This window comes from Acinetobacter sp. TSRC1-2 (assembly GCF_049895885.1).
Classification (GTDB): Bacteria; Pseudomonadota; Gammaproteobacteria; order Pseudomonadales; family Moraxellaceae; genus Acinetobacter.
The window spans coordinates 387,437-502,779 of record NZ_JAFCTF010000001.1 but is presented as its reverse complement, the minus strand read 5'-3'; the positions used below and the strand labels follow the sequence as shown (position 1 = coordinate 502,779).

General features: G+C 40.4%; 111 protein-coding genes and 4 pseudogenes (2 of these 115 running past the window's edge). 70 read left to right on the top strand and 45 right to left on the bottom strand.

Annotation, left to right across the window (positions count from 1 at the left end; genetic code table 11):
- The 17 genes from ACP69Y_RS02365 to ACP69Y_RS02285 all read left to right on the top strand — a co-directional run.
- Window positions 1–153, top strand: partial view of a hypothetical protein gene (locus ACP69Y_RS02365; RefSeq protein ID WP_425915814.1) — the final stretch only. It extends 258 nt beyond the left edge of the window; only the last 153 of its 411 coding nucleotides appear in the window; its start codon lies off the left edge, out of view; its stop codon occupies window positions 151–153.
- A 467-nt stretch (window positions 154–620) separates the two neighbouring features.
- Window positions 621–1,904 carry a glycosyltransferase family 4 protein gene (locus tag ACP69Y_RS02360; RefSeq protein WP_425915812.1) on the top strand — a complete coding sequence of 428 codons (1,284 nt, stop codon included), beginning with the start codon at window positions 621–623 and terminating at the stop codon, window positions 1,902–1,904.
- Between the two features lie 31 nt (window positions 1,905–1,935).
- A complete protein-coding gene (locus ACP69Y_RS02355) occupies window positions 1,936–2,487 on the top strand; it encodes a phosphatase PAP2 family protein (RefSeq protein WP_425915810.1) in 552 nt (183 codons plus the stop codon).
- An 84-nt stretch (window positions 2,488–2,571) separates the two neighbouring features.
- Window positions 2,572–2,772 (top strand): Fe-S cluster assembly protein IscX, encoded by a 201-nt coding sequence (iscX, locus tag ACP69Y_RS02350; protein ID WP_425915808.1) that lies wholly within the window; start codon window positions 2,572–2,574, stop codon window positions 2,770–2,772.
- 109 nt (window positions 2,773–2,881) lie between these two features.
- A complete protein-coding gene (gene ndk / locus ACP69Y_RS02345) occupies window positions 2,882–3,313 on the top strand; it encodes a nucleoside-diphosphate kinase (protein ID WP_131216566.1) in 432 nt (143 codons plus the stop codon).
- Window positions 3,314–3,436: 123 nt separating this feature from the next.
- Complete coding sequence (gene rlmN, locus ACP69Y_RS02340; protein ID WP_425915805.1) at window positions 3,437–4,672, top strand: 23S rRNA (adenine(2503)-C(2))-methyltransferase RlmN; 1,236 nt, start codon at window positions 3,437–3,439, stop codon at window positions 4,670–4,672.
- 61 nt (window positions 4,673–4,733) lie between these two features.
- Complete coding sequence (gene pilW / locus ACP69Y_RS02335; protein WP_425915803.1) at window positions 4,734–5,495, top strand: type IV pilus biogenesis/stability protein PilW; 762 nt, start codon at window positions 4,734–4,736, stop codon at window positions 5,493–5,495.
- A complete protein-coding gene (locus tag ACP69Y_RS02330) occupies window positions 5,486–6,274 on the top strand; it encodes a helix-turn-helix domain-containing protein (RefSeq protein WP_425915801.1) in 789 nt (262 codons plus the stop codon). The genes pilW and ACP69Y_RS02330 overlap by 10 nt, the downstream gene beginning before the upstream one ends.
- A gap of 24 nt (window positions 6,275–6,298) precedes the next feature.
- Window positions 6,299–7,414 (top strand): flavodoxin-dependent (E)-4-hydroxy-3-methylbut-2-enyl-diphosphate synthase, encoded by a 1,116-nt coding sequence (ispG, locus tag ACP69Y_RS02325; RefSeq protein ID WP_425915799.1) that lies wholly within the window; start codon window positions 6,299–6,301, stop codon window positions 7,412–7,414.
- A gap of 7 nt (window positions 7,415–7,421) precedes the next feature.
- A complete protein-coding gene (gene hisS, locus ACP69Y_RS02320) occupies window positions 7,422–8,717 on the top strand; it encodes a histidine--tRNA ligase (protein WP_425915797.1) in 1,296 nt (431 codons plus the stop codon).
- A 30-nt stretch (window positions 8,718–8,747) separates the two neighbouring features.
- Window positions 8,748–9,449 (top strand): YfgM family protein, encoded by a 702-nt coding sequence (locus ACP69Y_RS02315; RefSeq protein ID WP_425915795.1) that lies wholly within the window; start codon window positions 8,748–8,750, stop codon window positions 9,447–9,449.
- Window positions 9,449–10,597 carry an outer membrane protein assembly factor BamB gene (bamB, locus tag ACP69Y_RS02310; protein WP_425916068.1) on the top strand — a complete coding sequence of 383 codons (1,149 nt, stop codon included), beginning with the start codon at window positions 9,449–9,451 and terminating at the stop codon, window positions 10,595–10,597. Before ACP69Y_RS02315 ends, bamB begins: the two co-directional genes overlap by 1 nt.
- A 3-nt stretch (window positions 10,598–10,600) precedes the next feature.
- The gene (der, locus tag ACP69Y_RS02305; protein ID WP_425915793.1) at window positions 10,601–12,010 is read left to right on the top strand and encodes a ribosome biogenesis GTPase Der; all 1,410 of its coding nucleotides are present in this window, start codon (window positions 10,601–10,603) and stop codon (window positions 12,008–12,010) included.
- A gap of 92 nt (window positions 12,011–12,102) precedes the next feature.
- Window positions 12,103–12,750: a 4'-phosphopantetheinyl transferase family protein gene (locus ACP69Y_RS02300; protein WP_425915791.1), complete on the top strand. Its 648-nt coding sequence runs from the start codon at window positions 12,103–12,105 to the stop codon at window positions 12,748–12,750.
- Between the two features lie 524 nt (window positions 12,751–13,274).
- Window positions 13,275–14,780 carry a hypothetical protein gene (locus tag ACP69Y_RS02295; protein ID WP_425915789.1) on the top strand — a complete coding sequence of 502 codons (1,506 nt, stop codon included), beginning with the start codon at window positions 13,275–13,277 and terminating at the stop codon, window positions 14,778–14,780.
- Window positions 14,771–16,831: a hypothetical protein gene (locus ACP69Y_RS02290; protein WP_425915787.1), complete on the top strand. Its 2,061-nt coding sequence runs from the start codon at window positions 14,771–14,773 to the stop codon at window positions 16,829–16,831. Before ACP69Y_RS02295 ends, ACP69Y_RS02290 begins: the two co-directional genes overlap by 10 nt.
- Before the next feature lie 12 nt (window positions 16,832–16,843).
- Window positions 16,844–17,536, top strand: coding sequence for a hypothetical protein (locus ACP69Y_RS02285; RefSeq protein WP_425915785.1), 693 nt, complete (start codon window positions 16,844–16,846; stop codon window positions 17,534–17,536).
- 105 nt (window positions 17,537–17,641) lie between these two features.
- On the opposite strand, the gene ACP69Y_RS02280 is transcribed toward ACP69Y_RS02285, so the two are convergent.
- Entirely contained in the window at window positions 17,642–18,415 is a 774-nt protein-coding gene (locus ACP69Y_RS02280) for an SDR family oxidoreductase (protein WP_425915783.1), read from the bottom strand.
- 117 nt (window positions 18,416–18,532) lie between these two features.
- Between ACP69Y_RS02280 and mazG the strand changes: the two genes are divergently transcribed.
- From mazG to yjgA, 9 genes are all read left to right on the top strand, one after another.
- Complete coding sequence (gene mazG, locus ACP69Y_RS02275; RefSeq protein WP_425915781.1) at window positions 18,533–19,294, top strand: nucleoside triphosphate pyrophosphohydrolase; 762 nt, start codon at window positions 18,533–18,535, stop codon at window positions 19,292–19,294.
- 10 nt (window positions 19,295–19,304) lie between these two features.
- The gene (locus ACP69Y_RS02270; RefSeq protein ID WP_425915779.1) at window positions 19,305–19,712 is read left to right on the top strand and encodes a ComEA family DNA-binding protein; all 408 of its coding nucleotides are present in this window, start codon (window positions 19,305–19,307) and stop codon (window positions 19,710–19,712) included.
- A 136-nt stretch (window positions 19,713–19,848) separates the two neighbouring features.
- A complete protein-coding gene (pcnB, locus tag ACP69Y_RS02265; protein ID WP_425915777.1) occupies window positions 19,849–21,300 on the top strand; it encodes a polynucleotide adenylyltransferase PcnB in 1,452 nt (483 codons plus the stop codon).
- Window positions 21,297–21,785, top strand: coding sequence for a 2-amino-4-hydroxy-6-hydroxymethyldihydropteridine diphosphokinase (folK, locus tag ACP69Y_RS02260; RefSeq protein WP_425915775.1), 489 nt, complete (start codon window positions 21,297–21,299; stop codon window positions 21,783–21,785). The genes pcnB and folK overlap by 4 nt, the downstream gene beginning before the upstream one ends.
- Before the next feature lie 39 nt (window positions 21,786–21,824).
- A complete protein-coding gene (gene panB, locus ACP69Y_RS02255; RefSeq protein ID WP_425915773.1) occupies window positions 21,825–22,634 on the top strand; it encodes a 3-methyl-2-oxobutanoate hydroxymethyltransferase in 810 nt (269 codons plus the stop codon).
- Between the two features lie 2 nt (window positions 22,635–22,636).
- Entirely contained in the window at window positions 22,637–23,482 is an 846-nt protein-coding gene (panC, locus tag ACP69Y_RS02250) for a pantoate--beta-alanine ligase (RefSeq protein ID WP_425915771.1), read from the top strand.
- A gap of 24 nt (window positions 23,483–23,506) precedes the next feature.
- The gene (rapZ, locus tag ACP69Y_RS02245) at window positions 23,507–24,358 is read left to right on the top strand and encodes an RNase adapter RapZ (RefSeq protein ID WP_131216533.1); all 852 of its coding nucleotides are present in this window, start codon (window positions 23,507–23,509) and stop codon (window positions 24,356–24,358) included.
- A complete protein-coding gene (locus ACP69Y_RS02240) occupies window positions 24,355–24,624 on the top strand; it encodes an HPr family phosphocarrier protein (RefSeq protein WP_425915769.1) in 270 nt (89 codons plus the stop codon). The genes rapZ and ACP69Y_RS02240 overlap by 4 nt, the downstream gene beginning before the upstream one ends.
- Before the next feature lie 2 nt (window positions 24,625–24,626).
- Window positions 24,627–25,163 carry a ribosome biogenesis factor YjgA gene (gene yjgA / locus ACP69Y_RS02235; RefSeq protein ID WP_131216529.1) on the top strand — a complete coding sequence of 179 codons (537 nt, stop codon included), beginning with the start codon at window positions 24,627–24,629 and terminating at the stop codon, window positions 25,161–25,163.
- Between the two features lie 268 nt (window positions 25,164–25,431).
- Here yjgA and ACP69Y_RS02230 read toward each other — a convergent pair whose 3' ends face one another.
- Window positions 25,432–27,072: an acyl-CoA synthetase gene (locus tag ACP69Y_RS02230; RefSeq protein ID WP_425915766.1), complete on the bottom strand. Its 1,641-nt coding sequence runs from the start codon at window positions 27,070–27,072 to the stop codon at window positions 25,432–25,434.
- 336 nt (window positions 27,073–27,408) lie between these two features.
- Here ACP69Y_RS02230 and ACP69Y_RS02225 point away from each other — a divergent pair, with 336 nt between their 5' ends.
- The 4 genes and pseudogenes from ACP69Y_RS02225 to infC all read left to right on the top strand — a co-directional run bounded on the left by ACP69Y_RS02225 (window position 27,409) and on the right by infC (window position 31,140).
- The gene (locus ACP69Y_RS02225) at window positions 27,409–27,534 is read left to right on the top strand and encodes a hypothetical protein (protein WP_425915764.1); all 126 of its coding nucleotides are present in this window, start codon (window positions 27,409–27,411) and stop codon (window positions 27,532–27,534) included.
- Between the two features lie 139 nt (window positions 27,535–27,673).
- Window positions 27,674–28,428 (top strand): annotated as a pseudogene (locus ACP69Y_RS02220) (alanine racemase); the annotation flags it as partial.
- Between the two features lie 232 nt (window positions 28,429–28,660).
- Window positions 28,661–30,583, top strand: a complete 1,923-nt coding sequence (gene thrS / locus ACP69Y_RS02215; RefSeq protein ID WP_425915762.1) for a threonine--tRNA ligase — start codon at window positions 28,661–28,663, stop codon at window positions 30,581–30,583.
- Between the two features lie 5 nt (window positions 30,584–30,588).
- Window positions 30,589–31,140, top strand: a complete 552-nt coding sequence (gene infC / locus ACP69Y_RS02210) for a translation initiation factor IF-3 (protein WP_425916066.1) — start codon at window positions 30,589–30,591, stop codon at window positions 31,138–31,140.
- A gap of 67 nt (window positions 31,141–31,207) precedes the next feature.
- Here the strand turns inward: infC and ACP69Y_RS02205 are convergent, their stop codons facing one another.
- Window positions 31,208–31,582 carry a hypothetical protein gene (locus ACP69Y_RS02205; protein WP_425916064.1) on the bottom strand — a complete coding sequence of 125 codons (375 nt, stop codon included), beginning with the start codon at window positions 31,580–31,582 and terminating at the stop codon, window positions 31,208–31,210.
- A gap of 189 nt (window positions 31,583–31,771) precedes the next feature.
- Window positions 31,772–32,230 carry an Hsp20 family protein gene (locus ACP69Y_RS02200; RefSeq protein ID WP_425915760.1) on the bottom strand — a complete coding sequence of 153 codons (459 nt, stop codon included), beginning with the start codon at window positions 32,228–32,230 and terminating at the stop codon, window positions 31,772–31,774.
- Window positions 32,231–32,561: 331 nt separating this feature from the next.
- On the opposite strand from ACP69Y_RS02200, the gene ACP69Y_RS02195 reads away from it, so the two are divergent.
- The 3 genes from ACP69Y_RS02195 (at window position 32,562) to ACP69Y_RS02185 (ending at window position 34,020) form a co-directional block, all read left to right on the top strand.
- Window positions 32,562–33,185: a glutathione S-transferase N-terminal domain-containing protein gene (locus tag ACP69Y_RS02195; protein WP_425915758.1), complete on the top strand. Its 624-nt coding sequence runs from the start codon at window positions 32,562–32,564 to the stop codon at window positions 33,183–33,185.
- 109 nt (window positions 33,186–33,294) lie between these two features.
- A complete protein-coding gene (locus ACP69Y_RS02190) occupies window positions 33,295–33,579 on the top strand; it encodes a hypothetical protein (RefSeq protein WP_425915756.1) in 285 nt (94 codons plus the stop codon).
- 18 nt (window positions 33,580–33,597) lie between these two features.
- Window positions 33,598–34,020 carry a YqaA family protein gene (locus tag ACP69Y_RS02185; RefSeq protein WP_425916062.1) on the top strand — a complete coding sequence of 141 codons (423 nt, stop codon included), beginning with the start codon at window positions 33,598–33,600 and terminating at the stop codon, window positions 34,018–34,020.
- Window positions 34,021–34,069: 49 nt separating this feature from the next.
- Here ACP69Y_RS02185 and ACP69Y_RS02180 read toward each other — a convergent pair whose 3' ends face one another.
- Together ACP69Y_RS02180 and ACP69Y_RS02175 are read right to left on the bottom strand one after the other, a co-directional pair.
- Complete coding sequence (locus ACP69Y_RS02180) at window positions 34,070–34,813, bottom strand: energy transducer TonB family protein (protein WP_425915754.1); 744 nt, start codon at window positions 34,811–34,813, stop codon at window positions 34,070–34,072.
- 104 nt (window positions 34,814–34,917) lie between these two features.
- Entirely contained in the window at window positions 34,918–36,177 is a 1,260-nt protein-coding gene (locus ACP69Y_RS02175) for an MFS transporter (RefSeq protein ID WP_425915752.1), read from the bottom strand.
- A gap of 247 nt (window positions 36,178–36,424) precedes the next feature.
- Between ACP69Y_RS02175 and rpmI the strand changes: the two genes are divergently transcribed.
- Both rpmI and rplT read left to right on the top strand, forming a co-directional pair.
- Window positions 36,425–36,619 (top strand): 50S ribosomal protein L35, encoded by a 195-nt coding sequence (rpmI, locus tag ACP69Y_RS02170; RefSeq protein ID WP_067721945.1) that lies wholly within the window; start codon window positions 36,425–36,427, stop codon window positions 36,617–36,619.
- Window positions 36,620–36,631: 12 nt separating this feature from the next.
- Window positions 36,632–36,991, top strand: a complete 360-nt coding sequence (gene rplT / locus ACP69Y_RS02165) for a 50S ribosomal protein L20 (protein WP_425915749.1) — start codon at window positions 36,632–36,634, stop codon at window positions 36,989–36,991.
- 139 nt (window positions 36,992–37,130) lie between these two features.
- Here the strand turns inward: rplT and ACP69Y_RS02160 are convergent, their stop codons facing one another.
- The 3 genes from ACP69Y_RS02160 to lgt all read right to left on the bottom strand — a co-directional run bounded on the left by ACP69Y_RS02160 (window position 37,131) and on the right by lgt (window position 38,792).
- The gene (locus ACP69Y_RS02160) at window positions 37,131–37,511 is read right to left on the bottom strand and encodes a hypothetical protein (protein ID WP_425915747.1); all 381 of its coding nucleotides are present in this window, start codon (window positions 37,509–37,511) and stop codon (window positions 37,131–37,133) included.
- A gap of 2 nt (window positions 37,512–37,513) precedes the next feature.
- Window positions 37,514–37,897: an AzlD domain-containing protein gene (locus ACP69Y_RS02155; RefSeq protein WP_425915745.1), complete on the bottom strand. Its 384-nt coding sequence runs from the start codon at window positions 37,895–37,897 to the stop codon at window positions 37,514–37,516.
- A gap of 82 nt (window positions 37,898–37,979) precedes the next feature.
- Window positions 37,980–38,792, bottom strand: a complete 813-nt coding sequence (gene lgt / locus ACP69Y_RS02150) for a prolipoprotein diacylglyceryl transferase (RefSeq protein WP_425915743.1) — start codon at window positions 38,790–38,792, stop codon at window positions 37,980–37,982.
- Between the two features lie 93 nt (window positions 38,793–38,885).
- On the opposite strand from lgt, the gene ACP69Y_RS02145 reads away from it, so the two are divergent.
- Entirely contained in the window at window positions 38,886–39,668 is a 783-nt protein-coding gene (locus ACP69Y_RS02145) for an NRDE family protein (protein ID WP_425915741.1), read from the top strand.
- Between the two features lie 39 nt (window positions 39,669–39,707).
- Here the strand turns inward: ACP69Y_RS02145 and ACP69Y_RS02140 are convergent, their stop codons facing one another.
- The 4 genes from ACP69Y_RS02140 to tatA form a co-directional block, all read right to left on the bottom strand.
- On the bottom strand, window positions 39,708–41,975 hold the full coding sequence (locus ACP69Y_RS02140; RefSeq protein WP_425915739.1) for a PhoX family protein: 2,268 nt from the start codon (window positions 41,973–41,975) through the stop codon (window positions 39,708–39,710).
- A 174-nt stretch (window positions 41,976–42,149) separates the two neighbouring features.
- Complete coding sequence (gene tatC, locus ACP69Y_RS02135) at window positions 42,150–42,935, bottom strand: twin-arginine translocase subunit TatC (protein ID WP_425915737.1); 786 nt, start codon at window positions 42,933–42,935, stop codon at window positions 42,150–42,152.
- Window positions 42,932–43,399 (bottom strand): Sec-independent protein translocase protein TatB, encoded by a 468-nt coding sequence (gene tatB / locus ACP69Y_RS02130; protein ID WP_425915735.1) that lies wholly within the window; start codon window positions 43,397–43,399, stop codon window positions 42,932–42,934. Before tatB ends, tatC begins: the two co-directional genes overlap by 4 nt.
- 6 nt (window positions 43,400–43,405) lie before the next feature.
- The gene (tatA, locus tag ACP69Y_RS02125; RefSeq protein WP_425915733.1) at window positions 43,406–43,639 is read right to left on the bottom strand and encodes a twin-arginine translocase TatA/TatE family subunit; all 234 of its coding nucleotides are present in this window, start codon (window positions 43,637–43,639) and stop codon (window positions 43,406–43,408) included.
- A 154-nt stretch (window positions 43,640–43,793) separates the two neighbouring features.
- Here tatA and ACP69Y_RS02120 point away from each other — a divergent pair, with 154 nt between their 5' ends.
- Entirely contained in the window at window positions 43,794–44,669 is an 876-nt protein-coding gene (locus tag ACP69Y_RS02120) for an AEC family transporter (protein WP_425915731.1), read from the top strand.
- A 208-nt stretch (window positions 44,670–44,877) separates the two neighbouring features.
- Here the strand turns inward: ACP69Y_RS02120 and rdgB are convergent, their stop codons facing one another.
- The 10 genes from rdgB to ACP69Y_RS02070 form a co-directional block, all read right to left on the bottom strand.
- Window positions 44,878–45,504 (bottom strand): RdgB/HAM1 family non-canonical purine NTP pyrophosphatase, encoded by a 627-nt coding sequence (gene rdgB, locus ACP69Y_RS02115; protein WP_425915729.1) that lies wholly within the window; start codon window positions 45,502–45,504, stop codon window positions 44,878–44,880.
- Window positions 45,505–45,611: 107 nt separating this feature from the next.
- Window positions 45,612–46,199, bottom strand: coding sequence for a tetratricopeptide repeat protein (locus tag ACP69Y_RS02110; protein WP_425915727.1), 588 nt, complete (start codon window positions 46,197–46,199; stop codon window positions 45,612–45,614).
- A complete protein-coding gene (gene metW / locus ACP69Y_RS02105; RefSeq protein WP_131216490.1) occupies window positions 46,196–46,789 on the bottom strand; it encodes a methionine biosynthesis protein MetW in 594 nt (197 codons plus the stop codon). Before metW ends, ACP69Y_RS02110 begins: the two co-directional genes overlap by 4 nt.
- Entirely contained in the window at window positions 46,789–47,949 is a 1,161-nt protein-coding gene (gene metX, locus ACP69Y_RS02100) for a homoserine O-succinyltransferase MetX (RefSeq protein WP_425915725.1), read from the bottom strand. Before metX ends, metW begins: the two co-directional genes overlap by 1 nt.
- Window positions 47,950–48,050: 101 nt before the next feature.
- The gene (gene leuA / locus ACP69Y_RS02095) at window positions 48,051–49,748 is read right to left on the bottom strand and encodes a 2-isopropylmalate synthase (RefSeq protein WP_425915723.1); all 1,698 of its coding nucleotides are present in this window, start codon (window positions 49,746–49,748) and stop codon (window positions 48,051–48,053) included.
- Between the two features lie 268 nt (window positions 49,749–50,016).
- The gene (locus ACP69Y_RS02090) at window positions 50,017–51,120 is read right to left on the bottom strand and encodes an alpha-hydroxy acid oxidase (protein ID WP_425915721.1); all 1,104 of its coding nucleotides are present in this window, start codon (window positions 51,118–51,120) and stop codon (window positions 50,017–50,019) included.
- A complete protein-coding gene (locus tag ACP69Y_RS02085) occupies window positions 51,117–51,800 on the bottom strand; it encodes a Fe2+-dependent dioxygenase (protein WP_425915719.1) in 684 nt (227 codons plus the stop codon). The genes ACP69Y_RS02090 and ACP69Y_RS02085 overlap by 4 nt, the downstream gene beginning before the upstream one ends.
- A 105-nt stretch (window positions 51,801–51,905) precedes the next feature.
- Window positions 51,906–54,143 carry a catecholate siderophore receptor Fiu gene (locus ACP69Y_RS02080; protein ID WP_425915717.1) on the bottom strand — a complete coding sequence of 746 codons (2,238 nt, stop codon included), beginning with the start codon at window positions 54,141–54,143 and terminating at the stop codon, window positions 51,906–51,908.
- A 351-nt stretch (window positions 54,144–54,494) separates the two neighbouring features.
- Window positions 54,495–55,178: a Fe2+-dependent dioxygenase gene (locus tag ACP69Y_RS02075; RefSeq protein ID WP_425915715.1), complete on the bottom strand. Its 684-nt coding sequence runs from the start codon at window positions 55,176–55,178 to the stop codon at window positions 54,495–54,497.
- 106 nt (window positions 55,179–55,284) lie between these two features.
- Window positions 55,285–57,576 (bottom strand): TonB-dependent receptor, encoded by a 2,292-nt coding sequence (locus tag ACP69Y_RS02070; RefSeq protein WP_425915713.1) that lies wholly within the window; start codon window positions 57,574–57,576, stop codon window positions 55,285–55,287.
- A gap of 972 nt (window positions 57,577–58,548) precedes the next feature.
- On the opposite strand from ACP69Y_RS02070, the gene tig reads away from it, so the two are divergent.
- From tig to ACP69Y_RS02050, 4 genes are all read left to right on the top strand, one after another.
- Window positions 58,549–59,883, top strand: coding sequence for a trigger factor (tig, locus tag ACP69Y_RS02065; RefSeq protein ID WP_425915711.1), 1,335 nt, complete (start codon window positions 58,549–58,551; stop codon window positions 59,881–59,883).
- A 193-nt stretch (window positions 59,884–60,076) separates the two neighbouring features.
- Complete coding sequence (gene clpP / locus ACP69Y_RS02060) at window positions 60,077–60,682, top strand: ATP-dependent Clp endopeptidase proteolytic subunit ClpP (RefSeq protein ID WP_425915709.1); 606 nt, start codon at window positions 60,077–60,079, stop codon at window positions 60,680–60,682.
- Between the two features lie 27 nt (window positions 60,683–60,709).
- Window positions 60,710–62,020 (top strand): ATP-dependent protease ATP-binding subunit ClpX, encoded by a 1,311-nt coding sequence (gene clpX / locus ACP69Y_RS02055; protein WP_425915707.1) that lies wholly within the window; start codon window positions 60,710–60,712, stop codon window positions 62,018–62,020.
- A 204-nt stretch (window positions 62,021–62,224) separates the two neighbouring features.
- Window positions 62,225–62,938, top strand: coding sequence for a DUF2846 domain-containing protein (locus ACP69Y_RS02050; RefSeq protein ID WP_425915705.1), 714 nt, complete (start codon window positions 62,225–62,227; stop codon window positions 62,936–62,938).
- 112 nt (window positions 62,939–63,050) lie between these two features.
- On the opposite strand, the gene ACP69Y_RS02045 is transcribed toward ACP69Y_RS02050, so the two are convergent.
- Window positions 63,051–64,577 carry a fumarate hydratase gene (locus ACP69Y_RS02045; protein ID WP_425915703.1) on the bottom strand — a complete coding sequence of 509 codons (1,527 nt, stop codon included), beginning with the start codon at window positions 64,575–64,577 and terminating at the stop codon, window positions 63,051–63,053.
- A gap of 599 nt (window positions 64,578–65,176) precedes the next feature.
- Between ACP69Y_RS02045 and ACP69Y_RS02040 the strand changes: the two genes are divergently transcribed.
- Window positions 65,177–65,788: a class I SAM-dependent methyltransferase gene (locus ACP69Y_RS02040; RefSeq protein WP_425916060.1), complete on the top strand. Its 612-nt coding sequence runs from the start codon at window positions 65,177–65,179 to the stop codon at window positions 65,786–65,788.
- A gap of 52 nt (window positions 65,789–65,840) precedes the next feature.
- Here the strand turns inward: ACP69Y_RS02040 and ACP69Y_RS02035 are convergent, their stop codons facing one another.
- On the bottom strand, window positions 65,841–66,800 hold the full coding sequence (locus ACP69Y_RS02035) for a GlxA family transcriptional regulator (RefSeq protein ID WP_425915701.1): 960 nt from the start codon (window positions 66,798–66,800) through the stop codon (window positions 65,841–65,843).
- Window positions 66,801–66,933: 133 nt separating this feature from the next.
- On the opposite strand from ACP69Y_RS02035, the gene ACP69Y_RS02030 reads away from it, so the two are divergent.
- A complete protein-coding gene (locus ACP69Y_RS02030; protein WP_425915699.1) occupies window positions 66,934–67,818 on the top strand; it encodes an MBL fold metallo-hydrolase in 885 nt (294 codons plus the stop codon).
- Window positions 67,819–67,980: 162 nt separating this feature from the next.
- Here ACP69Y_RS02030 and pta read toward each other — a convergent pair whose 3' ends face one another.
- From pta to ACP69Y_RS02010, 4 genes are all read right to left on the bottom strand, one after another.
- Window positions 67,981–70,122, bottom strand: coding sequence for a phosphate acetyltransferase (pta, locus tag ACP69Y_RS02025; RefSeq protein WP_425915697.1), 2,142 nt, complete (start codon window positions 70,120–70,122; stop codon window positions 67,981–67,983).
- Window positions 70,123–70,177: 55 nt separating this feature from the next.
- The gene (locus tag ACP69Y_RS02020) at window positions 70,178–71,395 is read right to left on the bottom strand and encodes an acetate/propionate family kinase (protein WP_425915695.1); all 1,218 of its coding nucleotides are present in this window, start codon (window positions 71,393–71,395) and stop codon (window positions 70,178–70,180) included.
- A gap of 301 nt (window positions 71,396–71,696) precedes the next feature.
- Window positions 71,697–72,098: a hypothetical protein gene (locus tag ACP69Y_RS02015; RefSeq protein ID WP_425915693.1), complete on the bottom strand. Its 402-nt coding sequence runs from the start codon at window positions 72,096–72,098 to the stop codon at window positions 71,697–71,699.
- Window positions 72,099–72,220: 122 nt separating this feature from the next.
- A complete protein-coding gene (locus tag ACP69Y_RS02010; RefSeq protein ID WP_425915691.1) occupies window positions 72,221–73,486 on the bottom strand; it encodes a glutamate-5-semialdehyde dehydrogenase in 1,266 nt (421 codons plus the stop codon).
- Between the two features lie 297 nt (window positions 73,487–73,783).
- Here ACP69Y_RS02010 and ACP69Y_RS02005 point away from each other — a divergent pair, with 297 nt between their 5' ends.
- Complete coding sequence (locus ACP69Y_RS02005) at window positions 73,784–75,115, top strand: alpha/beta fold hydrolase (RefSeq protein WP_425915689.1); 1,332 nt, start codon at window positions 73,784–73,786, stop codon at window positions 75,113–75,115.
- Window positions 75,116–75,149: 34 nt separating this feature from the next.
- Here ACP69Y_RS02005 and ACP69Y_RS02000 read toward each other — a convergent pair whose 3' ends face one another.
- The gene (locus tag ACP69Y_RS02000; RefSeq protein ID WP_425915687.1) at window positions 75,150–76,007 is read right to left on the bottom strand and encodes a class I SAM-dependent methyltransferase; all 858 of its coding nucleotides are present in this window, start codon (window positions 76,005–76,007) and stop codon (window positions 75,150–75,152) included.
- 65 nt (window positions 76,008–76,072) lie between these two features.
- On the opposite strand from ACP69Y_RS02000, the gene ACP69Y_RS01995 reads away from it, so the two are divergent.
- On the top strand, window positions 76,073–76,201 hold the full coding sequence (locus ACP69Y_RS01995; RefSeq protein WP_425915685.1) for a hypothetical protein: 129 nt from the start codon (window positions 76,073–76,075) through the stop codon (window positions 76,199–76,201).
- On the opposite strand, the gene nagZ is transcribed toward ACP69Y_RS01995, so the two are convergent.
- Window positions 76,190–77,212, bottom strand: a complete 1,023-nt coding sequence (gene nagZ / locus ACP69Y_RS01990; protein ID WP_425915683.1) for a beta-N-acetylhexosaminidase — start codon at window positions 77,210–77,212, stop codon at window positions 76,190–76,192. The two genes, ACP69Y_RS01995 and nagZ, sit on opposite strands and share 12 nt — an antisense overlap.
- A gap of 200 nt (window positions 77,213–77,412) precedes the next feature.
- Here nagZ and ACP69Y_RS01985 point away from each other — a divergent pair, with 200 nt between their 5' ends.
- From ACP69Y_RS01985 to ACP69Y_RS01975, 3 genes and pseudogenes are all read left to right on the top strand, one after another.
- Window positions 77,413–79,611 carry a carboxy terminal-processing peptidase gene (locus ACP69Y_RS01985; protein WP_425915681.1) on the top strand — a complete coding sequence of 733 codons (2,199 nt, stop codon included), beginning with the start codon at window positions 77,413–77,415 and terminating at the stop codon, window positions 79,609–79,611.
- 475 nt (window positions 79,612–80,086) lie between these two features.
- Entirely contained in the window at window positions 80,087–82,156 is a 2,070-nt protein-coding gene (locus ACP69Y_RS01980) for a bifunctional diguanylate cyclase/phosphodiesterase (RefSeq protein ID WP_425915679.1), read from the top strand.
- Window positions 82,157–82,280: 124 nt separating this feature from the next.
- Window positions 82,281–82,352, top strand: a pseudogene (locus tag ACP69Y_RS01975) (hypothetical protein); the annotation flags it as partial.
- Window positions 82,353–82,390: 38 nt separating this feature from the next.
- Here ACP69Y_RS01975 and ACP69Y_RS01970 read toward each other — a convergent pair.
- Window positions 82,391–82,672 (bottom strand): annotated as a pseudogene (locus ACP69Y_RS01970) (IS5 family transposase); the annotation flags it as partial.
- Window positions 82,673–82,780: 108 nt separating this feature from the next.
- Here ACP69Y_RS01970 and ACP69Y_RS01965 point away from each other — a divergent pair.
- Window positions 82,781–83,001, top strand: a pseudogene (locus ACP69Y_RS01965) (hypothetical protein); the annotation flags it as partial.
- Between the two features lie 36 nt (window positions 83,002–83,037).
- On the opposite strand, the gene ACP69Y_RS01960 reads toward ACP69Y_RS01965, so the two are convergent.
- From ACP69Y_RS01960 to ACP69Y_RS01940, 5 genes are read right to left on the bottom strand one after another with little or no spacing between them, the layout of a single operon-like run.
- Window positions 83,038–83,976, bottom strand: a complete 939-nt coding sequence (locus ACP69Y_RS01960; protein WP_425915677.1) for an HpcH/HpaI aldolase/citrate lyase family protein — start codon at window positions 83,974–83,976, stop codon at window positions 83,038–83,040.
- A complete protein-coding gene (locus ACP69Y_RS01955) occupies window positions 83,973–85,133 on the bottom strand; it encodes a cysteine protease StiP domain-containing protein (RefSeq protein ID WP_425915675.1) in 1,161 nt (386 codons plus the stop codon). Before ACP69Y_RS01955 ends, ACP69Y_RS01960 begins: the two co-directional genes overlap by 4 nt.
- Window positions 85,126–85,905, bottom strand: a complete 780-nt coding sequence (locus ACP69Y_RS01950) for an HAD family hydrolase (protein WP_425915674.1) — start codon at window positions 85,903–85,905, stop codon at window positions 85,126–85,128. Before ACP69Y_RS01950 ends, ACP69Y_RS01955 begins: the two co-directional genes overlap by 8 nt.
- Window positions 85,895–87,016, bottom strand: a complete 1,122-nt coding sequence (locus ACP69Y_RS01945; RefSeq protein WP_425916058.1) for a phosphoribosyltransferase domain-containing protein — start codon at window positions 87,014–87,016, stop codon at window positions 85,895–85,897. Before ACP69Y_RS01945 ends, ACP69Y_RS01950 begins: the two co-directional genes overlap by 11 nt.
- On the bottom strand, window positions 87,016–88,032 hold the full coding sequence (locus ACP69Y_RS01940) for an ATP-grasp domain-containing protein (protein ID WP_425915672.1): 1,017 nt from the start codon (window positions 88,030–88,032) through the stop codon (window positions 87,016–87,018). Before ACP69Y_RS01940 ends, ACP69Y_RS01945 begins: the two co-directional genes overlap by 1 nt.
- 296 nt (window positions 88,033–88,328) lie before the next feature.
- On the opposite strand from ACP69Y_RS01940, the gene ACP69Y_RS01935 reads away from it, so the two are divergent.
- The 15 genes from ACP69Y_RS01935 to ACP69Y_RS01865 all read left to right on the top strand — a co-directional run bounded on the left by ACP69Y_RS01935 (window position 88,329) and on the right by ACP69Y_RS01865 (window position 102,532).
- A complete protein-coding gene (locus ACP69Y_RS01935) occupies window positions 88,329–89,519 on the top strand; it encodes a TerD family protein (RefSeq protein ID WP_425915670.1) in 1,191 nt (396 codons plus the stop codon).
- A gap of 41 nt (window positions 89,520–89,560) precedes the next feature.
- Window positions 89,561–90,136, top strand: a complete 576-nt coding sequence (locus tag ACP69Y_RS01930; protein ID WP_425915668.1) for a TerD family protein — start codon at window positions 89,561–89,563, stop codon at window positions 90,134–90,136.
- Between the two features lie 20 nt (window positions 90,137–90,156).
- Entirely contained in the window at window positions 90,157–91,227 is a 1,071-nt protein-coding gene (locus ACP69Y_RS01925) for a DUF475 domain-containing protein (protein WP_425915666.1), read from the top strand.
- A 26-nt stretch (window positions 91,228–91,253) separates the two neighbouring features.
- Entirely contained in the window at window positions 91,254–91,832 is a 579-nt protein-coding gene (locus ACP69Y_RS01920; RefSeq protein ID WP_067655917.1) for a TerD family protein, read from the top strand.
- A gap of 106 nt (window positions 91,833–91,938) precedes the next feature.
- Window positions 91,939–93,288, top strand: coding sequence for a VWA domain-containing protein (locus ACP69Y_RS01915; protein WP_425915664.1), 1,350 nt, complete (start codon window positions 91,939–91,941; stop codon window positions 93,286–93,288).
- A 9-nt stretch (window positions 93,289–93,297) separates the two neighbouring features.
- Window positions 93,298–94,020 carry a TIGR00266 family protein gene (locus ACP69Y_RS01910; RefSeq protein ID WP_425915662.1) on the top strand — a complete coding sequence of 241 codons (723 nt, stop codon included), beginning with the start codon at window positions 93,298–93,300 and terminating at the stop codon, window positions 94,018–94,020.
- Window positions 94,021–94,031: 11 nt separating this feature from the next.
- Window positions 94,032–94,616 carry a TerD family protein gene (locus ACP69Y_RS01905; protein WP_425915660.1) on the top strand — a complete coding sequence of 195 codons (585 nt, stop codon included), beginning with the start codon at window positions 94,032–94,034 and terminating at the stop codon, window positions 94,614–94,616.
- A 373-nt stretch (window positions 94,617–94,989) separates the two neighbouring features.
- Window positions 94,990–95,286, top strand: coding sequence for a helix-turn-helix domain-containing protein (locus ACP69Y_RS01900; protein WP_425915658.1), 297 nt, complete (start codon window positions 94,990–94,992; stop codon window positions 95,284–95,286).
- Complete coding sequence (locus tag ACP69Y_RS01895; RefSeq protein WP_425915656.1) at window positions 95,234–95,704, top strand: transposase family protein; 471 nt, start codon at window positions 95,234–95,236, stop codon at window positions 95,702–95,704. Before ACP69Y_RS01900 ends, ACP69Y_RS01895 begins: the two co-directional genes overlap by 53 nt.
- A 279-nt stretch (window positions 95,705–95,983) precedes the next feature.
- Complete coding sequence (locus ACP69Y_RS01890; RefSeq protein ID WP_425915654.1) at window positions 95,984–97,573, top strand: peptide chain release factor 3; 1,590 nt, start codon at window positions 95,984–95,986, stop codon at window positions 97,571–97,573.
- Between the two features lie 376 nt (window positions 97,574–97,949).
- Window positions 97,950–98,774, top strand: coding sequence for a hypothetical protein (locus ACP69Y_RS01885; protein ID WP_425915652.1), 825 nt, complete (start codon window positions 97,950–97,952; stop codon window positions 98,772–98,774).
- Between the two features lie 67 nt (window positions 98,775–98,841).
- Window positions 98,842–99,834, top strand: coding sequence for an RsiV family protein (locus ACP69Y_RS01880; RefSeq protein WP_425916056.1), 993 nt, complete (start codon window positions 98,842–98,844; stop codon window positions 99,832–99,834).
- Window positions 99,834–100,655 carry a TatD family hydrolase gene (locus ACP69Y_RS01875; protein ID WP_425915650.1) on the top strand — a complete coding sequence of 274 codons (822 nt, stop codon included), beginning with the start codon at window positions 99,834–99,836 and terminating at the stop codon, window positions 100,653–100,655. Before ACP69Y_RS01880 ends, ACP69Y_RS01875 begins: the two co-directional genes overlap by 1 nt.
- Before the next feature lie 175 nt (window positions 100,656–100,830).
- Entirely contained in the window at window positions 100,831–101,565 is a 735-nt protein-coding gene (locus ACP69Y_RS01870) for a Bax inhibitor-1/YccA family protein (protein WP_425915648.1), read from the top strand.
- Between the two features lie 160 nt (window positions 101,566–101,725).
- Complete coding sequence (locus ACP69Y_RS01865) at window positions 101,726–102,532, top strand: enoyl-ACP reductase FabI (protein WP_131216436.1); 807 nt, start codon at window positions 101,726–101,728, stop codon at window positions 102,530–102,532.
- 227 nt (window positions 102,533–102,759) lie between these two features.
- On the opposite strand, the gene secB is transcribed toward ACP69Y_RS01865, so the two are convergent.
- The 4 genes from secB to rsgA all read right to left on the bottom strand — a co-directional run bounded on the left by secB (window position 102,760) and on the right by rsgA (window position 105,086).
- Entirely contained in the window at window positions 102,760–103,212 is a 453-nt protein-coding gene (secB, locus tag ACP69Y_RS01860; protein ID WP_425915646.1) for a protein-export chaperone SecB, read from the bottom strand.
- Window positions 103,213–103,250: 38 nt separating this feature from the next.
- The gene (gene grxC, locus ACP69Y_RS01855) at window positions 103,251–103,505 is read right to left on the bottom strand and encodes a glutaredoxin 3 (protein WP_425915644.1); all 255 of its coding nucleotides are present in this window, start codon (window positions 103,503–103,505) and stop codon (window positions 103,251–103,253) included.
- Window positions 103,506–103,526: 21 nt separating this feature from the next.
- A complete protein-coding gene (locus ACP69Y_RS01850; protein ID WP_131216430.1) occupies window positions 103,527–103,934 on the bottom strand; it encodes a rhodanese-like domain-containing protein in 408 nt (135 codons plus the stop codon).
- A 93-nt stretch (window positions 103,935–104,027) separates the two neighbouring features.
- Entirely contained in the window at window positions 104,028–105,086 is a 1,059-nt protein-coding gene (gene rsgA / locus ACP69Y_RS01845) for a small ribosomal subunit biogenesis GTPase RsgA (protein ID WP_425915642.1), read from the bottom strand.
- Between the two features lie 126 nt (window positions 105,087–105,212).
- Between rsgA and orn the strand changes: the two genes are divergently transcribed.
- The 3 genes from orn to ACP69Y_RS01830 all read left to right on the top strand — a co-directional run bounded on the left by orn (window position 105,213) and on the right by ACP69Y_RS01830 (window position 107,650).
- Window positions 105,213–105,767, top strand: a complete 555-nt coding sequence (orn, locus tag ACP69Y_RS01840) for an oligoribonuclease (RefSeq protein ID WP_425915640.1) — start codon at window positions 105,213–105,215, stop codon at window positions 105,765–105,767.
- Between the two features lie 179 nt (window positions 105,768–105,946).
- Window positions 105,947–106,732, top strand: coding sequence for a tRNA threonylcarbamoyladenosine dehydratase (locus tag ACP69Y_RS01835; RefSeq protein WP_425915638.1), 786 nt, complete (start codon window positions 105,947–105,949; stop codon window positions 106,730–106,732).
- Between the two features lie 408 nt (window positions 106,733–107,140).
- Complete coding sequence (locus tag ACP69Y_RS01830; RefSeq protein ID WP_425915636.1) at window positions 107,141–107,650, top strand: pyridoxamine 5'-phosphate oxidase family protein; 510 nt, start codon at window positions 107,141–107,143, stop codon at window positions 107,648–107,650.
- Window positions 107,651–107,839: 189 nt separating this feature from the next.
- Here ACP69Y_RS01830 and ACP69Y_RS01825 read toward each other — a convergent pair whose 3' ends face one another.
- Window positions 107,840–108,883 (bottom strand): hypothetical protein, encoded by a 1,044-nt coding sequence (locus tag ACP69Y_RS01825; RefSeq protein WP_425915634.1) that lies wholly within the window; start codon window positions 108,881–108,883, stop codon window positions 107,840–107,842.
- A gap of 157 nt (window positions 108,884–109,040) precedes the next feature.
- On the opposite strand from ACP69Y_RS01825, the gene pheS reads away from it, so the two are divergent.
- The 3 genes from pheS (at window position 109,041) to ACP69Y_RS01810 (ending at window position 112,820) form a co-directional block, all read left to right on the top strand.
- Window positions 109,041–110,021, top strand: a complete 981-nt coding sequence (pheS, locus tag ACP69Y_RS01820; RefSeq protein ID WP_086175782.1) for a phenylalanine--tRNA ligase subunit alpha — start codon at window positions 109,041–109,043, stop codon at window positions 110,019–110,021.
- Between the two features lie 124 nt (window positions 110,022–110,145).
- The gene (pheT, locus tag ACP69Y_RS01815) at window positions 110,146–112,527 is read left to right on the top strand and encodes a phenylalanine--tRNA ligase subunit beta (RefSeq protein WP_425915631.1); all 2,382 of its coding nucleotides are present in this window, start codon (window positions 110,146–110,148) and stop codon (window positions 112,525–112,527) included.
- Entirely contained in the window at window positions 112,524–112,820 is a 297-nt protein-coding gene (locus ACP69Y_RS01810) for an integration host factor subunit alpha (RefSeq protein WP_004649746.1), read from the top strand. Before pheT ends, ACP69Y_RS01810 begins: the two co-directional genes overlap by 4 nt.
- A 179-nt stretch (window positions 112,821–112,999) precedes the next feature.
- Here ACP69Y_RS01810 and ACP69Y_RS01805 read toward each other — a convergent pair whose 3' ends face one another.
- The 3 genes from ACP69Y_RS01805 to trxA form a co-directional block, all read right to left on the bottom strand.
- Window positions 113,000–113,278 carry a hypothetical protein gene (locus tag ACP69Y_RS01805; protein ID WP_425915629.1) on the bottom strand — a complete coding sequence of 93 codons (279 nt, stop codon included), beginning with the start codon at window positions 113,276–113,278 and terminating at the stop codon, window positions 113,000–113,002.
- 418 nt (window positions 113,279–113,696) lie between these two features.
- Window positions 113,697–114,965: a transcription termination factor Rho gene (gene rho / locus ACP69Y_RS01800; RefSeq protein ID WP_425915627.1), complete on the bottom strand. Its 1,269-nt coding sequence runs from the start codon at window positions 114,963–114,965 to the stop codon at window positions 113,697–113,699.
- A gap of 330 nt (window positions 114,966–115,295) precedes the next feature.
- Window positions 115,296–115,343, bottom strand: the 3' portion of a protein-coding gene (gene trxA / locus ACP69Y_RS01795) for a thioredoxin (RefSeq protein ID WP_086175779.1). Its footprint extends 279 nt past the window's final position; 48 of the gene's 327 nt are visible here — the last part of the coding sequence; its start codon lies off the right edge, out of view; it ends in the stop codon at window positions 115,296–115,298.

Below are 115,343 nucleotides of genomic sequence, written 5' to 3'. Positions count from 1 at the left end.
GGCACGAATGAAAATTTATGGGGGGTGCAGCTTAATCAAGGTGCAGGACAAAGACAAAAATATATTATATCTGTAAGACTTGAAGATAATCCTTTAAATGGGGTTCCTGCAGGAACTTATCGAGATAGAATTTCAGTTGAAATTTCATTTTAATATGAATTTGTTTTTAAGCGGACTTCTTAAGTGTCTAATAGTATTTAATAATATATCCTTTAAAATTTAAGAGGTTCGGATGATTCGAGTTATATGACGAATGGTGTCTATCGGTTAAAAACTCGAATGAGTATTTCTGGGTTTGTTAGAAATCAGAGGAATGTTCTTCTTTCTCAATCAGGAAGTTTAAAAAATAGTAAATATGTTATTGCGGTAGGATTAGAAGAGCAGATTTCTATACATATTCCCGCTGATCTATATAGCGATGTATTGTTTTAAGTAAGACCTTACCTGTGATTAAAGATAGAACTAAAAACAACCATTGAAAATAGGATAGTTGAGAAACGTAAGGTTTGTTTTTCTTGGTTTTAGAGTTATACCATATTTCAATAAACGGTCATCTAAAAATCATCAAACTGAAAGAAACAGCATTTAAGCTAAGTTTAAAATAATGACATAGGTGTTGTATGACAAATTTGTATGCGACTAGTCTGCTAAAACAACAAGATTTTCCAGAAAGTTTTCAATTTTATTTTAAGCAAAAAAAATCACAGCTTATATGTAATGACATCCAGGTTTTAAATGATCTGGTTCGTCCACGTCTAAAAATAGCGGTTGTCACTGAAACTTGGCCTCCAGAAATTAACGGGGTGGCCCTATCTTTATTACAATTATGTAAAGGTTTGCAAAAACAAGGTCATAAAATTTTACTGATTCGACCAGAGCAACAGGAGACCTGTCACGACTTTATTCCCAGTAAAGAGTGTCTGGTCAAAGCACAATCTATTCCTAAGTATCCTCATCTTCAATTTGGTTGGCCACAATTTTTAAAAGTATCACATGCACTGGATGGATTTGTACCGGACGTTGTGCATATTGTTACCGAAGGGCCTTTGGGTCTGAGTGTTTTGCAGGCTGCAAAAACCAAAGGAATTCCTGTTTCAAGTGGCTTTCATTCACCTTTTCAAGAATTTAGTCGCTTCTTCGATTTGGCTTTTTTAGTTAAGCCTATCCAGCACTATTTACGTTGGTTTCATAACAATACACAACTGACATGTATTCCCAGTAAAGATACAGAATATATTTTAAGAAAGTTTGGTGTCCGTTGTCCTTTGGCGATTGTTGGACGTGGTGTGGATGTTGCATGTTTTTCTCCAGACCATAGCTCAGATGCTTTGCGTCAACAGTGGAAGGTTACTTCAGAAACCAAAGTGATGCTGTATGTAGGACGGCTATCTCCTGAGAAGGAGGTCAATGTAGTGGTGAATGCCTATATAGCGATGAAGCGAACGTCTCAACAGAATATAAAACTTGTGATTGTAGGGGATGGACCAGATCGAAGTCGTCTAGAAATGCTCTGTCAAGGTCATGACGTTATTTTTATGGGAAATTTAACGGGTTTAAATTTAGCGCAAGCCTATGCAAGTGCCAATGTTTTTGTATTCGCTAGCCAAGTTGAAACCTTTGGTAATGTGGTACTTGAGGCCATGGCGAGTGGTTTGCCAGTGATTGCTTATGATTATGCCAGTGCGCACTTGCATGTGAAAAATGGTGAAACTGGTTGGTTAAGTCCTTTATGGCAGATGGATAAACTGATTCAGTCAATTTATCAATTACCGAGTAATCACCAGCTGAAACTCATGGGAATGAAAGCTCGCGAAACAGTGTTAAACGTAGGATGGCAACATCCGGTACGGCAGTTTGAGCAGGCACTGTATGGCGTTGCCAAAGAGATACAAATGACATCCTGAATTTAAAGCAGAAGCTTAAAGGAGAATCATCATGAAATTAAAAAAAGCAATAATAACGATGTTGGATCTCGACTTAAAAGGATGTATGTATCTGAATCATTTTTCACATTCACATACGGTTGCCCATTTTTTTAAGATCATTAGTCGACTTGGCAATGGTTTTTTTTGGTGCCTGATGTTGGCCAGTCTTTGGGTATTGGAAGATACATTCTATATTGAGCAGTTGCTATATATCCTGATAAGTGGATGTATAGGAACTGCAATTTACAAAATCTTAAAACAAAAAACCACACGGCCCCGACCTTATCAAGTGCATCAAGTGGTTCTATTGCAAGAGCAACCGCTAGATCACTTTAGTTTCCCTTCTGGACATACCTTGCATGCTGTCATGGCGAGTATAGTGCTGGGTTATATTCAGCCGATGTTATTGGTTTTAATGTTGCCTTTTACGTTTCTGGTGGCAATATCCCGTATGGTTTTAGGACTGCATTATCCAAGTGATGTGATTGTGGGTGCGCTGATTGGGGTGTTGGTCGCAACTGGCATTATTTTTACCGCACCATTATTAAATATCGTGTTATAAAAATGTCTTTTAAGAATCGAAAAACTATTTCTCAATTTTAGGAATTTGCTAAAGTAGAACATCATTTAACGCTTAGGAATACCCATGGGTTTACGTTGGACTGACACCATTGATCTTGCCATTGAACTTTCTGAAGCACATCCCGAGGTCGATCCACAATGGATTCGCTTTACAGACTTGCATGCATGGGTTTGTGCCTTGCCAGACTTTAAGGATGACCCGGAAAAGTCGACTGAAGGTTTGTTGGAAGGGATTCAAATGGCGTGGATTGATGAAGTTCGTTAATCAGTAAATTGAAAAAAGCAACTTTTTACATATCAAAAGCTGATACTTGCTGATTATCTCGTTATAATGCGGCAAAATTTTCTCGTCAAATTGACATAAGGAGCCAATCATGGCTATTGAACGTACTTTATCTATCGTTAAACCAGATGCTGTTGGCAAAAACAACGTTGGTGATATCTTTGCTCGTTTCGAAAAAGCTGGTCTTAAAATCGTTGCGACTAAAATGAAACACCTTACTCAAGCTGAAGCTGAAGGCTTTTACGCTGAGCATAAAGAACGTGGTTTCTTCGGTGACCTAGTTGCGTTCATGACTTCTGGTCCGGTTGTAGTATCTGTTCTTGAAGGCGAAAACGCTGTTCTTGCTCACCGCGACATCTTGGGCGCAACTAACCCTAAAGAAGCTGCTCCTGGTACTATCCGTGCAGATTTCGCTGTAAGCATCGACGAAAATGCTGCTCACGGTTCTGACTCAGTTGCATCTGCTGATCGTGAAGTTAACTACTTCTTCGCTCAAACTGAGATCTGCCCACGTACTCGTTAATTCGAAGTATTCAAGCCAGATAAGTGTTATTATACTTATCTGGTTTTTTTATTCTCTGAATAACACTTTGCTCGATTATTGAGCTTCTCCTTTCATCTTTAGACATGGTTTAGGTAATTACACATGAGTACTGAAGTCGTCGCTGTCTCTGCAATTTCAGCTGAACAGCAACCATCTCTATCCACTCCGACACAGCAAAATGCTGTGGAAAAAGTGAACTTACTCGGCATGTCACGTCCGCAACTGGAAAAATTCTTCGAAGATATGGGTGAGAAGAAGTTCCGTGCTGGACAGGTGATGAAATGGATTCACCAATTTTTCGTGACTGATTTTGCCGAGATGACCAATATTTCTGGCAAACTGCGTGAAAAGTTGGAAAAGATTTGTGTGATTGAAGCACCTGAAGTGGTGCATAAAAATTATTCGAAAGACGGTACTCGTAAGTGGGTATTCCGTGTCGGTGAAGGCGAAGGTTCGCTAGTTGAAACTGTACTGATTCCTGCTGAACATCGCAGTGGTTTACGCCGTACTTTGTGTATTTCTTCACAAGTGGGCTGTGCGCTGGATTGTTCATTCTGCTCAACCGGTAAACAAGGCTTCCAACGCGATTTAACCCCAGCTGAAATTATTGGTCAGTTGTGGATGGCGAACTATTCTTATATGGAAGATGTGCCTGTATTAGAACGTGAGCGTTCAGTGACCAATGTGGTGATGATGGGTATGGGCGAACCCTTGTTGAACTACGATGCTGTTCTTAGTTCAATGCGCATCATGCTGGATGATTTTGCTTATGGTATGTCTAAACGCCGTGTGACTTTATCGACCTCAGGTGTGGTACCTAAGATTGACCAATTGACGAAAGATATTGATGTCGCACTCGCCATTTCTTTACATGCGCCAAATGATGAACTACGCAACGAATTGGTTCCAATTAATAAAAAATATCCGTTGCAGCAATTGATTGCCGCATGTCAGCGTTATATTGGCAAAGATGGCAATGAAAGTTCGCGTAAACATGTCACCATTGAATATGTAATGCTGGATGGAGTGAATGATCATCCTGAACATGCACAACAAATGATTAAGTTACTCAAAAATTTACCAAGTAAAATTAATTTAATTCCGTTTAACCCGTTCCCGCATGCACCATACGGTCGCTCAAGCCGTAACCGCATTATTTCTTTCCAAAAAACTTTGTCTGATGCCGGTTTTGTGTGTACGATTCGTCAGACGCGTGGTGATGATATCGATGCAGCGTGTGGACAGTTAGTGGGTCAAGTGGCCGACCGTACACGTCGTGCGGAACAGTGGAAAAAGAAAATTGCGCAGTCGAATGAGATTATGCGCTCTCAAGGATAATAAAAGGGGACGCCAATTGAGAAAGCCCACATATAAATTAGCTTTTATTACAACAATTTGTATGTCTGCTATTTTTATCACTGCTTGTCAATCACCGACGACAATGGTGAAGAAAGATCCAGAAAAAGCAGTTAAAGTTCGTACTCAATTGGCTGCCGAATATATTAAATCGGGTGATCTGGATTCTGCAAAGCGTACTTTAGACCAGGCGCTTGAAATGAATTCACGAGATTCCGCTGCGAATATGATGATGGGGATTTTACTGCAACAAGAAGGCAGTAAAGTCAGTATGGATAAAGCAGATGCATATTTTAAACGTGCCATTTCTGCTGATTTCAAAAATGCCCAAGCGCGTAACAACTACGGTACTTATTTGTATCAAATTGAGCGTTATAATGACGCGATTGAGCAGCTCAATGTAGCTGGGACGACGTTGGGGTATGATCAACGCTATAAAGCACTGGAAAATGTAGGGCGAATTTATTTAAAACTAGGTGATATGTCGAATGCTGAAAAATCATTCAAACAAGCCCTACAAGTAAATCGTGATTCCTATATTTCAATGTTAGAGTTGTCCGAAATTTTTTATTTGAAACAGCAGACCGCTGCTGCGACACAGTTGTATGAACAGTTTGTGCGTGGTGTAGGTCAAAAGAATCAAGGTGCGCGTGCGCTCTGGATTGGTATCCGGAATGCACGGGCAAATAGTGACACAATGGGAATGCAGGTGCTTGTTAATCAATTGCGTGCGCTTTTCCCGGAGAGTCCAGAATACCAACGTTATCTGCAATTACAGTACAGTACTGAGGCCGTATGGAAGTAAATCCTAATTCACAGCAATCAAATGGTTCAAGTGTAGTACCCAATGCATTAGGAAATGTTCAGCGTCCAGGTGAGTACTTACGTCAAATTCGAATTGCACAAAAGCGTGAATTAAATGACGCTGCCAAAGATTTGAACATGCAATTCAAAACTTTGACAGCTTTAGAACAAGATGATTATAAAGCTTTGCCGGAAGCGACCTTTATTAAAGGTTACTACCGTATTTATGCGAAATATTTAAAGGTCGATGCAACGGCAATCATCCAGCGTTTTGATGAAATCTATCAAAATGATACAGGATTGTTACCAAATCATGCCTTAAGCAATTCACCGATTAAAATCATGGGCAAACTGCCAGGTTCGAATCGTGATCGTAATAAGAAGTGGTTAAAACGTATCATCATTGCTTTAGTGGTACTGTTTGCTATCGCTGTTGCTGTGATGGCTGTGCAAAACTTGTCGTCAAATAAAGATGATAGCCAAGAAATTGCCCCAGCAAAATCTGATGTGGAAGTGTTAAATTTAGATAATTCAACGGCTGTATCAGGTGATCAGTTAGAGCTTGAATTTAGCCGTCCAACCTCTGTTCATATTGTAGACTCAACCGGTAAAGTTCTGGCAACAGGTCGTCAGACATCAACAGTGAAATTAAATGGTGAAACACCGTTCCAAATTCGCCTTGATGATGCATCAGCTGTAACCTTAACCTTGAATAATGAAAAGATTGCGTTGTCACCTTATACAGTGAATGGCAAGGCAGACTTCCGTTTGTCACGTTAATGGGTAAAGAGAAGAGCGATATTAATGATTGAAAATCCGATTAAGCGCCGTCCCACTCGCAAAATTCGTGTTGGTTCCGTCTATGTAGGTGGTGATGCACCGATTAGTATCCAGAGTATGACCAATACCGAAACCTGTGATGTGGCGGCAACTGTTGCACAAATTCAGCGCTGTGCTGATGTCGGTGCGGACATTATGCGTGTTTCTGTACCCTCAATGGAAGCAGCAGTAGCATTCGGTGAAATCCGTAAGCAAGTCAAAGTACCCTTGGTTGCCGATATTCATTTTGACTATAAAATTGCTTTGGCTGTAGCCGATGCCGGCGCAGATTGCTTGCGGATCAATCCAGGTAATATTGGTTCTGAAGCAAAAATTCGTGAAGTGGTTGCTGCAGCACGTCACAATGATATTTCTATGCGGATTGGCGTGAATGCAGGTTCGCTGGAAAAAGATATTCAGAAGAAATATGGCGAGCCGACCGGTCAGGCGTTACTTGAATCTGCGATGCGTCATATCGATATTTTAGACCGTTTGGATTTCCAGGAATTCAAAATTTCGGTGAAAGCATCAAATGTGTTTTTGACCATGGATGCCTACCGTTTATTGTCAGCGCAAATTGATAATCCACTGCATTTAGGTGTGACTGAAGCCGGTATTTACCGTACTGGTTCGGTAAAATCAGCGATTGCCTTAGGTGGTCTGTTAATGGAAGGTATTGGCGATACCATGCGTATTTCCTTGGCGGCTGAACCTGAAGAAGAAGTGAAAATTGGTTTTGACATCTTAAAATCATTGGGGCTTCGTTCTAACGGGATTAACTTCATTGCCTGCCCAAGCTGTTCGCGCCAAGAATTCAACGTGATTAAAGTGATGCAATCACTCGAAGAGCGTTTGGAAGATATTCGTACCCCCATGGATGTATCCGTGATTGGGTGTAAAGTGAACGGTCCGGGCGAAGCCAAAGAAGCCGATATTGGCGTTGTAGGTGCAAGTCCGCGTTCACTGGTGTATCGTAATGGCGAGAAAAGCCATTTAATCGATACCAATCAACTGGTTGATGAAATCGAAACGATGGTTCGTCAACGTGTTCAAGAGCTTGAAGAAGCTAAATCTAAAGAAATTATTCGCACAAGTTTTTGAGTAGGTCATGAGTTCAATTGTTGCAATCAAAGGTTTTAATGACATTCTTCCAACGCAAACTGCTGCGTGGAGACGTCTTGAGCAACATTTAGCATCGTTAATGGATGCTTATGGTTACCAGCAAATCCGTTTGCCGATTGTTGAACAGACCAATCTGTTTAAACGTTCAATTGGTGATGCGACGGATATTGTTGAAAAAGAAATGTACACATTCTTGGACAAAGGTAATCCACCTGAGTCTTTGACTTTACGTCCTGAAGGGACTGCGGGCTGTGTACGTGCCATGCTTGAGCATAATCTGCTTCGCGGTGCGACCCCTCGTGTCTGGTATGTCGGACCGATGTTCCGTTATGAAAAACCACAAAAAGGCCGTTATCGTCAGTTTCATCAGTTTGGCGTAGAAACATTTGGTGTGGCTACACCAGATATGGAAGCAGAATTGATTTTAATGACTGCACGTTTGTGGAAACGCATGGGTGTGGCCGACAAGGTTCAGCTTGAACTGAATACTCTAGGTGAGTCTGATGAGCGTGCTGCATATCGTGCTGCATTAGTAGATTTCTTGGAATCACACAAAAGCGATTTAGATGAAGATTCTCAGCGTCGTTTAGAAACCAACCCACTACGTATCCTCGATTCTAAAGATGCGCGCACGCAACAAATTCTTGAGAATGCACCAAAACTTCACGACTTTATGGGTGAAGAAACTTTGGCTCACTTTGCTCAATTGCAACAGTATTTAACTGATGCAGGAGTGGAATTTGTAATTAACCAGAAACTGGTTCGTGGTCTCGATTACTACAACAAAACTGTCTTTGAATGGACAACGATACATTTGGGTTCTCAAGGAACTGTATGTGCCGGTGGTCGTTATGATGGTCTTGTAGGTCAATTGAAAGGTAAGGCTGATCAGTCAGTACCTGCTGTTGGTTTTGCAATGGGTATGGAGCGTCTATTACTTTTACTTGAACAAGTTGAAGACAATACACCTGTACGCGATTGTGAAGTATTCTTGTTGTCGGATCCTGCCTCACAAGGTAAAGCCTTGGTGCTGGCAGAACAAATCCGTGACCAGCTGGAAGCGGCAAATAGCAATATTCGCCTGAAAGTGGGTTCACAAGGTTCGATGAAATCTCAGATGAAAAAAGCTGATCAATCAGGCGCTATTTTTGCCGTGATTGCCGGTGAACGTGAGTGGGAAGCGCAGCAATTAACTGTGAAAGAATTGGCGACTGCTGAGCAAACTGATGTTGCTGTGGCGAATATTGTGCCATTCTTCATTGAAAAATTTTCTTCAAAATAAGCTTAAAAAACATAAGGAAAAGGTAATCACATGAACGCATTGAGTGATGAAGAACAACTTGATAGCTTGAAATCTTTCACTAAGAAATATGGTTCTGCCATGATTAGTGGGATTTTAATTGCGTTGATTGCCTTTTTCGGATGGGAATATTGGCAGAAGAAAAACCTGGCTGAATCTCAGATGGAAACAGCCAAGGTTCAACAGTTGATGGATGATGCTAAAAATGCGCAAGGCAATGACAATGCATTTAATGCGTTATCTGCAACTGCAGACAAAATTGTAAAAGAAGCTCCCGATTCTGCTCAAGCTATTCAAACGCAATTGCTGATGGCTAAACTGGCTTATGACAAAGCAGATTATGCGCATGCAGAAAGAGCATTAAAAAAAGTTGAAAATTCCAAGCTGGATGATGCGGGCTTGGTTCAGCTGGTTAAACTCCGCTTGGCTTATGCTCAGCTTGCGCAAAAAAAATATGATGATGCATTAAAAACATTAGCTGCAGTGACCGATCCAGCTTTTAAAGCGACCGCTGATGAAGCGCTTGGTGATGTGTATGTTGCTAAAAATGATATAGAAAATGCTAAAAAATCGTACAAGAGTGCATGGGATGCACTGGTTGAACGTCAGCAAGAACGTCAAATTTTACAAATTAAACTCGAAAGTGTCGGCGTTTTAGTTGATGATCCTGATGTGGAACGACCAATTTTAGAAACACAAGTGGATGAGTCATGATGGATAGAAAATACAAGATACCGTTTGCGCTGACAATTTTAACATTTGCACTTGTTGGCTGTTCAACGAATAAAATTAAAGTAGAAGAGGTTAAGCCGAATCCATTACCTAAATTGGCCCAAGCCAAAAGTCTTGTTCCGGTATTTTCTCAAAGTGTTTCATCAACCTCGAAAGCGGATCCATTACGTCTGCGTTTAGATGTGGATAACGGTGTAATCTTTGCCTTAGATCCAAAAGGTGAAGTGGCAGCTTATCAAGGTAAGCAGCGCATCTGGGAGAAAAAAGTTTCTAAACAGGGCTTAAGCTCGGGTGTAGAAGCCGCTGAAGGTACTGTTATTGTGGGTAATAATAAAGGTCAACTGTTCGCTTTAGATCAAGCGACAGGCGAGCAAAAGTGGACTGTCCAGTTGTCGGGTGCCATTTTATCTGCTTCATTGATTCAATCCGGTCGTGTGATTACTGTCAGTAATGACGGCACTGTTTATGCGCATGATCTTGCCACCGGTCAGCAAGTTTGGACATATAACCTTCCTAATGTACAATTTAGCTTGCGTGGAATGGCATCACCGGTCGCACTCGATCCGCGTACGGTATTGATTGCTTCATCAAATGCTTATGTTTATGCCCTGGATATCATCAGTGGTGTACCGCGTATGCAGCGCCGTGTTGCAGTAAGCGAGGGCCGTTCAGATATTCAACGCCTCAATGATATTGATGGCGATCCAGTTGTTGCAGGTCAGTTTCTTGTAACAACCAGTTTCCAAGGACAAGTCACTGTTACAGATTTAGCTTCACAACAAGTGGTGTGGAGTGAAGATGCAAGCAGTATTCAACGTCCAGAAGTAATGAATAATACCGTTTTTGTTGCACAAGCAGATGGCAAAATTACTGCTTATGCACTCACAACAGGTGAGCAATTATGGCAAAACGATAGTTTGCTCAATCGTCAGCTCAGTAATCCTGTTGTCCTCGGACAAGACCTTGTGGTTGGTGATCTCGAGGGTGTATTACACCTAATCGATCCAACTTCTGGGCAACTCATTGGTCGATCAAAAACAAGTGGTGAAGTACGTTCACTACGCGAAATTGATGGACAACTATATGTCTCCACCAGAAAGGGCGCGTTAAGCGTTTGGCAGAACCGTTAATTTATGAAACCCGTAATTGCGCTAATTGGACGTCCGAACGTCGGTAAATCAACGTTATTTAACCAGATTACCAAGAGTCGTGATGCACTCGTTGCTGACTTTGCTGGTCTTACTCGTGACCGCAAATATGGCGATGCAGTATTCCAAAATAAATCCTTCATTGTAGTCGATACAGGCGGTATCGGTGAAAGTGAGGTAGGTATTGATTCATATATGGCTGAGCAATCAAAAACAGCCATCAATGAAGCCGATATTATTGTTTTTGTTGTTGATGCGCGTGCGGGATTACTAGCGTCAGATGAACAGATTGCACGTGAACTTCGTACCCTAGGGAAAAAAGTTTACTTGGTTGCAAACAAAGTTGACGGCGTACATGCCGAAGCTGCAGTAGTTGAGTTTTATCAACTGGGCTTTGGCGAACCCATGCATGTTGCAGCAAGCCACGGTCGTGGTGTGGCTCAAATGCTGGAAGATGTGCTTGCAGATGTTCCTGAGGATGAAGATCCTGAATTGCATGACCAGAACACCGGTCTACGCTTAGCTGTGATTGGTCGTCCTAACGTCGGTAAATCGACTTTGGTCAACCGTTTACTCGGTGAAGAGCGTGTTGTGGTTTATGACATGCCGGGTACTACGCGTGATTCTATTTATATCCCATATGAGCGGAATGAGCAGAAATACACCCTGATTGATACTGCGGGTGTACGTCGTAAAGGTAAAGTAGATGAAATGGTTGAGAAATTCTCAATCGTGAAAACTTTACAAGCCATTAAAGACGCTCATGTTGTAGTTGTGGTATTGGATGCGCGTGAAGGCGTGGTTGAACAAGATCTACATTTGATTGGCTATGCTTTAGAAGCAGGCCGGGCAATGGTGATTGCGATTAACAAATGGGATAACATGACGGAGTACGACCGCAAGCAATGTAAGCTTGATGTCGATCGTCGTTTTGACTTTATTCCATGGGCCAAAGTGCATTTGATTTCTGCATTGCATGGGACTGGTGTTGGTGAGCTATATCCGTCCATTCACCGTGCCTTTGATTCTTCACATTTGAAAGTTTCGCCTGCGAAATTAACCCAGATTCTGAATGATGCAACCGAAGCGCATCAACCGCCAATGATTAGCGGTAAACGTATTAAAATGCGTTATGCCCACATGGGTGGTCAGAATCCACCAACGATTATTGTGCATGGTAACAAGGTCGATAAAACACCTGCGGATTATCGTCGTTATTTGGAAAATGTATTCCGTCGCGTCTATAAACTTGAAGGCACACCGGTTCGTATTGACTTTAAAACGTCTGAAAATCCGTTTGAAGGCCGCAAGACACAAATGGACGAACGCGTGGCTGCACGTAAACGTCGTTATGTACAGAAGTTTAAAAAGGCTGAAAAGAAATTTAAGCGTTAATTAATTTTTGTCGATGCTGATAAAAAGCCCGAAGTTTACTTTGGGCTTTTTTCTTTTAAGATGTCATTATATTTTGGGATAAGGTGGTACACGTGACCAGAGCAATACGAATAGCGGTCGATAAAATTGAGCGTATTGTCCCTCTATCTGGAGAACTAGATCGCAAGACCAAAATTCAGCAGCAAAAACAGGCCATCTATCATTATCGAAATCAATTGCTTTCGCAACAATTACACGCCACCATTCAGCAAGAAGATTTTGCTACCAATGAGCATGGCAAACCGTATTTAATTAAATTCCCTCAGTTTTATTTTAATCATAGTCATAGCCAAAAAAATTATGCTTTAGCCACCAGCACCCATATGCCAGATTTAGGTGTGGATATTGAGGATTTAGATCGAAAAGTACGCTTTGAAGCTTTGGCAGTACACGCTTTTCACCCCAATGAATTGCAATACTGGAACGAACTGGAACAAGATCGTGATTATTGGTTTAAAGTCTGGACGACTAAGGAAGCGGTATTAAAAGCATCTGGCTTGGGTATACATCTAAATTTAAAGGAATTAGAGACTCGGGTGCATCCTGTTTATGATGGAGGATTATGCAGTCATCCTTTAATCGGAACATTTGCGTATCAAAATTTTAATTTAGGTCATGCCATGTTAACGGTTGCGTGGCGTTCAGAATCCTCCTGTAAAGGTTTTGCTTTTCCCGAAATTAAAATAATTTTTCCATCTTAAAGAATTTTTTAAATAAAATTGATGGAGCATTGAGTGTTTAAAAGAGCCTGTTAAGCAGGTTTTTTTTTATTTTGATTCCGCTTGCTTTCTTTTCGCTAACAGCATATGGCTCATCTGGTCAATAAATTGTTGGTTGAGTTTGGAAGGCGCCTTTTAATAGCCATCTTGGTTTGAAAAAACATCTCAATTCATTATTTAGCTTCACTTCCATTCTTGTTTTGATTATGACCTGTTGGGTTCGGATCTGCTTTATCAATCTTACCCGACCACATTCGAAAAATATTTGAAAAATCACTAAAAACTCTGCCTGAACATAAGCTTTTGTTATTTAAAAAATCTAAACAATAAGTTAAATATTTATAATTTGTTGAAAATCAATAAAAAATAAAATTATGTGATGGAGTTAATATTAAAATTTGTTTATTATTTGTTAGCTTTTTGTAGATTTATAAATCACTTAAAAAATAAACAAAATGTAAGAGTTGCTGCATCCTAAAAAAACTTTAGTGAAGAAGGTAGGAAAGATGAAAAAAACCGTATTGACACTTATGTGTATGTTTGCAGGACACGTTGCCAATGCAGAAATCATTAAAGTAAATGGTGAGGGTAAAGCACCTATTATCAAAAAAGATCCGAATGGCACACGTAACCAGGCCTTCAATAATGCGAAAACAGATGCCGTCATTGCAATGATCAAAAAAATAAATGGTCCACAGGCCATGGGTGAGGCACAACAGTATTTAGATGAAATTGTGAAGCAAGTTGATCCGACTTATGTCATCAATCGTGGAAGTTCAACTCAAGGCAATAAGGAATTAGTGACTCAAATTAGCTTGGAAATGGATGATCAAGAATTTCGTTCTATTCTGAATGATTTTGGTCTTTCTAAAAAGAACAGTCGTTCAAGCCCAATCATGATTGTTATGGACGAATATTTTGGTGTACCCAAAGATAATTCTAAACCTGTAAAAGAATTTACTTCTTATTTTTCCGATCGTAGCTATAGCTATGATGAAGATGCGAGCTACAAAGCTAGTGAAAGTGCCAAAGCAAGCGACAGCAGTTCTTATTCTTCTAAAGGGAAATCTGCAGCGGCATCAGGCTATGCCTATGGCAATTATTATGGGGCTGGTGCAGGCGTTTCTGCACGTTCAGCAAGTCACAACAACTCAGGTAAATCCGCATTTTCAAGCAGTTATAACGCCAGTGAATCGGCAAATTATAGTCAATCTGAACGCCAGAATGATATTCAGAGCTTTGTGAAATATGTGGAATATCAGACACCAAGTACTAAAGCTGAACATGACAATCAAACCTTAAATGCGATTGCAGCTGCAGCTTCCCGTTACGATTTACGCTTGCTGGACTCCGGTATTTTTCGTAGTACTTACCTCAAAGGTCGCAGCCTGACCATTCAACAGCTTTTAAGTGATACAGAGCTTGCAAAACTGGCAGTTGCGGCACGCAAGGAAAAAGCCGATTGGTTTATGGCGGGAAGTTCGTACATTTATGACCGTGGTCGTTCACAAGCAACAGGACAGTTTGTTTGCGATGGCGCAGTTAGTTTTAAAATTTATTCTGTAGATGACGGCACTTTAATGGGCGGTGAAACGCGCACTGAGTCATCGACCGGTGCGACTACAGATTCATGTCGAACCAATGTGGCAAAAAAACTGGGTGATTTAGCCATTAGCCAGGTGGGGCCACAAATTCTTGCCTACTCTAAAAATCGTTCAATGTATGGTAAAGAAATCACCATTTTTGTGAAAAGTGTTTCCGGCAATGTCTCTACACGTTTAGGTGATGATTTGTATGTGGCACTTGAAGAAATTGAAGGTGCAGAAAACATTGATGTGCGTACACAGGATGGCAGACTGGTCGAACTGACCATGACTTATAAGAGCAGTAAACCGATTACTGGGGAGTTGGCGAAAGCCCTACGTAAAGTCAATCCAACACTTTCAAGTGCAGAACGCTTACAGGCCGGTAATACGATTACTCTTTGTATTGGTGGTACACAATGCAAGTAAAAATCAAAGCCTTATGCTTGGCTATGCCTATGCTTTTTTCGGCATGGGCAAATGCAGATATTCAAATCTATCCATCTCAAGGTATTTTTGGGTTGGAGCAAGGTTGCCGTACAGATCTCAGCAAGTATGAAGCCAATGGTTCTTCAATTGACTGTGATTTTAGTCGTGCAATTGATAATCCTGCAACACGTAAACAAGCAGAGCAAATTTTTTTACAAAGTTTAAAGCAAAATTTTGGGACTCAAATTGTTGATACCATTTCGCAAAAAACTAAAAATCGTACCTATATTGCATCGCTAGAGGTTTTACGTGCGAGTCAATACATTGTAAAAAAGGATTCGACCGCAGAAATTTTCCTGCCTGTCACCTTAAGTTTAAAGCTGACCAATGTATTGTCGGGTGAAGTCATTTATAGCGACAGTGCAACCTTATCTCAACCGATTCAAGTGCTCACTACTGAAATTGAATCTGCTGCAACAAAAGCAGCAATTAAGCAAAAATTTCAAAGTACTTTACTGAGCCTGACGCAACAGGTTACTCAGGAATTAAAGTCGAAACTTAAAATCTCTGAAACCGAAACTCAAGTGATCGATCAATGGAAATCTTATCTGGTTCTAGATAAAGGTTTTAATCAAGGGATTGCTGCGCAGGATGAGCTGAGTTCGGCAGACGGTGATTTGATTCGTGTAGTTCATGCGGACAGTGATTATGCTGTGGCTTTGCCAGTGTTAATGTCAGGTAATAGTAAACGTTTTAGCAAAGTATCTACCAATACGCGTCAGGCCATGAATAAGCCAAAGGCTTTGGTGGTTGATGTACTGACTTATCAAGGTGAGTCGAAGGATCTAATCGAGCAAATCTTTTCTGATGCGGTGGGTGAACAAGCCTCGTTTACTTTGACTCCCGTCAACCGACGCTATAGTGCCATGGCACAAAGTGTCAGTGAACAGACTGCCTTGGCACAAAGTGAAGATATCAATCAGCGTGAATTACCTGAATTCTTTATTCGTATTAATGTTGTTCCGGTGATTGCCTATCAACAGCAGATTGGCAAAATGACCCAGCAGCAGGTTTTTCATAGCGAAGTCTTTGCTGAAATGATTGATCAATCCGGCCGTGTTATTTATTCCGCCCATGCAACAGATGATATTAAAGACGTTATTTCTGAAGGAATGGGCTTTTCTTTAGAGGCGCGTAAGGAAGTGGTACTGAAAAATGCGCTTTTGAAATTAGGTCAAAAATTTCAAAAGGGGATTCAATTTACCCGTTCTGATTTAAAAGTCTCGGGTTCAAGTAGTCAGAGTATTACCATTGATGATGCGGGTGAGCGCTTAACTACTGGCATGAAAGTTCATGTCTATCATCAAGATAAAGCAGCAGGGCGTAATATCCTGATTCCGACATGGGAAGCCACAGTACTGGAGCGTCAAGGTGCGAAAGTCAAAGCGCAATTAGATTTTCCAGTCAGCAGCAACGATCGTTTGCCAGTGCGTTCTGGCGACAGTATTTTGCTTGATAGTTCTGCTCCAGTCGGCGATTCAAAACAAGCCCGTGTTTTATGTCCAGGCTTGCATACCGAACAAGTCGGTGAAATTCCTTTCTATGGTTTTGGTCCTTTGATTTATCACGCTTTTACCAGTCAGTCGAAACGACCATTTTATGCTACAGGTTCAGGCTTTAAAGGTCAGACTTCGCTGAAAGATTCAGTGATGAGCATGACTAAAAATTCCGGATTTAAAAAGGATATGAAAGTCAATTTCCATATTCCGCAAAATGAATGTTTGCAGCCGGTGTTTAAGATCGAAGTGAAACAAGACAGCATTAAATGTAATGCGGATAAAAGCAACTGCGATGCCACCTTGGTCATGGCGAGTGGTGCACGCAGGTTTAATGATAAAGCTGAAAAAATTGGTGCCTATGGGTTACAGCAAGAAATTGGATTGAAGGGTATCGATCATCAACATCGTCATGAAATGTACAACATTCAGATGTTTGAAGCTTTACCAAAAATTTTAAATCAAATCGTGCAAAAAGCCGATTCCACACAATAAGGGTAATGACGTATGAAAAAAATTGCGATTGTTTTAGCAATAACAGCATCAATGGGGGTTTCAAGCGTCTATGCAGGCTTTGGTTCACTCAGCAGTCTTGCTTCGACACTTACTGAATCTGCTACAGGTGTGTCTTCTGCAAATATGGATCTAGCTGGCTTTTTTACTCAAGCAAAAGCCACCAATGCGATGTTTATTCAGAGTCGTAGTGCTTTAGCTTCATTGCTTGCAAGTAAAAAAGATTCAGATGAATTAAAGACAAAACAAAAAAGTTTGAAAGCGACTTCTGATCTAAAAGAAAAAGAAGCGATTCAAAAAGAAATTGTAGCGATGTCGAATGCTGTTTTAGATGCATCAACAAAAGATGAAGAAGCAACAGTAGCAAAACTTTCATCACTTAATGTAGAGCAAAAGAAATATTTGCTGGATTCTGCAGCGAACTTTATGATTGCAAGTTTAACAGCACGTGATTTAGCTTTAGGCGCTAAACAAGTCAGTATGAGTTTAATGGCAAATCCAGCCAGTTTAACCAATACTGGTCTGTCTTTAGTGGATGCTAAAAATGTTGTTGGTGATATTACCGGTATTGCAAAAAATTCAAGTATGGCTTTAGTGGAATATCCTAAACTATTTAAAAAAGCGGGTATTGACTTTAAAATGCCTGCAAGTTCAGCAGAAAAACCAAAAATTCTTAATGATATTTAAACTTTAATTCAGATTCTAATTTTAAAATAAATTAGAAATTTTGAATGATGATTTAATCATTTTCATAAAAAAAGAGCCTGATCATCAGGCTCTTTTTTTATTGAATTATTTTCTTGTGGCTAAAAACATGGTACTGATCCGGTTTATAAACTGCGGACTGACTTTGGATAAATTGAACATAATTTTGGTCTTGAGGCCCACAGGTTCATGGGTTTTGGTAAATAGGGAATCTTTCGCTTGCACACGTGTGTAAATTGTCTGTGCGACATCTTCAGCAGTTAAATGCACACCCATATTTTGAATGCTGCCTGCATCCATATCTTTAACCATTGCGGTTTGAACAAATAGGGGCATGACATCTAAAACCCGAATACCATATTTCTGCCATTCAATATCTAGTCCTTCGGTAATACCGCGAACCGCAAACTTACTGGCTGAATACGAGACTAAATCAGGTTGTCCATAAATGGCGGAAGCAGAGGATAGATTAATCACACGTGCAAAAGATGCCTGTCTTAGAAAAGGCAAAGCGGCATGGCAACCATTTAAAACCCCGTTAACATTGATATCGAAAGTTCGTTGATGCGCTATAATATCGGTCTGCTCAAAAGCCCCTGAATAGAGAATACCGGCATTGTTAACTAATATATTAATTTCACCTGCCCAAGCCTGAAATTCATTTAAAGCCTGTTGCCATTGTTCATAATGGCTAACATCCAGTAGGCCAGCTTTAGCATTTGTCCCTAAGTGCTGGGCAAGTTTTTGCGCTTGAACGACATTGATATCATAGATGCCGACTTTATAGCCGTGTTGATAAAACAGTGTTGCAATTGCGGCCCCAATGCCTTGTGCTGCACCACTAATAAAGATACTGTGCATATATTTTTCCCTTTCAGTTTTGTTTTTATAGCGCTTGTTTTTAAAGATTTTAGTTGAGCATAACAAATATTGACTGCGAAAAACGGATTTTTTCAAAATGATTGGAGTGATGAAAACATGGATAAATTATTGGCAGTGATGCGTGAATTACGTGAAAAATGTCCATGGGATCAGCAGCAAACACCACAAAGCCTCACCCAATATGCCATCGAAGAAGCGTATGAGGTGGAAGCAGCAGTCAGGGATGGAGATACAGACGAGATACGGGATGAACTCGGTGACTTGCTGCTGCAAGTCGTTTTTCAGTCGCAAATGTATAGTGAAGTCGGAGCTTTTGATTTTAATGATGTGGTAAATGCGATTACTGAAAAGTTAATTCGTCGTCATCCACATGTATTTCAGGCAGAGCAATTTTCACAGCTCAGTTCCGATGATGTGGCGGTGCTTTGGAAACAAATTAAACAAAAAGAAAAGCAGGGCAAAGCCCAATCCCGTTTAGATGACATCAAACATGGACCTGCAATTCAGCAAGCGCATGAAATTCAAAAAAATGCAGCACAAATTGGCTTTGACTTTTTTGATGTAGCAGGTGCTTATGGCAAGCTGAATGAAGAGTTAGCTGAATTACATCAGGCTATCCACAATCAAAATTCCGACGAAATACTCGATGAATTTGGTGATTGTTTATTTTCACTTATCAATGTTGGACGTAAACTGGGACTTTCCAGTGAAATGGCGCTTTTAAGCACCATTGATAAATTTAGAACACGTTTTGCTTTCATTGAAGATCACGCTCAGCAACAACATAAAAAAATTGAGACGCTGTCTTTAGAAGAAATGGATCGACTCTGGGAGCAGGCAAAACAACAATTAAAATAAAAGGTTTATAATGAAAAAAATAATACACATCCTGAATGCCATTTTTTACCTGGGCACATTGATGTCAGTGCTAAGTGGAACGACTGGTTATGCTCAGCAATTTGACCAGCAATACTTAAAATGGAAGGCTGAGCAGGAAGCCGAAGATGCACGCTTAAAAATACCGCATGTATCTCCGCCAAAAAATTACTATTTGGCGAAACCTGCCTTACAGGCATCCACTGGGTCTAAAATAAGTTTGAACCAAGCTAATCTGGAACAGCTACAAGAGTTGTCCGGGGTCGGTTTAAAAAAAGCGGAAGCAATTATTGCCTATCGTCAAAAAAATGGAAAATTTAAAAACATTGAGGAATTACAGCAGGTCAAGGGGATTGGACCGGCTTTATTTGCCAAGAATAAAGATCGATTAGCCTTATAATTCGTGGCTCAAGCAGTCAAGAAGGGCCAAACAATATATTTAGCATCGAGATAATCAAATTGCCCTTTGATTGTGTTAGATATATGATTAGCGTCATCTTAGATATTTTACGTTCAGACGTAGGAGACAGCGTCTTTTGCAAACTTTGCGCGCGTCAAAATGTGGTTTATCAACCGCTCAATTACCTTCTTCCATATTAGATGTTATCGATGCCTTAAATAAGGCAGGCTTTGAAGCTTATATCGTCGGTGGTGGTGTCCGTGACTTAATGTTGGGTCTTAATCCTAAAGATTTTGATGCAGTCACCGATGCAACACCGGCTCAAGTGAAAGAAGTTTTCGGACGGCGTTGTCGTATTATTGGACGACGTTTTGAGCTTGCTCATGTCTATTCAGGCCGAGAGCTGATCGAAGTTGCGACATTCCGTGCACCGCCTAAAAAAGCAGTAATTTCTGCTTCAGGCATGATTTTACGTGACAATAATTGGGGCACGATTGAGCAAGATTTTGTCCGTCGTGATTTTTCCATTAATGCGATGTATTACCAACCGCGTAAAGGGATCGTGCTCGATTTCTGTAATGCAATTGATGATATCGAAAATAAAACTTTACGCTTATTGGGCGATCCGACTTTACGTTTTGAAGAAGATCCAGTGCGTATGCTGCGTACTTTGCGTTTCGCGGCAAAATTAAATTTCAGTATTGCACCTGAAATTTTAGAGATTTTCACCCCGGAAATGACTCAGTTGCTGCGTGATATTTCTCCGCATCGTTTATATGACGAATCGCAGAAATTGTTCACCATGGGGCATTTAAATCGCGTGCTGCCGATGCTGATTGATTTTGATATCTGGCGTCAGTTGTTTGCAGATATCCGTCCAGATATTTCTACATTTATTGAACGCGCCGCCATTAATACTGATCAGCGTATTCAAATCGGTAAAACCATTAACCCTGCATTTTTCTATGCAGTGTTGCTGTGGAAGCCCTTTTTAGAGCGTTGCGAATTTTATCTCAGTAAAGGTGTGGTTGCTGCAGAAGCACGTGCACAAGCGGGCCTCGATGTATTAAAACGTCAAGCTACCCGTACCATCATCCCACGTTTTGCGGAAACCTTTATTCGCGAAGTTTGGGAAATGCAAACCCGTTTGCTCAATCCAAAACCGCAACAAATCCAAGCTTTATCGTCCCATGCGCGTTTCCGTGCCGGCTTCGATTTCCTGCTACTTCGCGAGAAGTCAGGGGATAACACTACCCAAGGTATGGGCATGTGGTGGGATTCTTATCAGCTAATGAGTACCGATGAAAAAGAACGTGCCATTAGTCAATATAATCGTCAACGTGCAAAAAGTCGTCGTAAAGCTGCAACAGAAGATGTGATTGAACCTAAATCCGTCTCTGTAGAAATTGAACCGTTGGTGAACGAGCCTGAACCACGTCGCCGTGAACGCAAAAGCAGAACCAGACCTGACAGACCTGTTCAAACAGTTTCTGCAGGTGGCTCAGAGATTGCATATGACCATCCAATTCTAAAACGCAAACGGGTAAAACGTGATTTAAGCCAAGTTGTTTTTGGACCGACACAATGAGCACAGTCACTTATATTGGCTTAGGGAGCAATTTGGGTGATTCACGCCAGATTTTGCTTGAAGCTGTGCAAAAACTGGCAACGCTTGGAACCGTGAAAACATCCAGGTTATATCAAAGTCCACCAATGGGCCCCCAAGATCAGCCGAATTATTTAAATGCGGTGGCGCAGCTAGAAACTGATTTAGCGCCTTTGGTCTTATTGGATGAGTTGCAACGTTTTGAACAAGAGTCGGGTCGGATACGTTTACGCCGTTGGGGCGAGCGTACCTTGGATCTGGATTTATTGATCTACGGTCAAGAACCCATTCAAAATGATCGTTTAACTGTTCCACACGTGGGACTGTTCGAACGTGATTTTGTGGTCATACCCTTGTTAGATTTAGATGCAAATATACAAATTAAAGCACAACGATTAAAAGATTTACCCGTGGTTCAACATCCGACATTGTCTGTTCTGGATGATGAAACTTGGTCAAATATTTAATTTAGACATGTGGAAAGCATGTGTTAGAGGAATATCTTGATGATTAGTCTCAGCGACTTAAGAAAATTTAAAACTGATGGACGCAAATTTTCTTGTTTGACTTGTTATGATGCAAGCATGGCAAAAGCGATGGAAATTGCCGAAGTCGACAGTATTTTAATTGGTGATTCTTTAGGGATGTCGATTCAAGGGCGTGATTCCACTCTGCCGGTTACTGTAGAAGATATGGCTTACCATACTGCAGCGGTACGTCGTGGTAATCAGCATGCCTTTATTATGACTGATTTGCCGTTTATGAGTTATGCGACCCTAAATGATGCATTGCAGAGCTCAAAAACTGTTATGCAAGCTGGTGCACAAATGGTCAAAATGGAAGGCGGTGCGTGGTTAAGCGAAACCGTCACTGTTTTGACCCGTAATGGTATTCCAGTGTGCGTACATTTAGGGTTAACACCACAATCCGTGCATGTCTTTGGCGGTTATAAGTTACAAGCCCGTACACGTGAAGCAGCGGATCAACTAATTGCAGATTGTAAAGCCGTGGTTGAAGCGGGTGCTGCATTATTATTATTAGAATGTGTACCTGCACAATTGGGTAAAGAAATTGCTGAACTGTTCCCGCATATTCCTGTAATTGGGATTGGGGCGGGCGCAGATACTGATGGTCAAGTACTTGTGGTTCAAGATATGCTTGGGCTGACCTTTGGTCGTGTGGCTAAATTTGTACGTAATTTTATGAAAGAACAAGCGGGGGAAACTGCAATTTTGGATGCTTTTAAAGCCTACCATGCTGCAGTACAAGAGGGTTCTTTCCCTGCCAAAGAACACACTTTTCAAGTCGAGCTGTAAACATGAAAACAGAAACCACCATTCAAGGATTAACGGCTTCACTTAGTCCAGCTCGATCGGCACGAAAAATTATTGGTTTTGTTCCAACCATGGGTAATTTACACGAAGGTCATTTAAACCTTGTACGTGAAGCGCGTAAATTATGTGATGTAGTGGTGGTCAGTGTTTTTGTCAATCCAATTCAGTTTGGTCCAAATGAAGATTTTGAAAATTATCCGCGTACTTTGGAACAGGATAGCCGTTTGTTGGCAGACGTAGGCTGTGACATTGTTTTTGCGCCAAGCGTTGAGCAAATGTATGGTAATAAACCCCGTTTAACCAATATTAGTGTCTCTGAAATCACCAATGATTTGTGTGGCTTACAGCGTCCAGGTCATTTTGATGGCGTAGCGGTTGTTGTGACTAAACTGTTTAATATGGTGCAACCGAATTTTGCATTCTTTGGACAAAAAGATTATCAGCAATTGGCGGTGATTCGTCAGTTTGTACGTGATTTAAATATTCCGTTGGAAGTGATTGGCGTACCGATTACCCGTGCTGAAGATGGTCTGGCACTTAGTTCGCGTAATGGTTATTTAAGTGCAGAACATCGTCAGATTGCACCGACCATTTACCAAAGTTTAAAAGCTGCTGAACAAGAACTTCAAAGCGGTATTGCGCTAGCGGAAGTGTTGGAAAATATTGAGCAAAAGTTGACACAAGCCGGTTTTATTGTGGATTATGTGGAAGCACGTACTCTGGAATTACAGCAAATAGAAGCATTTAATCAGGATGTCGTTTTGTTTATCGCAGCAAAATTAGGTACAACCCGACTGATTGATAACTTGCAAGTTAAGTATACTGCGTAAAATTTAGTTAAGGACAGCCTTGCCATGAAGCGTATTTTAATCGTTACAGGACAATCCGGATCAGGAAAATCATCTGCATTACAGGTGCTTGAAGATTTGGGATATTACTGTATTGATAATTTGCCATTGGCATTGCTGCCTGAAATTGTTGCTAAACTGGACAGTGAAAATAATTTAGAACAATTGGCTCTAGGCGTAGATGTACGCAGCACTCGTGCAGACTTACAAGAGTTTGATCATGTGTTTGAACAACTGCAAACCCATGGTTCAGTCGATATCATTTATCTGACCACCCAAGATCAACAATTGATTTCCCGTTTTAGTGCTTCGCGTCGTCCTCATCCTTTGTCCAGTCGTTTTAAAAGTTTGAATCAGTGTATTCAGGAAGAAAAAACCTTATTGCTTCCGATACAATTACGTTCAACGGTACATATTGATACTACGGATAAAAGTGTGCATGATCTGAAGCACACTTTGTTGTCTAAACTTGGACAATCCGATAACCTCATTTTAATTTTGCAGTCTTTTGGTTATAAGCACGGTATTCCACTAGATGCCGATTATGTGTTTGACGTACGTCATTTGCCTAATCCGCATTGGGAGTTGGAATTGCGGAAATACTCAGGTTTGGATTTACCTGTGCAACAGTTTTTACTGCAAAGTGAACAAACCAACGAAATGTTCGAAGATATTTATCATTTTTTAGATAAATGGTTGCCTGTCTTCGCAGAGGGGCATCGTCACTATATGACAGTGTCGATTGGGTGTACCGGAGGGCAGCACCGTTCAGTATATATAGTGGATAGACTCAAAAAAGCTCTTGAGGCAAAATGGTCTATTCAGGTCTTACACAGGGAAATGAAGCACTGGTCATGATTGACACAACTGTTGACGTAATTAATAAACTAGGTTTACATGCGCGTGCATCTGGAAAGCTAATTGAAGTTACCACCAAATTTCGTTCATCGATTCAAATGGGTAAAGGTGACAAATTAGTCGATGCAAAAAATATTATGTCCTTGCTCATGCTCGGTGCAGGCAAAGGCACAACTTTACGTTTAGTGCTTGAAGGTGCAGATGAAGAACAAGCTTTATCTGAAATTCAGGCACTATTTGCAGCAAAATTTTACGAGGCAGATTAATCGTGGCACGTCGACCGCAACAGCGTTTTACTGAAGATGACTTTGAAACTTTAGAAGGACGTGCAAGCAAAACCGAACAAAAAAAAGCAGTTCAGCGTATGGCTGCTTTAGGTGAACAACTCTCTGAATTGAGCCTTAAACAAATTCAGAAACTCCCTGTGGAAGAGCGTTTAATTGATGCTTTGCTTGATGTGCGTAGTATTACTTCACACGAGGCACGTCGTCGTCAGTTTCTACGGATTGGTAAATTATTGCGTAATGAAGATGAGGCAGTAATTTTGTCTTATTTAACGCCGCAACAAGGTGCGAAAAAAACCGCGCAATTACAGCGTTGGGTTGACCGAATGATTGCACAGGGTGATCCAGCAATCAAAGAATTCATGAAAGCGCATAATGCGGCTGAGCATCATCCGATTCGTCAGCATATCTTGCGTATTCAACGTGATATCACCAAACAATTGCCTGAAGAACAAGTCGCTGCATCTAAGCTGAAGTTATTTAACTATATTCAGCAAGTGGCATTGATTTCAGATAACTGATTTTTTTGTTCAGTGCAAAATGTAAAAAAGCGACTCAATAGAGTCGCTTTTTTATACCTTAAGATTTCTCTCTCCCTTTGGGGGATTAAAGAGAGGGTTGACCTCTATCCCAAAAAATATCTTTCAAACAACTCATTTTTCAAATAGCTACGTAAAATCACGTATTTCTTCGATGTATATGGTCTCTTCCTTGCGGAGCACTGCTCCTCATCTTCTGAAAAGAGAGAAATCCTATTAGAAGGAGGGCCAATGTTGTACTAGAAAGAAATTAATTAAACTCACCTGCAGCACGTTCTTTTGCCCAGTCACGCAAGATGAATTTTTGCAGTTTCCCGGTTGAAGTTTTAGGAATCTCGGTAATCACGACATCTTTAGGCACTTTGAAACGGGCTAAATGTTGTTTGCAGAATTCCATCAGTTCTTCAGGTGTTGCTGTTTTACCTTGTTTGAGTTCCACAAAGGCACATGGAACTTCTTGCCAACGTGGATCAGGTTTTGCCACCACTGCTGCAGTGAGTACAGCAGGATGTTGATATAACACTTCTTCCACTTCAAGCGATGAAATATTTTCACCACCAGAAATAATCACGTCTTTGGAACGGTCGGTAATTTTGGCATAGCCATCCGATTGGAAAACTGCCAAATCGCCAGTATGGAACCAGCCACCGGCAAAGGCTTCAGCCGTTGCCTCAGGGTTCTTTAAATAACCTTTCATGACAATATTGCCACGGAACATGATTTCTCCCATGGTCTGACCATCATGCGGAACCTCTTGCATAGTTTCAGGATCAAGCACTTTCATGCCATCTTGCAGTGGATATGGAACGCCCTGACGTGAGTGCAATTGCGCTTGTTCTTGAATCGACAAGTCACTCCAACCGGCTTGTGATGCACAAAGTGCAGAAGGGCCATAGGTTTCTGTCAGGCCGTATACATGAGTCACGTTAATACCGATATTGCGCATTCCTTCAATGATTGCTGCTGGAGGTGCAGCACCCGCGACCATCACTTCGACACGGTGATCAAGCTTGGTCTTTTTCTCTTCAGGCATGTTGATCAGCATCGACAATACAATTGGCGCGCCACAGAAGTAATCCACTTTATGTTCAGCAATCAGTTTAAAAATCAGTTCAGCATCGACTTTACGCAAGCAGACATTGGTTCCACCGTTGGCTGCCATGGTCCAGGCAAAGCACCAGCCATTACAGTGGAACAGTGGCAGAGTCCATAAATAGGTAGCACGAGGCATCATGCCGCAAGCAATGATATTACTGGCCGCGTTAATGTAGGCACCACGGTGATGGTAAACCACACCTTTGGGATTACCTGTGGTTCCAGAGGTGTAACTTAAGCTGATTGCATCCCATTCATCTTGGGGTAAATGCCATTCGAAATTTGCATCGCCTTGGGCAATCCAGTCTTCATATTCGATTTGACCAATATGGGTATTTTCACCTTCAAATTCTGCATCGGCCACATCAATCACATAGATGTCTTGTTTAATGAGTGCGAGTGCTTCTGTAGCAAGCGCAGTAAATTCAGGATCAACCAATAATACTTTGGTTTCAGCATGTTCTAGCATGAATGCGAGTGTCTTGGCATCCAGGCGCGTATTTAAGGTGTTGAGTACAGCACCTGCCATTGGTACAGCAAAGTGTGCTTCAATCATGGCAGGGACGTTTGGCAGCAGTACTGAAACGGTATCATTTTTACCGATGCCTAATTTTTGGAGTTGGTTGGCAAACTGACGGCAACGATTGTATTTCTCACGCCAGGTAATACGGCGCTTACCGTGAATAATCGCATTTTGATTTGGATAGATATACGCTGCACGATCAAGATAGCGTAAAGGTGACAACGCTACAAAATTTGCGGGGGTACGCGGTAATTCATCGTATGCGTTAACCATTTTCAAACTCCGTTCTATATTTATTTTCATATCCTGTTGAAAAGATATGCACTTCTTGGGAATCTTGCATTTAGGCTTTAGTCGAGTGCGTTTTTATGATTTTTAAGCTATTGAATATTAATTAAATTATTTAATGCCACTGAAATATTTTGAACGCATGGGTTCCCATGTTTGATTTTTTAGGTATTTTACTCTATTCGGGCAATTAAAATAATATTAGCCAGATAATAATAATGAAAATACAACAGGCGGATAAGGGATGGCAGAACTGGTCTGGAATTCAGCAGGTAGATCCAAAAATTTTTAACCTCAGCATTAAATGAATTACAAAAAATAGTGAAATCCTCTGTCCATATTCGTGTCGTGGGTGCAGGACATTCATTTAGTGCTGTGGCTAAGACGAATGATGTGCTGCTTAATCTTGATCAGTTAAAAGGCGTGGTGGCATTGGATGAAGATTAAATCCAATGCACCGTTCTGGCGGGCACGCGCTTATATTATTTAGGTGAATATCTTGCCCCGATCAATCAGGCATTACTCAATCAAGGCGATATTGATCAGCAAAGTTTGGCGGGAGCTATTTCTACCGCAATGCATGGCACGGCTAGAGCAATATTTGCAGCTCGCACAACGCCTGAATATCTGCCTGAAGGTAAATATTGAAATTGATGTCGGCTTACATCGTGGCAGGGTAAGCAGTCAGGGACAGTTTATAGACTTGCTCAAGCTGATTCAGCATTCAAGGTATTTAAAACTATCCGGTTTGATGGGCTACGATGCCCATATTGCTAAGTTGCCGAAAATAATAGAAAGCCTCGAAAAAGTTATCAGCAATACGAAGCCATTATTCGGCAGCAATTTCCAGATTTATGGCATGCAGACTTATGCTTTAACGCGAGTAGAAGCCCAGCTTTTATGCAGCATTCCCAACAGAGCGAATGTAATGATCTGGCATTTGGCTCGATGTTGATTAAGCCGAGTGCTTGTGATCTGGACAATTTATCTGTTTTTAAGTGTGCACTCTGGATTGCCACACCGGTATTGAAAGTTTTGCCGTATTGTCAATTAGCCGGTTTAGAATTACTGAATTATCTTGCCCATAATAATCAAGCTTTGTTTGTATAGGGTGGTTATTGGCGAGCAGATTATATTTATCCTGCAAAATGTCAGCCGCACATTTTATATGGACGTAGCAGCAATGAGGAAATGGTGCAGGTTCTCAAACAGTACGATGTCGTTGTGGATAATTATGTGTTTTTAAGGCCGCAACAGAGCGAAGCACTTATTCCGCAATTTGCCAAGCTTTATGCCTATGCTCAAGCAGAATTTGCAGAGCGGGATACCTTTAGAGAATAAAATGAGCAGTAAGATTCCCAGATTCTGATAAGGGTGGAGCATTGACAAATAAATTCAAAATGAGCCAAATCGCGAATTTTCTAGGTAAAAAGGTTTAATCCTGTGGATAAGACGTGTAAAATTCGAATCGATTTTATTTATCCACCGTTTTTATCTTTTGAGGCCTTGCCTCGATCATAATCTCGCGGTGATATGCCCCATGGTACGGGGCATCACTCCTTAAGGATTTCTTATGCCAATTATCACTTTGCCAAATGGCGATCAAAAACAGTTTGATCAAGCCGTATCTGTGATGGACGTTGCGCTCAGCATTGGTCCTGGTCTTGCAAAAAATACCGTTGCTGGTCGTGTGAATGATCGTTTAGTGGATGCGTCTGATCTCATCACTGAAGATGCAACGCTACAAATCATTACGCCTAAAGACGAAGCGGGTGTCGAAATTATTCGTCACTCATGCGCACATTTGGTTGGCCATGCTGTTAAGCAATTGTTCCCAGAAGCAAAAATGGTGATTGGTCCGGTCATTGAAGAAGGTTTCTACTATGACATCTGGATGCCACGTCCATTTACATTAGACGATATGGCAGCGATTGAGGAGCGTATGAAAAAGCTCATCGATCAAGACTATGATGTTGTGAAAAAAATGACTCCGCGTGACGAAGTGATTGCAGAATTCACAGCACGTGGCGAAGAATATAAATTACGCTTGATTGCCGACATGCCTAACGAGACACAAATGGGCTTGTACTACCATCAAGATTATTTGGATATGTGCCGTGGTCCACACGTTCCAAATACCAAATTCTTAAAATCATTCAAACTGACTAAAATCTCGGGCGCTTACTGGCGCGGTGATGCGAAGAATGAACAGTTACAACGTATTTACGGTACAGCGTGGGCAGACAAGAAACAGCTTGCGGCTTATGTAAAACGAATTGAAGAAGCAGAAAAACGCGATCACCGTAAAATTGGTAAAGCGCTTGATTTGTTCCATATGCAAGAAGAAGCGCCAGGTATGGTGTTCTGGCATCCAAATGGCTGGACCATTTACCAAGTGCTTGAACAGTACATGCGTAAAGTGCAGCAAGACAACGGCTACGAAGAAATCCGTACCCCCCAGGTAGTCGATTTCACGTTGTGGGAAAAATCAGGACATGCTGCAAACTATGCAGACAACATGTTCACCACGCATTCTGAAAACCGCAACTATGCGGTTAAACCAATGAACTGTCCTTGTCATGTACAAGTGTTCAATCAGGGTTTAAAATCGTACCGTGATCTTCCTGTACGTTTGGCAGAATTCGGTTCATGTCACCGTAATGAACCATCGGGTTCATTACATGGCATTATGCGTGTTCGTGGCTTTACTCAAGATGACGCGCATATTTTCTGTACCAAAGAACAGATTGGTCAGGAAGTTGCAGACTTTATCAAATTGACACTGGATGTATACAAAGATTTTGGCTTCGAAGAAGTACAAATGAAATTGTCGACTCGTCCTGAAAAACGTGTTGGTGAAGATGCACTTTGGGACATGGCAGAAAAATCTTTGGCTGATGCTTTAGATGCTGCAGGTCTAGATTGGGATTTACAACCAGGTGAAGGTGCATTCTACGGTCCTAAGATTGAATTCTCATTGAAAGACTGCTTAGGTCGTATCTGGCAATGTGGTACTATTCAATGTGACTTTAACTTGCCTGAGCGTTTAGATGCTTCTTATGTCACAGAAGATAACGACCGTGATCAGCCAGTAATGTTACATCGTGCAATTCTTGGAAGTTTTGAACGATTTATTGGTATACTTATTGAGCACTATGCGGGCTTTATGCCACCTTGGTTAGCACCAACACAAGCATGTGTAATGAATATTACAGATTCACAGGCCGAGGCGTGTGAGTCAGTCGTCGCTAAACTTAAAGAAAGTGGAATTCGTACCATTTCTGACTTGAGAAATGAGAAAATCGGCTTTAAGATTCGTGAACGTACTTTAGAGCGTATTCCTTACTTACTGGTTCTTGGAGACCGTGAAGTAGAGGAAGGTACTGTGAATGTCCGTACCCGCTCAGGAAAAAATTTAGGTACTATGTCAATTGATGCCTTCGTTGACCTAGTGAAAGCAGCCGTAGCCGAACGTGGCCGGTACATTGTGGAGTAATAAAGATTAAACAGCCTGACCGTAACCAACAACAAGGTGCTAAAAGCAATCGTCCTGCATTGAATGACGAGATCCGTGCGAAAGAAGTACGTCTCGTTGCTGCAGATGGTGAACAAAAAGGCATCGTTTCACTTGCTGAAGCGTTGCGTTCTGCAGAAGAAGTTGAGCTTGATCTTGTTGAGATCGTTGCTAATGCAGAGCCACCTGTTTGTAAAATCATGGACTTTAACAAACATTTATTCGATCTGAAGCAAAAGCAAAAAGATGCGAAGAAAAAACAGCATCAAGTTCAGGTTAAAGAGATTAAGTTGCGTCCTGGTACAGACATTGGTGATTACAACATCAAGTTGCGTGCAATTCTTCGTTTCCTAGAGGAAGGGAACAAGGTAAAAATTACCTTGCGCTTCCGTGGTCGTGAAATGGCTCACCAACAATTAGGTCTTGCTCAATTACAAAAAGTTGAAGCAGACGTAATTGAATACGGTACAGTCGAACAAGCACCAAAAATGGAAGGTCGTCAAATGGGCATGCTCATTGGACCGAAACGTAAAAAATAAGCACTTGTTGATCCATTGATAAAAAAGCACTGCAAATGCAGTGCTTTTTTATGCCTGCCTTTTTTACTTATTGCAAAGGGGAACTATTTTTACCTGCTTCCACAATTGGAATATTGGCTTCGGTCGGTACATAAATAATTTGCTGAATACGGCCATCCCGTAATGCCTCACCAAAGGCGCCAATAAATTCCTGTTTACGGTATTCAGGATAATCTTTCGCGGCTTGACCGACTAATTTTATGGCTTCAGCACGCAATTTGGCACTTTCCAATTCTGCTTTAGCGACCTGAACCTGAATCATTTTGGATTGCTCTGCTTCTGCCAAGGCCGCTTGACCATCCATACCTTGTTTCCATACTTTATAATGTGGCCAGCCAAAAAGAAATAAACCGATTAGAATCGTAAAGCAGATAAAAGCGATAAAGATCGTGGCCGGACCCATATTGGCAGGTCTTGAATAATGCATATTTTGCCTATTTTTCTTTGCAAATGTTTATAATTTTTTATGTACTGCTTGAACAGTATATTTCATATAAGCTTTTAAATATCATTTTATTTTTTTGAGTTAATATTGAATCAAAAGTAGAAGAAATAGAAAAAGACCTGCATATAGGCAGGTCTTTTATATGGTTTATGCGTCGACAGTCGTGGACTCTAAGCGTTCAACTTTCTTACCAATCGGAATTTGTCTTGGCAATTTTTCTTCTGGAATAATGCGCTGTAATTCTATTTTTAATAAACCATTTTCATAGTCGGCATGCTGTACTTCAATATGTTCATCTAGGCGTAGCGAGAGTTTAAATGAACGACGGGCAATTCCTTTATGTAAAAATTCAATGGTGTTATCGGTACTTTCTTCCGCAGGTTTACCTAAAATGGTGAGTACTTGATTTTCAAGATTAATCCTCAGTTCTTCTTCGGCAAAGCCTGCGGTAGCAACCACAATGCGGTAGTGATTGTCACCCGTCTTTTCAATATTATAAGGTGGATAATTAGGGGTATCACTTTGCATCGCATAATCAAATAGATCATTAAGACGGTCAAAACCGATACTGCGACGAAATAGTGGAGTAAGACTTACATTACTCATTGATAGAACCTCCTGAGTTCAGCAAAGTTTTATAAATAAGATTTCAAGGCTGTCATGCTGAGCATCAACAGTCTGTAAAGCTATAGCTTCAAGCGATCACTGCTTTACTTTGAATAAATATAGGTCTGAAATTTAGCTTTTCAAGTATTTTAATTAAAAAAAATTGAGAAAAATCTTAATCGGATAATAGGGGGAGAATATTAGGTCAAGCAGCTTAATTGTGTTTATTAAGTTTCACTAAAGATTAAGGCTTAGTGCAGTAAAACATGCTATAAATATCCATATTGTTCAATAATGTCATATAGAACCAGAAAGACAAAAGGTAGAAAAAATGATTGATCTCTATTATTGGGGAACGCCCAATGGTCATAAAATTACAATAGCTTTAGAAGAAATGGGCTTGGATTATCAAATTTTCCCCATCAATATTATGGAAAATGATCAGTTTCAACCTGACTTTTTACGTATTTCTCCAAACAATAAAATTCCGGCCATTGTCGATCAGGATGGTCCGGGTGGCGAAGCTATTTCCGTATTTGAATCTGGTGCAATTTTGCAATATTTGGGACGTAAAACCGGCTTGTACTATCCAACTGATGAACAGCAACGTATTGAAGTTGAACAGTGGTTGATGTGGCAAATGGGTGGCTTAGGACCTATGCTTGGACAGAATCATCATTTTGGTAAATTTGCACCTGAAAAAATTCCTTATGCGATTGATCGTTATATCAATGAAAGTAAGCGTTTATATGGTGTGTTGAACAAACAGCTGATGGGTCAAAAATATGTCGCGGGTGAATATTCAATTGCCGATATGGCAATTCTGCCGTGGATCTTGCGTTATGAATGGCAGCAAATTCAACTCGAAGATTATCCATACGTAAAAGAATATATTGAGCGCTTAACTGCACACCCGGCAGTGCAACGTGCATTGGCAATTCAAGTGAATCCTTGAGGATGAAAATTGCGAAAGGTTTTTGTGCTAAGATTACGCAATAATACCGCTTAAATCTCGCAAAAAATAAACCACCCGTTGCGGTGGTTTTTTATTGGACCTCATGGCTATGAAAGACTTTTTCTTAAATCTGACCCGTATTATTGAAACAAATAAGAAAATTTATTGGGCAATTATCTTTGGTATTGCATGTTGCTTATTGTTATTTATTGCTGAAGTCGTACATATGCAGTCAGTTGCAGAAATGCTAAAAGCCAATGATCCATCAGTATCTAAAGAAATTTTTCGCGTCATTGCACAGCGTTACGATTTGGCGCGATGGGTGGTGATGATTTTATTCATTATCTGGTCAATTTATGAATATCAATCCACCAAGAAAAAGCTGGGTCTTTAAACTGTTGTTTGCATAATGCTGTCCTACGTTTTACTGTTTATTTCTGCTTTTGGCGCAGCGACTTTATTGCCCTTACAGTCTGAAGCTGTTTTATTGGCATTGTTGGCCGAGGGCAGTCATTCAGTTATTGGACTGCTGTTTGTTGCAAGCGTGGGAAATATTTTGGGATCCTGTGTGAATTGGTGGCTAGGCTTTCAAATCGAACACTATAAAGATAAAAAATGGTTTCCTGTCTCTGAGCAGCAAATGTTAAAGGCACAAGCAATCTATCAAAAATATGGCTACTGGTCGTTGCTATTGAGCTGGGTACCGATTATTGGTGATCCGATTACTTTAATTGCCGGCTTGTTAAGACAAAACTTCTGGCGGTTTTTATGGATTGTGAGTATTGCCAAAGTAGGACGGTATTTATTTATCTATGCTGCTTTTTCAATGTTTTAAAAAGAGATGCAGGGCGCATCTCTTTTTATTGCCTAGACTCGTATTTAAATTACCGGCATTGATTTAAATCGAACTTGATTTCATCTCTAAAGCTAGATTTTTTATACATCCATAAGCTATTGGCAGTACGTTTCACTGAAACCTGGCTGTTGGATACAGCTTGAACGATCTGTTGGTCTAAAGCATAAATACCTGAACCTTTTTTCACTTTGACTTTTTTTACATCTCCGTGTTTATTTACTTTAAAAGTAAATTTTACCGCACGATTATGTCCATTGAGCTGTTCAGAATCGAGATCTAGACTCGGTTGAGCACGATATGAAAAAGGTACTTTTTTATCGTGCTGCTGAGCCTGCCAGTTTTTAGAGTTAAAGTTGTATTGGCAAACTTTAGTGTCATTGTCTTGGCTTAATTTTAGGTTAAACGTTTGATAGCCAATTTGTGGAAGAGCAGTATCATTTTCGACATGCGGTTTTACACTCACCTCACGTACAGCTTTAATTAACAGATCATCTAAATACGTTAAGCCGGTGCTTTCCTGAACGCTGGCTTTGCTAATCGTACCGGTTTCATCGGCATAAATGCGAATAATCGCACTACGGTTTTGATCTTTTAAATCTTCATTTTTATAATGGGGGTGTGGAAATTTGATCCACTGAATGCGCGTGGTTAAATGCGCCGGAAGGGCTGCGCTTTTTTGAACCGCGAGTTGTTTGGATGGATTAGCTGTAGCACTATATGTAGCGCTTAACGGTAAGCTCATTAGTAGAGAAAAACACAGTATTTGCTTCATAAATATTAGTTTCTTTAATCAAACCAGAGGTTGCGGCGGTAGCGGAGCATTGTGAGTGCGAAGTATTTCCTGAATTAGAAATACTCGCAAGTCTAAAAAGTGAATTAACGTCTTTGATCATCACCTTGAGTGATATCTACACCAAATAAGTCTTTGGTTTTGATCCAGCTTATAGTCACGACAGCCATGGTTATACAGCCGCCAAAGACCGTTGCCATAATAGCACCCATGTATTTTGCCGCTAAGCCAGATTCAAACGCACCCAATTCATTGCTTGATGAGACAAACATGCCGTTTACTGCGGCAACGCGTCCACGCATATTCTCAGGCGGGTAAATCTGCAGGATGGTTTGACGAACCACGACTGAAATACTGTCACAGGCACCGGTCATGGCTAAAGCAAACAGGGATAGCCACATGTTATTTGAGAAGGCAAACAGCAGCGTGAACACTCCAAAACCGGCCACGGCAAGCAACATATTGCGCCAAGCATTTTGGGTCGGTGGAAACTTGGTTAGGGCAATCATGGTAAAAAGTGCGCCAATGGAAGGAGCAGCGCGTAAATAACCCAAGCCTTCAGGACCGACTTTTAAAATATCTTCAGCGAAAATTGGCAGCAGGGCAATTACACCCCCAAATAAGACTGAAACCAGATCTAGAGAAATTGCCCACAGCACAATTTTGGTTTTCCAGATAAAACGGAAACCATCGCCCAGACTTTCAACCAGATTATCCGTTTCGATTTTTGGGAAGCTACGTTTTTGCAGCAGGTTGATTAAAATAAAACAGATACTCAACAATACCGCGACCGATAGCAAGCTGGTTTCGCGACCTAAAAATGCCAGCATGAAACCACCGAGCATGGGTCCGATAATTACGCCACTTTGCCAGCCAATCGTGGTCCAGGTTGCACCATTGGCATAGAGATCACGAGGAATCAGAAACGGCTTGAGTGAAGTAGCCGAGGGATTGTAAAAACCGCGGATCGTACCCAAGCCAAAAATAACTGCATAAATTCCCCAAGAAAGGATATTTATCCCAATTTCACCTAGACCATAACGATGAAATAGCCACCATAAAACCAAAGGTAAAGGCACGGCAAAGAACAAACAGATTTTCATAATGGTCTGTTTATTAAAGCGGTCAGCAAAATAGCCACCCCATAAAGACAAGGTGATAAACGGAATCGCTTCGGCTAAACCAATCAAACCTAGGGTCAGAGGATCTTTGGTAATTTGATAAAGTGAATACGCGACAATAATTTCTTGAATTAAAATGGCGAGAGTGAGACAGAACTGATTCACCGTGACAATTGAGAAATCACGATAGCGCAGTGCCGCAAAAGCATCCTGTGCGGGAGTCATGTTAATCCAGTATTCTTATGTTGTGATAATTATAAGACCGAATAAATGATTTATTAATAAAAAAATCCTACATTTAATATTTCTTAGATTCTCAAATAAGACTAACAGAAGCAGACGATTGGTTGCGTATTTTGAGGATATTTGCTTTTGTTTTAAGCAAAGATGCTTTAGAATACTCGCTCCCTTACCTGCAGGTCGTTTTTGCAATGGTGCAGACGTTCCGAACAGGTGTTCAAAAGAGGTTGTTATGCCTAAGATGAAAACTCGCCGTGGTGCAGCTAAACGCTTTAAAGCGACTGCTAACGGTATCAAGCGTAAACAAGCGTTCAAACGCCACATTTTGACCAAAAAATCTGCTAAGCGTATTCGTCAATTGCGCGGCTGTGTAATGGTTCACGTAAGTGACGTTGCTTCAGTTCGCCGTATGTGCCCATACCTTTAAGGAGATTTATAAATGGCTCGTGTAAAACGTGGTGTCCAGGCTCATCGCCGTCATAAAAGAATTCTTGCTCGTGCTAAAGGTTACTACGGCGCTCGTTCACGCGTATATCGCGTAGCGTTCCAAGCAGTAATTAAAGCAGGTCAATATGCTTACCGCGACCGTCGTCAGAAGAAACGTCAATTCCGCGCTTTGTGGATTGCACGTATCAATGCTGGTGCGCGTCTTAATGGTTTATCGTACAGCCGTATGATCGCTGGCTTGAAAAAAGCTCAAGTGATTATCGACCGTCGTGTACTTGCAGACATCGCTATGCATGATGCAGTTGCATTTGCTGCTATCGCCGAAAAAGCGAAAAACGCATTAGCTGCTTAATCGTCTTCGGATGATTGAAAAAAGACCGCTTTTTAGCGGTCTTTTTTATTTTTCAGTAGTATGAAATTGATCAATTATAAAATTCACCAAGATTGAATAAAGATGAATGAACTGCATGCTGAATCACAAAGATGCTTGATCAGCTCTCTTCATTTTTATCAAACCTATGATTTGGAAACATTGATAAGATAAATAAACCAATTGCAACAAATCCAATTGCTTGCATGGCAAGAACGATTTTATGCTGTGTAGGTAAGGCTGAAATTAAAATAATTAAAGCGATCAGCGGTATGATAAAAATCAGCATAGCAAAGCCTTTTTTATAGGGATTGTCTTCCGCTATCTTTAGGCTTAAAGCCCTTAACCCATGTATGCCCATGCCAATAGCAATGCTGATTCCGGTAAACAGTGAGGAAAGTTGTTGTACTGTGGAACACAGATAAATCATCACACAGGTAGCAATACAGACCATCAGCTTTATTTGACGGCTACATTTATCTGAATACCAAAATTCCAGCATGATTATTTCTCGTCTGCAACATCATTTTTATTCAGTAAAGACAAAGGTGAAAATAGACAGATGGCTAAAGCCATAAAGCCAATACCTTGTGCCCCCGGAATTAAAATTTCACCATCTTTCATCTGCATAAAAATAAGTGCCAGTAATAGGGCAATCGGAATCCAGGTCAACAGACGATATAACAATCTAGTGGGATTTTTTGAAGCAAAATGAATTTTACAATAACGGCAAATCAGAAAAATAATACCGGTGCCTAAGAACATCAGGATTGCATCGGGTTTTAGCGGTTCCATCCAGTAAAGTACGCCGGTAACAATAGCAATAACCGCAAAGATCATGAGTTTGCGGAGGATGGACACTTTAGGATTAAACCAAAATTCGAGCATATTCTTCTGATAGATAAACGAGGACTGACTGCACTTTAGCAAAAACAAAGATAAAAAAGCGAGGCTTTTGCCTCGCTAAAAATTAAGTATTTTTTTGTGGACCCCAATCATAAATTTTCTTTTGGTAGGCGTACCACATCATCCAGAGACCGATCAAAATCATGGGTACAGTCAGGAATTGTCCTTTACTCATCCAGCCAATAAACAGCTGTCCATTGTCCGGTTCGCGGAAGAATTCCACCACAAAGCGTGCAATGCCGTAACCAATCAGGAACAAGGCTGAAACGGCCATCCGTGGACGTGGTTTTGAACTGAACCACCACAATACAATAAACAGAATCAACCCTTCAGCCAATGCTTGATAAAGCTGTGAGGGGTGACGCACCAATTGCAGCGGATCGGTCGGGAAAATCATGCCCAAGGCAAAGTTTGGATCAGTGACTTGACGACCATACAATTCACCACCAATAAAGTTGCCGATTCGGCCAAACATCAAACCCGTTGGTACGCATGGTGCAATAAAGTCGAGCGTTTGGAACCAGGTTTTCTGGTATTTTTTACACCAGAACAGCATGGCAATCATTACGCCCAAAAATCCGCCATGGAAGCTCATGCCGCCAGTCCAGACCTGGAATAACCAGAGTGGATTGGCCAGGAATTGCTCAAAACCATAAAACAATACGTAGCCAAGACGCCCCCCGACCACCACACCTAAGGCCCCATAGAAAATCAGGTCAGACACCATATCGGGTGTCCAGCCATCCCTGTGCTTGGTTCGATAAGTGGCCAGTCCCCAGGCAAATAAAAATGCCAGTAAATACATCAATCCATACCAGTGGACTTGTAACGGTCCCAGCGATACAGCAACTGGGTCAATATTGGGATAGGTCAGCATTCCTGTTCCTTGTGATTCTGTTTTGCACAGATTTTAGCTGAATGTGATGAAAAATGTTGTACATTCAATGTGTAAAGATAAAGAGCATAGATTATGTGTATTGTAGCTTTAGCTTGGCAAGTCTTGGAAGATACGCCTTTGTGTCTGATTTCCAATCGGGATGAGTTCTATGCCCGTCCGACGGCTGGTTTAAAAATTTGGGGAAATAGTCCGATTATTGCTGGACAAGATCTGCAGTCGGGTGGAACATGGATGGGGGTGACTGCATCGGGTAGATGGGCAGTCGTGACCAACTTTCGAGATGCAACTGATAAAAAAATATATCCGACTTCACGCGGTCATCTGATTCAAGCTTTTTTAGAGTCAGGTTTAACGCCGATCCGCTTTGCTCAAGCATTAGAAAAACGGCAAGGTGATTATGCCGGTTTTAATTTATTGCTCGGGGATCGAAATCAGGCAGTCTATATGAGTAATCGAGGTGAAGCGCCACAAGTCTTGGCTCAAGGGGTATATGTGGTTTCTAATGGACTAATGTCGGAACACTGGGAAAAGACCAAACATTTGCGTAAACGCTTTACTCAAGAATTCTTGCCGATGTTGCAGCAGAACGCGACGACTGAAGCGGATCTTGAATTTGCAGTCTGGGATATTTTAGAAGATGAACGCAAAATCATTCCTGAACTGCTTCCACAAACTGGCATAAATACAGAGATGGAAGAATTACTCTCATCGACTTTTATTCAAAGTCCAGTGTATGGCACGCGCTGTTCGAATTTCTTAAGAATGAAAAATGATGCCTGGTTATGGCAGGAAAAATCCCAGCAAGGGGCAACACAAGGAAATATCATTCAAATCGATTTGCCCTTAAGCCGATAAAAAATGCCGACATCGAGTCGGCATTTTTTATTCGAAAAATTATACAGTCGTAGTTTTTGTTTGGATTAAACCTTCACCTGCAATTTCACCACCATCCTTACGCGTGATGACTACTGTTGCTGAGCGTGGGCGAGTTCCTTTGCCTCCACTGACAGTATTGCTATGGTTGGATGGCCATACGCCTCCTGGGTGCTGAACATTGACGAAAATCGATTTGTAGTCAGGTGTCATGGTTACACCGGTAATTTCACAGCCACTTGGGCCTGTGAGGAAGCGACGTAATTTCTTGTCATCTAAGTTGAGACCCATCGGGGTCTTTTTGCCTACAGTAGAGGTTTCGGTTTTACCATCCCCAATAGAACCTGGAAGTGCAGCAAGCATCATACAGTTAGTCTTATCTGTATATGCGCCATCGTCAGTTTGGATCCATAGCACGCCACGTGGGTCAAACCACATACCATCAGGACTAGAGAAATCATTGTTTTCGTTTAGTTTTGATAAGTTTTCTGGGTTTGCTTGACCTGCATCGTTTAAAGCTTGAGCACCAAATAAGAAGATATCCCAAACAAATTTGGTGGCTGTTACTTGGTCAGTGTCTTCTCGGAAGCGGATAATATGTCCGTTAACGTTCCCTTTTTGATCTTTACCTGCTTTTTGGTCGATATAGCTACGTGGATTTGCTGCATCCGTTGTTTCAGCGCTACGTGATGCGTTATTGGTTAAAGTCACATAGACTTCGCCATTATGAGGGTTTACAGCAACCCACTCTGGACGGTCCATTTTGGTTGCACCGACAGCATCTGCTGCTAAGCGAGCATTCACGAGTACATCTGCCTGATCTGCAAATATATATTTGCTATAGCCTGAAATGATTGGGTTTGAGATATTTAACTCAATCCACTCACCTGTTGCTTTCTGCGTTGCTTCATCAAAATGGAACTTAGCAACATAAAGTTTGCCGTGATCCATATATTTGTCGCCTGCAGTGTAGCCTTTGTTTATATCAGCAGGATCCCAGTTGGTATCTGATACAAATTTGTAGATGTATTCCCCTTGTGAATCATCACCCATATAGAATGCTAGTGGTTGACCCGCAATGGCACGGCTTGCACGACAGTCTTCGTGTGCAAAACGACCGAGGGCGGTACGTTTTACAGGGCGTTCAGTGCCATTGAATGGGTCAATTTCTACAATCCAGCCAAAAGTGTTGTCCGAGTGGCGGAAGTCTTGCTGAGCTGTTCCATTCGTTGCTTTTACTAGCCAGCGTTCATAAAGATCTTGAACATTTTCAAGGGTGATTTTCCCATGAGCGTTAATATCAGTTGAAATCGATGCTTCGCTAGCTATCGCGGTATGCCATTTATAGCTGCTAATCGATGCAATTTTATAACGGTTAAGAGCGACCTTTTTATTGCTATCTTGTAGTGCATCATCACGGGAGAAATATTGGTTAAAGTTTTCTTCGGTTGTTAGGTATGTACCCCATGGAGTATAGCCGTTACCACAGTTGTTAATGGTGCCTAAGCTGAATGAGCCATCAGGACTGATTTTATTTTGAACCAGAACATTGCCCTTCACTGGGCCACGTAGATCAATTGGCGTTGCAGCTGTGATTCGACGGTTGAGATTCGATATTTTATCCAAAGTAACTGCTTGCGTAGTTGGATTTTTGTTGACTGTGATGATCGACACGCCGTGGCAGTTAATTTCGCGTAGTGCTTCATCCTCAACGCGTGAAATTAAGCCAGTTGTAAGCTGAATATCGTCTTTGCCCAGACCGTGGGTATGACCTACTGGGTGAAGGATATCCGCTTTATCTACATATTCATGGTTCATGACCAATAGACCAGTATTTGATTCATGGGCATCATATTTACTGCTTTTCATGCCAAAAAAGGTCATTCCATCATGACATTCGCCAGAACGAAGTGTGAAAGATGCACCTAATGGGATGTTGCTGTCATCCCATTCGCTTAACCCTTCTGTTAGCGGATCTCCCAGTGCGTAAAGTACACGTGCTTCATAGCCATCAGGAACAGTGAATTGGTTTACTGTATTTTTGTCAACAGCGTTAAATTTAAGTGTAGATTCGGTACCTGGTCCTACAGGTGTTGGGGTTTCCGTTACAGTGTCATCATCGCTGCCACAAGCAGATAATGACGCAGCTAGTGTTAGTGCAGCAGCACCACCAGCTGTTTTGGTTATAAGATCACGACGTGTAATTTTTTTATTAAACAGTTCTGAAAATTCAGTATTCCCCGAATTGTTACTATCATAATCGTCGTTAAAAGGCATTTGCTCAGTCATAAGTTTTCCTAGCGTAAGTGCTTGGTTGTTTTTGGAAAGTTATGAACAAACTAAAGGTGCTATATGACAGGGGGGTGAAGTTAATATTTCATTAAAATTAAATTACGTGTTTTGCGCTAAAGCATGAAAAAAGCAGGCGGTCAGCCTGCTTAAATTGAAGATACTCATGTTCAACTAGGCTGCTGCAGCTCTTCTTTTTTCAATTAGTTTGCCAAAGAACAGCCCCATTTCAAATAACAGCCACATGGGAATGGCCAGCATGATCATGGAAATTGCATCGGGTGGGGTTACGAACATCGCGACAAAGAAACAGCCCACCACAATAAAACGCCGTTTTTCGACTAATTGTTGCGTAGAAACCAGCCCGATTAAAATCAGCACTAAGGTAATGATCGGAATTTCAAAGGTAAAGCCAAATACCAAGAACAGTTTTAAGCAAAAAGCCAAGTAACTGTTAATGTCGGTCATTGGGGCGACCGTTTCTGGTGAAACGCTAATGAAAAAATGCAGAATAGAAGGCAGGGCAACGAAATAGGCGAAAGCAATCCCTGCATAAAATAAGCTGATGCTACCTAGCAGCAGAGGCATGGCTAAGGTCTTTTCTTTTTCATAGAGTGCAGGTTTTACAAAGCGCCAAAGTTGATAAATGATGAAAGGCATGGCCAACATCAAGGCGACGAAGAAGTTTAACTTAAACGGTGCCATGAATGTCGCCGTGACATCGGTGGCAATCATTGATGAGCTAACAGGGAGCTGTGCACGTAAAGGTTCAGACAAAAGCTGATAGGTGTGATTGGCAAAAGGCAATAAGCAAAAAAATAGTGCCAGTAGTAAACCGACAATTTTAAACAGATGCTGACGCAAGACCATCAGATGTCGGGTAATCGGCATTTCTTCAAGATCTGATGGTTGTGGATCTGCAAAGGGGATTGGCAACTGGTTTTCTATAGGAGTATTCATACTGCCACCTTTAATTCATTTAATTGTGAAATTGGAGGCATGATGTTTAAAGACTTTTCTGTTGACGGCATAATGCTACAAGCATTTTGTATGCTCAAATAAACGCACAAAGGCTGAGGTCGTTTAATAAAACTATAAATAGTGGGAGCATTTTTATTATGGGGCACTGCATTTTGTAATACTGGTGATTTTGCAGGTTGTGATTGTTGTTTTAGTTCATGCATTTGAGCTTGCATCTTTTGTTCGAGCTCTTGAATCCGCTGCATTTCATTTTGCATCTGTTCACGTAATTCAGACAAACGCAGTTCGCGGTCAATATCATTCTGTACATTGCTGATCGTGCGTTTGATTTTAGCGTACCATTTCCCCGCGAAACGTGCAGCTTCGGGAAGCTTATCTGGCCCAAGCACCAATAAACTAATAATGCCAAAAGCCAGCAGTTCAGTCATACCAATATTGAGCATAAGGTTTTAGCCTGAGTGGGTTTTTGCTGGAGAGTTGACATCAGAATGGCTGGTTTGATGTTCAATCGTTTTAGGTTCATTTAATGACGAAGTAGCTACGTCATCTTCCTTGATCGACTTTTTAAAATCTTTGACTGCACCACCGACATCTTTGCCTAGATTTTTTAGTTTTGATGTTCCAAACAATAAAATCACCACAATTGCAAAAATCACAACGTGCCAAATCGATAATCCTGCCATGTTCTTTACTCATTTTTTATTTAGAACCATCTGAACATGTTGCGATGACAGCAATGTGACTGAAAAATTTCAGTTTAAAGACAAAAGGCATTTAATCTGCTGTTGTGCTTGATTCAGTGCTAGCATATTTGTATTGATCACTCAGGGTAATGTTGTGGCTTTGCTGTTACCATTTTTTGGCTTTTTATGTGGCTGGGGACTTGCTTCAAGCCAATTTTCAACACGTTTAAAATCACTGTTTGCGAGTCTATTGGCACGACTTTTTATTCCCGTCGTGATTATTTACAACATGGTGTTTTATCAAGCAGGCAGCTTGAGTTTGATGCTCTTTAGCTTTGTGGTTGCGGTATTACTCTTCTATTTTTTCCTTGCACTGTTTAAAGACCAATTGCAAGCTTTATGTTTTAGCTATGTAAATATGGCATGGCTGGGCTTTCCTTTTGCGATTGCTTTATTTGGCCCTGAAATTAGTGCGCCGATGGTGGCTTTATATGTGGGCGGTTCTATTTTTGGTAATATTTGGGCCGTCACTTCTGTTAGTTCAGACAAACAAGCTCTCTCTGATATTGCAAAAAAAGTCATGCAATCTCCCCCCATAATGGCATTAAGTTTGGCACTGATCTGTCGAATATTGGGTGTGCAGCATTTGGAATTGCATCAATCGATTGATCTTATCTATGGCCTAGCTAAACTTGGAATGAGCTTTACTGGAATGTGCGTATTAGGGATGTGGTTACAGCAGACCAAAGTGTATAAAAAAGATTTACTGCAGAGTAGTCGTGTTGCCGTATTAAAACTTGGTTGTGGTGTAGTGCTGTGTGCACTGACATATTGGCTGATTCCGATACCGAATATTGAACAATATATTGGGGTAATGTTCTTATTGTTCTGTTTACCGCCAGCGGCCAATATTGTGGCACTAGAAACTCACTATCAAGGCACGGGGACTTCAGCGAAAGATATTGCATCGGGTACGATAGTGAGTTGTGTCGTGGTCATGCTATACGGGGTAATATTGCATTTAGTCTAGATACTCTCCCAGAGCAGTGCTTTTCATCTTTTGAAAGCAGAGGGGAAAGTATTTATATTTTCTGGATCAAATTTACCTTCATCCCCTTGAGCATTCAACATATATGTTGAGGATGCTTATCCCAAAGGGAGAAGGAATTTTTCCTCACCTTAGCCCGTGTGTAAGAACTGCTTTAAACCTGGGTGCAAGTAAAAATGAGGCGACAGAATTACTTCTCCAAACTCGCCTTAAATAACTGCATCGCTTGCCCACGGTGACTGATTTTGTTTTTATCTTCTTTCGACATTTCTGCACTTGAGATTCCCAGTTCAGGTAACCAGAACAAAGGATCATAACCAAACCCATTTTCGCCACGTGCAGCGTCTAATACTTCACCTGTCCAAATGCCCTGAAAAATTTGTGGAAGTGGATCATCTGCATGTTGTACCAGTGCAAGTACACATACGAACATCCCCTCAATCGCTTTACCGTCTTTACGTAGCGGCTTTAGGTCGGCTAACAGTTTTTCATTGTTCGCAGCATCATTGCCATGCTCACCTGCATAACGCGCAGAATAAATGCCAGGCGCGCCACCTAAAACAGGAACACAAATACCAGAGTCATCTGCAATGGCCGGTTTTCCTGAAATCTTAGAGGCATGACGGGCTTTAATAATCGCATTTTCAACAAAGCTTAAACCGTCTTCGATTGCATCTTCAATATTCAATTTGCCCTGAGCAACAACTTCGACAGGCAAGTTCAATTCTGCAAATAGTTTTTCAAATTCTGCAATTTTACCTTTGTTATTACTCGCAAGTACCAGTGTGCCTTGAGATAACCAATCTTTAGAAGCCATTATGTAAATCTTGAGTTGAAAATAATGGTGAGTATTTTAGCAAACTTATTTGAATAATTTAGGCAATAAAAAAGCACCCGAAGGTGCTTGTTTAGAATCAGGCAAAATTATTGTGCTTGAATCCATTTATCGGCACGGTCACGCGCCATACGAATTTGGTCTTGGGTCAAGTTGGCAGCCAAAGCCGTTTTTTTACCTTCAGAAAGAGAAATAACTTTATTGTCGAGCATGCCATCACGGGTTGACAGTTCATACCACTGGTATGCACCTACGTAATTTTTCTTTTGCTCTTCCATCATCGCAAGATTAAAGCTGGCACGGTTGTCGCCATGGCTTGCTGCTTTTTCAAAGTATTTACGGGCCAAGGCTTCGTCTTTTTTGGTGCCGACACCATCCGCCAGCATACGACCGACATTCAATTGGGCAGCAGAAAGACCTTGATCCGCAGCTGCTTTGTACCAGGTAAATGCCTGCTGTATATCTTTCTGGATGTCTTTGCCGTGTTGGTATTTGGTCGCTAAATAAAACTGTGCACCAGCTTGACCAGATTTAGCCGCCTTAGTCAGGCTATTGATATCCATTACAGAATATTGCGCAGCTTGACTGGAAACAGAGGGGGTAGAGGCAACATAATCCGCATGAGCTTGAATGCTAAAAAAACCAACCAATAGTGTGCTTAATAATATTATTTTCATAGTGCGCTCACTCGATAAATAGCGACTTCACCAAACAGATTCGGGACATGTTTACTGAGTAAACTACCTTGTTGGTCCCCATTCACGGCGAGTCGATTAATAATCCGGATGTCATTTTCAGCACAAAGGGCTTCAAAATCACGGAAAGTACATAAGTGGATATTAGGTGTGTTATACCACATATACGGTAAAGCTTCTGAAACAGGCATCATTCCTTTTAAGGCCAAGAAAGAACGCGTCTTCCAGTGAGCAAAGTTAGGGAAGGTAATAATCGCCTGTTTCCCCACACGCACCATATCACGCAATAATACGTCTGGTGCATCTACTGCTTGCAAAGCCTGTGCCATTACAACATAGTCAAATGACTGGTCTGCAAAGCGGCTTAAACCGAGGTTCAAGTCTTGTTGGATAATATTTAACCCTCGACTGACCGCAATTGCAATCTTTTCCTGATCAATTTCTAATCCATATGCACGAATGTTGTGCTTTTTGCCCATATGAGCCAGCAGTTCACCATCTCCACAGCCTAAATCGAGTACGCTAGAATCAGGTTTAATCCATGTCTCTGCAAGTTGATGATCGATACGCATTACACAGTCTCCTGAGGTATTGCTTGAAGATGTTCTGCGCCACCTAAAAATGCACGTAATGATTTAACGTAAAGCGGAATAGGGAACAGGAACGAGTCATGACCTTGTTCTGCATCAATATCGACATAGCTGACAGGTTTATGATTGGTGATGAGGGCATCCACAATTTCTTGTGAACGCTGCGGGGTAAAACGCCAATCCGTGGTGAATGAAACCACTAGGAAGCGGCATTTGGTATTTGCCATCGCCTTGGTTAAAGACAATTCATATTCACGTGCAGGATCAAAATAATCCAGTGCCTTGGTCATAATCAGGTAAGTATTGGCATCAAAGTTACGGCTGAATTGCTCACCTTGATAACGCAAATAGCTTTCCACCTGAAATTCGACATCAAAACCATACATAAATTTGCCGGACTTTAAGTCACGGCCAAATTTCTGTTTCATGGCTTCTTCAGATAAATAGGTAATATGACCGACCATACGCGCCAAAATTAAGCCACGTTTTGGATAGCTGTCATTTTCCAAATAACGACCATTATGGAAATCTGGATCGGACAAAATCGACTGACGCGCAACTTCGTTAAAGGCAATATTCTGTGCAGACAGTTTTGGTGCACTGGCAATAATCACACAGTTTTTTAAACGGTCCGGGTAATCCACCGACCATTGCAAGGCCTGCATGCCACCAAGTGAACCCCCAATCACCGAGTACCAGACCTCAATCCCTAGACGGTCAGACAGCATGGCTTGAGTTTTCACCCAGTCACGAACAGTAACCAAAGGGAAATCTGGACCATAAGGGCGATTGTCATTTTCAGGATTGGGCGAGATTGGACCGGTAGATCCGCTGCAACCACCAATATTATTTAAGGCAACTACGAAAAATTTAGAGGTATCAATCGCTTTACCGGGGCCAATACAGGCATCCCACCAACCTGGTTTTTTATCATCTTCATGATGATAGCCTGCAGCATGATGATGTCCGGACAACGCATGGCAAATCAGAATCGCATTGGATTTATCTGCATTAAGCGTACCGTAGGTTTCAACCATGATTTCGAAACGAGGGAGAATGCGACCACATTCAAGCTCTAACGGCTCTTCGAATGAGAACTTTTGTGGGGTAATTAGACCCACTGAGTCAGTTGGAAAAGACACAGGAATAATTCGCCTTAAATCTTTAGGATGTATAAACAAAAGGATACCACTTGAGGGTATCCTTCTAAAGTCATTTTAGTGCTAAATATTATTGCTAATACTTATACGGCAGCCACAACAACCTGTTCTGTGCTGAGTACACCTTGCTCAATCAAACGATTGGTGCAGGCAATAATCGCTTCGATTGAAGCAGTCACAATATTGTCGTGAATACCCGCACCGAATGCAGATTTACCTGTCCCTTTCACTTGAAGCTCAATTAAAGCCAAGGCTTTGGCGTGAGCACCCGAGCCAATGCTACGTTCTTCATAGGTCAACACGTCAATTGGCAATTGTAAGGCATTCAAGATGGCAGAAATCGGACCGTTACCTTCACCACGTAATTGCTGGGTTTCCCCATTAATGTCGATATCTAGCTCAACCACTTGATTGCCGTTTTCATCAGACAATTTGTAGTTTTTGGTAGAATAATGCCCATCTTTAGTTGCAACATAATTCTGTTTGAACAAAGCCCAGATATCTTGTGCTGAAATTTCTTTCGCCTGTTCATCTGTCACTTGCTGAACCGCTTGTGAGAATTCAATTTGTAATCGACGTGGTAATACCACGTTGTAATTTGATTCTAACAAGTAAGAAATACCGCCTTTACCTGACTGTGAATTGACGCGAATCACCGCATCATAGTCACGACCCAAGTCTTTAGGGTCGATTGGCAAGTAAGGCATATCCCACATTTCTTGGTTCTTCTGGAACTCAAAACCTTTCTTGATCGCATCCTGATGCGAACCAGAGAATGCGGTGAACACCAAGTCGCCGGCATACGGATGGCGCGGATGAACGGGCAAGCCAGTGCATTCTTCAATGGTGGCAATAATTTCGTTAATGTTGGAGAAGTCCAAGTTTGGTGCAACACCTTGGGTATACATGTTCAAGGCAATTGCTGCAACGTCCACGTTACCTGTACGTTCGCCATTACCAAATACACAGCCTTCAACTCGGTCAGCACCGGCCATGATTGCCAATTCTGATGCAGCGATACCACAACCACGGTCATTGTGACAGTGCACAGAAATGATCACACCATCACGACGCTGAATATTACGGTGCATCCATTCAATCTGGTCGGCATAAACGTGAGGACCGGAAACTTCAACTGTTGCAGGCAAGTTCAAGATTACTTTATTGTCGGGTGACGCTTCCCAGATTTCAGTCACCGCATCGCAAACGTCTTTCGCCACTTCCAATTCAGTTGCCGAGAAACATTCAGGGCTGTATTGGAACACCCATTCAGTTTCAGGATATTGCGCTGCATATTCTTTGACTTTGTTCGCGGCATTAATGGCCAGTTGTTTGGCACCATTCACATCAACATTCAAGACTTTTTCACGGAAAGTCGGTGAGTTTGAATTGTAGATATGCACAATGGCACGTTTTGCACCCACCAACGACTCAAAAGTACGTTGAATCAAATGATCACGCGCCTGAACCAAAACTTCAATATACACATCATCTGGAATATGATTTTCTTCAATCAATTTACGCGTGAAATCAAAGTCAATTTGCGACGCAGAAGGGAAACCAATTTCAATATGTTTAAAGCCAATTTTTACCAACATCTGGAACATTTTAAATTTTTGTTCCAAATCCATCGGTTCGAAAATCGCTTGGTTACCGTCACGAAGGTCGGTGCTCATCCAAATTGGCGCTTGATTGATTTCTTTATTTGGCCATTGACGGTCTGGCAAGTCTACACGTTGATACATGCGACGATATTTTTTACTTGGATCAGCCAACATCATGAGGTAACTCCTTGTGTAGCATGTATTGCTTTTAATCGTGGATAACGGCAACGTACTACGAATATAGATTGTGTCTATTCTAACAATTTACAAGCACTGCTTCGGGTGTTTTAGTCAAAAAGTCGTAAAATATTGATAAATTATTACGACTTAGCTTTATCGCAGCATTTGAAAATCTATAACTAAATATTAATCCACTTATTCCGAAAATAATTTTCTATTTTTGCGTTTATAACAACTTTATGGGAAATATTTTCCTTTAATTTGGTTATTTGTGAAAAATATAATCGGAAGTAATCTCGTTTAATGTTGCAGTTCCCGCTAAAGCCATCGTAATCTCAAATTCTTCCTTCAAGATTTTAATCACATGGGCCACCCCTAAGGCACCGGCAACTGCTAAACCATGAATATAAGGTCGACCAATACAGACCGCTGTTGCGCCTAAAGCCAGCGCCTTAAAAACATCGGTTCCACGACGAATTCCACCATCGACAATTAAAGGGAAATCCTGAGGCACCACTGCTTTAATACGTTGCAGGGCAGTGAGTGGCGAAATACAGCTATCTAAAACCCGCCCACCATGATTGGAAATTATCAGTCCTTGAATACCGCATTGAATCGCAATTTCTGCATCTTTGGGATGAACCACCCCTTTTAAAATGACCGGCAAAGAAGTATTTGCAATAATCCATTCAATGTCCTGCCACCTCGGCGCAATCTGCATGAGGCCGTTAAATACCGGATGTTGATCTTCACCAATTTCAGGCAATGGAATATGCGCAGGGGTATGCGGGTGTTGCATCCCTGCAGGTAACTGGAAAAACACTCGACGTTCACGATCACGGATACCACTATGCGGTGAATCTATCGTAATCACCAGAGCTTTGAAATTTTGCTGTTCAGCGAGTTTAACCAATGCCAATGATTTTTCACGATCGCCTTGCCAGTAAAGTTGAAACCATTTATAAGGATTTTCCACTTTGAGGCTACGCATATCGGTATTGCTAAAGGTACTTAAAATTAGATTACTTTGTAATACTTCAGCCGCTAAAGCCGTCGCCAGTTCAGCATCGGCATGGAACAGTTGTTGATGGCCAATCGGTGCCAAAAAGATAGGATGCGGATAAGTTTGACCTAAAATTTTACAGGCAGTATTGCCTTGAGTCAGGTCATTTAAATGTCTTGGAATCAGCTGGATTTTTTTGAATTGATCCAAGTTTTCTTGAATGCTAACTTCATCCATCGCACCGCCTTGTAAGTAGTGCCATGTACTTTCAGGAAGGTGTTTTTCAGCCTGTTGTTCGTAATCGGCAAGGGTTTGTAAATGTGCTGGAATTTGGTTGAAGGGGTTAAGCGGTATAACTGGTTTCATAGATCGCCCCATTGGCGCAATAAATTATGATAATGACTGGTTAAGCTGATAATTTCTTCCGAATCGCCCACTTGTAGTCGTAGTTTCATAATAGTCATATCTAGATTGAATAACATACTGCGTTGCCAGTCATCTTTCACCATGCTTTGCAACCAGGTAAATGCAGCAATCCGTTTACCGCGAGTCACCGGTTCAACCCGATGTAAACTGGTGGCAGGGTAGAGAATGGCATCTCCTGCATCAAGTTTTACTTCATGGCTGCCATAATTATCTTCAATAATCAGTTCACCGCCTCCATATTCATCCGGTTCAGATAAAAACAGGGTGATCGAAACATCGGTACGAATTGCATGCCCTGTCGCATCTGAATATTGCACCGCACTGTCGACATGATTGCCATAATTGCCCTCATCTTGATAGCAGTTAAACAAAGGCGAGAGTATGTGCTTTGGGAGTGCCGCTGACTTTACCTGCGCATTTCGTTGTAAGGCTTGCAAGATCTTAGGCGATAGGGACTGATAGATAATGCTGTTTACATCAATTTGCAGATTATTTTTTATTTTTTGAGCCTGAGAGCCTGCGCTCTGCTGACCCTGAATCCAGGCATGGCTGACATCCAGCTGCTGGCGTAATTCGATAACCTGCTGTTTGGTTAAAATTTCAGGAATATGTAACATCATCAGCTTTATGCATCCCTTGAATGGCTTGAATCTAAAAAAATAATGTAGTGCATTGGCTCCAACACACTACATTTATACTCAATCTGATCAGACTTAGCGAATTGCTTAAAATTTATAATTAAAGGTCAACGCTGCTGAACGTGGTTGACCCAATACCACACGACCACCGCCATTATTTAAGGTGCTGATATATTCTTTATCTGCCAAGTTATAAACATTCAAATTTACTGAGGCATTTTTATTGAGGGTATAACCGGCCATGGCGTCAAATACCACATAGCTCGGAATACTTGGCATAGGTGTAGCCGCAGTACTGTCCGTAATCACACGTTTTTGTTCGTCTACATAGCGTGCACCTAGACCCAATTTAAAGCCTGCAACGTCATAAGTAGACCATAAACTTGCAGTCCACTCGGGTGACCAGCGTACGTTATTGGTATTGGTAATTGCTCCAGTGGTTGCATTAACACTTAACTGGTCTTCTTGCTTGGTTTTCATATGGGCAACACCCGCAGAGACATTCCATGCCTCCGTGATTTTACCTACAGCACTGAGTTCTATACCTTTGACGGTTGTTTTACCTTCCTGAATGGATTCTCTGGTAATCGCATCCTGAGTAAACTGGTTTTCATTTTCAGTGTAATAAGCAGCAGCATTGATCGCCAATTGATCATTGAGCAGATCCCACTTTGTTCCAACTTCATAGTGGTTGGTTTCCTGTGGTTTCGCAGCTGCACTGTTAATCCCTTCTGCTGAAAGGCTAAAGTTTGTACTTCCCGGAGGAGTCAGTGATTTGGCATAAGAAGCATAGACACTGCTATAAGATGTCGGTTTATATAGCCCTCCCAGTTTCCAGCTAACCAAAGTATCGTGTGCAGCAAAATTGGCAGGTACTAAGCTACTGCTACCTGATGGCAGGGTCAAAGCATCATATTCAGTGTCATAATAATCGAGACGCACACCCCCATTCAGCTGGAAACGTTCACCAAATTTTAGCGTATCAAATAAATAAGCTGCGGCAGTATCTGTTTCACCATGGGTGTAGCCACCTGTATAAACCAAGTCCGGTAAAGCCTGATTGCGATCAGGATGATATAAATTTGCGGGTGTAGTGGTAATCGTAGTTTGCCCCGGCATTTGCGTGGCCATGGTGTTGTTATGTTGCTGTTCTTTCAGGAATTCCAGTCCTACAACCACATCATGTTCGATAGCACCAGTTTTTAAATTTAAATTTAAAGTCGTCTGGTTAGCGAGAATTTTATTTTCCTGATCCACCCCTTGACGAGAGCGGCTCACTGTCCAGTCGTTAGGATTAGTTGAACCGTTGGTGCTGAGGCTATTAATCCCGGTTAATATCCGTTGCATGCTGGTTTTGCCTGCACGGGTAATATTGGTCAGTTTCAGGTTTTCTGCCAAATCACTTTCAATTTTTGCAGTGAACATGTCTGCATCGACATCTTCATAATCATTCACATGACCATAATAATTTTCACGGTTGACTTTAGGTGCTGAAGCTAAAGTTGAATCTGTATTGTAAAAACCTTCCATGCCGACAGTCGGAATGCCACCATCTGGAATATTACGTTGACGAATATGCTGTGAATAGAGATATAGACGCGTGTCGCTATCTAGACCGAAAGCAATTGAAGGGGCAATGGCCCAGCTATTGTTTTCAATAAAATCACGACCTTCAACACCGCCGTCTTGTCCCATCGCATTTAAACGAAAAGCAGTACTACTATTGATGACTTGATTCATATCAGCAGCAAGACGCGCATGCTCAGCGGTATTATAAGTTGCAGAGACTTCTCGGCTATTTTCTGTCTGAGGAAGTTTTGTGGCGAGGTTAATATAACCTGATGCCGATCCACGTCCTGCTTCTGCACCAGAAGGGCCTTTGACTACTTCAATCTGTTCCAGATTAAATACATCCCGAGTAACAGCACCCAGATCACGAATACCATCGACATAAGTGGATGTTTGAGTGGAAAAACCCCGCATTTGAAAAGCATCCCCTGCACTGGTATTACCATTTTCACCGAGTTGCAGGGTAATACCCGGGGTATTTCTTAAGGCCTCAACTAGGGAGGTTGCACCTTGTTCTTTTAATAATTCTTTTTTAATGACTGAAACGGTTTGCGGGGTATCTACCAGGGGTTGAGTATATTTAGGCGAGCTCACTCTATCTGCTTTATATTTATTTTCGGCATCTGACTTTACTGTAATGGTTGGAAGCTGAGTAACATCTTGTGTATTTGCTGCATGAGCCATGAGGGGAAGAGATGCCGCTAAAGCAACCAGTTGAGCATTTCGATTGTGTTTGCGACTTTTAATCTGTGCCATTGTAGCTAATCCCTAATATTGTATATGACAAAATTCCATTACTGCTTTCCCACCTTTAAAATTGGCAAAAATAGCAGTAAAAGTGGAGATATTGTTATGGCCTGTAACAATTAATGCGAATTCTAATGATAATTATTATCATTAACAATAGTGATAAATATCGAATTGTAATTTAAATTGATGGAAATATGACTTAATTCAAGGTTGTTAATTAAATAAAGCAATCATGCTTAAAGGGAAAAACGATACGAGTGAACTTGAATTTGCCTAAAAGGTAAAATATTTATAATTAATTGATTAGGCTGACTGATATAAAATTTCAGCAGCCTATTATCGTTTGCGCTATAGAAATTAAAGTTCAGCCCACTTACGCATTAAATTATGATAAAGATTAGTTAATTTAATCACTTCATCATGTTGGTCGCCCAATTGCATGCGCAAGTTCTGAATGCTTTGATCAAGATTAAACAGCATATGACGTTCAGCCTCATCACGAATCATGCTTTGCACCCAAAAGAATGATGCAATACGACAACCCGAGGTCACAGGCGTGACTTCATGTAAGCTGGTCGAAGGGTAGAGAATCATGTCGCCGGCCGGCAGCTTGACTTCATGATAGCCATAAGTGTCTTCTATGACTAAATCCCCACCTTCATATTCTTCTGGCTCGCTTAAAAAAACCGTGCAGGACAGGTCCGTACGTAAACGCTCATTCGTTCCTCTGATTCGACGAATCGAATTGTCGACATGGAATCCAAAGGCTTCATTATTTTCATAACGATTAAACAGCGGAGGAATAATGTCTAAAGGAATGGCCGCAGACAAAAATAAAGGATGCTGACCTAAAGATTCTAAAATAATGGTACTTAAATGATCGGTCAGCGGCAGATCTTCAGGCAGCTGTTGGTTTTGTTTAACTGTGGCTGAAAGTGTACCCGCAGTGACTTTACCATTCACCCATTCAATTTTATTCATTTCTTCACGAAAATATTGAACTTGTTCTTTAGTCAGGACGTTAGGAATATGATGGATCACGGCAATACACCTTTGGAAGAATGAATTTTGTATAGCTATAAAAATAGCCTCATTATGAGGCTATTTTGAATCAAATCCCATAAGTTATTTATGGTTTTAATTGAACTTAGTATTTGAAGTTTAGCGATAATACTGCGCTACGACCTTCTGCTTCAGTTGCATAGTGATTAGAAAATGCTTTGGTGAAGTAACGTTCGTCAGACAAGTTGTTTAGGTTAAGTTGTAAGTCCACATTTTTGTTGACGTTGTAACGTGCCATGGCGTCGTAACGAACATAACCCGGTACATATTTGGTATTGGCAGCATCACCATAGACTTTATCCATGGCTGTTGCACCAGCACCCAGCGTTAACTCTGGTAAAACTTGGTAAGTCGTCCATAGTGTCGCGCTGTTTTTCGCCACGCTTTGAACTTGTTTCCCCTCATTGGTACCCACACCATCATCAACCAATTCGCTGTCTAGGTAAGTATAACCTGCAGATAGTGCCCATTTGTCGGTGATGTTACCACTCGCACCCAATTCAATCCCATCAACCCGTGTTTCACCAATATTACGCGTGAAACCATCAAAATCTACGGCGCGGGTATTGGTTTTTTCTGTACGGAAAATGGCTGCAGTCAGGTTGAGTCTGTCATTCAGGACATCCCATTTCGTGCCTAACTCCATGGTACGCACTTCTTCAGGTTTTAGATTATTGATCTGATTCGCTTGGTCTAGGCTCACAGTACCACTTTGATTGCTAAATGCTTCAGAACCATCACCACCATCGACACCGACCGGATTGGCTGAAGTCGCATAGCTTGCATAAATGGAGCCATTTTCTACAGGCTTAAATGTGATGCCTGCCTGATAGTTGAAGAAATCTTTGTCATTTTCTGCTTTGCGGACGCTGCCTGGTGCAATACTCGTATTTGTGCGACCCGCAATCATGGTTTGCTCGGTATCAAATTTGTCCCAACGAACACCGAGGTCCAAAATCCATTGTGGATTAAACTTAATGCTATCCAGGAAATAAACAGAAGTAGATTTAGTTTGAATGTTGTATTGGTCAGCACCCTCTGTGCTTAAAGTGCCTGTCCATGCTCCACGGTTAGGGTTTTGTACCGAAGTACACCAACCCGAAGGTGCTGTGCTTGGACATGCTTGATATGCATTACCAGTAGCATTTGCACCATTAATAATGTATTGAGTGCGGTCTGTTTCTTGGTCGCTATATTCAGCACCCAAGTTAAAGCTGTGTTGTAGCATGCCGGTATTGAACTTGCCGGTTAAAGCCAATTGGTCAGTAAAAGTATCGGTATCGGCAACACGAGAGTTGGCACGAGCCCAGACATTACCCGTTAAAGCACCGCCAGGTTGATAAAAATTGCCTCGGGAATTATCTGGATTGGTCCACAGGTAATCGTTTTTAGACTTGTTATAAACAGCGGTATTGCTGATGGTCAGGTTATCGGTCAGGTCGTATTCCAGTTTGATGGTACCGCTGTGGTTTTCCTGTTTTTGGAAATCGCGATCTTCCCAGCCGTAGTATTGCCCCTGTTTAACATCAATAGGTTTACCGTTGCCATTTTCAGAAACTCGAGCTGGTTGATTGGTTGCTGAGAAAGGATTGTTATAAGGAATACCCGAATCAGGCGTATCATCGGTTTTGAGGTAGTAATAACTTAAAGTTGCACGGGTCGGGCTGTCCAGACCAAAAGTAATACTGGGTGCAATCCCGGCACGTTTATATTCAGCACCATCCGCCTGGCCAGCTTTTTCATTATGGTGCCCCATAACAGCCACACGAGCAGCAATACCGTTACCGAAATCTTTGTTACCGTCTAAAGTTATACGTTGGTAATTGTCTGTACCTGCACCAATAGAACCTTCTAATGAGTCACCTTTTTTAGCAACTTTAGAAATCATGTTGATGCTACCGCCAGTAGTACCCGCACCACCCATTGCAGAGGCAGAACCTTTAGTCACTTCAACTTGTTCAATCGCAAACATTTCACGGTTTTGCGAAGTTGCGCTACGCACGCCATCTACATACATCGAACTTTCAGAGTTATAACCACGAATAAATGGACGGTCGCCATTTGGGTTACCACCTTCACCTGCACCTAAGGTAATCCCAGGTACAGTACGCAAAGCATCGCTTAAAGTTGTTACTTGAGTATCGGCAATCAGCTGTTTAGAAATAATAGAAACTGATTTAGGCGTATCAAGTAGCGGAGCCACAAACTTAGAATTCGCAGATTTATCTACTTTTAGTGTTTGTTCTGCTTCTGCTTGCGTACGAATAGTATCAAGTTGAGCAACTTGATCTTGTGCAATTGCATTCCCTGCCATGACTGAAAGTGATGACACAATCGCAGAAGATACGATTTTTTTGCGTGTTTTAATGAAGGCCATTTCTAACTCAAAATGTGTACTGTGAAAATGTATGAGAATAATAATGATTCTTATTTTTTATAACTATTAAATTGAATTGGAGTTTACGATCATTATTATATTAACGATTTCTATATTGAATAGTTCGATGAGTTAAATTTCATTCAATCATATGATTTTAAATATGTATTTAAAAAACCTATTGATTTTTTATTTGTAATTGTGAATTTTAATAATGCTAATATTTAGCATTTTTTTAAGCAATTCATGATGCCGAACAGTTATTTTAATGTTACATCGTGTTTATTACATCTCATAAGTTCATTCCTTGGGAAGAGTTTGATTTAAATATCAGGGCATAGACCTATCACAAGTTTTTTGACTTCTAGATTAATGCCAAAAGTAGGAAGCAATTTTAGGTTCAAATGTATGGCCTCATTTCTAGAAGATCGGTACGAGTCTAATAGCTAAACCAAAGTATCAGCCATTATCAACACTCTATTTCACTCGAGTTGAGACGCTACTAAACCTTGTTCTAGATGTCTTGTAATGAAATTACACAGAGTTCATCCGTTTTTGTTTTGGATGATAAATAGGATGAAAGGATTCTAGAAAAACGGCGTTAGTGAGTTATAAATTTTGCAACGCCATTCAAAAAGGGACTTTCAATAATTAAGATTGTTACAAGTTGATGCACATTTTTTCATTATTCCTAAAAGGGCGTGATGCAACTCTAATATAGGCTGTTAAATTAAATCAGCAAAGGAGTCAAAATTAAGGAAACTTTAAAAAAATTACGATTACAGCTAAAGCACATACAAAATGAACGTGTTTGGCCAATGAAATGTTAGAAAATTGAAATAAAAGCGGATTTTTATCAGAAGAAAGCTTAAAATTTAATGGTTAAATCATCCTGTTTTGTATATCTTCCAATGTTGTCATATAATATGGCACTTTCAAAATTGCAATTACTATTTCTATATCGAGGAAGCCATGCAAGTAACTTCTGAAGCGGTTTCGGGCGTTGCCCGTCGTTTAAATGTATCTGTACCGACGAGCCGTGTGAACGAGCAATTTGAAGCTCGTTTAAAACGCACTGCTAAAACTGTGAAGATCAACGGCTTCCGTCCAGGTAAAGTGCCTTTAAATGTTGTACGTCGTGAATATGGCGCAGGCATTTATCAAGAAGTTGTGAACGATGTAATTCGTGACACAGTATTCGAAGCAATTCAGCAAGAAAAAATCAATGCTGTTGGCATGCCAAACATTGATAAAGTTGAAAACAAAGAAGATGCTCTTGTTTACCAAGCAACTGTAGAAGTTTATCCAGAAGTTGAAGTGAAAGCTTTTGACGCTTTGGAAGTTGAACGTAAAACAACTGAAGTTAACGATAAAGACGTTGACCAAATGATTGAAAACCTTCAAAAACAACGTCAAACTTGGGCTGAAACCAAAGGCATGGCTAAAAAAGACATGCAAGTAACTTTCGATTTCGAAGGTACTGTTGACGGTGAGAAGTTTGAAGGCGGTACTGCTGAAGACTTTAAACTTGTTTTAGGTTCTGGTCGTATGATTCCTGGCTTCGAAGACGGTATCGTTGGTATGAAGAAAGGCGAAGAGAAAGTTATTGATGTAACTTTCCCTGAAGACTACCAAGCTGAAAACCTTGCTGGTAAAGCTGCGCAGTTCAAAATCACTGTTAAGCAAGTTGAAAAATCAAAACTTCCAGAAATTGATGCTGAATTCTTGAAAATCTTTGGTTTAACTGAAGAAGAAGGCGTTGAAAAATTAAAAGCTGACGTTCGCAAAAACATGAATCGTGAAGTGAAGAACGGTCTTCGTAACCAAGTTAAAGCGGCGACTTTTGACGCGCTTGTAGCTGCAAACGAAGTTGAAGTTCCTGAGTCTATGTTGGCTCAAGAGATTGACCGTCAACGTCAACAAATGATTCAACAATTCACTCAACAGTTTGGTGCTCAAGGTGCGCAAGCATTTGACAGCAGCATGCTTCCAGATGACTTGTTTAAAGAACAAGCTGAAAAAGCAGTTAAATTGGGTGTATTGGTCAGCAAAGTTTTAGCGGATGCTAAAATTGAAGTTGATGCTGCTCGCGTTGAAGCTTACATCGACGACATGGCTTCTTCTTATGAAGATCCGACTGAAGTGATTGAATACTTCAAAAATGACAAACAGCAACGTGCTCAAATTGAAGCGGTTGTGTTAGAAGATCAAATCGTTGATCACATTTTAGCGTCTGCTAAAGTGACTGATACAGCTGTAAGCTACGAAGAATTGTTGAAAGAGCAACAAGCTCGTCAACAAGGCTAAGTTTAGCTGATCGAAAAAAGGCGCATCATGCGCCTTTTTTTATATATGCAGCTTATCTTGAAAATATCCTGAATTCACAATGTGTATGCAAAAAATATCTGTTATTTAATTGGGAATATTTTGCAATTTCGACAATTATCCCTCATATTGTGAATATGGGTTGAGTAACAAAAAATTTAGGAATAAATAACGTATGTATGTTCCAACAATTGATAGCGCTTTAGTACCAATGGTCGTAGAACAATCTTCTCGTGGTGAGCGTTCTTTTGATATTTTTTCACGTCTTTTACGTGAGCGTGTCATCTTTATGAGCGGTGAAGTTGAAGACAACATGGCGAACTTAATTGTTGCGCAGATGTTGTTTTTAGAAGCAGAGAACCCAGATAAAGATATACACCTTTATATTAATTCACCAGGTGGGTCTGTGACTGCCGGTATGGCCATTTACGATACCATGCAATTCATCAAGCCTGATGTTGTGACTTACTGTATGGGTCAAGCAGCCTCTATGGGCGCGTTCTTATTGAATGCCGGTGCAAAAGGTAAGCGTTATTGCTTAGAAAATGCTCGTGTCATGATTCACCAACCACTCGGTGGTTTCCGTGGTCAAGCATCGGATATTGAAATTCACGCACGTGAAATTCTATTCATTAAAGAACGTTTAAACCGTTTAATGGCAGAGCATAGTGGTCAAGACTATGAAACTGTTGCAAGAGATACTGACCGTGACAACTTTATGACAGCACAAGCTGCTAAAGAATACGGTCTCGTGGATGAAGTGTTAAGTAAACGTCCATAATTTTCAGATTTTAATATTGGAGTAAATATGTCCGAACATCCTCAAGGACAAAAGCATTGTTCATTTTGCGGTAAAACGCAGTCTGAAGTCGGGAAACTGATTGCAGGTGAAGACGCTTACATCTGTAATGAGTGTGTGGACGTATGCTTAGATTTAGTCCAGACCAGTCAACAAGTTGAATCGGGTGATTGGGCAACTAAGCCTTTGCCAAAACCACATGAAATTCGTGCTGCATTAGATCAATATGTCATTGGTCAAGATGTTGCCAAAAAAACGCTTTCAGTTGCGGTATATAACCACTACAAACGTTTAAAAGTCACCAATTCAGGTCATAAATCTGATGATGCTGTAGAACTTGCGAAAAGTAATATTTTGCTGGTGGGACCAACAGGTTCAGGTAAAACTTTACTTGCACAAACTTTAGCACGTCTTCTCGATGTTCCATTTGCCATGGCAGATGCAACGACTTTAACCGAAGCAGGTTATGTGGGTGAAGACGTTGAAAACATCGTACAAAAACTTCTTCAAAAAGCGGATTACGATGTAGAAAAAGCGCAAAAAGGTATTATCTATATCGATGAAATCGACAAGATTACCCGTAAGTCTGAAAACCCATCGATTACCCGTGATGTATCGGGTGAAGGTGTTCAGCAAGCATTATTAAAAATGATTGAAGGTACGGTTGCTTCAATTCCACCACAAGGTGGTCGTAAGCATCCGCAACAAGAGTTCATTCAGATTGATACCTCGAATATCTTGTTTATTTGTGGCGGTGCATTTTCAGGTTTAGAGAAAATTGTACAACAACGTCAAGAAAAAGGCGGGATTGGTTTCACAGCAGATGTGAAGAAAAAAGACGAAAGTAAAAAATTGTCTGATTTATTCCGTCAAGTGGAAGCAAATGACTTGGTGAAATTTGGTTTAATTCCAGAATTCATTGGTCGTCTACCGGTTATTGCAACTTTGGAAGAGTTGGATGAAGAAGCACTTATGCAGATTCTGACTGAGCCAAAAAATGCCTTAACACGCCAATACCAATATTTATTCGGTATGGAAAATGTTGATCTTGTGTTTGAAGATTCTGCATTGCGCGCTATTGCGAAAAAAGCCTTAGAACGTAATACAGGGGCACGTGGTCTGCGTTCAATCCTGGAAAATTCTTTACTTGAAACCATGTATGATTTACCAAGCCGTACCGATGTTGGTACTGTGATCATAAATGATGCGGTGATTAGTGGTGAAGGAAAGCCAGAGTTAAAGGCAGAGCGTCAACCTAAAGCAGAAACTGAAGCTGTGCCTAAAGTAGATTTGAAAGTTGTAAATTCTAAATCTGCTTAATTCGCTATTCGTCTGAAACGTGCGGAAAACTGGTGTTTTCGCACGTTTTTTATTTCCAAAAATAAACTGTAATGTTAATCTCAAATCCTAAATGTGGATGTATAAATAAGATCAACTAACTCAAATTAATGTCGCGATCGATCTAGCGAAAAATTAAGTGTTTAATTGAGTACAAAAATAAAAAATACGCAGTGAGGGAAAATCATGCGTGGAGTCTGTATTGCAGTCTGTGCAAGTATTATTTTAATGGGTTGTCATGGCAAATCCGCTATTGAACATGCTCAAGCAACATCAACCTTAAAACCTGTAAATACTGAACATGAACCGAGTCTATTGGAACAATACCGTTTTGGTATGTTTACTATTGGTGGTTGGGTCAATCAAAAAGTAGGACAACGTTTTCGACCGGTACAAGCACAAAGTGAGCAAGCGGCCATTGTGTATATGTATCGTCCTGACAGTAAATGGAATCGTCAAGAAATTGTGGCATCCAGTCTTTTTATTAACAGTGAGCGTATTCCGAGTTTATTAAATAATCATTATTATTGGATTGAATTGCCCGCAGGAACCTATCGCTTGTCGACCAGCCGTCCTGTAGGTGTACAGCATTTTCAAAAGCCTAAATATTTAGATTTTACTGTGGAAGCAAGGCAGTCTTATTTTATTAAATATGATGAAGAAAATTTAAATACTCGTCGTGAAATTTCTGGACCTTTGGTTATTGTGCCTGAAAAAACAGGTTTAAACGAAATTGCATTTACCCAGTTAAAGTCAGAAAGTTTTAACTTTGTGGCCCAAGATTCAAATACAGGTAAGGTACGTAAAAAGGCTCAGAAGCTTAAACCTGTGAAATATGATCCTGCGGAAGATGTACAACTGACTACACCTTTTAAGTTATGGGATCCACGGACATGGTAAATACACATTTCTTAGTGTGAAACTGAAGGCCAGCAGTCTTATGTTAAGTAAGAAATATTTGTCTATAGACATAAAAAAAGCACCCATTCGGGTGCTTTTTTAGCTTGGAAAATTAAACCGCAGCAGCATCAACTACTGGAATTTTACCAATTTTTGCTTGCCAGATTTTTGGTGCAGTGGCATGGATAGAAGTACCATTCACGTCTACCGCTACAGATACCGGCATATCTTCAACAACAAATTTGTAGATTGCTTCCATACCCAGGTCAGCAAAAGCTACAACTTCAGCTTCACGAACAGCTTTAGAGACCAGGTAAGCAGCACCGCCTACAGCCATCAAATATGTCGCTTTATTGTCTTTAATTGCTTCAATAGCGGTTGGACCACGGTCTGCTTTACCAATCATGCCATATAAGCCAGTTGCTTCTAAAACTTGGCGAGTAAATTTGTCCATACGTGTCGCAGTGGTTGGACCAGCAGGACCCACAACTTCATCCCTAATCGGATCGACTGGACCAACGTAGTAAATAAACTTACCTTTAAGGTCTACCGGTAATTCTTCACCGTTATCTAACATTTCACACATGCGTTTGTGCGCAGCGTCACGACCGGTGTAGATTGTACCGTTAAGCAATAATGTATCGCCCGGTTGCCAAGAATTCATTTCTTCTTGTGTAATGGTGTCTAAGTTTACACGCTTAGATGTCGATGAATCCCAAGTTACAGCAGGATAGTCATCTAGTTTCGGTGCTTGAATATGCGCAATGCCTGAACCGTCTAACTGGAAATGTGCGTGACGCGTTGCAGCACAGTTCGGAATCATACCGACTGGTTTACCCGCAGCGTGGCAAGGGTAGTCTTTGATTTTGATATCAAGAACAGTGGTTAAACCACCCAAACCTTGTGCGCCAATACCTAAAGCATTTACCTTTTCGAAGATCTCGATACGGAGTTCTTCCATTTTGCTTTGTGGACCACGACGAAGCAATTCGTCCATGTTGATTTCTTCCATCAATGCTTCTTTGGCAAGCATCATGGCTTTTTCAGCAGTACCACCGATACCAATACCGAGCATACCAGGAGGACACCAGCCTGCACCCATCGTCGGAACAGTTTTAAGTACCCAATCCACGATTGAGTCAGATGGGTTCAACATGGCAAGCTTAGATTTGTTTTCTGAGCCACCACCCTTAGCAGCAACAGTAATGTCTACTTTGTTGCCTGGTACGAGTTTGTAGTGGATCACAGCAGGGGTATTGTCTTTGGTGTTTTTACGGCCAAAAGCAGGATCCGCTAAAACAGATGCACGAAGAATGTTTGAGTTTTCAAGATAACCCTGACGTACACCTTCGTTAATCGCGTCATCTAGGCTCATGGTTAAATCAAATTTAACGTCTAAGCCCACTTCAAGAAATACGTTAACAATTCCTGTATCTTGACAGATAGGACGATGGCCTTCTGCACACATACGAGAGTTAATTAAGATTTGTGCAATCGCGTCTTTTGCGGCTTTGTTCTCTTCACGATCATAGGCACGGCTCATCGCTTGGATAAAGTCTTGTGGATGATAGTAAGAAATGAACTGAAGCGCATCTTTTACCGATGTGATCAAGTCATCTTGCTTGATAATAGTTGTCATATCAAATATCTCTTGAGCGGGCTGTTAGCTAGCGGGCTAAATTATAAGATAAAAAGCAAGTTCTGTGGGCGTTTTGAGTGCTTTTTGGCCGAAAGTTTAATAGCGAATTGCAACTCAAGTTAACTGTCATTTTTGTAGGGATTTCTATCATAAATATGACAAAAGACTGTCATATTTCAGAGTAAATATTACATTTAAAACATAAATTAAAATATTTTGAACTTATTTTTCACTTAAATTATTGAAAAATAATAATTAATACAGTTATTTTGAGTTGTATTAAATATGATGGAACTGTCATAAAGTTGTCATAAAACTTTTACATAATGAGCGCATCAAATCTAAAGTGTAATAAGTATATGATTACTACAGTAGTTTCAATCGTTGGCTTTTCTTTATATATCGCAGCAACATGGATTTACGGTCAGAAAGAAGATCAAGCTTAAGCTCTATCTTCTTTTTTTTTGTTCTATTTTTTTCTCATTCTAATAACATTTTATAAAGTCAAATCTTTAAATCTTTAAATCTTTAAATCTTCAAATCTTCAAATCTCGATCTAAATCTGCGTATACTATTTTAAAAATATGAAAACTTCGATGATGAAAGATCAGTCTGAATTTGCACAAAATATAATTGAAATCTATAAAAAACATGCCCGTGCATGGACAGAATTGCGTGGTCAATTTCTTTATGAGAAAGCATGGCTCGATCATTTTCTTTCACTCCTTCCAGAGCATTCAACAATCCTTGATTTAGGTTGTGGTTCAGCGAAACCTATTGCTGCCTATTTAATTGCAAAAGGTCATTCGGTGGTGGGGATTGATAGTTCTGAGGTCATGATTGAAATGGCAGAACAAAACTTTCCTGAACAGCACTGGATTCAGGCAGACATGCGTCAGCTAGATTTAGGACAAAAGTTTCAGGGTATTTTAGCGTGGGACAGTTTTTTTCATCTGACTCCTGATGATCAACGGGCGATGTTCCAGAACTTTCAAAAACATGCCAAGCTTGGAGCGGCATTGATGTTTAGCAGTGGGCCAAGTCATGGAGAAGCGATTGGAGATATGTTTGGCGATGCTTTATATCATGCCAGTTTGTCGCAGGATGAATATCGGCAATTATTGAAAGATCATGGTTTTGAAGTGGTAAAAATGATGGCTGAAGATCAGGACTGTGCAGGGCATACCGTGTGGTTGGCGCAAAAGTTTTGATCAACTCATGCTAAATAAAAATAATTAAATAATCCGCCTAGAATGTGAAAAATCATTTTAAAAGCCCAATGCCAAAGTTTTTTCTCCATGCATGCGGGCTGGTGCCATATTTTTCACGGAAATTCTTCCTAAAAACCACTGTATTATTAAATCCTGCAAGCTCGGTGATTTTTTCAATCGACAACTGTGTGGTTTCCAAAAGTTCACAGCTATATCGAATTCTTTCCGTATTCAGCCATTCTACTAAGGTCATGCCAGTAGCTTTCTTAAAATGTCGTGTAAATGTCCGACGTGTCATGTGTGTTTGCTCAGCCAAGTCTTCAAGACGATGCTGATCTGCTAAATTCTTTCTTAAAAAATCAAGTAAGAGATTGATTTGTGCATCTTGACTCGACTTTGCCACGGGCTGTTCAATGAACTGAGCCTGTCCGCCCTCACGATGCGGTGGAATGACCATGACCCTCGATACTTTATTGGCAATTTGCGCATTATAAATTTCACGTACCAAGTACAGGCAGCAGTCCAGAGCCGCACCTGTTCCTGCAGAAGTAATGATTCTTTGATCTTCTACGTATAGCGCATCGCGATCGAGCTGAATCTGTGGAAAGCGTTCACTAAAATCGTGTTCAGCCATCCAGTGTGTCGCTGCCTTTTTATGATCGAGTAAACCTGCATAAGCCAGTGCATAGGTGCCATAGCATAGACCCACAATTTTAGTTCTAGTCTGATAAGCTTGATTTAGTCCATCTATAAGCACCTGTTCGGGCTTGTGATTCAAATCATCCCATCCCGGAATAATAATGACATCAGCATTCTGCATGAGTTCGATTCCGCCATCAGGAATAATCATCATGGATTGTTCTGTTGTTACCGGTTGACCGTCCAGCGAGAATATTTTCATCTCAAATAGAGGTTGATCTTCAAGTTTAATATTAAAAATAATGTGCGGAATAGAGAAATGGAAGGGATTGATATTTGGATAAACGTACAGTCCAATCATGGGTAGCGCCATTCAATCTGCCTCCTCTAAAATAATCAATATAGCATTTTGTCCCAATAGTTTCGATGATTGTCTTTAAGGACAATTTTTATCTATTTTGATTTCCATCATCATGCAAGCCTCAGTAAATGATTGGATATGTAATATGAATAAAATTTTAAGCAGCTCTTTTATTGCGCTCTCGCTAGCAACGGCTTCATTCAATTTATATGCGAATGACAAACTTGCTCAGCGCGATGCCTCTAAAGTTACGCATATACAAGGAATTCGTAATGCAACCATTAAGGTGACTTATGCCGACACGACATTTTTAATTGACCCAATGTTTGCCAAAAAGGGTTTCTATGAAGGCTTCCCGAATACTCATCGCAGTTTCCTTCGTAATCCATTGGTGGATTTACCGATTAAACCTGAAACGATTCTACAAGGTGTGGATGCAGTGATCGTGACCCATACGCATCTGGATCATTGGGATGAAGCAGCACAAGCCGCCATTCCTAAGAATATGCCTTTATTTGTGCAAAACAAAGAAGACCAGAAAGCCATTCAATCCCAAGGTTTTAAAGATGTTCATGTGTTAACACAGACAACTTTTGACGGGGTTAAATTGACTAAAACCGGTGGTCAACACGGTACTGATGCAATGTATCGAAATCCTGAGCTAAAAGCTGGTCTGGGTGAAGCAATGGGTGTGGTGTTTGAAGCAGCAGGGCATGAAACCGTTTATGTGGCAGGGGACACAATCTGGCGTGCAGAAGTTGATCAAGCGATCCAAACATTCAAGCCTGATGTGATTGTATTGAATACAGGTAATGCCTTGGTTAATGGCTTTAAAGAATCCATTATTATGGGTAAAGAAGATACTTATCGTGCAACGCAAAAAGCACCAAATGCCAAAGTGGTGGCTGTGCACATGGATGCCATTAACCATATGTCTGTGACACGTGCTCAACTTGCTGAGTATACCAAAGCCAAAGATATTCAAGATAAGGTATTAATTCCAATCGATGGTGAAACCCTGTCTTTCTAAGATCTTTTAAAAAAGTGGATGTCATATCCACTTTTTAACATCAGAAGATAATAAAAATCCCATAGTAGTCATGTATTCAACTAATACCCGTTAGATGAAATCTCTATAAAAAAAACCACCCAATTTTTCAATCAGATGGCTTGGAAAACTTGCTTTGAAAGATTATTGAGTAGCTTGTTGCTCGGCCTGAATTGCGGTTAGAGCAATGGTAAAGACAATGTCATCCACCAGTGCACCGCGTGACAAGTCATTTACCGGTTTGTTTAAACCTTGAAGCATTGGACCTACACTCACTACATTTGCAGCACGTTGTACCGCTTTATAAGTAGTGTTCCCTGTATTTAAGTCAGGAAAAATAAACACATTGGCACGACCTGCAACAGGTGAACCTGGTGCTTTAGATTGACCTACGCTTTCAACGGATGCAGCGTCATATTGAAGTGGACCATCAATCAGTAAATCAGGGCGACGCTCTTTAGCAATCCGTGTTGCTTCAGCCACTTTCTCTACATCTGCACCTGTACCAGAAGTACCGGTTGAATAAGAAATCATGGCAATACGCGGGTCAATACCAAAGGCTTTTGCTGAATCTGCCGATTGAATGGCAATTTCAGCCAGCTGTTCAGCATCCGGGTCAGGATTAATTGCGCAGTCACCATACACGTAGACTTCATCCGGTAACAACATGAAGAATACCGAAGATACCAGTGAATAATCCGGTGCAGTCTTAATCAGCTGGAATGCAGGACGCACTGTATTGGCTGTGGTGTGTACTGCACCCGATACCAGTCCATCGACTTGATCGAGGGCAAGCATCATGGTGCCGAGTACAACGGTATCTTGCAGTTGTTCACGCGCTTGTAATTCGTTAATTTTACCTTTACGCAATTCCACCATTTTCGGCACATAGTTTTCACGAATTAAGTCAGGATCGATAATTTCAAGATCATGCGGCAATTCGATATTTCGTGCTTTAGCCACTTCTATTACCGCTTCCGGTTTCGCCAATAAAACGCAGTTGGCAATTCCGCGCGATTGGCAAATTGCAGCTGCCTGAATGGTCCGAGGTTCATCACCTTCCGGTAAAACAATCCGTTTTTTTGCTGTAATGGATTTTTGAACCAACTCATGACGAAAAGCAGACGGCGATAAACGAGGCTTGTAAGAACCATTTAGCAGTAGGGCAATCCAGTCTGCATTCAGGTGACTGGATACGAAACGACTGACTTGCTCTGCCCGTTCAGTATCATCGACTGGAATTTCATTGCTTAAATTGGAAAGGCTCTGTGCTGTCTCAAAGGTGCTGAGCGGTGTGTGCAGAATCGGTAAACCATTTTTAATAGCAGTCTGGCAGAAAGCTAAAACCGAAGCATTTGGCTCATGGTGTTCAGTTAACACCAAGCCAGCTAGAGGAATACCGTTGCTGCTAGCGAGGCTACTTGCCAATAAAACATCAATACGGTCAGAGGCACTAATAATCAGTTCACCAGCCACAAATTTATTCAGTTCATGCTCAATATTCGAAGCAATCAGACTGCTATGTAATACCCGGCGCTGCGTGGCTTCACCCCGGTTAATCCATTCTGCTGAGATATGCGCAGCCAGATCGGAAATTCGCGGTACACTTAAAGTATCACTGAAGGGCACTAAGCCAATCACTGGAAGCTTTTCAGAACCAAGATGGGCATGCGTTTTTTGAAGTGCTGTAACAAATTTTTCGGTTTCACCAATCAGGCGTAAACTGGGATCAAATGTGACCGGAACCTGAGCAGAATCTTCATGCAAGCCCTTGGTACGCATAAACAAGATGCCGGCCATACGGGTAGAAGAGGCACCGCCAAAATAGCGTAACTGATTTTCGACTTTTTCCGCGCTCAATTCCGGCGTATTAATATCGGCATTGCTGACAATAATGACTTTGGCATCGAGTGCCTGCGCCAAGGTGGCATTCATTTCAGAGGCAAAAGCATCACGACTGTTCGGTAATAAGCCTTCAACAATAATCAGGTCATGGTTCTTGGCAATCTGACGATGCAGACGTACTGCTTCTTCAAGTAGCTCATCACTTTCATCTTGATTAATTTGCTGAATCAACTTGGTATAAGGAATCGGTTCAACTGTTTCACTATTTGATAAATGACGATACAGTGCTGTTGTACGATCTATGGGTTGATTTTTTTCTTGTGAAAAAGGTTTAAGAAAACCGGCTTTCACACCTTGGCATTCCAAAGCATAGACTAAACCTAGGCTGGCTGAAGTTAATCCTACGCCTTCCCCAGTTGGAACTAATAAAATTGTTTTCATGGCTTGATTCTAAATAAAAGGATTCAATGATGAGCATTATAAAATGTGCGATGGCTTAAGCCGTCGTAACATCTGCTTCAAACTTTTTTGCAGCTGCTTGACTAACCTCATTCACAACATTCTCGGTTTCTTGCGCAATGCGACCTTCTTCATCAGTAGGGACTACCCAAATTTGAGGGCCGGTACCTGCGTCAATACGACCTTCTGTTCCGCGTTTCAAGTTATCGTTTTGTTCTTTGCTTAAGTTAAAACCGAAGTGAGGGAGATATGCCAATGTTTTTTCACGGATATAGGCAGAATTTTCCCCGATACCACCTGTGAAGAACAGACCATCAATACGCGGCAAGCCACAGCTTAAGGCTGCAAGTGATTTAGCTAAACGGTAGCAAAATACTTCAATCGCAATGCTTGCATCTTCATTGCCCTGTTCAGAGGCTTCAATCAGGGTACGCATATCATTCGAAAGATTCGAAAGACCCAGTAAACCACTTTGATTATTCAGCATTTTATCGATTTTATAAATATCCCAGCCCAAGTTGCTTGCCAGGAAGCTATGAATACTTGGGTCAACATCACCACTACGGGTACCCATAACCACACCTTCTAATGGTGTCAGCCCCATAGAAGTATCCACACTTTGGCCATTCCAAATGGCACAAGTCGAGCTACCATTGCCGAGGTGAGCCGTTAACCAGCCACCTTGTTTAAAGCTGCCTGCCAGTTCTGAACCGCGTTCAGATACATAGGCATGACTGGTGCCATGGAAACCGTAACGGCGGACATTGTGCTCGGTATATAAGAATTTTGGCAATGCATAACGAAAAGCATGTTCCGGCATGGTTTGATGAAATGCTGTATCAAATACCGCGACTTGTGGCAACTGTGGAAACAAACGCATGGTTGCGTCAATACCGACTAAATGTGCAGGATTATGTAAGGGTGCAAGTGGTGTTGCCTCACGAATACGTTGTACGATTTCTTTAGTGAGTAATTCTGCTTTGGTCAACGTACCGCCATGTACTACACGGTGGCCAATGGCTTGAGGATTATATTGTGATAGGCGCTCTAAAATGGTTTCCAGTGCTTTTTCATGATCAGCATAGGGAATAGAAAGTTCGAGTTGCTCACCGCCAACAGTGATGCCTTTAATGCGTGCATCAGCAGAACCTAGATTTTCTGCCAAACCAAAGATACGATCTTCACGGTGCTCAGAAACTAAAGCATATTTGATAGAAGAAGATCCGCAGTTAATCACTAATACTGATGTAGTCACGTTTATATACCCGAATTCTAATTGAAATAATTATCCCTTATTGATCACGATGCAATGTTGTTATGATGCAATCTTGATCAGTATGAATGTTTTATCATGGGTTTTTTATTGCTCCTAGATAGACTTTAGGAGATTAGACTTAAGCATTATCGACCGGTTGCATAATAATAATTAAAATTTATCATTTCATAGATTTCATTTATTAATAAAATAGTACTCAATCCTAAAGTGTGTCGTCTGTATGAATTATAACCATAACATGAGCGATCAATTTTGAGCAGCAAATCATGTTGTTTTAATATTACTTTTGATACTTTATTTCTGACCAGCGTACGATCACATAAGCAATCAGTGCAACCATAAAAAAGACCAGCATCATCCAGGCCAAGCCCTGTAGAGTTTCTATAATCGTCCGATAAATCTCGAGCACCCATCTTTCCTGGGTAAGTTCAATCACAATTTTTTTGTCATTATCGGTATAGGTGAGTGGCGTGATGTATTTTTCCATATCGTAAATACGAATGCCGGAAGATGTACCGACCACCATGCCGGCAAATTTGGTGTATTTTGCCCATGCTTCATGAATGGGATCGTTAATTATTCGCGCCAGAATTTGATTGATAGAGTGGGAAAAAATTTTCATTACGGCAAAAGAGACCAGTAATGCCAATACGAATGTACAGATCATTAAATAATAAAACATTGCATATTCCCTGTTATGGTTATTTTTATCATCTTATGAAATTTAGCTTAGAAATATTGTAGTGGCTATGTTCAGCCTCATTTTTGAAGCTGAACACGGAATAATTCTGCTAAGCGCTGTATTTATTGGCGAATTTGACCATCACCAAACACCACCCATTTTTGCGAAGTCAGACCTTCAAGACCCACAGGGCCACGGGCATGAATCTTGTCAGTTGAGATACCAATTTCTGCACCTAAACCATATTCAAAGCCATCTGCAAAACGGGTAGAGGCGTTGATCATCACTGAGCTTGAATCTACCCGGGCTAAAAACTGACGAGCATGACTATAGTTTTCAGTAATAATGGCATCGGTATGGTGTGAACCATATTTATTGATGTGTTCAATTGCTTCATCAATTCCACTGACCACTTTAATCGCCAAAATTGGACCTAAATATTCGGTATACCAATCTTCTTCATTGGCCGGTTTAACATTTGAGCCTAAAATGCGCTGCGTTTCGCGGCAGCCACGCAGTTCAACCTGTTTCTCGGCATAAAGTTCAGCAATATTAGGCAGAAATTCTTCAGCAACTTTTTCATCGACCAATAAAGTTTCCATGGCATTACATACGCCATAACGATGGGTTTTGGCATTTAGCGCAATCGGTAAAGCTTTTTGCAAATCGGCCTGTGCTTCAACAAAGACATGACAATTACCATCTAGGTGTTTAATCACCGGAATACGCGCTTCATTGCTCACGCGCTCAATCAGCCCTTTGCCTCCACGTGGAACAATGACATCTACATATTCAGACATGGTAATCAGATGACCGACTGCCGAACGGTCAGCCGTGTTAATGACTTGCACTGAAGTTTCCGGTAGACCCGAAGCTTTTAAACCATGCTGGATGGCTTGAGCAATGGCTTGATTAGATTGTAGTGCTTCAGAACCGCCACGCAAAATAATGGCATTTCCAGACTTGAGCGCAAGTGACGCTGCTTCAAGGGTCACATTCGGCCGTGATTCGTAAATCATGCCGACGACCCCTAAAGGTACACGCATTTTACCAAGCTGGATTCCCGAAGGGCGGTAAGCGAGGTCAGTGATTTCCCCAATAGGGTCAACCAGGCTCATGACATCTTTCAAGCCATGCAACATAGCTTTAAAGCGTGTGGGGGTAAGTTCTAAGCGATCAAGTAATGCACTGTCCAAATTGCTGTTACGACCTTTGGTCATATCAATTTGGTTTGCAGCTAAAATTGCAGCTTCACTGTCTTGTAAAGCAGTGTAAATTGCAGATAAGGCATTGTTTTTTGTTTCAGTAGAAGCGCTTGCCAACACGCGCGAAGCTTGGCGTGCTTGTTGTCCTACCGTTTGCATATATTGTTCAATTGAATCTTGCATAGCGGTTGATCACTTAGAAATTACACCTTCGATAGTAACAGTCTGGCACAAGACAATGAAGCATCTATCGGCAAAAAATCTCTGAAACTTTTCAAGCTATTTATATTTTGAAATTCTTTTGTTTGTAAATTTAGATGAGTGGTCGGGGAATAAGTTGCGTGTTAAATGATCCTCTGTATAGAATAAAAAATAATGACATTGATGTCTGATAATTAAAGCAAATGAATGGATGCTGCGCAGAAATTCGATATTTATTTTCTTGCAAAATAACAATAAGGCAAGAATGGAGGAAGGGATATGAATTCCATGATCCAAATGGACTCGGCACTACAAGAATCGAACACGAGTTTTGGCTTTTTTGATCTTTACCATAGAAACAGTTTTAAAGAACCTGCACGCACCACGTGGATTCAAGGCTGGAAAATTGAATATATGGCAATTGCTCAACCTGAAACGATTCAGAACACTCCAATTGTTATTGTTGGCGGTGCATTTCAAAATTTCAACTCTTATAAATATTGTGTTGAACAATTACTGAGTGCAGGTCCGATTATTCTCATTGATTTACCTTCAATGGGTGCCAATCAGCAAATTACCAATCGTGATACAGGGGTTTCTGCCGGAACTCTGGAATTGCCGGATTTGGCAGGTATGCTCGGTGAGTGGCTGGACATAGAAAATCTTTCCAAAGTTTCGATGATGGGAATGTCTCTGGGTTCAGTGGTGGCTTCCGGCTTAGCACATCAACGTCCTGAATTGGTTGACCGTATGATTCTGATGGGCGTGATGCAAAAAACCCGTAAAAGCTGGCGTATGTTGCTGGAAGAGTCTTTGCATCTAATGAAAGAACAGCGCATGGATGAGTTTGGTCAGGCCGTGATTTTGTATTTGGTCAATCATGCCAAAATTGATAAAACTCGCATGTCACCCACTGCAAAACGTTTGTTCTTTAAACAGATGGCTGAATTTACTGCAACCGAACAAGATCGCTATGAAATCAACTGTAGCCGTTTACTGCGTTTAACGGACGTGCCTATTCCGCAATGTAAAGTATTGGTCGCGTGTGGGCAATATGACAGTTTTACCTTGCCACATGAAAATGCAAATTTTGCTTTGCAATGTCCCAACATGGAATTTGCAATGATTGCCAATGCGGATCATGTACCGCAATTACAGCGCCGTAAAGAAACCATGAGTTTGTTTGCAACTTTCTTACAGGGTCAATCGATTGACACTGTAGAAGGGATTATCCCCATGACACGTGCACATTTGCTGACTTTAGAACGTCGTGGAGAAGAACGGATTGCGGTACAAAATCCAATGACTGTATTGACTCATCGTTATTCAGAATTGCAACTGCCAACACATATTATTGATCTAAACTTCTTTGGGGTTTTGCTTGAATTTGCAGAAGGATTAACAGTAAAAGCTGAGCAATCTCCACGTGATTTGGCTTTGCATTTAGAAGATGATGAAGGCCAATTTAAAATTGAATGTTTAATTTTTGCCGTAGACTCAACACAAATCCGTGCCCTGTTTAAACATGGCAGTTTTGAGGTGGCAGAACGTTTATTACGTTATGTACAACGACAAAAAGAAGCAATCCAGATGCTGGAGTCAGTGAGTTAAGCGTTTTCTTCTGAAGATAAAAAAAACAGCGTATTTAACGCTGTTTTTTTATGCTTGCATGGATCATCCAGACCAAATCTCCCAAGTGTTCGTCACTCGGTGATTCGTTGTTTATCTGATTCTGAAAATAATATTCAGGTTGAACAACAGTAGTTTTTTCAAAACCTGCTTGTTGGAAAAAATCTTGTACTTGTTGAGGATTAATAAAATGGAAACTAAATGCGCTTCGAGATATCCATTTCAATAATTTGCTGCTGGCCCAAATAAAATTAGCTAATTTATTTTTGATCGGTTCTGGATAGAGATCAGTGAGGTAATGCAATTCTTTAAAGTCCTGACCGTAATGGGTAATCGCTTGCAGCAACTGCAATAACATGTCTTTGTTGAAGTAGTTAATTAATCCTTCACTAATCACCACCAATGGGCGAGTTGGGTCAAATACCTGAAAGGCTTGTGCAAAATCGGCCGTAAATAAATCAACAGATAAAACTTCAGGGCTATTCACATCAATTTGTTTCAATGCTTGAGTTTTGACTTTTGCCATACTCGGTAAATCAAGTTCACGATAATCAATGTTGGGATATTTTTGGCGAAAGTTCCAGCCGCGTGGTGATAAGCCACTGGCGATTTCAAGGACCTGTAAATCTGGGTGCTGTTGAATTAGTTGCGTGAGATGCTGATCTATCATGCTATGGCGTTGTTTCAGCGTAGTACGCATACTGCCACCGACAAATTTTTCAGCCCAACTTTCTAAAGGGTGTACCAGTCTGGCCAGCATTTTGCCTTTAGATGTGGCAAAAACGGGGTGTGAAATTCCCATGGTGTACCAAATATAGCCGGTGTAATGCGCAGTAAATGAAATGTGTCGATGTTCTGAAAGCTGTTGTGTCATGTCATCCTGACCTGTATGTTTTTGTAGTTTTAAATATATAATTGAGTGTTTGTTAGGCTTCTTATATGACTGATTGGTATCTTTTAAAAGTTAATATCAGCCGATATAGGCAAGAAGTCTTTGACTTTATTTTTGATTATCATAAAGAAAAAGGAACACCTTGTCGTGTTCCTTTTGTCGCATTAATTAAATGATTTTTTAAAGTTTTCGATAGTGTATCGAACTTTTTCCCATTCGGCACCTAGGTTCAGTGTTTCACCCACGCTGATTTCTGGGATTTTACCACGCATACGTTCCAGACGTTCTTGGTTAGGTAAGGCTAAGTCACTGATACCAGCTAAAGCGGTGCAGGCTGCTAAACGGTCATTACAGACTAAGCCCATGTCACAACCGGCATTGAGTGCAGCTTGAATACGTGCATCTGCACCACCAGCAACGCAGGCCGCTTGCATGGTTAAGTCATCTGAGAAAAGTACGCCACCAAAGTTTAATTCTTGACGTAAAATGTTTTGTATCCAATACGGTGAGAAACCGGCAGGGTTGGGATCGATCTGATCGTAAATCACATGCGCTGGCATGAGTGCATCCAGTTGCGGCATGAGCTGAATAAACGTTTGCATATCTTTGTTGTAGATCTCGTCATAAGATCGTGAATCTACTGGCGCTGCCACATGCGAATCTGCTTTAACTGAACCGTGACCCGGGAAGTGTTTACCCGTATTGGCCATACCAGCACGTTTCATACCTTTCAAAAAGGCACTTGCGAGAGGAACAATATCTTGAATATTTTTGGCAAAGCCACGATCGCCAATCACATCGCTGACATCATTTAAATCCAGCACGGGGGCAAAACTGAAATCAATCCCGACGGCAAGAACTTCAGTTGCCATGAGCCAACCACTTTGCTCAGCCAAATCAACTGCCTTTTCAGGGTCGGTTAAATAAAGCTCACCCAAACGACCCATTGCAGGAAGTAAGGTAAAGCCCTGTTTCAAGCGTTGTACGCGACCGCCTTCTTGGTCTACGGCAATTAAAATGTCGGGTCTTATATGACGCATATGATCTGTTAAAGCACGAACTTGTTGTGGCGATTTTATATTTCGAGAAAATAAAATCATGCCACCCACTTGCGGTGTTCGTAATAGTTCAATATCTTCTTGAGTAAGTTCTGTGCCAGCGATGTCTAGCATCAATGCGCCAATCATATCGGTGTCCGTGTTGGAATTTTATAAAGAAAAACAATACCCGAATTCTGCAATGATTTGCTACATTTTGACAGTACAGAATATGATAAAACTACACGACATACATATTAAGTTGTTTAAGATTTTGAATATACTCGATTCATGTTGAAAAATGACGTTGTTGTAATATTGGTCCAAGACCAAGGAAGTACGAATTATTTATGAAACTTCAGACATTAGCTTGTGCAGTTGCAATTGCGACTGGAGGGTTTTTCTTTACTCATGTAGTAAACGAGGCAATTGCTGCAAATACTACCGTTGCAGTTTCTCAAGCGATACAACCTACGCAAGAACAAGCGCTTGTATCACGCCAATTGGCTACGTTGGTTGACCGTCAGCATTATTTAAATCAACGCTTAGATGCGGCTACCTCTAATCGAATTCTTGATTTTTATTTAGATAGCTTAGATGCAGATCATTCATTATTTTTGGCGCCTGAAGTCGAACAATATAAGAAAAATTATGGTGCAAATTTTGGTGCTGCGTTAAAAGCAGGGGATTTATCGGGTCCTTATTTGATTCACGCGCAATATCGTGAACGTTTAAAACAGTTTTATGAATTTATGTTGGCCGAATTGAAAAAGCCGCAAAACTTGAAACAAGCCAATGTGTATATTGATACCGATCGCGAAAAAGCACCTTATTTCAAATCTGCAGCAGAACAACGTGCACATTGGCAAAAAATGCTGGTGTCGCAGCTCATTAACTTAAATATTAGTAAAGAAGAAGAGGCTGCAAAGCAAAAAGCATTAAAAGATGATCCAGCTTTAGCCAATGGTCAGGATTTAGCCAGCCCAGAAGATTTAACCCCAGTTCAAACCTTGACCAAGCGTTATACCCGTCAACTTGAACGAATGAGCCGTGTTAAAAGTGATGATGTCTTAGACAAAACTTTAAATGCGATGATGTTGACCTATGATCCGCATAGTAACTATTTCCCGCCTGTAGATGCGATGGAATTGAACCGTCAAACTACCTTGCAATTAGAGGGGATTGGGGTTTCGATTCGTCCAGAACGCGGTAATGAAGATTACACCAAGATTGAAACCATTGTTGAAGGTGGTCCGGCCAGTAAATCTGGTCAGATAAAATCGGGTGATCGCATTATTGGTGTAGCACAAGACGGCGACAAAATGGTCGATGTTGTGGGTTGGGCAAGTAATGAAGTGGTGGGTCTAATCCGTGGTAAACGTGGAACTAAAGTCAGTCTGCGTTTACTGGGTGCTGGTGCATCAATGAGTCAGGCACGTACAGTAAGTTTGGTTCGTGATGTGATTCAGGAAGAAGATGCCGGTGTACGTTCTCGTACAGTTGATATTAAGCGTAATGGTAAAAACTACACTTTTGGCGTGATTGAAATCCCGTCGTTCTATTTGAACTATCGTGCGCGCCGTGCAGGCACAGATTATCGCTCGGTTTCTGAAGACACCAACAACGCTTTAAAAGCTTTGGCTGCAAAAAATGTGACCGGGATTATTATTGATTTACGTAACAATCCAGGCGGATCACTTGAAGAAGTTGCGCGTATGTTGGGTCAAGTGATTAAGTCAGGTCCCGTGGTGCAAATTCGTGATGGCAATGGCAATGTCAGCGTATTTGAAGATAATGATGGCGGTGCACAAACCTATGCAGGTCCACTTGCAGTCATGGTCAACTTGGCTTCGGCATCTGCCAGTGAAATTTATTCTGCTGCCATTCAGGATTATGAGCGCGGTATCGTGATTGGTAGTACAACCACAGGTAAGGGTACAGCGCAAGTTCAACTGGATACCTTAGCGCATGGTCAAGCGACCTTAACGCAACGTAAATTCTATCGCGTGACAGGTGGTAGTACCCAAAATAAAGGCGTAGTGCCTGATATTAAACTGGTGGATATCTACAACGAAGAATTTGGTGAGCGTAAGGCCAAGAATGCTTTGAAATGGGATACCATTCCAACTGCTCCATTTAAGCGTGAAGGTGCTGTACAACCCTATGTACAAAATCTGGCTCAAATGTCGCAACAACGCGTAGTGACTGATCCGCAATTTAAATATCTGGAGCAACGCAAAGCAATTGCCAAAAAAACAGAAGAGCAAAAGCGTGTAGTTCTGGATATTGATCAGCGTAAAGCAGAATTGAATGCGCTGGAACAAAAAACTTTAGAGTCAGAGAATCAGCGTCGTGCGGTGACTGGTCAAAAGCCTTATGCCAATTGGGAAAGTTACCAGGCTGCTATGGATGCGTTGATTGAGTCACGTTCAAAAATGAAGGCAACACAACGACCTGCTTTACCTGAAGAAGAAGTGTTTGTCACAGAGTCGGCCAATATTTTGTTGGATTACGCGAAATTGCAATCGGGTAAGGCGACTACTAACTAAACTTACTGTTTAGGCATTACTTATTTTAATATCCAAAAACCAGTCAGTTCGTCTGACTGGTTTTTTATTTGTCTGTATATCAGTGGTTCTGAATTGAATAGCCCTTTTTCAAATATAGGGATATGCAACAAGATGTAATGAATCTGATTGAACTTTTGTCTTCCTTGGCAACCAGATTTCTTTATCAGTGTTAAGTTGTATAGAAACTACAGAATGCCTTGAATCACAGGAAATATGAATGGTGTAAGGATAATGATCAAAAGTTTGATCTATCTTTCTTTAATTAAGTAAATAAATTAGTAATAAAAATGAATAGAGTAATGATCGATTGACTAAAATAGAATAGTATTAGATGTTTGTTTTAATTGATGGTTTTAATAAATATTCTTTAATGGATGAAAAGCTTCTGTGAAACAATAAATGATATTAATAACGTGGAATAAAACAAGAATGATAACCTATACGGAAGCTTAATATGGTTCATATATATTCTGATTTTAGCTTGGTAATAGGTTCAGTTATTGTTGCTATTTTGGCCTGTTATTTTGCAGTGTCGATTGAACAATCATTATTCCGTGGCTTACGTCAGCAATATGAAAAAACTCTTCTCGTTATAAGTGGCTGTATGTTGGGTGCTGCAATTTGGTGTATGCACTTTGCAGACATGCTAGTTGGTCATTTACCTGCTGAGTACTCTTTTGATTATGGCCTTACCTTCCTATCTTATGTGATCGCGTTTGTTGCTTCTACCTTTGCGGTTTGGCTAACCACCCGAGCAACCTTGCCTTTTTCACGTCTCGTTTTAGGTGCGGTACTGATGGGCTCAGGCATCGCTGGAATGCACTATACCGGGAAAATGGGTTTAGTCATTGCTCAACATAAAATTTATTATGATCCACGCTTAACCCTTTTTTCGGTCTTGATTGCCATTGGAGGTTCGGGTTTAACATTTTGGCTGACTTTTAAATATAAAAATGCGGTACACAAATTACTGCATATTAAAGCCTCTATTGCTTTCATGATGGCACTTACCATAGTCGGGATGCACTATACCGGTATGGCGTCTGCCGCTTTTTATTCTCTGGATGCGGATCAACTGGTTTCCAGTTATAAAACTGGACAGGGATTAATTTTATTTAGCATTATCTTTGTAAGCAGTTTAATACTGGTTGCTGCATTTACCGTCGCGGTATTAGAACAACGCTTGCAAGCGCGTAATAAACAGCTTTTTAAAGCCAATCGTGAGCTTGCCAATCAAGCCGTTCAGGACAATTTAACCAAGTTGCCTAACCGGTTGTTTTTGGCTGAATATTCACATTCCCTATTTACTAAACATCGTTATAGAGATGATAAAACTGCATTTCTTTACATTGATTTAGATCGCTTTAAGGCGGTGAATGATGTGTTTGGTCATTATGTCGGTGATCAATTGCTGGTGCAACTTGCTACGCGTATTCAACGAATACTTGCAGAAAATGAAAGGCTTCTGCGTATCGGTAGCGACGAATTTTTGATGGTGCTAGAAATAGCAACTATTGAAAAAGCGATCGAAAAGGCGGAACAAGTATTACGGCTGATCCAAGATAGTTTTTTGATTGCCGGTAAAGAAATTAATATTTCCAGTAGCATCGGAATTGCGATGTATCCAGATCATGGTAATAATTTACAAGATTTGCTGATCAATGCCGATGCTGCAATGTTGATGTCTAAATATCAGGGTAGAAATACCTATTCAGTCTTTAATTACAGTGTCGATCAACAAGAAACCAAAAGCCAAACCAGACTGATCAATGATTTATATAAGGCTGTTGAAGAAAAACAATTTATTCTATTTTACCAACCCAAATTCACCACCAAAAGCCATAAAATTTGTGGTGTGGAAGCACTAATTCGTTGGAATCATCCCCGCTTGGGACTACTGACCCCAAATATGTTTATCGATGGAGCGGAAAAAACTGGACTCATTATTCAAATGGGCTATTGGGCACTCGAGCAGGCCTGTAAGCAAATTCAAATTTGGGAACAAGGCGATTCGAATTATTTCCCCCTAGCCGTGAATCTATCGGCGGTGCAATTTGAACATAAACATTTGTTTTCAACCTTGGAGCGCTTGTTTGATAAGTATCAAATTAATCCAAATCACTTAGCCATTGAAATTACTGAATCTACCGCGATGCATCATATTGATGCCAGTATTCTCAGTTTTGAGCGCTTGCGTCAGATGGGCATTAAACTGGCCATTGATGACTTTGGGACAGGGCATTCCAGTTTCTTATACTTAAAGAACTTGCCGGTGGATGAGTTGAAAATAGATCGAGAGTTTATTCGTGATCTGTCCGTCGGTTCAAAAGATGAAATGATTTTAGAAAGTATTATCCAGTTAGCGATTAAATTGGGTTTGGTGGTTACCGCAGAAGGGGTGGAAACGCCATCACAGGCAGACATCTTGACCCGTTTAGGGTGTCAGCAACTACAAGGATACCTGTTAGGCATGCCAGTAAATGTTGATCGCCTGGAAGAGAGTAAATACGCTTTGCCTATTTAAGATTGAAGACTTTTGAACAAGTTTAGTTCATTTCAAAAGTTTGATGATCTGCTACAATATCGCCAAATTTTTATATTGATCAGTTCTGATCTTTTACACTGCGATTCTGCAGTAGGTATCTTTCATGAGTTTTAAAGACGAATTAGCGGCAAAGGTCGCGCAGCGACTGACGTTCGCGATTATTTCCCACCCAAATAACACACTATAATTTATCCGATTCCAAGCTAGAGTCTGTTGAGAGTTAATTACGCTAGCACAAAGATAAATCATGGCGGCAAAACTCGAATCGGTTTCGTCACTGCGCATGGCAATACGTTTGAATTCTTTCAATTCGCAAAAGTAATTTTCGATCAGATACCGTCATTTATACATCCAGTTATCAAATATACGCGGAACCTTAAGATTGGCTTTTGGTGGAATAATTGCTTTCGTATCTCAATCATCAAGTTCCTTTAATAGCCAAACCGCATTAAATGCCTTATCTGCCAATAATGCTTGAAAATCCATATCTTTAATTCACGGCTTAACTTCGGATTGGGAAGAAACAAAAATATTAAGTATCGATAAGAGTCATGATCTGAATTTCTAAGAAAATAAATTAGAAAGAGTTATAGCAAAGCAAATATTCCAAGGAAATACAACTCAAAGTCCAGTAATGAGCATATGAATTGGTATCTATATAAAATCAGACACTTATTTGGAAAAATATGTTCAAGATCGAAACAGTTCAGAGGTATGACACACGCTATGACAAGCTAAAGCAGAGCTACGAAAACCCAGTTGCTTTAGCCTGTACTTTATTGAGTTACTATTATGAAAGGTCAACCGACCCTATTCAAAGCTAAAAACTAAATGTTCACTTTGAGTGAGAAAGTTAAAGCTTAAAATGAAGAGGTATTAAGAATATATTGACCTTGGATGGAGGCTAGAGATTTATTTAAGCCAAAATTTTTATAGCGTAACAAAATCATTTCTGCCCAATTGCGATGCGTAGCAGGTTCTAACATGGAACCATGACTTTTAAACACACTTTTAGCATCTTGCGATAAAATTTGCTGTGCTTCCTGAAATTCTTCTGTATTTATTTGAAAGGCCCGATGAATATATTCAACTTGAGAGGGATGGATCGCCGTTTTGGTATAAATCCCATTATTCATGTCTTGGTACAATTCATTCATTAGCAATTGTGTATGATCAATATGTTCACATACCGGTGAACTGAGCTGAAAACCCGCTGGAATAAATAAGCCCGCTAACTGTGAAATTAATATACCGACTGGGGTTTGATAAATCGTCGTATTTTTAGGACGACGTAAATTCAAGCAAGACAATAAATCATTACCGCCAATTCTTAAACATAAAGTTTTATGGAAGTCGTACTTGAGTGCTTGATTGAGTTCCATATTATGGCCCATATCAAAAATTTCTTTGGTTTCAAGCGTTGGCATTAGGTTGATATTGGATGGCAAAACGTCCATCCACTGTTTTAGATCGTGTAGCGTAAACTTGGGTAAAATCATGCCACTGTAGGTATGATTTAAATCCCAGTCGACAATGTGTTTTGCCATCTCAATATTTCTAGGGCGAATAAATATTGCAGGTGCCTTATAATTCGGCTGTTCTAAACGTTTTTGTAATAAAAGTTTTAGGTTGACCATTGCAGTTTGTACGTCTCTTTCCAATACGGCATCTTCTAAACAGACTGCAATAGATTTAAGTATTGGAAATTTAATCCCTTCGGTAACTTCCCATAATTGCTCATGGGTTGCAGGAATGTACATGGTTGCACCAAGTTCAATCGCATGTTGCAGTTGTTTCATTTATTTTTCTCGACCTTTTTTATCAGAGTGACTGCATGATATGGACCTAACTTGGCACCTAAAATATCTACGGGAATATTCTGTTCTTTGGCAAAATGTAAAAGTAATTGTACATGGGGGTTGGATGGGTCACGGATTAATATTCTTTCAGGAATACGTCTTAATACCGCACGTGTCGCTTCTGCAATGCTAGGTTTAATACGATTAATATTTTTAATACTATAGGTGTCAGAGATCCAAGCAATCGTGTCTAAACAAATTTTTTGTTGTTTGAGTCGAATATGATTATTCCAATGTGCTAAATCTGTAGACGGATTCTGATTAATAATATTTAAAATTTTGTCTATAAAATCTACTGAAATATCATGTTCAGCTAGATGTTTGTAAACTAAACAACTATGCCAATTTTTAGGCTCATAGCAATTTTTTTTTGCTAACTCAAAATTGACATGATCTTTTAAAATGGTGCGTGAGGTTAAACCAGAGATCACAGAACCTAGAATACCAAACGGAATCAGCCAATCCTCACAGCTAGCACTTAACCAGGAATAGCCACCTAAATCGGCTAAGGTGACAAGGCGAGGAATATCCCAGCCTGCATCAAATAATGCCGGATAATCTGCTAAATTTTGGGTTAACTCTCGACAAATTGCACCTTTACCCGTCCAGCCATCCACAAAAACAATATTTTCCGCGCCATGTTGATCAATAATGGCATGTAAGGCTGCAAAGTCGATACCGCGATCACGAATAATACTAATACCGTAATGTACGCACTGCTGATGTTTTTCAATATAGTGTTTGAGCAGTACCCCTAAAGGTACACCTGCACGTACTAGACTGATCAAAATAATGGGCTGATTTTTAAATCGACTCAGCAATGAGTTAGCAATTTTTTGTACATCACTAGCCAAGCGTTCAGCGCCTTGCTCAAAAGCGTATTGAAAATGTCGCATCTGCTCTTTTGAAGGAGGATGCTCTACACTAATCATTTGAGAGTAATGTTTTTCTCCCGATTGGATCAAATACTCTTTTTCTGCCAATGGTGTTGGTTCAATATCATCAATATTGAGTAGAAAAGTCACATCTTGCGGTCGATATGAACCATGAAAACCTAAGGTACTAAGATCGGATACACGAGCAGAATTCTTATCCATGTCCTAAATATCCTTTTGAATAATGATCTTGCATTAAACTTTGTGCTAAAAACTTATCTAATTGGCTGTTTTTAGGCATACCAAACCAATCACAGCACGCCAAGAAGCCTGCATCAGATAAACTGTCGCCCCAACCTAAGATGGCACGTTCACGATTAGGGTCATATTTGTTGATAAAAAATTCGACGGCTTTTTGTTTAGAAACAAAATTTGGAATAATCGCCAAATTATTCCCATTGATATGTACGTAGCAATGCTCGAGCACTTCAGCAGGTAAGTTGTCGATAATCTTAGATAAAAATAATGGTTCGGGATCATTCTGTTTGGCAACGGTATAGATTTTCCCGCCATTTTCTTCCACCGTCCAAGTACGGATTGATCCAAAAGGTTTGGCATAATCGAGTAATGCATGCGGAAGATCATTCAATAAGTGTTCTAGCTGTGCAGAGGCTTGTTGTTGTATAACAAGCCATTCTTGATCGACCTCTTTGTCGGCCCCTAAAATGGTTCCGCCATGTGAGCAGACTGCACCGTGCTGAAAAGGAATATGTACGCGTTGTAATGCTTCTACTGACCGAGCAGTGACTGGAATCACTTCAGCAGACTCTAATAACCAGTTAACGAATATTTGCTGTTTCGGCAGCATATAAGAAAGCGGTTCGCCCGCTTTATCTGTGGTGGCAATTTTGTGTGATGGGGTTGGTGTGCTTTTACGATGTGTTTGAAAAAGTGTGTCATCTAAGTCAACAAAAATTAACGGCTTAGCATTCATAACTAATAATTTCCAAGTTTTTTATTTGTTCAAAAAGGAGAGGGTCAACACTATCTTTTGCTGTTTCAATAACTAAAAAGACGCGATCAAATTGTTGATGCTTTACGTTGTATGCATAGTTATTCATATTGAGTCCGTAATTGTCTTTAAATAAACAAATACTTTTAATAGCCTGACCTTGCATAATCGGAGAGCGGGTGGTGGAGCTAAAATAAACCTCGGCACCTTGCTTTTCTAGTTGCTCTGCCATTAAAAAAGGAATCCAGGTAAATTCGCCCGAACCTAATACTAGAACTTTTTCCTGCACTTGGATGGGTTTAATCTGCTGCCAAACAGAACAATCCAGAAAAGTGGGTTCGCGTCCCCAGTCATTGGGTGCAATAATTTTCTGGCTTTGTTGCTTGGTTGAACTGACATTCGGCATTTGAATATCAATTTCTTCGTTATTATCTTGCCACTGCCAGTGACCGTGTAATAAAGAGATCACTTCAACGGGAATACCTAAATCATCCGTGACTAAATGCTGTTCAGCCCAGTTGACTAAGGTTACTAAAATAATCCGTTCAACGTGTTCTAAACCCGATTTTTTAAGACTGAGAATTAAATTTCTAAAGGTTTTTCCAGTCGAAATTTCATCATCCACTAAAATAAGTGTTTTTGAACTCAGGATGTGTTGATGTTTAATAGCATCATGACTCGACAAGATAAATTGGTCTTGTGCATGGCTATGTTCTTCTAAAAATAGGCCCAATGTGGGCAAAGTTTCAACTGGATGCCGAGTAGTTGTTAAAAAAATGGCATTTTCCCCGAAATCTGGTTTGAGCTCACGATAGACCCCTGCTCCCAAACCGACTGCTGTTTCAGCCATACCAATCACACTAATGGGATAGGGCAAATTCTTGGGAATAAGTGCAGCAAGGTCTTGATAGCTTTTTTGCATAACTGACGGTGCGACAGGAATATGTTTACCCAGAACTTTAGAAACAAATAAAAATGCACGTTTCGGATTAATTCTTTCTGCAAAGCTAAGCAAATCATCCAAATTCCATTCAGGATGATGATGATTTACTGTCACACTAATACGGCCACGGCTTAAATCAATATGTTTTATCAATGTTTACAATCCATTTTTATACTTTGTATAACGGGGAGAACGTGTACTACAGCAGTTGGTACGGGGCGCTTTAAAACTAAGTGCAATTTTTCAGCAATCAATTCTGCAATTAAATTAATTCCAGTATGTTGTGTATAGGCAAAACCGCCAGCGGGACGGGGATTAATTTCTAAAATATGCCAGACTCCCTGAGCATCTTGTTTAAATTGAATATTGATCAAGCCATCGCACTGGAAATGTTCTACTAAAATTTTACATATTTCATGACATGGATGCTCGATGTAGCATTCTTGATAAAATTTAAATTTTATTCGAGTCACTAAGGCTAAAATTTTGCCATTACTACAGGCAATATCTACAGAACATTCTTGCCCTTGCAAAAAAGGCATAATCAAATACTCGATAGGCGGATCTAATTGAGCATAAGCTTCTATAAACTGTTGTGTATTACACAAAGTATTAGATTGAAACTTCAGAAAATATGAAACGTCATCGCTTAATTGCACAAAACCTGCACCATATACGCCATAAACGGGCTTTGCACAAATAGCGCTATATCGTTGTTGATATTCATCAATAGCTTGTTTTAATTCATTGACATGAGCAACTTTTGCAGCAGAAATGTTAGGTAAGTTTAAACCTTCGCAAATTTGTCCAAATAAAAATTTATTATTAATGTTTTCATGCTGACTTATGCTTCTGGCACCAGTCACTAATTGAATATTATGACGAGAAAATTCTTCACGAAATTGCTCAATAAATTGACTATGTTTTCCACAAAATAAAAGTTGAATAGAATGCTCTTTACATTGTTCTAATAACCAGTCTGAACTGTCCTTAACAACCGGTTGTTGAAAAAAATAGTCTGCATGTAACTTTAGTTCAGGACGTTGATTACTATGGGAACAAAAAATCGTAAGATGGGTAGATAAATTTGAGTTTTTTAATAATTGAATAATGTCATTTTGACAGGAATAACTTTCAGCAATCCAGATATTGTAGTGCGATTTCACAGTAGATTTAATCTCAATTTTCTTAAATAAAAATTATAAATTTATGCTTCTATTGTACATGGAATATATTAAATTTTTTATGTCATAAATTAAATAATTAGTCAAAAAATTCATTAGGCTACTCTAAGCTCAGTGAAGTGGTAGCTAGTTTTTATACTGTTACGCTTGCCGCTTGAATCCGCCTATGTTAAAACAATATAGAATCAATAAAATAATTTTTAATATATTCTTTATATTTATATAATTCAGATACTTAACTGGTTAAACGAAACATTACAATATTGTAAGAGGGTAGTATGCAACTCATTGCGGGTGGAAACATTGCTTTAGCATCTGAAGTAGTGGAAATATTAATAAAAACCAGCATTCCTAATCAAGTAGAAGTTGATTGTACTGCATATCTTTTAGCACAAGGTACGCAAAAAGTGCGTGGCGATCAGGACATGATCTTTTATGGACAAACTCAAACACAGAATCAAAGTGTAGTACTGATTCAGTCTAATTCCAATAACCCATATTTAACTAAATTTAAGATTAATACAGCATTACTTGATCCACAAATTCAAAAAGTTACTTTATGTGCAACTATCAGTGAACCAAATAATTTTAGTCGAATCGCTCCTATTCATATTGAACTTCTATCTGGTACTCAAACCATCGCCAATGCATTGATTCAGACTCAGTCTAAAACAGAAAAAGCATTAATTCTGGCAGAAGTATATAAGCATAATGATAAGTGGAAATTTAGATTTATTGATCAAGGCTTTAATGGAGGGTTAAAACCTTTGGCTGAAAACTTTGGTGTGGTGATTAATGAAACCACAACGAATACTTCACCAACACCAACACCAACACCAACACCAACAAAGTCAAATATAAATTTATCCAAAATTAAGTTAGATAAAAATAACTCGACAGTTAATCTTAGTAAGAACGGTTCAGCTTTTGGCAAAATTTCAGTCAATTTAAATTGGAATAAATCTGCACCTAAATCCGAATCCTTTTTTCAAAAATTAACCCGTTCCAATTCAATCGACTTAGATTTGGGTGCGATGGTACAGCTTAAAGATGGAAACATTGATTTAGTGCAGCCGCTTGGAAACCGATTTGGCGATTTTGATCGTGCTCCCTATATGAAATTAGAAGCTGATGACCGCACAGGAGCATCACTCAATGGGGAAAACCTGCATATTAACGGCACTCAATGGGATCGTATTGAGCGTATTGTAATCTACACTTATATTTATGAAGGTGCAGCCCAATGGGCTGCCACCGATGGCGTGGTAACAATTCGTATTCCAGATCAACCGGAAATTGAGGTGCGCTTAACAGAAGGTAACCAACTAAATACCTGTGCAATTATAGAATTAAGAAATGTTAACGGTACTATTCAAGCCAATCGTGAAGTACGTTATTTTGAAGGTCAAAAAAGCTTAGACCAGTTTTATGGTTTTGGTTTTCGTTGGACCAAAGGCTCAAAAGATTAAATAAACTTAAAAAATATATCTAATCACCCAAAGGAAAGATCATGGCTATTTCATTAAATAAAGGTGGAAATCTATCTTTAAGTAAAACCGATCCATCCCTAAACCAAGTTTTGATTGGTTTGGGGTGGGATGCACGTGCAACCGATGGTGCCGATTTTGACTTGGACGCTTCTGCCTTCTTGTTAGCTGCCAATGACAAAGTCCGCGGCGAAACAGATTTTATTTTTTATAACCAAACCCGATCGCCAGAAGGTTCTGTAGAGCATACCGGTGATAACCGTACCGGTGCGGGTGATGGTGACGATGAAGCGGTTAAAATTGATTTGGCTAAAGTTCCTGCTGATGTGCAGAAGATTGCCATTACTGTGACGATTCATGACGCTGAAAGCCGCAGTCAAAATTTTGGTCAAGTGCAAAATGCTTTTATTCGTGTCGTTAATGATCAAACGAATGTCGAAATTGTCCGTTTTGATTTAAATGAAGATTATTCAACTGAAACCGCAATGATTTTTGGTGAATTATATCGTCATAATGGTGAATGGAAATTTAGAGCCGTAGGTCAAGGCTATAATGGCGGTCTACGTGCCATGTGTGGTCAATATGGCATCAATATTTAAACTTTGTTATTAGGTAAAAAATGAAACATTTCCGTTTTTCGATAATTTTTACCATCATATGCTTAGCTATTTCAGCATATTGGGGCTTCACACATGGTCCTGAAGCCGGTCTGATGGCCATGTTTAAAGTCTTGGCTATTACCTCTATCCTGGCTGTGATGGAGGTTTCGTTATCTTTTGATAATGCGGTTGTCAATGCTTCTGTATTGAAACATTGGGATCAATTCTGGCGCACACTGTTTTTAACCGTCGGGATTATCGTTGCCGTGTTTGGTATGCGATTAGTCTTTCCTTTACTCATTGTTGGTGTGACTGCAGACATGAGTATGATTGAGGTAGCTAAATTAGCGTTAAATGATCCTAAGTCCTATTCAGAAAAGCTTATGGCTCATCATGCTGAAATTGCAGCATTTGGTGGTATGTTCTTATTGTTAGTCTTCTTGAATTTCTTGTTTGATGATGAAAAAGATGAACATTGGTTTCACTGGCTTGAATCAAGACTAGCAGATTTAGGCAATATTCAGGCTATTTCGGTCTTTATTTCACTGGTTGTTCTACTTATTCTAGCAAGCTATATCCCTGATACATCACGTTTAGTCGTTGTGATGGCTGGAATATGGGGTATTGTCGTGTATGTGGGTGTGAAAGTCATTGGTCATCTATTGGAAGGCAGTAGCAATGATGATGAGTCTGAAAAATCCAATGGTGCAACAGCAACAGGTACTATTGTCAAAGGTGGTATTGGTGGTTTCTTATATCTAGAAGTATTAGATGCATCTTTTAGTTTCGATGGTGTAATCGGTGCTTTTGCAATTACCAGCGATGTGGTAATTATTATGCTTGGTCTGGCCATTGGTGCGATGTTTGTTCGTTCCATGACCATTTACCTGGTTGAAAAAGGCACCCTTGATGCCTATATATATTTAGAACATGGCGCCCATTATGCAATTGGCGCACTTGCGTTTATTATGTTGGCCAGTGGCACAGGTTTACATATTCCAGAAGTTATTACAGGACTGGTGGGTGTTGCCTTCATTGTTTGGGCTGTTATCTCTTCAATTTCATATAGTAAAAAGCAACAATCTTCATAAAGTAAATCTGATAAGGAAACAAAAAAATGGCGATTAATTTATCAAAAGGCGGAAACATTAACCTGTCTAAAACTGCACCGACAATGAATAAAGTCGATTTAGGTTTAGGTTGGAATCCACGCGCTACGGATGGTAAAGCATTCGATCTAGATGCTGTTGCATTCTTAACAGGTGAAGACGGTAAAGTGCGTTTAGATGGCGAATTTATTTTCTTCAATCAAAAAGTGTCGCCATGTGGGTCAGTGACTCATAATGGTGATAACCGCACTGGCGATGGTGATGGTGATGATGAAACCATTTCAGTCGACCTGTCTAAGGTTCCTCAAGAAGTTGCAAAAATTGTATTTGCAGTAACGATTCATGAAGGCCAGCAGAATGGTCAAAACTTTGGTATGGTCGATCGAGCTTATATCCGTGTGATTAACCAAGACGCAAATGCAGAAGAATTGGCGCGTTTTGATTTGTCTGAAGATGGTAGCACTGAAGTTGCGATGATCTTTGGTGAATTATATCGTCACAATGGCGAATGGAAATTCAAAGCGGTCGGTCAAGGTTTTAATGGCGGATTAGGTGCTTTAGCAGCAAGTTATGGTGTTGCGGTTTAAATCATTAAAGAGAGTACTAAAAGATTTATCTTTTAGTACTTGAAAGCAATCTGTACCAAATTAATTTTTAGCCGATTGTTTTCAAGTACTATTATTGAGAATAACAATGCTGCTAGTTTCTGGACAAAAAATAGCACTGAATCAACTCATTCAAAACGATACCAAATTTGAATTAGCCATTCAGTTTATTGCTAATTTTGATGTAGATATTTCAAGCTTTGGAATTGGTCTAAATGATACGCTCTATCACGATGACTATATGACTTTTTATAATCAACCTCAGACTCCCAAAGGTGAAGTAGAATTAACTTTAGAGCAGAAAAATTCATCTTTGAATAGCGCTGTCTTTCATTTTGATTTAAGTAAAATTGATCCGAATCAAACCCCAAGATTTGTAATTTGTGCAACAGTCGCAAATGCACATTCTACAATGCGCGAAATCCAAAATGGCCAAATTGATTTGATCCATTCATCAGGTCAGGTATTAGCAACTTATCCATTAAATACATCAAGTTTGATTCAAGAAAAAGCTTTGATGCTAATCGAAATTTATTTTAAAAGTAATGTTTGGCGCGTGGCGGCAATCGGTCAAGGCTTTAACGGTGGATTGAAAGCACTTGTCGAGCATTTTGGTGGAGATGTCGCAGAACCTGTTATAACCACATTCATTATACCGTCCGTTCACGCATCTACGATTAAAGCTTCTACTCCAGTCGCGAACACCTCTAGCATTGATTTAAAGAAAAAAACAGTTCTCGATAAAATTGAAAAAGCAGCACCATATCTGATTGATCTCGCTAAAAAATCTTTGCTGAGTTTAGAAAAAAACAAGCTGCTCAATGTGAAAGCAAGAGTAGCTTTGATTTTAGATTATTCAGGATCAATGAATAAACAATATAAAAATGGCGATGTACAAAGCGTTTTAGATCGCATCATGCCGCTTGCAGTCAATTTTGATGATGACGGCAATTTTGAGTGCTGGGCTTTTGCTGAGAAACCTTTAAGACTGAGCGATGTCAGTCTGAAAAATTTAAATCATTATATTGAAACCGAAAGTGGTGGTCATAAATCTTGGAAAGCAGGCGCGCGTTTTAACAATGAACCTGCTGTTCTAGAGACTGTATTAGAATATTTCACCCAAGAAAGTTGTTCAGATTTACCTGTATATGTGGTGTTTATTTCAGATGGTGGCGTATCTGAAACCAAGAAAATTAAACACATTTTAAAGCATGCCTCAAAACAGCCTATTTTTTGGCAATTTGTCGGAATAGGTGGACGGCATTATGGTGTATTAGAGCAGTTAGATACCATGGATGGGCGTGAAGTTGATAACTGTAACTTCTTTGAGATGGACAATATTCAGAGCATGCCAGAAGCACAGCTGTATGATTTGTTACTCCAAGAGTTTCCATTATGGCTAAAAGATGCAAAAGCTAAAAACATTGTTAAAAAATAGGAGACGAAAATGGCAGAGTTGAATCTTGTTGGCAGCCCTGAACCTTTTCTACACGTTAGCATGAAGAAAGGTGAATACATTTATTGTGAATCTGATGCAATGGTGATGGTAGAACAAAATCTGGAAGTAAGTGGTAAATTACGAGGCGGCATTTTTCAAGCGTTTATGCGTAGATTTACCTCAGGCGAGTCCTTATTCCAACAGCAAATTAAAGCCAAAACTGGGGATGGAGAGTGTTTGTTATCGCCTAATTTGGATGGCGATATGCAGATTCTTGAGGTTGGACAACGTCAGTATATTTTATCTGATGGTGCCTTTGTTGCTGCAACCGAACATACTAATATTAAAGCGAAAGTGCAGAGCAATATTGGTGGAGCTATGTTTGGTGGAACAGGCGGTTTTGTCGTTATGGAAACTAGTGGACAAGGCAAAGTGTGCATTTCTGGCAGTGGAACCTTACTCGAGCTAGAGATTACGCCTGAACAAGGTGAAGTGACGATAGATAATGGTCATGTCGCGGCATGGGATGCTTCACTCAATTACAATATTGGTATCCCAAACTCAGGTGGTGGTGGATTTGTTGGCAATATTGTCAATAGTTTCACCAGCGGAGAAGGCCTAGTGATTAAGTTTCGTGGGCACGGTAAAGTGATCGTATGTTCACGTAATCGTGCAAGTTATCTACAGTGGTTAGCAACAGCTTTAGGTCGCAATAATTCAAATTCAAACTGAGGAAAATAGTAATGGGTATTAGCTTAGTAAAAGGGCAAAAAATTTCTTTAGAAAAAGGTGATGGTTCATCTTTAACTAAAATATTTCTTGGAGCTGGTTGGGATGTGGCAAAAAAAGGTGGTTTACTGGGAATGTTTGGTGGTGGGGGGGATTCAATAGACCTTGATGCCTCTGCAATCATGTTTGATGAGAAAAACATAGCAGTAGACAGTATTTGGTTTGGTCAATTAAATAGTCGCGATGGAAGTATTAAACATTCTGGAGATAACCGTACTGGTGATGGGGATGGTGATGATGAAGCAATCCATGTGGATCTAACTCGAGTTCCTAGCCAGGTAAAATCTATCGTATTTACCATCAGCAGCTTCCGTGGGCAAACTTTTGAAAAAGTTGAAAATGCTTACTGTCGTTTGGTGGACGCGACAACGAACACTGAAATTGCAAAATATAATTTATCTGCAAAAGGAAGTTATACAGCGTTAATTATCGCTAAAGTTTATCGTCATAACGGTGCATGGAAAATGTCTGCATTGGGTGAAACCTGCAATGGAAAAACCATTCAAGATATGGTTCCGTCAATTTTGCCTGTTTTATAATATAATTTAAGTTTATAAGAACAGCTCGATAAATTGAATGAACGAATTTATTTCGCTGTTCTTAAAAAATAAGATTGAACAGACTTCTTTCATAATTCATTTTTGCGTGGTTCCATTGAAATTTTTTTATCATAAACTTAGAGTGATTTAGGCTTAAATCAGACTTGAATTTACCTTTTGAACAAATAATAGACTTCTTTCATAAATCAAAAAATGATCTTTTTTGATGGACATTTGTACCACATATTTTTGAGAATTTATGCATAATTTATCGATGAAATACATCGACTCTAAGAGGCTTTCTGATCTTCAGTTCAAGCGATACACAAGCATATCTTAGTCAACTTTCAACCTGATAGTTGAGCAATTAAAGATGCATGTTCCGAGCAAAGGTAGACCACCTAAATTAAGCATACAAGATCAACTTCTTCTGTGCTTAAGCTATTGGCTGGAATACCGAACTTTATTTCATGTGGCAACCAGTTACGGTGTTTCAGAACCGACTGCTTCGAGAATTGTTCACCATGTCGAAGACTGCTTAATTCAATCAAATCTCTTTAATTTGCTAAAGGATTTACCGCAAGGTGAAGGGATTAATTGGAATGTTGTCATCATAGATGCAACTGAAACTCCAATTCAAGAACCCAAAAAAACAGAAGCAAAGCTATAGGGGTAAGAAAAAGAAGCATACCTTGAAAGTTCAAGCAGTGATCCACTATAAGACTCAGGAAATTCTAAGTTTATGTATGTGTAAAGATACAGTGCATGACTTTGAATTATTTAAGAAACATTTAAAGCAGATTCCAGTGGATGCCTTTATTCTTGGGGATAATGGCTGTCAAGGGATTTACAGTGTTTATGCGCAAAGTTTATTGCCTTTTAAAGCAAAACGACGCTGTAAACTAGATCCTGAGTTAAAAGTATATAACCGAGAAATTAACAACAGAAGAATTGGAATTGAGCACGTATTTGGTGATTTGAAAACCTTTAAGATTCTTGCTGAGCGTTATCGAAATAGAGGAAAAAGATTAGGGCTCAGATTCAATTTGATTGCTGGAATTTACAACATGGAGTTGAGTAAAAAATGATTTATGAAAGAACTCTATTTTTGTCTTTAAGCTCTTCTGACTTTCTAGCAATGAAGCGAGCAGGAATTAACTATGGCGTAAATGCCACATCGGTTAGGGGTTTGTAGTTCTTTAAATTCTCATTCAAATTTTTCATTTCACAGTATCTTATTTTTCAGTCATGGAAGCATGTTAAGCAATCATATATAATTACACCAATTTCAAATTTCTCTTATCGCACAATTTCTCATCACTTTTCATTATGTGTACAAATGTGTGTACAAATTGCAGATTTAATATATGTTTAAAGACGAATTAGTCAATCAGGTAAAGGCCCGTAGAACTTTTGCTATTATTTCCCACCCTGATGCTGGTAAAACCACTATGACAGAAAAACTATTGTTATGGGGTAAAGCGATTCAGGTTGCCGGAATGGTCAAAAGCCGTAAGTCAGACCGTGCTGCAACGTCTGACTGGATGGAAATGGAAAAAGAACGTGGTATTTCCATCACCACCTCGGTTATGCAGTTTCCCTATAAAAAGCATGTGATTAACTTACTTGACACCCCGGGACATGAAGATTTTTCGGAAGATACTTACCGTACTTTAACTGCAGTTGACTCTGCACTGATGGTGATTGACGGTGCAAAAGGTGTCGAAGATCGTACTATTAAATTGATGGAAGTGTGTCGTATGCGCGACACGCCGATCATTTCTTTCGTCAACAAAATGGACCGTGAAATCCGCGAGCCATTAGAATTGCTTGACGAAATTGAAAACGTGTTGAAAATCCGTTGTGTGCCATTGACCTGGCCAATGGGTACAGGACGTGATTTTGCCGGTGTATATAATCTTTTAGAAGAAAAATTTTACGTTTACAAAGCCGGTTTTGGCTCGACCATTACCGACATTGAAATTCGTGACGGTTATGATTATCCAGACTTGCGTGAAAAAGTCGGTGATCTTGCTTTTGCTGCTTTTGAAGAGTCTTTGGAACTGGTACAAATGGCCAACGATCCGATTGATCGTGAGCTATTCTTGCAAGGTAAACAAACACCGGTATTATTCGGTACTGCTTTAGGTAACTTTGCGGTAGATCATGTTCTAGATGCTTTCATTAATTTAGCACCTGAGCCAAAAGCGCACCCAACTAAAGAGCGTACTGTAGAGGCAACTGAAGAAGGTTTCACTGGCTTCGTATTTAAAATTCAGGCCAATATGGATCCGAAGCATCGTGACCGTATTGCATTCATGCGTATCTGTTCAGGCAAGTATGAAAAAGGTTTAAAAATGAATCATGTACGTCTGGGTAAAGATGTGCGGATCAGTGATGCCTTGACCTTCCTGGCAGGTGAACGTGAACAGCTAGAAGAAGCGTGGCCAGGTGATATCATTGGTTTACACAACCACGGTACGATTCAAATCGGCGATGCTTTTTCATCGGGTGAGGATATTCACTTCACCGGCATTCCACACTTTGCCCCAGAAATGTTCCGTCGTGTACGTTTAAAAGATCCGCTAAAATCCAAGCAACTTCAAAAAGGCTTGAAAGAGCTTTCTGAAGAGGGTGCAACTCAGGTCTTCATGCCACAAATCAATAATGACTTGATTGTAGGCGCAGTCGGTGTACTTCAGTTTGAAGTGGTGGCGTACCGCTTGAAAGAAGAATACAAGGTTGACTGTGTTTATGAGCCGGTAAACATTAATACGGTTCGTTGGGTGACATGTGATGATGAAAAGAAATTCAATGAATTTAAGAAAAAAGCGCATGACCAATTGTCGATTGACGGTGGTGGTCATTTGACTTACCTGGCGCCAAGTCGTGTGAACTTGCAACTCATGCAAGAGCGTTATCCCGATATTCAGTTCCGTGCTACACGCGAACACTAAACATAACGAAAAATAAAACAGCTTCTTTATGAAGCTGTTTTATTAAGGGGCTATTAACCCTTCATAAATAGTTTGCGCTGTGTGCTAAAATTAAGCAGATAAGGCATGAAACGCAAAGAATAGCGAGACTATTTTTAAGTTTCATAACGAAATCTGGGAAAATTTTAGCCACAGCCTTTAAGGACTAGCATATTTTTTTGCTGCTATGTCGTTACAAAGCAGTTATTTAGAATGACTAAATTTCCTGCTTCCTGCCTCATATCAGCAAAAAATATGTGTCGTCGCAAACATCGATGAAGTGTTAACAGACCCCATTAGAATCATTGATATAGATACATTTATACAGATCAGTCAATTTAGAAAAAGAGTTGTAAGCATGAACGGGAAAATAGTGGGTGCATCAGTGATCATCATTGGTCTGATGCTGAGTGCTTGTGATGCTTCAAAAAAAGAACAACCAGATCAATCCCATGAAAAGTCTGAAACTTCAGTATTAAAAACTGAGCAAGCAGAGGTGTTGCCATATTTAAATATCCAAGAACAAGATGCAAAAATTGCCTTACCCTTTTGTGAAACCAAAAATTGTATTGATTTAAGTATTCAAAGCGTACATACCGCAGATGCCTGGTTAAATGACTGGATTGCCAAAAGCCAAGCAGTGGTGATTCAAGATCAAATTGGACTTAAACAGGACATGAGTTTACAGCAGACGATCAATGCATATGTAAAAAAATCAGATGCTTGGCAGGCTGAATTTTCTAAAAATAAAGCCTATGAATTGGCGATGTATACCCGAATTGCCTATCAGCGTAATCAATATGTCTTGATGCAATTAGGCGTGGATACCAATCAAGAAGGCATTAAAGTTAAAGAACGCTATTACTTTTTCGTGGCCGATCGCAAAAAACAGAAAGCAGTGACTTTATTGGAGTTAATTGAGCCTAAGCAGCAAAATACCGTGAATAACCTTGTACAGCAGGCTTATCAAAAATGGTTAAAAGAACAAACCACCGAAGTGAAAAAGCATTCACCCAAAAAACTGTATTGGGGACAAGCAGACTGGTTCTTTGATCAAGAAGGAGTCGGTTTACACTATCGTACCCATGAAATTGTTAAAGACGGAACACAACTGGACATCTATTTAACCAAACAACAAACCAAGCAGATATTGAAAGCTGATGCGTATCAGCATATGTTCTAGTAATCCCGTAATAAATATGTACATCTAACAGAAGTCCATTTACCCGATTAAACTGATAGGTCAGATGATGCTAAAAAATAAAACAATTTTTACCATGAGTATTCTTGCAGCAGCAATTGCATTGAGTGCCTGCCAGCCTAAGCAAACCGAACCTAAACAGGAGGATACAGCCGCATCTCAAGCTGTGGCACAACCTGAAGTTTTAAAATTGGCAGGGGATTCTGAAAAGTTAAGCTTGGATTTACCTGAATGTGATGGTAATAGCTGTCCAGAGATTTCTATAGAACGTCTGTCCAGTAACCAATCCTTTATCGATGAATTTATTGATCAGCAAGTGTTAAAACGGCTGGATCAAATTTTAGATATGTCTCCGAAATTGGTAAAAGAAAATCAGCAAGCGACTGCTGAAAATCCAAAAGCTTCTAAAGCTCAGAATCAAGCTACAGAACAGGCAGCCTCTTTAGCGATTGAAACACCAAAGCAAAAACTGGAACAACAAGTTGCACCTTATTTAGTGAATTTCTTGTCTTTGGATAAAGAGTTGAAGGCTTTAAGTGCCAATCATCAAATTAGCTTGATGATCAAGCCGAAGATCTTAAATGCAGGCTTGCCTTTAGCAACTGTGGTTTTAAATTCGAGTAGTTATTTGGGTGGAGCACATGGTTCATCATCACAGCGCTACTATAACTTTGATTTGGAAAAGAAAAAACAAGTTGAACTGAACGATATTTTAGCCCCGAATCAAAAAGCAGCTTTGGAAAAGAAAGCCCATGAAGTCTTTAAAGCATGGGTGATTGAGTCCAAGTTGGCGAATAGCGTTGAAGAATATGAACAGGCATGGAAATTTACCTTATCGGATAATTTTTATTTATCCACTCAAGGTTTGATTTTGCAATATGGCGAATATGAAATTGGCCCGTATGTGGTGGGATTACCGCGTTTGACCATTCCTTATGATCAATTGCAAACTGTACTGAAGAAACAGTATTTACCTCAGGTTGAAGCAAAGCAGGCATCGGCACCTGCAGGTACGCCTGCGGTAAATAAAGTCAAACCTTAATGCCTTATCCACTGTTTGATACTCATACCCATTTTGATGTTCCCGACTTTGATCATGATCGGGAACAACTGGCGCGTGCTGCAAAAGCAGTGAGGGTTGAGCGGCTAATTTTGATTGGGTTTGTGCAATCTCGCTTCAAAGATTTACTGCAAACGCAGCATTTTTTAAATCAATTAAAAGATGTGCCGCAAAGTTATTTAGCTCCAGGTCTGCATCCTTTTTATATCGAACAACATCAAAACTCACATCTGAAAGATTTAGAACGACTTTTAAAAAATGAAGCATGTGTGGCTATTGGTGAAATTGGTTTAGATACTTTTTCAAAACAACACAAACAGCCTGAAATATTTAAAAAACAACAAGATTTTTTCTCTGCACAACTTGGAATGGCGCAACAATTTGATAAACCAGTTTTACTGCATATTCGGAAATCGCATGCTGAAACATTGGCTATATTGAAGCAGCATCAATTTAAATTAGGCGGGATTGCACATGCTTTTAGTGGTGGAATAGAAGAAGCAAAAGCTTTTATTAAGCTTGGTTTTAAAATTGGTGTCACCGGGCAAATTACCAATCCTAATGCAAAAAAACTACATGCCGTGGTTCAGGCCATTGGTGCTGAGCATTTGGTTTTGGAAACAGACTGTCCGGATATGACACCATTATGTTGTCAAAGTTCTACCGAACACCGAACCCGAAACACCCCGGCCAATTTGCCTTATGTGTTAGCTGGATTAGCACAATCTCTTCATCTTTCACCCGCTAATCTTGCCTTGCAATTATGGCAAAATTCACTCCATGCCTTAAAACTTGATATCTAAAAAATCTTATGAAATAACCTTTTATCTATAAATATTCGTATTTCATTGCGTAGTTTGTTATGACTATAAGATATTGAGTTACGCTGTTTTGTGGAATATTGCAAAGATCCATCTTGTATCGTTAAAACCTGTCTATACTATTTTAAAAATCTAAATCAAAAATAATGAGTGAATTATGCAAAGTAATAACCCTATTTTAACCCGGGTAGAAACCCAAAGTGATTTTAACCAGACCATGACTGTGCAAGGCGCGATTCAAAAATCAGTGTTATTGACGGTGATTGCTGCTGCGGTAGGCCTATTACTGTTTTTCTATAGCTTCATGACCCTGAATTTATCGCTTGCTTATGCCGGTGCAATGGTTGGTGCGATTGGGGGCTTGATCCTGGCACTCGTTGCTACCTTCAAGCCGAATACAGCACCTATTTTGGCTATTCCTTATGCCTTGTTTGAAGGTGCCTTTTTAGGCGGAATTTCTGTGATATTCCAAGTGAAATTTCCCGGCATCCCTTTACAAGCCTTATTAGCCACCTTTATCACCACCTTGGTGATGTTTGCCTTGTATCGCTTTCAAATTATTCGTGCTACGGAAAAATTTAAAGCCGTGGTGTTGTCTGCATCAATTGCTATTGCAATTGTCTTTGTGGTGCAAATTGTCATGCGTTTGGCTTTTGGCTCAAGTATTCCTTACATTTTTGAAAGCAACTGGCTCGGGATTGGCTTTGCAGCATTTGTTGCAGTGATTGCTTCTTTAAACCTGATTCTCGACTTTGACCTGATTGAATCATCTGCTGCGCAGTACGCGCCGAAAGCGATGGAGTGGTTATGTGGTATTGCTTTGTTAGCGACTTTGGTGTGGATGTACTACTCATTCCTGCGTTTGCTCAGTCTATTGCAGGGTGATGACTAAGCCTTGTAAAAGTAAAATGAACCTAAATAAAAATGCTCCCAGATAGAAGGAGCATTTTTTTATGATTTTACAGAACATGTTAAAAAAAGGCGCATTATGCAATTTCGCAAATGCTCCAGACTTGGCATTATGTTTGTAAATTATTTTGAGTGAGATTCACATGGCACAAGGACTATTGGCGGGCAAGCGCTTTTTAATCGCGGGTATTGCAAGTAAGTTATCGATTGCATTTGGTATTGCTCAAGCTTTACACCGTGAAGGTGCAGAACTTGCATTTACTTATCCAAATGAAAAATTAAAAAAACGTGTTGATGATTTTGCTGCACAATTTGGTTCAACTTTAGTTTTCCCTTGTGATGTGGCTGTTGATGCTGAAATTGACCAGGCTTTTGTCGAATTGGCAAAACATTGGGATGGTTTGGATGGTGTAGTTCATTCGATCGGTTTTGCACCAGCACATACTTTAGATGGCGACTTTACCGATATTACTGACCGTGAAGGCTTCAATATTGCGCATGACATTAGTGCTTATAGCTTTGTTGCCATGGCGCGTGCTGCAAAACCTTTGCTTAAAGTACGCCAAGGTTGCTTGCTGACTTTGACTTATCAAGGTTCTGAACGTGTGATGCCTAATTACAATGTAATGGGTATGGCAAAAGCATCATTGGAAGCAGGTGTGCGTTATTTAGCGTCAAGCCTGGGTAGCGAAGGTATTCGCGTAAATGCCATTTCAGCCGGTCCAATTCGTACCCTTGCTGCATCAGGCATTAAATCTTTCCGTAAAATGTTAGATTTAAATGAAAAAGTTGCGCCACTTAAACGTAATGTAACGATTGAAGATGTCGGCAATGCTGCATTATTCCTATGCTCACCTTGGGCAAATGGGATTACCGGTGAAATTATGTATGTGGATGCGGGCTTTAATACTGTGGGTATGAGCGCAGATTTGATGATGGATGGTGAATAAAAACTCCCTCCTTTGAAAAAGGTGAGAAGCACTGCTTCGCAAGGGGAGGATTCTATCATCTCCCCAAACCCCTCTTTATCAAAGATGACTTTTCCCTCTTCCTTTGGGAGAGGGTTAGGGAGAGGGCGTTAGAATCCCTCCCAACCTCCCTTTAATAAAGGGAGGAATAAAAGCCAATAAAAAAGACCGCATAGGCGGTCTTTTTTATGTGAGGTTGGCTTAAACGATTAAGCTTGACCTTCAGCAGCAACTTGAGCACGTTGCATATTCGCTTCAAATTCAGCATCGAAGTTAATTGGGGTAAGAAGCAGTTGCGGGAAGCTTCCTTTAGTCACCATGTCATTTACAGCTTCGCGTAAGAATGGGAACAAGATATTTGGGCAATATGCACCCAGAATATAAGGAAGACGTTCTTCTTCAACGCTATCAACCAAGAAAATTCCTGATTGTGTTACATCAACGATGAAGGCTGTTTCACCTGCATTATTCGCTTGAACCACAACTTGTAATGCAACTTCATAATGGGTCGCATCAATTTTTTCTGCAGAAGAAGATAGATTGATGTTTAATTCAGGCTGCCATTCTTTGGTAAATACTTGAGCCCCAGGTACTTCAAAAGAAATATCTTTAGTATAAATACGTTCAAGTGCTAATTGCGGTTGAGCTTGTTGTTCACTCATTTTTTAATCCTTAATATGAGGGTGACTTAATGAAAGTATTAAGCCAATAATTCGTTGAGTTTTCCTTCACGCTCTAAAGCATAAAGTTGATCAAAACCACCGATAAATTGGTCGTTAATAAAAATTTGCGGAACAGTACGGTGATTGGTGCGTTGCATCAATTCAACACGTACTTCAGGCGCTTCTTTAGATAAATTAATTTCTTTGTATGCAACGCCTTTACGCTCAAGAAGTTGTTTTGCGCGAACGCAGTAAGGGCATACAGTCGTTGAATAAATTGTTACTTCAGCCATTAAAATATCTCCTTAAGCGAATTACTTGCTTTTAATGAGGGGTAAGCCTTGGACTTTCCAATTGTTCACACCACCATCTAAACGGTAGCTATCAGCATGACCTACTTGTTGTAAAGCTGTACCTGCAATTTGACCCAGGTTACAAATGAACACCAGTGGACGATCCGAAGATTTTAACTCTTCAAGATGGCTTGTAATTTGGCTATACGGAATGTTACGGCTACCGCTGATATGACCTTCACGGAAGTCTTTGGCATCACGTAAATCAATCAACATGGCATTTTTAGCTTTGACTAAAATACCCAAAGATTGTGGTGAAATCTTACGACCATTGCGTTGTCCTTCTAAAACGAAGAACAAGACAATCAATACCCCAAGTGAGCCAAACAAGAAGGGATGATTCCCCATAAATTCCAACCAACGTTCCACAAATCACCTAATTACAATTTAAAATTGCGTAGAGTATAGCTCATAAATATGGCGATCAAAATCGCCGCTTCAAGGGCTAAGCGTTAAGAAATATTAATTTTTTTGCTGTGCTTCAGTAATTTCATCGGTTAAACGCAAATAACTGTCTAAACGACGCTGCAAAATTTCACCCGATTCTGCTGCCAGACGTAAAGCACATTGTTTTTCGTGCTTGTGGGTACAGTTACGGAACTGGCAATGTCCGAGCAGATTTTCAATTTCAGGAAAACCTTGCTGAACTTTGTCTGGGTTTAAATGCCATAAACCAAATTCGCGAATTCCGGGTGAGTCAATTAGTGCTGCACCTTCCCCAAACGCAATTAAACGCGTAGAAGTGGTGGTGTGCTGACCCAGTGCAGAGTTTTCTGAAATAATATTGGTCTTTTGTGCGGCATCCGGAACCATGGCATTAATCAGCGAGCTTTTTCCGACACCTGACTGTCCCACAAAGGCTACAGTTTCACCCGCTAAACGATTTGCCAGTTCAGTTAAATTACCATCAGATTGAGTTTGAATCACTTCATAACCTAATGCTTGATATTCTTGCATTAAGTTCAAAATCGGATCATTTTCTTTGATTAAGTCAGCTTTATTCAGTACTAAAAGCGCAGGAATTTGCGCATCGGCACACGCCACGATATAACGGTCAATCAAGCTTGGCGCAACTTCAGGAAAAGATGCAAACACAATCACAATCAAGCTGACATTGGCGGCCACCGGTTTCACTTTATGGTAGCGGTCAGGACGAGTTAGCAGTGACTGGCGTGGATGAATCGCGGTAATAATGCCGAGTCCGGTATTCGGATCGGCCTGCCATTTCACCCGGTCACCTGTGACCAAGGCTTCCAGATTAGTACGAGTATGACAACGCCAGACACTGCCGAGTTCAATCGGCTTCCAGAACGGGTCGGGTTCGCCTGCTTTGACTTCAGGTTTGATTGGATGCTCATCAGGCGTTGATAGGGCTTGAACCTCAAGTTGACGACCATAGTGCTGTACCACCAAGCCTTCTAGGTCACTTGAAGTGTCTATTTCTTCTTGACGTGTTTGATGTTGTTTCTGAATGCGACGTTGTTGCTGTTCAGTTAAACGACGTTTACGAATTAAAGCCATTCATATCCTAAAAAAAACCATGAACTAAGGCTGTCAAAAATAGCATGAAGCGGGGTACGAGTTACAGCATCGACGCAATAAATTTGCTACTATAGCGGTTTTTCAGCCCAATAAGATTGCACATTTATGAGCAGCACTCCTGATACCCGCCTCATTTGGATTGACCTTGAAATGACAGGTCTGGATACAGATAACGACCAAATTATTGAAGTTGCGACTATTGTGACAGACGATAACCTCAATATTTTGGCGGAAGGTCCTGTGCTTGCTATTCACCAACCCGATCGCGTACTTAATGCGATGGATGAATGGAATACCCGTCAACACGGACAATCGGGTCTGATTGAGCGTGTACGCCGTAGTAAATTGACGGCGCAAGATGCTGAACAACAAACTTTGGAATTCTTAAAAAAATGGGTCACTCCGAAATCATCCCCGATGTGTGGGAATTCCATTTGCCAGGACCGCCGTTTCTTGCACCGTTTAATGCCAGAAATGGAGCAGTTCTTCCATTACCGTAATTTGGACGTATCTTCAGTGAAAGAGTTGGCGAAACGCTGGCGTCCAGAAATTATGAGTGGCTTGAAAAAGAATGCCTCACATTTAGCCATGGATGATATTCGTGATTCGATTGTGGAACTCAAATATTATCGTGAGTATTTCTTTATTACCAATAAGTAAAGACAGACTGATTTATTAAAATTGAAAAAAGAGGCGCAAGCCTCTTTTTTTATAACTAAAAAATTCTTTCTTTATTTTATGAGTAATTTTATGCGGTGAATAATGCTAAAGATATAGATTATCGAATACAGACAAAATTTGATAAAATGCGCCGGTGTTTTTTAGATACCCGATGAAGAATGACTGATCTTCCTGAAGATGATGAATATGAACGCCGCTTTGCAGGTGTGGAAAAAATTTATGGAGATGAAGCTTTTCGTCAGTATGAACGTAGCCATGTGATGGTAATTGGGATTGGCGGTGTCGGTTCTTGGGCAGTTGAAGCGCTAGCACGTACCGGCATTGCTGAACTTACTCTAATTGATATGGATGTGGTTGCGGCATCTAATATTAACCGTCAGTTACCTGCCATGAGTTCGACTTTAGGACGTGAAAAAATTGAAGTGATGGCTGAGCGTTGTCATTCGATTAACCCGCGGATCAAAATTAATTTGGTGGATGATTATTTAACGCCTGACAATGTCAAAGAACTGTTAGAAAAAAAACCTGATGTGGTGCTAGATTGTATTGATGATGTCAAAGCCAAATTGGCCTTAATGCTACATTGCAGATTCAATAAAATTCCGTTAATTGTGTCTGGCGGGGCAGGCGGTAAGCTTGATCCACTCAAAATTCGTGTTGCAGATTTATCTAAAACTGAACAAGACCCGATGTTGGCAAAATTACGCAGTCAGTTGCGTGCCAAAGGGATTTGTAAAAAGCCCAAAGAGAAATTTGGCATTACCTGTGTCTATTCTATTGATAATCCGTTCTCGAGTGCTGATGTTTGTCCAAGTGCTGGCTTACGTTGTGGCGGTTATGGGTCAGCCGTCGTAGTCACTTCAAGTTTTGCCATGATTGCAGTTTCAGAAGTTTTAAAAAGACTGGCAGTGAAAAAAATGAAAACTGCGGCAGTTAAATTGTGATGTAAATCCGAGTCTGTTGATGCTGAACCTGAGCATTAAATATGTTTAGAGACTCTTGTTAAACTTCAGCAGACATTACTGTCATTCATAAAAAATAAAACAATTGAGTAGGCTACATTGAATTAAATTAAAAATAGTTCAGGCATTGGACTGCCTGTAAAAATTTATAGCGATTTGGTCTTTAAAAAAAATTTAAAGAATAATGGTCACTCTATTTACTTAACTCTTTTTATAAGCAAATTATTTTTCGTTGTTTCTTATGACCTTTAAGCCAATCTTTTATTATTCAAATGTATAAGTTAAGTAAGATGAGATATTCAAAGCGAAAAATATCACTACTCTAGAAAACAGGCGAATACACAATTAAATAATTTCTTATTTCTAAAGTTTAGCTTCAGGAGAAGAGTAATGACGGACAATCATAATCGCGAAAAATTATGGGAACTCATCAAGGAAGTACGGTATGCCATGATCAGTCATACAACTGACACACAGGAATTACATTCACAACCCATGACCATGCTGAATTCTGATAAAACTGAGCAGATAAGTGAAAGTCATAATCTTTATTTTATCTTGAAAGATACCAATGATCTGGTCAATGCCGCCAATTCTGGGCGTCATCAGATTGGATTATCATTTGCGAAACCTTCGGATGGTATTTATGTTTCGATTAGCGCCCATGCACATATCAGCACCGATCCAGCTTTGATTGATCTACTCTGGAATCCGTGGGCTGAAAACTGGTTTTCAGGAAAAGATGATCCGAGCGTGCGCGTCTTGGTCGCTGAAGCGGTGAGTGCAGAATATTGGAACGTGACCGACAATAAAGTGACTCAGCTATTTAAACTCCTTAAAGGCAGCGTTACCGGTCATGCTGGCGAAGTAGATTCGGATCATAAAAAGCTGGATTTATAATCTGCCAATATTTAGGGCTGAAAATATAGGCTAAGTGTTTAGACTGAGTATAAATTTGCACTTCAAATGCTAATCTAATTATCTTTAAAGCGATTAGTAACAAGAGCTTAAGAAGAACACGTATAGAGGAAAGTACGTGTTCTTCTTTTTATATCCCTTGACCTGAATTTTTTAGCATCTTCATAAAAATTAAAGTCCAAAATAATAAGCCAAGAGACAAATCACAATAGTTAACAAAATCAGTTTAATCACACCCGATGCACCGACTTTATGAGGCGTATGGGCTTTATGGGTTTTTAAATGGGGTGATGTAAGTGGCGTTGTAGGAGCACCATCTAAGGGATTGGCAATTTCTACTTTGGTCAGTTTTGCAGACTGATAATGATTGGCGACTTTAACAATAAATTTTGTCATTAAGTCATCCAGCTTTTGCGAAAAGTGACGCAGATTAAGCTGTTCTTCAGGTGTCAGTTCACTGCCGTCAGCATGATACGGGTGTTGCTGTTGGTGTTTAACATAGGTCGATAGTGCTTCTAAACGATGTAATGTGGTATGAGCATAATCCGCCTGATATTCACTTGGAAGTAAAGGCAGATATTTACTCTCCAACAAAGGCGAGCCATCAGCGTTTTCCGTCGCAGTTTGAGTCATCCCATAATAAGGAAAATCCCGGTTTGCCGGTTCACTCATGCCTTGTGCAAACTTGCTATCGAATAATTCGTTATCGGTATAGGTTTGAATATCATCCCAACTTGGTTGTTGTAAATCGGCCTCTAGGCGTTTTGAAAGTTTAGGATTCAGCCCGAAACGCCAAAATGTTTCCTGACGGCATTGTTCTTGTTGGGGTTTAGGGGCTTCATAGTCATTGTCAGCGCTATACCATTCGGGTAGTTCTTTACCAAAAATCCATGCGGTTTTTTTATGATGTTCATGACTAACAATAAAATGTGGAATGGCTAAAAGCTCTACATTGGCATTTGGGTTTTTTTCGTCCACCAAAAGACTTGAACTATGCAAGCTAATACGGTGACAGCCTTGTTTTTTCAGACCTTCAAGCCAGATTTGAAAATGTTGCGCAAGTAAATGTTGTGATATGAGATCACGGAAACGCAAGTTATGCTGGTTAAAAATGGAATGCTGTACCCAGTGATTAAAGCTTAAATTCTGGTTGAGATACTCATTACCATAGGTGACCAAGGTCAATTGTTGTTTCCAGATCGGATCGAGTGCCATTTTTTATTGATCTCACGAATAATGCCTTTATCTTATACTTTTTATAAATCTGGATGCCAATCTAATTTTCCTCTATACGGAACTTCATCAATACGTTCAAAAACTGTTAGAATATGGGGTTTTATTATATTTTTAAATTGTTGCTTTGAGAGTTACTATGTCACTGGAAGCCCTGACCACTGAAGCGCTCGCTGCGATTGCAGCAGCTCAAGACCTTGCTACACTCGATCAAGTACGAGTGCAATTTACAGGGAAGAAAAGCCAGCTCGCGGAACAATCGAAGGCACTGGGTAAAATGGACCCTGAAGAACGTAAAGTTTTTGGGGCGAAAATTCACGCTGTACGTGAAGCCATTACTGGTGCATTAACGACACGCCAGGCGGAATTACAAAAAGCTGCATTAGAACAAAAACTTGCTAGCGAAATGATCGATATTACCTTGCCAGGTCGTGGTCAAAGCGTGGGGAGTATCCACCCTGTGACTCAAGTGCAAGAACGTATTTGCCAGTTCTTTACCAAAGCAGGTTTTACGGTTGCGACAGGTCCTGAAGTTGAAGATGATTATCACAACTTTGAAGCATTGAATATTCCAGGTCATCACCCTGCACGTGCCATGCATGACACCTTCTATTTTGATGTAAATCATTTATTGCGTACGCATACTTCTGGTGTGCAAATCCGTACCATGGAAACGCAACAGCCCCCAATTCGTATTGTCTGCCCGGGCCGTGTATACCGTTGTGACTCGGATCAAACCCATTCGCCAATGTTCCATCAAATTGAAGGCTTATACATTGCGGAAAATACCAGTTTTGCGGAACTGAAAGGTTTATTGATTAACCTGTTGAACGAATTCTTTGAAAAAGACTTAACTGTTCGTTTCCGTCCATCTTACTTTCCGTTTACTGAGCCAAGTGCGGAAGTGGACATTATGGATGAACGTGGTCGTTGGTTAGAAGTTTTGGGTTGCGGTATGGTGCATCCGAATGTGCTTCAAGCAGCGGGCATCGATCCTGAAAAGTATAAAGGTTTTGCTTTTGGTCTAGGGGTAGAACGTTTTGCAATGCTTCGCTACGGTGTGAATGACTTGCGTATGTTCTTCCAAAATGATGTGCGTTTCTTACGCCAATTTGCTTAAACGAATTTATTAACCTCTCTTGCGAAGCAGTGCTTCTCATCTCCTTTAAAAAAGGAGAAGGCTCCGCGAAATGATTGGAGTTAGAGAGGGATTCAAGAAATTAGATTTATAGGTTTTTATAGAAATGAAAATTAGCGAAAATTGGTTACGCACATGGGTAAACCCAGCCATTGATAGTGAAAAACTATCTGACCAACTCACCATGCTTGGTCTAGAAGTTGATGAGTTGGCACCAGCAGCAAAACCATTTACAGGTGTGGTGGTAGGTGAGGTTCTAACTGTAGAACAACATCCCGATGCAGATCGTTTGCGTGTAACTACTGTGAATATTGGTTCAGGTGAGCCTTTACAGATTGTATGCGGTGCGCCAAATGTACGCGCAGGTATGAAAGCTCCAGTTGCAACGGTTGGTGCCGTATTGCCGGGTGATTTCAAAATCAAGAAAGGCAAGCTTCGTGGTATTGAATCACAAGGTATGCTGTGTGGTGCTTCTGAAATTGACCTTGAGGATAAAATTGATGGTCTTCTAGAGCTTCCTGCGGATGCGCCTGTAGGTGTAAATGTACGTGAATACCTAAACCTGGATGATCACGTAATTGATATCAGCATCACCCCAAACCGAGGTGACTGCTTCAGTATCCGTGGTATTGCACGCGAAATTGGTGTGATTAACCAACTTCCTTTGACTGCACCTGAGATTGTTGAAGTTGCTACAACTATTGCTGATGAGAAAAAAGTTGTTGTTTCAACTGAAGGTTGTCCACGCTATTTGGGTCGTGTAATCAAAAACGTTAACACCAAAGCACCAACCCCTGAATGGATGGAGCGTGCACTTGCTCGTTCTGGTATCCGTCAACACAGCATTTTGGTCGATATTACCAACTACGTCTTAATTGAACTGGGTCAGCCGCTACATGCATTTGATGGTGGCAAGGTTCAAGGTGCAGTACATGTGCGTCAGGCCACTGATCAAGAGAAACTGGTTCTGTTAAATGAACAAGAAGTTGAATTGACTGAAGATATGATGGTGATTGCCGATGATGAAAAAGCATTGGCGATTGCCGGCATTATGGGTGGCCTGTCTTCATCAGTGACTGATGCTACCACGGAAATTTTCCTAGAATCAGCATTCTTTGCACCATTACATATTGCCGGTCGTGCACGTCGTTATGGATTACATACCGATGCATCGCAGCGTTATGAACGCGGCGTAGACTTTGAATTGCCAAGTATTGCCATGAACCGTGCATCACAGCTTATTGCTGAATTGGCGGGTGGCAAGTTTGGTCCAATTACGGTTGCAGAACAAACCGAATTTTTACCAATACGTGACGCGATTGAATTGAACCAAGCTCAAGTGGATCAATTACTAGGTTATAAAGTTGAAAGTGACTTTATTACGGATGCACTACAACGTCTCGGTTGTATCGTGACGGTTAAAGCACAAGGTGAGTGGACTGTTGTTCCACCTTCACATCGCTATGACATGGCCATTTATCAAGACCTGATTGAAGAAGTTGCCCGTATTCACGGTTATGACAACATTCAAATCAGCTTGCCTGTGATCGATGTCAAACTTGCAAAATATCAAGATCAGTTTGAATTGCCTCAACTTCGTCAAACCTTGGTGACTTTAGGTTATCAAGAAGCAATCAGCTTTAGCTTTGCCGATGCTAAACTTGAAAAGCAGTTGAATCCAAACGTTAATCCATTGATGTTGGCAAATCCGATCTCAAGTGACCTGGCTGCGATGCGTTCGACTTTGTTATCAAGTTTGATTCCATGTGTGCAGTACAATATTAACCGTCAACAAAGCCGCGTACGTTTCTTTGAGCTGGGTTTACGCTTTGATTATCAAGACGCAAAAAGCATTCATGATCTGAAGCAAATCCCGACTTTGGCGTTAGTTGCTGTGGGTGCGAAAACCGCTGAATCTTGGCATGCTAAAGCACAGCCGATGGATTTCTTTGACCTTAAAGGTGAAGTTGAGGAAATTTTCGCTGCTGGACGTGTGAAAGTTGAATATGTACGTTCAGAACGAGTATGGTTGCATCCGGGTCAATCTGCTGAAATTTTAGTAGATGGAAAATCAGTAGGTTATCTCGGTCGTCTACATCCATCTTTAGAAGATGAGCTCGATTTGGGCATCACTTGGGTGGCAGAACTCGATCAACAGGCTGTTTTGCAAACTTATGTATCTAATTTTACAGAATTATCACGATTTCCATCGGTTAGACGTGATATTGCGCTTTTAATTAGTGATAAGATTAATGTTAGTGAAATTCAGCAACTTATCGAAAAAACGGGCGGAGAGTTATTAGGCTCGACTTGGTTGTTCGATGTGTACACTGGACAAGGGGTCGAAGAGGGTAAACGCTCATTAGCATTTGCACTTTTATGGCAACATTCATCACGTACACTTGAAGATGCTGAAATTAAATCGGGTATGGATCAAATAATCGAAGTGTTGCAAAACACTTATCAGGCGACATTGAGGGCTTCATGACAGCATTAACAAAAGCAGAAATGGCTGATCATTTAAGTGAGCTCACGAGTTTAAACCGTCGTGAAGCAAAACAAATGGTTGAGTTGTTCTTCGATGAGATTAGCCAAGCGCTAATCTCAGGCGAGCAGGTAAAACTTTCAGGTTTCGGTAACTTTGAGTTGCGTGACAAACGTCAACGTCCAGGTCGAAACCCGAAAACGGGTGAAGAAATTCCAATTTCTGCACGCCGTGTAGTCACATTCCGTGCAGGGCAGAAATTCCGCCAGCGCGTAGGAAATGAGCAGATCGATTGATCTGCTTTTTTTATTTTAAATTTACGTTTCCCTCACTTGAGTAAGGGTAAAGTGAACCATGGCAGGAAGTAATATTTTATTTGAAAATAAGATTGGATAATTTTTATTATATTGATTTTTATTTTTGCCATAAAAAAAGAGAGCCGAGGGCTCTCTTTTTTACTTAATAATCGTAAAGATTATTGAGCTTTAGCAGCAGAAGCAGAAGCAGTAGCGTCAGCAGCAGCGTCAACAGCTACAGAAGCAGCGTCAGCAGCTTGAGAAGCAGCAGCATCAGCAGCAGGAGCAGCTTCAACAGTAGCAGCAGAAGCAGCAGCTTCAGCTTCAGATGCAGCTTCTACAGCTTCAGATGCAGCAGAGTTAGCGTCAGCAGCAGCGTCTTCAGTTTTTTTAGCACAACCAACGAAAGCTAAAGTAGTAGCAACTGCAGCAGCAATAGCGATTTTTTTGAATAACATGGCATCACTCTCTAAAATATGAGATAAAAAAAAACCTATGTTAGCCTGTTGAGTGCTTTTATTCTTCCTAATATTTGTTAGGCAGTAACAATGCAAAGGCAGTCTAACTGGTCTGCAAATATGCTATCACTGCGCATTTTGAATTACTACTAGGGCAGAGCCAAAAAATGCAAAAAATGATGAAAAATGAGCGATTTATTAACAGAAAATAACAATCAAGTGTAGGGTTTATATTGGATAAGTACTAAATAACTTGCTAAAAAATATCGTTTTTTTATATCGATTATTTTAATAATCAGAAGCTTGCATAAAAGTTTACAAAAAAAATGGCTAATTGTAGCTTTATGTAAGTAAAGTCAACCAAATAAAAAGGCTATCGTTATAGATAGCCTTTTAAATGAAATAAAGGTAATACGTATTAATTAGCTGCTTTACGTTTCATTTGATCAAAGAAATCATCATTGGTTTTGGTTTCTTTCATGCGATCAAGCAAGAATTCCATTGATGCCAATTCATCTTGGGTGTGAAGCAATTTGCGTAAAATCCAAACCTTACGTAAGTTATCTTCAGACATCAAGCGTTCTTCACGACGTGTACCCGATTTTTTGATGTTCATCGCAGGGAATACGCGTTTTTCAGCAATACGGCGATCAAGCGTAATTTCTTGGTTACCTGTACCTTTGAATTCTTCGTAAATGACTTCATCCATCTTGCTGCCTGTTTCAATTAAAGCAGTAGAAATGATCGTTAATGAGCCTCCTTCTTCGATATTACGTGCTGCACCGAAGAAGCGTTTTGGACGTTCCAGTGCATGTGCATCCAAACCACCCGTAAGTACCTTACCTGAAGATGGAATCACTGTGTTGTAGGCACGCGCTAAACGAGTGATCGAGTCAAGCAAAATCACTACATCTTTCTTGTGTTCAACCAAGCGTTTTGCTCTTTCAATCACCATTTCTGCAACTTGAACGTGACGAGCGGGTGCTTCATCAAATGTTGATGCGACCACTTCACCACGTACTGTACGTTCCATTTCTGTTACCTCTTCTGGACGTTCATCAATGAGAAGAACAATCAAGAAGACTTCAGGGTTATTACGAACAATGGATTGAGCAATGTTTTGTAGCAACATGGTTTTACCGGCTTTTGGCGGTGCCACAATAATAGAACGTTGACCTTTACCAATCGGTGCCACCAAGTCAACCACACGTGCAGTCAAATCTTCAGTTGTACCGTTACCCAACTCCATAATCAATTGTTCGGTTGGGAACAATGGGGTTAGGTTTTCAAATAAGATTTTGTTTCTTGAGTTTTCAGGCGTGTCATAGTTAATTTGATTTACTTTTAATAAAGCAAAATAACGTTCGCCTTCTTTAGGCGGGCGAATTGTACCTGTAATGGTATCGCCCGTGCGTAAGTTAAAGCGACGAATTTGAGAGGGACTGATATAAATATCGTCAGGGCCTGCAAGATAAGAACCAGCTGCAGAGCGTAGGAAACCAAAACCATCAGATAGAATTTCTAGAACACCATCACCAAAAATCTCTTCACCATTCATTGCATGGCGCTTTAAAATGGCAAAAATGATGTCTTGCTTACGGTTACGTGCCATTCCTTCAAGGCCCATAAACTCCGCAATCTTGATGAGTTCGCCAATCGGTTTTTTCTTGAGTTCAGTTAAATTCATAGGGGGTCAGATAGGATCAAAATTCTGGAATACAGATGAGGAAAGGGAGCAACATTCAGCCGCTTGCACGCAATAAAAGTAACGTAATTGTATTTGCACAATAACAATTCAGAGGTCTGATTCATTGTTTCGAAGAAAAAAGTGTAAAAACAATTTCTGTTGCCGAGCGGCGATCTTATGTGTTGTGTCTTGTAAGAAAATTGCGGATTGAAAATCCTTTATTCCTTGAACATGCAATATAAGAGAGAATACAGCTTTTGTCAATTTATAGACAAAAAAAAATACGCTATCCAAAAATAGCGTATTGCATCAACTTGTACTGTTTTTGAATTAGATGTTTTCTTCAATAAATGCAGTCAATTTAGATTTTGGTGCTGC

What these genes read in the sequence shown, in the direction of transcription:
- ACP69Y_RS02080 (WP_425915717.1), bottom strand. Translation starts at nt 54,143, where the DNA reads ATGGCACAGATTAAAAGTCGCAAACACAATCGAAATGCTCAACTGGTT.
- ACP69Y_RS01875 (WP_425915650.1), top strand. Translation starts at nt 99,834, where the DNA reads ATGCCTTATCCACTGTTTGATACTCATACCCATTTTGATGTTCCCGAC.
- nagZ (WP_425915683.1), bottom strand. Translation starts at nt 77,212, where the DNA reads ATGATTGGCGCATTGATGCTAGACATCGCTGGCACAGAACTTACTCAA.
- leuA (WP_425915723.1), bottom strand. Translation starts at nt 49,748, where the DNA reads ATGATGTTGGCTGATCCAAGTAAAAAATATCGTCGCATGTATCAACGT.
- ACP69Y_RS02330 (WP_425915801.1), top strand. Translation starts at nt 5,486, where the DNA reads ATGGAAGTAAATCCTAATTCACAGCAATCAAATGGTTCAAGTGTAGTA.
- pheS (WP_086175782.1), top strand. Translation starts at nt 109,041, where the DNA reads ATGTCACTGGAAGCCCTGACCACTGAAGCGCTCGCTGCGATTGCAGCA.
- ACP69Y_RS01910 (WP_425915662.1), top strand. Translation starts at nt 93,298, where the DNA reads ATGGCAGAGTTGAATCTTGTTGGCAGCCCTGAACCTTTTCTACACGTT.
- ACP69Y_RS02280 (WP_425915783.1), bottom strand. Translation starts at nt 18,415, where the DNA reads ATGCACAGTATCTTTATTAGTGGTGCAGCACAAGGCATTGGGGCCGCA.
- ACP69Y_RS01825 (WP_425915634.1), bottom strand. Translation starts at nt 108,883, where the DNA reads ATGGCACTCGATCCGATCTGGAAACAACAATTGACCTTGGTCACCTAT.
- ndk (WP_131216566.1), top strand. Translation starts at nt 2,882, where the DNA reads ATGGCTATTGAACGTACTTTATCTATCGTTAAACCAGATGCTGTTGGC.
- rho (WP_425915627.1), bottom strand. Translation starts at nt 114,965, where the DNA reads ATGAATTTAACTGAACTCAAGAAAAAACCGATTGGCGAACTCATCAAG.
- ACP69Y_RS02045 (WP_425915703.1), bottom strand. Translation starts at nt 64,577, where the DNA reads ATGACAACTATTATCAAGCAAGATGACTTGATCACATCGGTAAAAGAT.
- ACP69Y_RS02110 (WP_425915727.1), bottom strand. Translation starts at nt 46,199, where the DNA reads ATGAAAATAATATTATTAAGCACACTATTGGTTGGTTTTTTTAGCATT.
- ACP69Y_RS01985 (WP_425915681.1), top strand. Translation starts at nt 77,413, where the DNA reads ATGAAACTTCAGACATTAGCTTGTGCAGTTGCAATTGCGACTGGAGGG.
- secB (WP_425915646.1), bottom strand. Translation starts at nt 103,212, where the DNA reads ATGAGTGAACAACAAGCTCAACCGCAATTAGCACTTGAACGTATTTAT.
- ACP69Y_RS01955 (WP_425915675.1), bottom strand. Translation starts at nt 85,133, where the DNA reads ATGGATAAGAATTCTGCTCGTGTATCCGATCTTAGTACCTTAGGTTTT.
- ACP69Y_RS02205 (WP_425916064.1), bottom strand. Translation starts at nt 31,582, where the DNA reads ATGGGTCCGGCCACGATCTTTATCGCTTTTATCTGCTTTACGATTCTA.
- ACP69Y_RS02290 (WP_425915787.1), top strand. Translation starts at nt 14,771, where the DNA reads ATGCAAGTAAAAATCAAAGCCTTATGCTTGGCTATGCCTATGCTTTTT.
- ACP69Y_RS02230 (WP_425915766.1), bottom strand. Translation starts at nt 27,072, where the DNA reads ATGGTTAACGCATACGATGAATTACCGCGTACCCCCGCAAATTTTGTA.
- clpP (WP_425915709.1), top strand. Translation starts at nt 60,077, where the DNA reads ATGTATGTTCCAACAATTGATAGCGCTTTAGTACCAATGGTCGTAGAA.
- ACP69Y_RS02315 (WP_425915795.1), top strand. Translation starts at nt 8,748, where the DNA reads ATGAACGCATTGAGTGATGAAGAACAACTTGATAGCTTGAAATCTTTC.
- pilW (WP_425915803.1), top strand. Translation starts at nt 4,734, where the DNA reads ATGTCTGCTATTTTTATCACTGCTTGTCAATCACCGACGACAATGGTG.
- ACP69Y_RS02355 (WP_425915810.1), top strand. Translation starts at nt 1,936, where the DNA reads ATGAAATTAAAAAAAGCAATAATAACGATGTTGGATCTCGACTTAAAA.
- rapZ (WP_131216533.1), top strand. Translation starts at nt 23,507, where the DNA reads ATGAAGCGTATTTTAATCGTTACAGGACAATCCGGATCAGGAAAATCA.
- ACP69Y_RS01885 (WP_425915652.1), top strand. Translation starts at nt 97,950, where the DNA reads ATGAACGGGAAAATAGTGGGTGCATCAGTGATCATCATTGGTCTGATG.
- ACP69Y_RS01915 (WP_425915664.1), top strand. Translation starts at nt 91,939, where the DNA reads ATGCTGCTAGTTTCTGGACAAAAAATAGCACTGAATCAACTCATTCAA.
- ACP69Y_RS02035 (WP_425915701.1), bottom strand. Translation starts at nt 66,800, where the DNA reads ATGGCGCTACCCATGATTGGACTGTACGTTTATCCAAATATCAATCCC.
- ACP69Y_RS01980 (WP_425915679.1), top strand. Translation starts at nt 80,087, where the DNA reads ATGGTTCATATATATTCTGATTTTAGCTTGGTAATAGGTTCAGTTATT.
- rdgB (WP_425915729.1), bottom strand. Translation starts at nt 45,504, where the DNA reads ATGGCTTCTAAAGATTGGTTATCTCAAGGCACACTGGTACTTGCGAGT.
- metW (WP_131216490.1), bottom strand. Translation starts at nt 46,789, where the DNA reads ATGCGTATCGATCATCAACTTGCAGAGACATGGATTAAACCTGATTCT.
- ACP69Y_RS02200 (WP_425915760.1), bottom strand. Translation starts at nt 32,230, where the DNA reads ATGAGTAATGTAAGTCTTACTCCACTATTTCGTCGCAGTATCGGTTTT.
- ACP69Y_RS01830 (WP_425915636.1), top strand. Translation starts at nt 107,141, where the DNA reads ATGACGGACAATCATAATCGCGAAAAATTATGGGAACTCATCAAGGAA.
- rsgA (WP_425915642.1), bottom strand. Translation starts at nt 105,086, where the DNA reads ATGGCTTTAATTCGTAAACGTCGTTTAACTGAACAGCAACAACGTCGC.
- ACP69Y_RS02190 (WP_425915756.1), top strand. Translation starts at nt 33,295, where the DNA reads ATGAAAGACTTTTTCTTAAATCTGACCCGTATTATTGAAACAAATAAG.
- ACP69Y_RS02015 (WP_425915693.1), bottom strand. Translation starts at nt 72,098, where the DNA reads ATGTTTTATTATTTAATGATCTGTACATTCGTATTGGCATTACTGGTC.
- der (WP_425915793.1), top strand. Translation starts at nt 10,601, where the DNA reads ATGAAACCCGTAATTGCGCTAATTGGACGTCCGAACGTCGGTAAATCA.
- hisS (WP_425915797.1), top strand. Translation starts at nt 7,422, where the DNA reads ATGAGTTCAATTGTTGCAATCAAAGGTTTTAATGACATTCTTCCAACG.
- ACP69Y_RS02085 (WP_425915719.1), bottom strand. Translation starts at nt 51,800, where the DNA reads ATGATGTTACATATTCCTGAAATTTTAACCAAACAGCAGGTTATCGAA.
- ACP69Y_RS01905 (WP_425915660.1), top strand. Translation starts at nt 94,032, where the DNA reads ATGGGTATTAGCTTAGTAAAAGGGCAAAAAATTTCTTTAGAAAAAGGT.
- ACP69Y_RS02145 (WP_425915741.1), top strand. Translation starts at nt 38,886, where the DNA reads ATGTGTATTGTAGCTTTAGCTTGGCAAGTCTTGGAAGATACGCCTTTG.
- ACP69Y_RS02160 (WP_425915747.1), bottom strand. Translation starts at nt 37,511, where the DNA reads ATGCTGGAATTTTGGTATTCAGATAAATGTAGCCGTCAAATAAAGCTG.
- ACP69Y_RS01880 (WP_425916056.1), top strand. Translation starts at nt 98,842, where the DNA reads ATGCTAAAAAATAAAACAATTTTTACCATGAGTATTCTTGCAGCAGCA.
- rplT (WP_425915749.1), top strand. Translation starts at nt 36,632, where the DNA reads ATGGCTCGTGTAAAACGTGGTGTCCAGGCTCATCGCCGTCATAAAAGA.
- ACP69Y_RS01925 (WP_425915666.1), top strand. Translation starts at nt 90,157, where the DNA reads ATGAAACATTTCCGTTTTTCGATAATTTTTACCATCATATGCTTAGCT.
- ACP69Y_RS01835 (WP_425915638.1), top strand. Translation starts at nt 105,947, where the DNA reads ATGACTGATCTTCCTGAAGATGATGAATATGAACGCCGCTTTGCAGGT.
- ACP69Y_RS02090 (WP_425915721.1), bottom strand. Translation starts at nt 51,120, where the DNA reads ATGAAACCAGTTATACCGCTTAACCCCTTCAACCAAATTCCAGCACAT.
- panC (WP_425915771.1), top strand. Translation starts at nt 22,637, where the DNA reads ATGAAAACAGAAACCACCATTCAAGGATTAACGGCTTCACTTAGTCCA.
- lgt (WP_425915743.1), bottom strand. Translation starts at nt 38,792, where the DNA reads ATGCTGACCTATCCCAATATTGACCCAGTTGCTGTATCGCTGGGACCG.
- ACP69Y_RS02000 (WP_425915687.1), bottom strand. Translation starts at nt 76,007, where the DNA reads ATGACACAACAGCTTTCAGAACATCGACACATTTCATTTACTGCGCAT.
- orn (WP_425915640.1), top strand. Translation starts at nt 105,213, where the DNA reads ATGAGCAGCACTCCTGATACCCGCCTCATTTGGATTGACCTTGAAATG.
- rpmI (WP_067721945.1), top strand. Translation starts at nt 36,425, where the DNA reads ATGCCTAAGATGAAAACTCGCCGTGGTGCAGCTAAACGCTTTAAAGCG.
- ACP69Y_RS02180 (WP_425915754.1), bottom strand. Translation starts at nt 34,813, where the DNA reads ATGAAGCAAATACTGTGTTTTTCTCTACTAATGAGCTTACCGTTAAGC.
- ACP69Y_RS01805 (WP_425915629.1), bottom strand. Translation starts at nt 113,278, where the DNA reads ATGTTATTCAAAAAAATCGCTATTGCTGCTGCAGTTGCTACTACTTTA.
- ACP69Y_RS02140 (WP_425915739.1), bottom strand. Translation starts at nt 41,975, where the DNA reads ATGACTGAGCAAATGCCTTTTAACGACGATTATGATAGTAACAATTCG.
- ACP69Y_RS02050 (WP_425915705.1), top strand. Translation starts at nt 62,225, where the DNA reads ATGCGTGGAGTCTGTATTGCAGTCTGTGCAAGTATTATTTTAATGGGT.
- ACP69Y_RS02195 (WP_425915758.1), top strand. Translation starts at nt 32,562, where the DNA reads ATGATTGATCTCTATTATTGGGGAACGCCCAATGGTCATAAAATTACA.
- clpX (WP_425915707.1), top strand. Translation starts at nt 60,710, where the DNA reads ATGTCCGAACATCCTCAAGGACAAAAGCATTGTTCATTTTGCGGTAAA.
- ACP69Y_RS01890 (WP_425915654.1), top strand. Translation starts at nt 95,984, where the DNA reads ATGTTTAAAGACGAATTAGTCAATCAGGTAAAGGCCCGTAGAACTTTT.
- ACP69Y_RS02030 (WP_425915699.1), top strand. Translation starts at nt 66,934, where the DNA reads ATGAATAAAATTTTAAGCAGCTCTTTTATTGCGCTCTCGCTAGCAACG.
- thrS (WP_425915762.1), top strand. Translation starts at nt 28,661, where the DNA reads ATGCCAATTATCACTTTGCCAAATGGCGATCAAAAACAGTTTGATCAA.
- ispG (WP_425915799.1), top strand. Translation starts at nt 6,299, where the DNA reads ATGATTGAAAATCCGATTAAGCGCCGTCCCACTCGCAAAATTCGTGTT.
- ACP69Y_RS02175 (WP_425915752.1), bottom strand. Translation starts at nt 36,177, where the DNA reads ATGACTCCCGCACAGGATGCTTTTGCGGCACTGCGCTATCGTGATTTC.
- panB (WP_425915773.1), top strand. Translation starts at nt 21,825, where the DNA reads ATGATTAGTCTCAGCGACTTAAGAAAATTTAAAACTGATGGACGCAAA.
- rlmN (WP_425915805.1), top strand. Translation starts at nt 3,437, where the DNA reads ATGAGTACTGAAGTCGTCGCTGTCTCTGCAATTTCAGCTGAACAGCAA.
- ACP69Y_RS02240 (WP_425915769.1), top strand. Translation starts at nt 24,355, where the DNA reads ATGATTGACACAACTGTTGACGTAATTAATAAACTAGGTTTACATGCG.
- tatB (WP_425915735.1), bottom strand. Translation starts at nt 43,399, where the DNA reads ATGCTCAATATTGGTATGACTGAACTGCTGGCTTTTGGCATTATTAGT.
- bamB (WP_425916068.1), top strand. Translation starts at nt 9,449, where the DNA reads ATGGATAGAAAATACAAGATACCGTTTGCGCTGACAATTTTAACATTT.
- ACP69Y_RS01810 (WP_004649746.1), top strand. Translation starts at nt 112,524, where the DNA reads ATGACAGCATTAACAAAAGCAGAAATGGCTGATCATTTAAGTGAGCTC.
- pta (WP_425915697.1), bottom strand. Translation starts at nt 70,122, where the DNA reads ATGAAAACAATTTTATTAGTTCCAACTGGGGAAGGCGTAGGATTAACT.
- ACP69Y_RS01995 (WP_425915685.1), top strand. Translation starts at nt 76,073, where the DNA reads ATGACTGATTGGTATCTTTTAAAAGTTAATATCAGCCGATATAGGCAA.
- ACP69Y_RS01895 (WP_425915656.1), top strand. Translation starts at nt 95,234, where the DNA reads ATGCAACTGAAACTCCAATTCAAGAACCCAAAAAAACAGAAGCAAAGC.
- ACP69Y_RS01900 (WP_425915658.1), top strand. Translation starts at nt 94,990, where the DNA reads ATGCATGTTCCGAGCAAAGGTAGACCACCTAAATTAAGCATACAAGAT.
- ACP69Y_RS01935 (WP_425915670.1), top strand. Translation starts at nt 88,329, where the DNA reads ATGCAACTCATTGCGGGTGGAAACATTGCTTTAGCATCTGAAGTAGTG.
- ACP69Y_RS01920 (WP_067655917.1), top strand. Translation starts at nt 91,254, where the DNA reads ATGGCGATTAATTTATCAAAAGGCGGAAACATTAACCTGTCTAAAACT.
- tatC (WP_425915737.1), bottom strand. Translation starts at nt 42,935, where the DNA reads ATGAATACTCCTATAGAAAACCAGTTGCCAATCCCCTTTGCAGATCCA.
- ACP69Y_RS01950 (WP_425915674.1), bottom strand. Translation starts at nt 85,905, where the DNA reads ATGAATGCTAAGCCGTTAATTTTTGTTGACTTAGATGACACACTTTTT.
- ACP69Y_RS02270 (WP_425915779.1), top strand. Translation starts at nt 19,305, where the DNA reads ATGAAAAAAATAATACACATCCTGAATGCCATTTTTTACCTGGGCACA.
- ACP69Y_RS02360 (WP_425915812.1), top strand. Translation starts at nt 621, where the DNA reads ATGACAAATTTGTATGCGACTAGTCTGCTAAAACAACAAGATTTTCCA.
- ACP69Y_RS02070 (WP_425915713.1), bottom strand. Translation starts at nt 57,576, where the DNA reads ATGGCCTTCATTAAAACACGCAAAAAAATCGTATCTTCTGCGATTGTG.
- tig (WP_425915711.1), top strand. Translation starts at nt 58,549, where the DNA reads ATGCAAGTAACTTCTGAAGCGGTTTCGGGCGTTGCCCGTCGTTTAAAT.
- ACP69Y_RS01930 (WP_425915668.1), top strand. Translation starts at nt 89,561, where the DNA reads ATGGCTATTTCATTAAATAAAGGTGGAAATCTATCTTTAAGTAAAACC.
- tatA (WP_425915733.1), bottom strand. Translation starts at nt 43,639, where the DNA reads ATGGCAGGATTATCGATTTGGCACGTTGTGATTTTTGCAATTGTGGTG.
- ACP69Y_RS02040 (WP_425916060.1), top strand. Translation starts at nt 65,177, where the DNA reads ATGAAAGATCAGTCTGAATTTGCACAAAATATAATTGAAATCTATAAA.
- ACP69Y_RS02155 (WP_425915745.1), bottom strand. Translation starts at nt 37,897, where the DNA reads ATGCTCGAATTTTGGTTTAATCCTAAAGTGTCCATCCTCCGCAAACTC.
- ACP69Y_RS02295 (WP_425915789.1), top strand. Translation starts at nt 13,275, where the DNA reads ATGAAAAAAACCGTATTGACACTTATGTGTATGTTTGCAGGACACGTT.
- ACP69Y_RS01865 (WP_131216436.1), top strand. Translation starts at nt 101,726, where the DNA reads ATGGCACAAGGACTATTGGCGGGCAAGCGCTTTTTAATCGCGGGTATT.
- ACP69Y_RS02285 (WP_425915785.1), top strand. Translation starts at nt 16,844, where the DNA reads ATGAAAAAAATTGCGATTGTTTTAGCAATAACAGCATCAATGGGGGTT.
- iscX (WP_425915808.1), top strand. Translation starts at nt 2,572, where the DNA reads ATGGGTTTACGTTGGACTGACACCATTGATCTTGCCATTGAACTTTCT.
- ACP69Y_RS01870 (WP_425915648.1), top strand. Translation starts at nt 100,831, where the DNA reads ATGCAAAGTAATAACCCTATTTTAACCCGGGTAGAAACCCAAAGTGAT.
- ACP69Y_RS02005 (WP_425915689.1), top strand. Translation starts at nt 73,784, where the DNA reads ATGAATTCCATGATCCAAATGGACTCGGCACTACAAGAATCGAACACG.
- ACP69Y_RS02010 (WP_425915691.1), bottom strand. Translation starts at nt 73,486, where the DNA reads ATGCAAGATTCAATTGAACAATATATGCAAACGGTAGGACAACAAGCA.
- grxC (WP_425915644.1), bottom strand. Translation starts at nt 103,505, where the DNA reads ATGGCTGAAGTAACAATTTATTCAACGACTGTATGCCCTTACTGCGTT.
- folK (WP_425915775.1), top strand. Translation starts at nt 21,297, where the DNA reads ATGAGCACAGTCACTTATATTGGCTTAGGGAGCAATTTGGGTGATTCA.
- ACP69Y_RS01960 (WP_425915677.1), bottom strand. Translation starts at nt 83,976, where the DNA reads ATGAAACAACTGCAACATGCGATTGAACTTGGTGCAACCATGTACATT.
- mazG (WP_425915781.1), top strand. Translation starts at nt 18,533, where the DNA reads ATGGATAAATTATTGGCAGTGATGCGTGAATTACGTGAAAAATGTCCA.
- pheT (WP_425915631.1), top strand. Translation starts at nt 110,146, where the DNA reads ATGAAAATTAGCGAAAATTGGTTACGCACATGGGTAAACCCAGCCATT.